The organism is Luteimonas sp. 9C, from assembly GCF_902506295.1.
Classification (GTDB): domain Bacteria; phylum Pseudomonadota; class Gammaproteobacteria; order Xanthomonadales; family Xanthomonadaceae; genus Luteimonas.
This window is the reverse complement of the sequence record NZ_LR733312.1, coordinates 1-111,918: the sequence shown is the minus strand read 5'-3', so window position 1 is coordinate 111,918 and position 111,918 is coordinate 1. Positions and strand designations below refer to the sequence as shown.

At 67.9% G+C, this 111,918-nt stretch carries 107 protein-coding genes, 4 tRNA genes and 1 pseudogene (1 of these 112 only partly in view); 39 read left to right on the top strand and 73 right to left on the bottom strand.

Features of this window, described 5'->3' with window-relative positions; translation table 11 throughout:
* From CURTO8I2_RS00550 to CURTO8I2_RS00495, 12 genes are all read right to left on the bottom strand, one after another.
* On the bottom strand, window positions 1-2,137 hold the 5' portion of the coding sequence (locus CURTO8I2_RS00550) for a glycosyltransferase family A protein (protein ID WP_159677777.1). It extends 239 nt beyond the left edge of the window; only the first 2,137 of its 2,376 coding nucleotides appear in the window; its start codon is at window positions 2,135-2,137; its stop codon lies beyond the left edge, outside the window.
* Between the two features lie 44 nt (window positions 2,138-2,181).
* A complete protein-coding gene (locus CURTO8I2_RS00545; protein WP_159677775.1) occupies window positions 2,182-3,678 on the bottom strand; it encodes a class I SAM-dependent methyltransferase in 1,497 nt (498 codons plus the stop codon).
* 30 nt (window positions 3,679-3,708) lie between these two features.
* A complete protein-coding gene (locus CURTO8I2_RS00540) occupies window positions 3,709-6,459 on the bottom strand; it encodes a glycosyltransferase family A protein (RefSeq protein ID WP_159677773.1) in 2,751 nt (916 codons plus the stop codon).
* A 55-nt stretch (window positions 6,460-6,514) separates the two neighbouring features.
* Window positions 6,515-7,300, bottom strand: coding sequence for a DUF6270 domain-containing protein (locus CURTO8I2_RS00535; RefSeq protein ID WP_255475716.1), 786 nt, complete (start codon window positions 7,298-7,300; stop codon window positions 6,515-6,517).
* Window positions 7,300-9,345, bottom strand: coding sequence for a glycosyltransferase (locus CURTO8I2_RS00530; RefSeq protein ID WP_159677770.1), 2,046 nt, complete (start codon window positions 9,343-9,345; stop codon window positions 7,300-7,302). Before CURTO8I2_RS00530 ends, CURTO8I2_RS00535 begins: the two co-directional genes overlap by 1 nt.
* Window positions 9,346-9,435: 90 nt before the next feature.
* Window positions 9,436-10,239: an ABC transporter ATP-binding protein gene (locus CURTO8I2_RS00525; RefSeq protein WP_159677768.1), complete on the bottom strand. Its 804-nt coding sequence runs from the start codon at window positions 10,237-10,239 to the stop codon at window positions 9,436-9,438.
* A gap of 2 nt (window positions 10,240-10,241) precedes the next feature.
* A complete protein-coding gene (locus CURTO8I2_RS00520) occupies window positions 10,242-11,108 on the bottom strand; it encodes an ABC transporter permease (RefSeq protein ID WP_159677767.1) in 867 nt (288 codons plus the stop codon).
* Complete coding sequence (locus CURTO8I2_RS00515; protein ID WP_159677765.1) at window positions 11,092-12,267, bottom strand: cystathionine gamma-synthase; 1,176 nt, start codon at window positions 12,265-12,267, stop codon at window positions 11,092-11,094. Before CURTO8I2_RS00515 ends, CURTO8I2_RS00520 begins: the two co-directional genes overlap by 17 nt.
* Before the next feature lie 82 nt (window positions 12,268-12,349).
* On the bottom strand, window positions 12,350-13,726 hold the full coding sequence (locus tag CURTO8I2_RS00510; protein ID WP_159677763.1) for a pyridoxal-phosphate dependent enzyme: 1,377 nt from the start codon (window positions 13,724-13,726) through the stop codon (window positions 12,350-12,352).
* A gap of 110 nt (window positions 13,727-13,836) precedes the next feature.
* Complete coding sequence (locus CURTO8I2_RS00505; RefSeq protein ID WP_159677762.1) at window positions 13,837-14,058, bottom strand: YdcH family protein; 222 nt, start codon at window positions 14,056-14,058, stop codon at window positions 13,837-13,839.
* Window positions 14,059-14,527: 469 nt separating this feature from the next.
* Window positions 14,528-15,112 (bottom strand): hypothetical protein, encoded by a 585-nt coding sequence (locus CURTO8I2_RS00500; RefSeq protein WP_159677760.1) that lies wholly within the window; start codon window positions 15,110-15,112, stop codon window positions 14,528-14,530.
* 5 nt (window positions 15,113-15,117) lie between these two features.
* Window positions 15,118-15,468 (bottom strand): DUF4398 domain-containing protein, encoded by a 351-nt coding sequence (locus CURTO8I2_RS00495; RefSeq protein WP_236550954.1) that lies wholly within the window; start codon window positions 15,466-15,468, stop codon window positions 15,118-15,120.
* Window positions 15,469-15,588: 120 nt separating this feature from the next.
* Between CURTO8I2_RS00495 and CURTO8I2_RS00490 the strand changes: the two genes are divergently transcribed.
* Complete coding sequence (locus tag CURTO8I2_RS00490) at window positions 15,589-16,698, top strand: PilT/PilU family type 4a pilus ATPase (protein ID WP_159677757.1); 1,110 nt, start codon at window positions 15,589-15,591, stop codon at window positions 16,696-16,698.
* A gap of 6 nt (window positions 16,699-16,704) precedes the next feature.
* Here CURTO8I2_RS00490 and maiA read toward each other — a convergent pair whose 3' ends face one another.
* The 6 genes from maiA to rplM form a co-directional block, all read right to left on the bottom strand.
* Window positions 16,705-17,364: a maleylacetoacetate isomerase gene (maiA, locus tag CURTO8I2_RS00485; RefSeq protein WP_159677755.1), complete on the bottom strand. Its 660-nt coding sequence runs from the start codon at window positions 17,362-17,364 to the stop codon at window positions 16,705-16,707.
* Window positions 17,365-17,368: 4 nt separating this feature from the next.
* Complete coding sequence (locus CURTO8I2_RS00480; RefSeq protein WP_159677754.1) at window positions 17,369-18,361, bottom strand: fumarylacetoacetate hydrolase family protein; 993 nt, start codon at window positions 18,359-18,361, stop codon at window positions 17,369-17,371.
* Window positions 18,362-18,423: 62 nt separating this feature from the next.
* Window positions 18,424-19,158, bottom strand: a complete 735-nt coding sequence (locus CURTO8I2_RS00475; protein ID WP_159677752.1) for a 2OG-Fe dioxygenase family protein — start codon at window positions 19,156-19,158, stop codon at window positions 18,424-18,426.
* Window positions 19,159-19,389: 231 nt separating this feature from the next.
* Window positions 19,390-19,464: transfer RNA gene (locus CURTO8I2_RS00470), tRNA-Gln, on the bottom strand.
* 90 nt (window positions 19,465-19,554) lie between these two features.
* Complete coding sequence (rpsI, locus tag CURTO8I2_RS00465) at window positions 19,555-19,947, bottom strand: 30S ribosomal protein S9 (RefSeq protein WP_159677751.1); 393 nt, start codon at window positions 19,945-19,947, stop codon at window positions 19,555-19,557.
* A 3-nt stretch (window positions 19,948-19,950) separates the two neighbouring features.
* A complete protein-coding gene (gene rplM / locus CURTO8I2_RS00460; protein ID WP_159677749.1) occupies window positions 19,951-20,379 on the bottom strand; it encodes a 50S ribosomal protein L13 in 429 nt (142 codons plus the stop codon).
* A gap of 221 nt (window positions 20,380-20,600) precedes the next feature.
* Between rplM and coq7 the strand changes: the two genes are divergently transcribed.
* Window positions 20,601-21,248: a 2-polyprenyl-3-methyl-6-methoxy-1,4-benzoquinone monooxygenase gene (coq7, locus tag CURTO8I2_RS00455; RefSeq protein ID WP_159677748.1), complete on the top strand. Its 648-nt coding sequence runs from the start codon at window positions 20,601-20,603 to the stop codon at window positions 21,246-21,248.
* A 161-nt stretch (window positions 21,249-21,409) separates the two neighbouring features.
* Here the strand turns inward: coq7 and speD are convergent, their stop codons facing one another.
* Window positions 21,410-22,201 (bottom strand): adenosylmethionine decarboxylase, encoded by a 792-nt coding sequence (speD, locus tag CURTO8I2_RS00450; protein ID WP_159677746.1) that lies wholly within the window; start codon window positions 22,199-22,201, stop codon window positions 21,410-21,412.
* A 191-nt stretch (window positions 22,202-22,392) separates the two neighbouring features.
* Here speD and crp point away from each other — a divergent pair, with 191 nt between their 5' ends.
* The 3 genes from crp (at window position 22,393) to CURTO8I2_RS00435 (ending at window position 24,338) form a co-directional block, all read left to right on the top strand.
* The gene (crp, locus tag CURTO8I2_RS00445) at window positions 22,393-23,028 is read left to right on the top strand and encodes a cAMP-activated global transcriptional regulator CRP (protein WP_236551106.1); all 636 of its coding nucleotides are present in this window, start codon (window positions 22,393-22,395) and stop codon (window positions 23,026-23,028) included.
* Window positions 23,029-23,039: 11 nt separating this feature from the next.
* Entirely contained in the window at window positions 23,040-23,513 is a 474-nt protein-coding gene (locus tag CURTO8I2_RS00440; protein WP_159677743.1) for a GNAT family N-acetyltransferase, read from the top strand.
* A 75-nt stretch (window positions 23,514-23,588) separates the two neighbouring features.
* Window positions 23,589-24,338, top strand: coding sequence for a sulfite exporter TauE/SafE family protein (locus CURTO8I2_RS00435; RefSeq protein WP_159677742.1), 750 nt, complete (start codon window positions 23,589-23,591; stop codon window positions 24,336-24,338).
* A gap of 3 nt (window positions 24,339-24,341) precedes the next feature.
* Here the strand turns inward: CURTO8I2_RS00435 and CURTO8I2_RS00430 are convergent, their stop codons facing one another.
* The 9 genes and pseudogenes from CURTO8I2_RS00430 to rpe all read right to left on the bottom strand — a co-directional run bounded on the left by CURTO8I2_RS00430 (window position 24,342) and on the right by rpe (window position 32,370).
* Window positions 24,342-25,070 carry a haloacid dehalogenase-like hydrolase gene (locus CURTO8I2_RS00430; protein WP_236551105.1) on the bottom strand — a complete coding sequence of 243 codons (729 nt, stop codon included), beginning with the start codon at window positions 25,068-25,070 and terminating at the stop codon, window positions 24,342-24,344.
* Between the two features lie 138 nt (window positions 25,071-25,208).
* Window positions 25,209-25,991: pseudogene (gene trpC, locus CURTO8I2_RS00425) on the bottom strand (indole-3-glycerol phosphate synthase TrpC); the annotation flags it as partial.
* A gap of 79 nt (window positions 25,992-26,070) precedes the next feature.
* Window positions 26,071-26,436 (bottom strand): antibiotic biosynthesis monooxygenase, encoded by a 366-nt coding sequence (locus tag CURTO8I2_RS00420; RefSeq protein WP_159677741.1) that lies wholly within the window; start codon window positions 26,434-26,436, stop codon window positions 26,071-26,073.
* Window positions 26,437-26,529: 93 nt separating this feature from the next.
* Window positions 26,530-27,567 (bottom strand): anthranilate phosphoribosyltransferase, encoded by a 1,038-nt coding sequence (gene trpD, locus CURTO8I2_RS00415; protein ID WP_159677739.1) that lies wholly within the window; start codon window positions 27,565-27,567, stop codon window positions 26,530-26,532.
* A gap of 132 nt (window positions 27,568-27,699) precedes the next feature.
* Window positions 27,700-28,278, bottom strand: coding sequence for an aminodeoxychorismate/anthranilate synthase component II (locus CURTO8I2_RS00410; RefSeq protein ID WP_159677738.1), 579 nt, complete (start codon window positions 28,276-28,278; stop codon window positions 27,700-27,702).
* A gap of 49 nt (window positions 28,279-28,327) precedes the next feature.
* A complete protein-coding gene (gene trpE, locus CURTO8I2_RS00405) occupies window positions 28,328-29,812 on the bottom strand; it encodes an anthranilate synthase component I (RefSeq protein ID WP_159677736.1) in 1,485 nt (494 codons plus the stop codon).
* A gap of 145 nt (window positions 29,813-29,957) precedes the next feature.
* The gene (gene yegS, locus CURTO8I2_RS00400) at window positions 29,958-30,905 is read right to left on the bottom strand and encodes a lipid kinase YegS (RefSeq protein WP_159677734.1); all 948 of its coding nucleotides are present in this window, start codon (window positions 30,903-30,905) and stop codon (window positions 29,958-29,960) included.
* A gap of 299 nt (window positions 30,906-31,204) precedes the next feature.
* Window positions 31,205-31,690 carry a ribonuclease E activity regulator RraA gene (gene rraA, locus CURTO8I2_RS00395; RefSeq protein WP_159677732.1) on the bottom strand — a complete coding sequence of 162 codons (486 nt, stop codon included), beginning with the start codon at window positions 31,688-31,690 and terminating at the stop codon, window positions 31,205-31,207.
* A complete protein-coding gene (rpe, locus tag CURTO8I2_RS00390; protein WP_159677730.1) occupies window positions 31,687-32,370 on the bottom strand; it encodes a ribulose-phosphate 3-epimerase in 684 nt (227 codons plus the stop codon). The genes rraA and rpe overlap by 4 nt, the downstream gene beginning before the upstream one ends.
* 271 nt (window positions 32,371-32,641) lie before the next feature.
* Here rpe and CURTO8I2_RS00385 point away from each other — a divergent pair, with 271 nt between their 5' ends.
* Window positions 32,642-33,487, top strand: coding sequence for an outer membrane beta-barrel protein (locus tag CURTO8I2_RS00385; RefSeq protein ID WP_159677728.1), 846 nt, complete (start codon window positions 32,642-32,644; stop codon window positions 33,485-33,487).
* 285 nt (window positions 33,488-33,772) lie between these two features.
* On the opposite strand, the gene CURTO8I2_RS00380 is transcribed toward CURTO8I2_RS00385, so the two are convergent.
* Window positions 33,773-34,114: a J domain-containing protein gene (locus tag CURTO8I2_RS00380; RefSeq protein WP_159677726.1), complete on the bottom strand. Its 342-nt coding sequence runs from the start codon at window positions 34,112-34,114 to the stop codon at window positions 33,773-33,775.
* Window positions 34,115-34,223: 109 nt separating this feature from the next.
* Between CURTO8I2_RS00380 and CURTO8I2_RS00375 the strand changes: the two genes are divergently transcribed.
* The 3 genes from CURTO8I2_RS00375 to CURTO8I2_RS00365 all read left to right on the top strand — a co-directional run bounded on the left by CURTO8I2_RS00375 (window position 34,224) and on the right by CURTO8I2_RS00365 (window position 36,646).
* Window positions 34,224-35,120: a phosphoribosylaminoimidazolesuccinocarboxamide synthase gene (locus CURTO8I2_RS00375; RefSeq protein WP_159677724.1), complete on the top strand. Its 897-nt coding sequence runs from the start codon at window positions 34,224-34,226 to the stop codon at window positions 35,118-35,120.
* Window positions 35,121-35,185: 65 nt separating this feature from the next.
* Window positions 35,186-35,674, top strand: coding sequence for an Mpo1-like protein (locus tag CURTO8I2_RS00370; protein WP_159677722.1), 489 nt, complete (start codon window positions 35,186-35,188; stop codon window positions 35,672-35,674).
* Between the two features lie 78 nt (window positions 35,675-35,752).
* The gene (locus tag CURTO8I2_RS00365) at window positions 35,753-36,646 is read left to right on the top strand and encodes a DMT family transporter (protein WP_159677720.1); all 894 of its coding nucleotides are present in this window, start codon (window positions 35,753-35,755) and stop codon (window positions 36,644-36,646) included.
* 25 nt (window positions 36,647-36,671) lie between these two features.
* Here the strand turns inward: CURTO8I2_RS00365 and CURTO8I2_RS00360 are convergent, their stop codons facing one another.
* Window positions 36,672-37,568, bottom strand: a complete 897-nt coding sequence (locus tag CURTO8I2_RS00360; protein ID WP_159677718.1) for an NAD-dependent epimerase/dehydratase family protein — start codon at window positions 37,566-37,568, stop codon at window positions 36,672-36,674.
* 113 nt (window positions 37,569-37,681) lie between these two features.
* Between CURTO8I2_RS00360 and CURTO8I2_RS00355 the strand changes: the two genes are divergently transcribed.
* Genes CURTO8I2_RS00355 through mnhG form a run of 6 tightly spaced genes read left to right on the top strand, consistent with a single transcriptional unit; the run spans window position 37,682 to window position 43,490 of the window.
* Window positions 37,682-40,459, top strand: a complete 2,778-nt coding sequence (locus tag CURTO8I2_RS00355) for a monovalent cation/H+ antiporter subunit A (protein WP_159677716.1) — start codon at window positions 37,682-37,684, stop codon at window positions 40,457-40,459.
* On the top strand, window positions 40,459-40,827 hold the full coding sequence (locus CURTO8I2_RS00350; RefSeq protein WP_159677714.1) for a Na+/H+ antiporter subunit C: 369 nt from the start codon (window positions 40,459-40,461) through the stop codon (window positions 40,825-40,827). The genes CURTO8I2_RS00355 and CURTO8I2_RS00350 overlap by 1 nt, the downstream gene beginning before the upstream one ends.
* Window positions 40,824-42,359, top strand: coding sequence for a monovalent cation/H+ antiporter subunit D (locus tag CURTO8I2_RS00345; protein ID WP_159677712.1), 1,536 nt, complete (start codon window positions 40,824-40,826; stop codon window positions 42,357-42,359). Before CURTO8I2_RS00350 ends, CURTO8I2_RS00345 begins: the two co-directional genes overlap by 4 nt.
* Window positions 42,356-42,844 (top strand): Na+/H+ antiporter subunit E, encoded by a 489-nt coding sequence (locus CURTO8I2_RS00340; protein ID WP_159677710.1) that lies wholly within the window; start codon window positions 42,356-42,358, stop codon window positions 42,842-42,844. The genes CURTO8I2_RS00345 and CURTO8I2_RS00340 overlap by 4 nt, the downstream gene beginning before the upstream one ends.
* Complete coding sequence (locus CURTO8I2_RS00335; RefSeq protein ID WP_159677708.1) at window positions 42,841-43,116, top strand: K+/H+ antiporter subunit F; 276 nt, start codon at window positions 42,841-42,843, stop codon at window positions 43,114-43,116. Before CURTO8I2_RS00340 ends, CURTO8I2_RS00335 begins: the two co-directional genes overlap by 4 nt.
* A complete protein-coding gene (gene mnhG, locus CURTO8I2_RS00330) occupies window positions 43,113-43,490 on the top strand; it encodes a monovalent cation/H(+) antiporter subunit G (RefSeq protein WP_159677706.1) in 378 nt (125 codons plus the stop codon). Before CURTO8I2_RS00335 ends, mnhG begins: the two co-directional genes overlap by 4 nt.
* 38 nt (window positions 43,491-43,528) lie before the next feature.
* On the opposite strand, the gene CURTO8I2_RS00325 is transcribed toward mnhG, so the two are convergent.
* From CURTO8I2_RS00325 to hppD, 3 genes are all read right to left on the bottom strand, one after another.
* Window positions 43,529-44,185 (bottom strand): lectin, encoded by a 657-nt coding sequence (locus CURTO8I2_RS00325; RefSeq protein ID WP_159677704.1) that lies wholly within the window; start codon window positions 44,183-44,185, stop codon window positions 43,529-43,531.
* Between the two features lie 100 nt (window positions 44,186-44,285).
* Window positions 44,286-45,566, bottom strand: coding sequence for a homogentisate 1,2-dioxygenase (hmgA, locus tag CURTO8I2_RS00320; RefSeq protein ID WP_159681478.1), 1,281 nt, complete (start codon window positions 45,564-45,566; stop codon window positions 44,286-44,288).
* 195 nt (window positions 45,567-45,761) lie between these two features.
* A complete protein-coding gene (gene hppD, locus CURTO8I2_RS00315) occupies window positions 45,762-46,868 on the bottom strand; it encodes a 4-hydroxyphenylpyruvate dioxygenase (protein ID WP_201295450.1) in 1,107 nt (368 codons plus the stop codon).
* Window positions 46,869-46,965: 97 nt separating this feature from the next.
* On the opposite strand from hppD, the gene CURTO8I2_RS00310 reads away from it, so the two are divergent.
* Window positions 46,966-47,466: a MarR family winged helix-turn-helix transcriptional regulator gene (locus CURTO8I2_RS00310; protein WP_159677702.1), complete on the top strand. Its 501-nt coding sequence runs from the start codon at window positions 46,966-46,968 to the stop codon at window positions 47,464-47,466.
* 88 nt (window positions 47,467-47,554) lie between these two features.
* On the opposite strand, the gene CURTO8I2_RS00305 is transcribed toward CURTO8I2_RS00310, so the two are convergent.
* The 3 genes from CURTO8I2_RS00305 to CURTO8I2_RS00295 all read right to left on the bottom strand — a co-directional run bounded on the left by CURTO8I2_RS00305 (window position 47,555) and on the right by CURTO8I2_RS00295 (window position 54,563).
* Window positions 47,555-49,132 (bottom strand): peptide MFS transporter, encoded by a 1,578-nt coding sequence (locus CURTO8I2_RS00305; protein ID WP_159681476.1) that lies wholly within the window; start codon window positions 49,130-49,132, stop codon window positions 47,555-47,557.
* A gap of 161 nt (window positions 49,133-49,293) precedes the next feature.
* A complete protein-coding gene (locus CURTO8I2_RS00300) occupies window positions 49,294-50,868 on the bottom strand; it encodes an AbgT family transporter (RefSeq protein WP_159677700.1) in 1,575 nt (524 codons plus the stop codon).
* A 134-nt stretch (window positions 50,869-51,002) separates the two neighbouring features.
* Window positions 51,003-54,563, bottom strand: a complete 3,561-nt coding sequence (locus CURTO8I2_RS00295) for a pre-peptidase C-terminal domain-containing protein (protein WP_159677698.1) — start codon at window positions 54,561-54,563, stop codon at window positions 51,003-51,005.
* A gap of 144 nt (window positions 54,564-54,707) precedes the next feature.
* Between CURTO8I2_RS00295 and CURTO8I2_RS00290 the strand changes: the two genes are divergently transcribed.
* Window positions 54,708-55,580: a tryptophan 2,3-dioxygenase family protein gene (locus CURTO8I2_RS00290; protein WP_159677696.1), complete on the top strand. Its 873-nt coding sequence runs from the start codon at window positions 54,708-54,710 to the stop codon at window positions 55,578-55,580.
* A 30-nt stretch (window positions 55,581-55,610) separates the two neighbouring features.
* Here CURTO8I2_RS00290 and CURTO8I2_RS00285 read toward each other — a convergent pair whose 3' ends face one another.
* The 3 genes from CURTO8I2_RS00285 to CURTO8I2_RS00275 form a co-directional block, all read right to left on the bottom strand.
* On the bottom strand, window positions 55,611-56,546 hold the full coding sequence (locus tag CURTO8I2_RS00285; protein WP_159677694.1) for an MBL fold metallo-hydrolase: 936 nt from the start codon (window positions 56,544-56,546) through the stop codon (window positions 55,611-55,613).
* A gap of 78 nt (window positions 56,547-56,624) precedes the next feature.
* Window positions 56,625-56,936 carry a hypothetical protein gene (locus CURTO8I2_RS00280; RefSeq protein WP_159677692.1) on the bottom strand — a complete coding sequence of 104 codons (312 nt, stop codon included), beginning with the start codon at window positions 56,934-56,936 and terminating at the stop codon, window positions 56,625-56,627.
* On the bottom strand, window positions 56,933-58,252 hold the full coding sequence (locus CURTO8I2_RS00275; RefSeq protein WP_159677690.1) for a tryptophan--tRNA ligase: 1,320 nt from the start codon (window positions 58,250-58,252) through the stop codon (window positions 56,933-56,935). The genes CURTO8I2_RS00280 and CURTO8I2_RS00275 overlap by 4 nt, the downstream gene beginning before the upstream one ends.
* A gap of 119 nt (window positions 58,253-58,371) precedes the next feature.
* On the opposite strand from CURTO8I2_RS00275, the gene CURTO8I2_RS00270 reads away from it, so the two are divergent.
* Window positions 58,372-59,199, top strand: coding sequence for a hypothetical protein (locus CURTO8I2_RS00270; RefSeq protein WP_159677688.1), 828 nt, complete (start codon window positions 58,372-58,374; stop codon window positions 59,197-59,199).
* A gap of 113 nt (window positions 59,200-59,312) precedes the next feature.
* Here the strand turns inward: CURTO8I2_RS00270 and CURTO8I2_RS00265 are convergent, their stop codons facing one another.
* The 7 genes from CURTO8I2_RS00265 to birA form a co-directional block, all read right to left on the bottom strand.
* Complete coding sequence (locus CURTO8I2_RS00265) at window positions 59,313-59,516, bottom strand: CsbD family protein (protein WP_159677686.1); 204 nt, start codon at window positions 59,514-59,516, stop codon at window positions 59,313-59,315.
* 220 nt (window positions 59,517-59,736) lie between these two features.
* Window positions 59,737-59,892 (bottom strand): entericidin A/B family lipoprotein, encoded by a 156-nt coding sequence (locus CURTO8I2_RS00260; RefSeq protein ID WP_159677684.1) that lies wholly within the window; start codon window positions 59,890-59,892, stop codon window positions 59,737-59,739.
* Window positions 59,893-60,048: 156 nt separating this feature from the next.
* Entirely contained in the window at window positions 60,049-60,972 is a 924-nt protein-coding gene (gene rocF, locus CURTO8I2_RS00255; RefSeq protein ID WP_159677682.1) for an arginase, read from the bottom strand.
* A 121-nt stretch (window positions 60,973-61,093) separates the two neighbouring features.
* Window positions 61,094-61,169 (bottom strand) — tRNA-Thr (locus CURTO8I2_RS00250).
* Window positions 61,170-61,198: 29 nt separating this feature from the next.
* Entirely contained in the window at window positions 61,199-61,927 is a 729-nt protein-coding gene (locus CURTO8I2_RS00245; RefSeq protein ID WP_159677680.1) for an SPOR domain-containing protein, read from the bottom strand.
* A gap of 9 nt (window positions 61,928-61,936) precedes the next feature.
* A complete protein-coding gene (locus tag CURTO8I2_RS00240; RefSeq protein ID WP_159677678.1) occupies window positions 61,937-62,689 on the bottom strand; it encodes a type III pantothenate kinase in 753 nt (250 codons plus the stop codon).
* Entirely contained in the window at window positions 62,686-63,714 is a 1,029-nt protein-coding gene (birA, locus tag CURTO8I2_RS00235; RefSeq protein ID WP_159677677.1) for a bifunctional biotin--[acetyl-CoA-carboxylase] ligase/biotin operon repressor BirA, read from the bottom strand. Before birA ends, CURTO8I2_RS00240 begins: the two co-directional genes overlap by 4 nt.
* A gap of 121 nt (window positions 63,715-63,835) precedes the next feature.
* On the opposite strand from birA, the gene CURTO8I2_RS15375 reads away from it, so the two are divergent.
* Window positions 63,836-64,111, top strand: coding sequence for a hypothetical protein (locus CURTO8I2_RS15375; RefSeq protein ID WP_236550953.1), 276 nt, complete (start codon window positions 63,836-63,838; stop codon window positions 64,109-64,111).
* A 97-nt stretch (window positions 64,112-64,208) separates the two neighbouring features.
* Window positions 64,209-64,889: a M90 family metallopeptidase gene (locus tag CURTO8I2_RS00230; RefSeq protein WP_236551104.1), complete on the top strand. Its 681-nt coding sequence runs from the start codon at window positions 64,209-64,211 to the stop codon at window positions 64,887-64,889.
* Here CURTO8I2_RS00230 and CURTO8I2_RS00225 read toward each other — a convergent pair.
* The 4 genes from CURTO8I2_RS00225 to dusA form a co-directional block, all read right to left on the bottom strand.
* Window positions 64,886-66,304, bottom strand: a complete 1,419-nt coding sequence (locus CURTO8I2_RS00225) for an ATP-binding protein (protein WP_159677673.1) — start codon at window positions 66,302-66,304, stop codon at window positions 64,886-64,888. The genes CURTO8I2_RS00230 and CURTO8I2_RS00225 overlap by 4 nt on opposite strands.
* An 89-nt stretch (window positions 66,305-66,393) precedes the next feature.
* Window positions 66,394-67,080, bottom strand: coding sequence for a response regulator transcription factor (locus tag CURTO8I2_RS00220; RefSeq protein WP_055246303.1), 687 nt, complete (start codon window positions 67,078-67,080; stop codon window positions 66,394-66,396).
* A gap of 56 nt (window positions 67,081-67,136) precedes the next feature.
* A complete protein-coding gene (locus CURTO8I2_RS15370) occupies window positions 67,137-67,682 on the bottom strand; it encodes a hypothetical protein (RefSeq protein ID WP_236550952.1) in 546 nt (181 codons plus the stop codon).
* Window positions 67,657-68,685, bottom strand: a complete 1,029-nt coding sequence (dusA, locus tag CURTO8I2_RS00210; protein ID WP_159677672.1) for a tRNA dihydrouridine(20/20a) synthase DusA — start codon at window positions 68,683-68,685, stop codon at window positions 67,657-67,659. Before dusA ends, CURTO8I2_RS15370 begins: the two co-directional genes overlap by 26 nt.
* A 169-nt stretch (window positions 68,686-68,854) precedes the next feature.
* On the opposite strand from dusA, the gene CURTO8I2_RS00205 reads away from it, so the two are divergent.
* Entirely contained in the window at window positions 68,855-69,265 is a 411-nt protein-coding gene (locus CURTO8I2_RS00205) for a hypothetical protein (RefSeq protein ID WP_159677670.1), read from the top strand.
* A 5-nt stretch (window positions 69,266-69,270) separates the two neighbouring features.
* On the opposite strand, the gene CURTO8I2_RS00200 is transcribed toward CURTO8I2_RS00205, so the two are convergent.
* Window positions 69,271-69,702, bottom strand: a complete 432-nt coding sequence (locus CURTO8I2_RS00200; RefSeq protein WP_236550951.1) for a hypothetical protein — start codon at window positions 69,700-69,702, stop codon at window positions 69,271-69,273.
* Window positions 69,699-70,673 carry a hypothetical protein gene (locus CURTO8I2_RS00195; RefSeq protein WP_201295449.1) on the bottom strand — a complete coding sequence of 325 codons (975 nt, stop codon included), beginning with the start codon at window positions 70,671-70,673 and terminating at the stop codon, window positions 69,699-69,701. The genes CURTO8I2_RS00200 and CURTO8I2_RS00195 overlap by 4 nt, the downstream gene beginning before the upstream one ends.
* Window positions 70,674-70,948: 275 nt before the next feature.
* Between CURTO8I2_RS00195 and prmA the strand changes: the two genes are divergently transcribed.
* From prmA to CURTO8I2_RS00170, 5 genes are all read left to right on the top strand, one after another.
* Complete coding sequence (prmA, locus tag CURTO8I2_RS00190; protein WP_159677669.1) at window positions 70,949-71,869, top strand: 50S ribosomal protein L11 methyltransferase; 921 nt, start codon at window positions 70,949-70,951, stop codon at window positions 71,867-71,869.
* Window positions 71,870-71,911: 42 nt separating this feature from the next.
* Window positions 71,912-72,874 (top strand): DUF3426 domain-containing protein, encoded by a 963-nt coding sequence (locus CURTO8I2_RS00185; RefSeq protein ID WP_159677667.1) that lies wholly within the window; start codon window positions 71,912-71,914, stop codon window positions 72,872-72,874.
* Between the two features lie 118 nt (window positions 72,875-72,992).
* Window positions 72,993-73,262: a DNA-binding transcriptional regulator Fis gene (gene fis, locus CURTO8I2_RS00180; RefSeq protein WP_159677666.1), complete on the top strand. Its 270-nt coding sequence runs from the start codon at window positions 72,993-72,995 to the stop codon at window positions 73,260-73,262.
* 216 nt (window positions 73,263-73,478) lie between these two features.
* On the top strand, window positions 73,479-75,080 hold the full coding sequence (purH, locus tag CURTO8I2_RS00175) for a bifunctional phosphoribosylaminoimidazolecarboxamide formyltransferase/IMP cyclohydrolase (RefSeq protein WP_159677664.1): 1,602 nt from the start codon (window positions 73,479-73,481) through the stop codon (window positions 75,078-75,080).
* A gap of 90 nt (window positions 75,081-75,170) precedes the next feature.
* Window positions 75,171-76,070 carry a hypothetical protein gene (locus CURTO8I2_RS00170; protein WP_159677662.1) on the top strand — a complete coding sequence of 300 codons (900 nt, stop codon included), beginning with the start codon at window positions 75,171-75,173 and terminating at the stop codon, window positions 76,068-76,070.
* Between the two features lie 85 nt (window positions 76,071-76,155).
* Here CURTO8I2_RS00170 and CURTO8I2_RS00165 read toward each other — a convergent pair whose 3' ends face one another.
* Window positions 76,156-77,631 (bottom strand): alanine/glycine:cation symporter family protein, encoded by a 1,476-nt coding sequence (locus CURTO8I2_RS00165; RefSeq protein ID WP_159677661.1) that lies wholly within the window; start codon window positions 77,629-77,631, stop codon window positions 76,156-76,158.
* A gap of 155 nt (window positions 77,632-77,786) precedes the next feature.
* Between CURTO8I2_RS00165 and purD the strand changes: the two genes are divergently transcribed.
* The 5 genes from purD to CURTO8I2_RS00140 all read left to right on the top strand — a co-directional run bounded on the left by purD (window position 77,787) and on the right by CURTO8I2_RS00140 (window position 82,545).
* A complete protein-coding gene (gene purD / locus CURTO8I2_RS00160) occupies window positions 77,787-79,085 on the top strand; it encodes a phosphoribosylamine--glycine ligase (RefSeq protein ID WP_159677659.1) in 1,299 nt (432 codons plus the stop codon).
* A 28-nt stretch (window positions 79,086-79,113) separates the two neighbouring features.
* Complete coding sequence (locus CURTO8I2_RS00155) at window positions 79,114-79,611, top strand: acyl-CoA thioesterase (RefSeq protein ID WP_159677658.1); 498 nt, start codon at window positions 79,114-79,116, stop codon at window positions 79,609-79,611.
* 54 nt (window positions 79,612-79,665) lie between these two features.
* Window positions 79,666-81,615 carry an MFS transporter gene (locus CURTO8I2_RS00150; RefSeq protein ID WP_159677656.1) on the top strand — a complete coding sequence of 650 codons (1,950 nt, stop codon included), beginning with the start codon at window positions 79,666-79,668 and terminating at the stop codon, window positions 81,613-81,615.
* Window positions 81,616-81,781: 166 nt separating this feature from the next.
* Entirely contained in the window at window positions 81,782-82,108 is a 327-nt protein-coding gene (locus CURTO8I2_RS00145) for a CD225/dispanin family protein (protein WP_236551103.1), read from the top strand.
* Window positions 82,108-82,545 (top strand): DUF2752 domain-containing protein, encoded by a 438-nt coding sequence (locus tag CURTO8I2_RS00140; protein WP_159677653.1) that lies wholly within the window; start codon window positions 82,108-82,110, stop codon window positions 82,543-82,545. The genes CURTO8I2_RS00145 and CURTO8I2_RS00140 overlap by 1 nt, the downstream gene beginning before the upstream one ends.
* A gap of 9 nt (window positions 82,546-82,554) precedes the next feature.
* Here the strand turns inward: CURTO8I2_RS00140 and nudC are convergent, their stop codons facing one another.
* From nudC to CURTO8I2_RS00125, 3 genes are read right to left on the bottom strand one after another with little or no spacing between them, the layout of a single operon-like run.
* A complete protein-coding gene (gene nudC / locus CURTO8I2_RS00135) occupies window positions 82,555-83,442 on the bottom strand; it encodes an NAD(+) diphosphatase (RefSeq protein ID WP_159677651.1) in 888 nt (295 codons plus the stop codon).
* 52 nt (window positions 83,443-83,494) lie between these two features.
* Window positions 83,495-83,869, bottom strand: coding sequence for an iron-sulfur cluster insertion protein ErpA (gene erpA, locus CURTO8I2_RS00130; RefSeq protein ID WP_159677650.1), 375 nt, complete (start codon window positions 83,867-83,869; stop codon window positions 83,495-83,497).
* A 32-nt stretch (window positions 83,870-83,901) separates the two neighbouring features.
* A complete protein-coding gene (locus CURTO8I2_RS00125; RefSeq protein WP_159677648.1) occupies window positions 83,902-84,624 on the bottom strand; it encodes a DUF6776 family protein in 723 nt (240 codons plus the stop codon).
* Window positions 84,625-84,724: 100 nt separating this feature from the next.
* Between CURTO8I2_RS00125 and CURTO8I2_RS00120 the strand changes: the two genes are divergently transcribed.
* The 3 genes from CURTO8I2_RS00120 to CURTO8I2_RS00110 all read left to right on the top strand — a co-directional run bounded on the left by CURTO8I2_RS00120 (window position 84,725) and on the right by CURTO8I2_RS00110 (window position 89,749).
* Window positions 84,725-85,306, top strand: coding sequence for a DUF4126 domain-containing protein (locus tag CURTO8I2_RS00120; RefSeq protein WP_159677647.1), 582 nt, complete (start codon window positions 84,725-84,727; stop codon window positions 85,304-85,306).
* 105 nt (window positions 85,307-85,411) lie between these two features.
* Window positions 85,412-87,229, top strand: a complete 1,818-nt coding sequence (locus CURTO8I2_RS00115; RefSeq protein ID WP_159677645.1) for an EAL domain-containing response regulator — start codon at window positions 85,412-85,414, stop codon at window positions 87,227-87,229.
* Between the two features lie 12 nt (window positions 87,230-87,241).
* Window positions 87,242-89,749 carry a hybrid sensor histidine kinase/response regulator gene (locus tag CURTO8I2_RS00110; protein WP_159677644.1) on the top strand — a complete coding sequence of 836 codons (2,508 nt, stop codon included), beginning with the start codon at window positions 87,242-87,244 and terminating at the stop codon, window positions 89,747-89,749.
* A gap of 38 nt (window positions 89,750-89,787) precedes the next feature.
* Here the strand turns inward: CURTO8I2_RS00110 and bfr are convergent, their stop codons facing one another.
* From bfr to CURTO8I2_RS00065, 9 genes are all read right to left on the bottom strand, one after another.
* Window positions 89,788-90,261, bottom strand: coding sequence for a bacterioferritin (bfr, locus tag CURTO8I2_RS00105; protein WP_159677642.1), 474 nt, complete (start codon window positions 90,259-90,261; stop codon window positions 89,788-89,790).
* 112 nt (window positions 90,262-90,373) lie between these two features.
* Window positions 90,374-90,586 carry a (2Fe-2S)-binding protein gene (locus CURTO8I2_RS00100; protein WP_159677640.1) on the bottom strand — a complete coding sequence of 71 codons (213 nt, stop codon included), beginning with the start codon at window positions 90,584-90,586 and terminating at the stop codon, window positions 90,374-90,376.
* Window positions 90,587-90,658: 72 nt separating this feature from the next.
* Complete coding sequence (locus CURTO8I2_RS00095; protein WP_159677638.1) at window positions 90,659-91,261, bottom strand: RNA pyrophosphohydrolase; 603 nt, start codon at window positions 91,259-91,261, stop codon at window positions 90,659-90,661.
* A 143-nt stretch (window positions 91,262-91,404) separates the two neighbouring features.
* Window positions 91,405-91,481, bottom strand: a tRNA-Met gene (locus CURTO8I2_RS00090).
* Window positions 91,482-91,582: 101 nt separating this feature from the next.
* Window positions 91,583-93,721 carry a S9 family peptidase gene (locus CURTO8I2_RS00085; RefSeq protein WP_236550950.1) on the bottom strand — a complete coding sequence of 713 codons (2,139 nt, stop codon included), beginning with the start codon at window positions 93,719-93,721 and terminating at the stop codon, window positions 91,583-91,585.
* 139 nt (window positions 93,722-93,860) lie between these two features.
* Window positions 93,861-95,969 carry a prolyl oligopeptidase family serine peptidase gene (locus CURTO8I2_RS00080; RefSeq protein WP_159677636.1) on the bottom strand — a complete coding sequence of 703 codons (2,109 nt, stop codon included), beginning with the start codon at window positions 95,967-95,969 and terminating at the stop codon, window positions 93,861-93,863.
* Between the two features lie 110 nt (window positions 95,970-96,079).
* Window positions 96,080-96,442, bottom strand: coding sequence for a hypothetical protein (locus CURTO8I2_RS00075; RefSeq protein WP_159677634.1), 363 nt, complete (start codon window positions 96,440-96,442; stop codon window positions 96,080-96,082).
* Between the two features lie 256 nt (window positions 96,443-96,698).
* Complete coding sequence (locus CURTO8I2_RS00070) at window positions 96,699-97,523, bottom strand: patatin-like phospholipase family protein (RefSeq protein ID WP_201295447.1); 825 nt, start codon at window positions 97,521-97,523, stop codon at window positions 96,699-96,701.
* Window positions 97,524-97,562: 39 nt separating this feature from the next.
* A complete protein-coding gene (locus CURTO8I2_RS00065; protein ID WP_159677632.1) occupies window positions 97,563-98,531 on the bottom strand; it encodes a YafY family protein in 969 nt (322 codons plus the stop codon).
* 119 nt (window positions 98,532-98,650) lie between these two features.
* Between CURTO8I2_RS00065 and CURTO8I2_RS00060 the strand changes: the two genes are divergently transcribed.
* Window positions 98,651-99,250, top strand: coding sequence for a hypothetical protein (locus tag CURTO8I2_RS00060; RefSeq protein ID WP_159677630.1), 600 nt, complete (start codon window positions 98,651-98,653; stop codon window positions 99,248-99,250).
* Between the two features lie 3 nt (window positions 99,251-99,253).
* Here CURTO8I2_RS00060 and CURTO8I2_RS00055 read toward each other — a convergent pair whose 3' ends face one another.
* Complete coding sequence (locus CURTO8I2_RS00055; protein ID WP_159677628.1) at window positions 99,254-100,639, bottom strand: FAD-dependent oxidoreductase; 1,386 nt, start codon at window positions 100,637-100,639, stop codon at window positions 99,254-99,256.
* Between the two features lie 162 nt (window positions 100,640-100,801).
* On the opposite strand from CURTO8I2_RS00055, the gene CURTO8I2_RS00050 reads away from it, so the two are divergent.
* The 3 genes from CURTO8I2_RS00050 (at window position 100,802) to CURTO8I2_RS00040 (ending at window position 104,223) form a co-directional block, all read left to right on the top strand.
* Window positions 100,802-102,556 (top strand): SLC13 family permease, encoded by a 1,755-nt coding sequence (locus tag CURTO8I2_RS00050; RefSeq protein WP_159677626.1) that lies wholly within the window; start codon window positions 100,802-100,804, stop codon window positions 102,554-102,556.
* A 68-nt stretch (window positions 102,557-102,624) separates the two neighbouring features.
* Window positions 102,625-103,449, top strand: coding sequence for a hypothetical protein (locus CURTO8I2_RS00045; protein ID WP_159677624.1), 825 nt, complete (start codon window positions 102,625-102,627; stop codon window positions 103,447-103,449).
* Window positions 103,450-103,539: 90 nt separating this feature from the next.
* Window positions 103,540-104,223, top strand: coding sequence for a DUF481 domain-containing protein (locus tag CURTO8I2_RS00040; RefSeq protein ID WP_159677622.1), 684 nt, complete (start codon window positions 103,540-103,542; stop codon window positions 104,221-104,223).
* Window positions 104,224-104,299: 76 nt separating this feature from the next.
* On the opposite strand, the gene hemC is transcribed toward CURTO8I2_RS00040, so the two are convergent.
* The 7 genes from hemC to CURTO8I2_RS00005 all read right to left on the bottom strand — a co-directional run bounded on the left by hemC (window position 104,300) and on the right by CURTO8I2_RS00005 (window position 111,509).
* Window positions 104,300-105,211: a hydroxymethylbilane synthase gene (gene hemC, locus CURTO8I2_RS00035; RefSeq protein WP_159677620.1), complete on the bottom strand. Its 912-nt coding sequence runs from the start codon at window positions 105,209-105,211 to the stop codon at window positions 104,300-104,302.
* Between the two features lie 44 nt (window positions 105,212-105,255).
* Window positions 105,256-105,990: a LytTR family DNA-binding domain-containing protein gene (locus tag CURTO8I2_RS00030; protein WP_159677618.1), complete on the bottom strand. Its 735-nt coding sequence runs from the start codon at window positions 105,988-105,990 to the stop codon at window positions 105,256-105,258.
* The gene (locus CURTO8I2_RS00025; RefSeq protein WP_159677616.1) at window positions 105,987-107,057 is read right to left on the bottom strand and encodes a histidine kinase; all 1,071 of its coding nucleotides are present in this window, start codon (window positions 107,055-107,057) and stop codon (window positions 105,987-105,989) included. The genes CURTO8I2_RS00030 and CURTO8I2_RS00025 overlap by 4 nt, the downstream gene beginning before the upstream one ends.
* A 2-nt stretch (window positions 107,058-107,059) precedes the next feature.
* Window positions 107,060-107,746, bottom strand: coding sequence for an alpha/beta hydrolase (locus tag CURTO8I2_RS00020; RefSeq protein ID WP_159677614.1), 687 nt, complete (start codon window positions 107,744-107,746; stop codon window positions 107,060-107,062).
* 62 nt (window positions 107,747-107,808) lie between these two features.
* Window positions 107,809-109,683 (bottom strand): glucans biosynthesis glucosyltransferase MdoH, encoded by a 1,875-nt coding sequence (gene mdoH / locus CURTO8I2_RS00015; RefSeq protein WP_159677612.1) that lies wholly within the window; start codon window positions 109,681-109,683, stop codon window positions 107,809-107,811.
* Window positions 109,680-111,164, bottom strand: coding sequence for a glucan biosynthesis protein (locus CURTO8I2_RS00010; RefSeq protein ID WP_201295446.1), 1,485 nt, complete (start codon window positions 111,162-111,164; stop codon window positions 109,680-109,682). Before CURTO8I2_RS00010 ends, mdoH begins: the two co-directional genes overlap by 4 nt.
* A 269-nt stretch (window positions 111,165-111,433) precedes the next feature.
* Window positions 111,434-111,509, bottom strand: a tRNA-Ile gene (locus tag CURTO8I2_RS00005).
* Between the two features lie 155 nt (window positions 111,510-111,664).
* Between CURTO8I2_RS00005 and CURTO8I2_RS15365 the strand changes: the two genes are divergently transcribed.
* The coding region (locus CURTO8I2_RS15365) for a hypothetical protein (RefSeq protein ID WP_236550949.1) at window positions 111,665-111,918 on the top strand (254 nt) is incomplete at its 3' end.

The following is a 111,918-nucleotide window of genomic DNA, read 5'->3' as shown; positions in this document are numbered from 1 at the left end:
CAGGCGGCGAGCCCTGTCGGGGTAGGTTCATGTCGATCCAGAAGTCGACGAGAGCGAGAAAGGTGGGCCATGCAGTCGAACCGGCGCGGTAGACGGTCCATGCCGCAGGCAGGCACTCGGTCTTCGTACCATCTGTCATATCCCAGACGAGTACCGGAAACGCGTGCAGTTCGGCCAGGCGGTCAAGCCAGAGCCGCATGTCACCCGCCACCGGCAACGCGAGGCCAAGGACGGGGTCACGCGAATCCAATGTCTCACGCAGGGGCGATCGCCAGTGCCGGTACGCCACCGCGCGAGGCCATGACACGGCAGCCGCCGGTTCGCTGTCGCGTTCGCGCTGTATCCAGCAGGGATCACAGCCGAAGATGATCCTGCAGGCCCGTTCACAGAGGCTTCTGTCGTAACCGACATGGGCGTTGATAGCCTCATCGGGGTCGTCGATCAGGATGACCTTGCCTATGGTCATGGGCGTGCGCAGCTGCGTCATGTAGGTCAGCAACGCAGGGGAGGTGACCACGAGTGTCTCCACGTGAGCACTGCCCCCTAGGTCGATCTCCTCGACCTCTTGGCGTTGGAGCATGTCCTGCAGGTATACCGCGTACGGCTCAACTGCAATTGGAGAAAGGTGCGTGAACAGATCCTGCTGAACGATGGCGACCCGGATCTGACCTTCGGCCAATACCGCGAGCTCTTCCGCCACCCGGCCTACTCCCGGTGCCGACAGCCGATGATCGGACAGATACGCGAAGTCGAAAGCGGTGCTTGGTCGGGGTTCAGGATCAAAACGCGCTGGCCGGGCGAACTTTTGGCCGGCGGGATCCAGGCTGCGAATGGCGAGGTTGGAATTGCGATCATGCCAAGCCTCGAAACTGCGGCGATACGTGGCACGCGCGGGATGCCGCCAGCCGGGCCTGAATTCCGCCCTAGACAGCGACCCTTTGCTGAGACGGATGAATGTCAGGATATCTGGAAGCGTCGCGACGCGCTGCTCGCCGAAATGCAGTCGAAGGCGCGTTGAGAATTCAGTATCGGCGCCCTTGCGGGAGGGGTCGTAATAGCCAATGGCTTCCATGACCGGCTCACGCCGGTACAACAGCGAGGATTCATTCGTTCGGAACGCCGGCACGCCAGGCAGGCTGACCAACAGGTCATCGTCGGTACGCAGACCAGTGCAGTACGTCGCAACAAGGGACGCGTCCGAAAGCAACGCGGACACCTGTCGTTCGATGCGACCGGGATGTGCCCAGTCGTCGGAATCGTGCACGGTGAAGTAAATTCCCGATGCCTCCGCCAGCGCACGGTTGCGCGCTGCATATGTACCGCCGTTGACCTCCTGCTTGATGAGCCGGATGCGAGCGGGATCCAGCGCGACCGCAGCAGCAAGAGTGGCGTCATACTCTGCAGGCGAACCATCGTCCACCAGCAGGATTTCAAGGTTCCGCCAGGTCTGCCTGACGATCGAACCGACGGCGGACAACAGGCTCGCGTCGGGATGCCAGCTGCTGACCGCAACGGTCACCCGAGGACCGTCTCTGGCCCCCGCTGCGAGATCGCAGGCAAGTCCATCGAACGGGGAAGGCGCGCCAGGCACGACATGGACGGGCGCGACCCGTTTTTCCCACAGAATCGCGTTCAGCCGTGCCGACCAACGCTCCATCGACGCATGCGGACTGCCGGAAAAGGGGTTGGCGAGGTCGCACAGGGCGAAGCGGTGGTCGTAACTCTCCTGCGGCAGGAGAGCCAGCAAAGCGACCGCGGCCTTGTAATCCGCTACAGACAGCGCGACCTGCAAAGCTGTATTGACGTGGCGCCGCGGCAAGGCGCGCGGGCCGTGCACATTGACGATGGCCTGGTAGATGGCATGGGCATCGCGACGGTCGCCGGCAAAGATGTCCTGCACGGCGAACAGCCTGGCCAGCCTGGATGCGGCGGTCGGATCGAAGGTGCGCCACCTGCCGGCTTCAGGCGACGCTAGATCGTGCACGGCGAGATGCGCGATCGAAAGGACAGCGTCCAGCCCTGCGGCACCACCCGATGCGAGCCACGCAAGCACGTCACGCGCCGGTGCAGAACGCATGCGTAGCGCCGTTGCGTCGAAAGCGGCGTGCTCTTTGGGACCGGTGAGGGTACCGAGCATGTGCCGAATCAATCTGGGGGCGAGACTGCCGGCAATATCTTGTTTCACGAGTCGGCCAGTACGGCTGCCGCTGGCTTCGACTCAAGGGCCAACACCACCGTTCTGGTACCGAGATTGTCTACAGGCCTGAGACGCGGAAACTCATTGCCCCAGCGTTCAAGCATTTGTTTCTCGTCGGACCTGGTCGCGTCGTCGACGATCACAAGGGATTGGTCGCCCAATGCTTCGAAAAATCGGGGGACGGCTGGATATCGCGCCAGCGCACCCGTCGATGCAGGTGGGCCATCCACCATCAGAACTTCGATAGGTGCGTCCCCGGCCACGTCCTCTATCGAATACCAGATATAGGTTTCGGTGCCGACAGCCACCTCCGCCAGCGGCGCGTGCCTTACTTCTGCCCAATCTTCCAGCCCCGCCCTGCGCAAAGCCTGGCGGGTCTGCTCAGCGTACTCGGGCAAGTGGTCGTAGGAAATGATTTTGCCGGTGCCGCAACGGCGCAGCGCCATCGCGACCCAGACGGTGGACGCGCCACTCCCCAGCTCGACAACACGTTGCGGCCGTCGTTCTGTGAGCAACTGCACTAGACCGTAGACAGATTCGGGATCCATTGCCCACCCACCCAGGAGCGGCGTCTGAGATTCAACCTGAAGCATCTGGCGAAGCTGCAATACCGCTTCGACCTCGCGGACGGTTTCGTATTTGAGCCACTGCATCCCCCGCCTAGAAATGCTGCGCAACATTTTTTCATCGCGAGTTAGCGCCAAGAGCTTTTTCTTGTCCGCTTCGTATGCCGCCTGCAATTCGGCCAGACTCTTGTTGGCCGTATCAACGCCGTAGTGCGTCGCTTCGATATGCCGCAGGCTGTTGCCGGCATCGCTCAACTTACGGTCGATGGATTCGATGACTGACTTCAATTCGCCGATCTCGCTGGACTGGCGTCCGAGATGTTTCACAGCATCGTCCATGGACCCTTGGCGAGTCTCGAGCTCACTGTGTATATCCCTGAAGACGCGCATCGCCAGCCCGGAGTGCTCCATCAGGCCGCGGCGCGTCTCGTCCTCCATCCTGCGCTGGTTGCTTGTCGCATCTACGAGCATCGAGATGATCGAGAGCTGATTGGCGGTCTGGATGGTCGCAGCTCCGGCTTGGTCGTCCGCGAGCGTTGCAAAGTAACCCTCAATTCCAGCGAGACTCCGCTTCATGTCCTTCCGGAGGCGAACTGTCTCGTCTTGGGCGAGGCCGATGGCTCGACGATGCGCCTGCTCCACCACCGTCATCCTTTCACGCAGTTCGCCGGACAGGCGCTGCTGTCCAAGAGCGAGGCCCTCGAGGTCAGCGCGCGTAGCAGCGATCATCCTGATCAGCAAGCCTGCGCGTTGGAGCAGGGAGGCGATTCCACCGAACACAAGGAGCCACAGTGCCAAGGCGCCCAGAACAAGGTAGGAGGTGGTGCTGGATAGAATGCCCACTGCAATTCCGGCCACCCCGGCAATTGCGAGAATGCCCCCTCCCAGTCTGCGTACCGTCATGAATCCAGACATATTTCGCTCCAATGCGCTGCCCATATGAATTTATGCCCTTCGGGCCGCATCGCCGACACCGAGATTAGGCAGTAGCCGAGCATAACTCTCGCCCAGAACCTGCTTCTTTTCCGCGACCGAGACCGCGAGCTCTCGGCTGAGCTCTTCCCTCCAAGGCGCCAGCTGACGCACGACTTCGGTCTGCATATCGTCGTTTTTCCGAAACTCTCTGAAGAGCGTGGTTTCCTCCGATCCGATCGGCAGCAACCAATGCGCCTCTCGTGCGATCGCTACCAGTGGAATGCGACGTCGCCGGGCTTCCAGCGCCAGCCATACGTCGGCCATCCCGGTGGTTTCGAACCATTTGAGCTCGGGGCGCAAAAGATCCGTATGAAAGGCGACGGTGCCAGTGCCCAACTGATTCACAACCGTATCCGTGGCGAGGCTTTCCTCGAAATGAAGCAATGTCCGTCCACGAAAGAAGCTCCTGATCGGCTTTGCATAGACCGTTCCGTGCAAACCGACGATCGCCTTGCGTTCGTAGAACTCGACTTTCCGTATCAGGCTCTGCACATAGTCGGGGGGATAGGCGATGTCGTCGTCAACGGTAAAGCAGAAGCCATCCGGCACATCCTTGGTAAAATGAAACTTTCCATTGTCCCTCAGATCAGGGCCATTGATCACGGCATTAATGCGGGAATGCTTGAGAAAAGCTGGTACTTCGTCGTATCCGTTGAGATAGATATTGATGGAATCCACCTGCGGCAGCAGCGCAGCCACGACGACGCGCAACTTTTCTTCCCGCGGAGGATATGTGGCCATGCACGCGGTGATCGCGTTGCCGTCGTAACGACCTTCTCCCACAAGCAGCCGCCCGAAAACGGGATACGGGCGCCGCACCACAGGGAACGGCATGTAGGGACGCAAACCCATGCCATCAAGATGCTTGTGCCATTTGTCGCACATTGCCGCATAGTGCCGTCGCTGTGGTGACAGAAAACTCTGCGCGGCGTTTCGGTCCTGAACGAAATTGATCGCATTCGCCGGGTCTCGCGTCAACGACCCATCTCGCAGTAACGCTATATACAACACGTCTTTTACATTAACTTGGGCGTCAAGCCCATACGTCATGCGAACGCGACGCAGGAATTCATCGTCGGCGGAAGTCCTGACGGTGTCAAAGTATCCGATCTCTTCGATAACACTTTTTTTCACCATTTGACTGATGTAAGCGACACGCTCGGCAACGCCGTTGATCAGAATCGTGCTTCCGTCCTCTTCATTCTGCCGGACATGGTTGCAGGTGCTGACGGCGACGCCGCTACGATTGAGCGCGTGAAACTGCTTCTCGATACGAGCTGGTAGCGACACATCATCACTATCCATGAAGGTTACGATCGAGCCGGTCGACCTGGTGATACCAAAATTCTTGCAGAAATACGTGCCGTTATTCTCGCCGAAACAGTAAAGCTTGATCCTGCTGTCTACCCTCTGCATCGCCTCTACACGTGTCCGCGTCATGTCGGAACTGCAATCGTCCACGACGACAAGCTCCAAGTTGCGCCAGCTCTGCTCGAGTATCGAGCGAATCGCGGCTTCGACATAACGCTCGGTGTTATACGTCGTCATGATGACGGAGATAAGCGGCTCCCCCGGATAGGTTGCCTCCGCGCCCACTACGCCGCCTTTTTTTCGGGACATATAAGACACGCCGGCAATCCGTACACTCTGCGGACGGGGAATTTCCTGGGGCGACAGTAGCTGCGCAGAATCCGCTGCAGCACGAGCGGGTTGAAGGGAAATCGTCGCGTGCGGGAGATGGTCGTCGCCGGTATCGCGCTCCAGCCGCGGACGGCCCCGAGGAATTTCGGAGCCCGCATCAAGGCTTGCATTGACCTTCTGCAACGACGGGACGCCTCCCCTCGCGAGGCCCTGCCACTGAAGCATGCGCGACAAGCGGCGAAGCAGGCTGAAGATCCGTCCGTTTAGCAACGCCTCGTGACGTGAAAGCAGCATGTCCGTTCGAGCGCGCATTTCCGCCTTCAGGCGGGACAGTTCAAGCGACTGGAGCTCGATCTGTCCGGCAGCGCGGTGCTCGACTCTTGCGAGATGCTGACGCAGTTCAGCCAGTTCCGAATGCAGCGATGCGACGTCATCCGCGCTGTCGCGCACACGAGCCGCTACATCTGGCTTCGCAGTCATCATGTCTCCGGCGCCGGAGGCTGCGGATGGTCCGCGCATGTCCTCGACCGGCGTAATCACAGGGGGCGTCACCAGCAATGCCCTGTCGCCCAGAGTCTTGGGCTGACCGCCGGCGCCAGCAAACAGATGGAGCCGCACCATCTCGACGCGCGTACGCGCGGGAACCAGCAGGACGACCGAGCCGCCCCGGTAGCCCGCCATGCTGGTGTAACCGTGCTTGCCGAAGATTTCACCAATTTGCTTCAGTGCTTCGGAAGGACAGGAACCGACTTCGACAACTGCACGCTGATCCAAGGCGATCTGGATGAGCATATCCGCCCACTCCGGCACAGGCGCGCCGGACAGCACCACCAATCCAACGCGTCCGGTCTGGCTCCCGATCTGTCCCGAGCGGCAATTCTGGAGCACCGCGAGTCCAACGGTCTCGACCACAGGCGCGTCCAGAGCTTCGCCATCCTTTGGCATACGCCGAAGCAACACCGAACTCTCCCGCACGGAAGCAGCTTCGGCAGCGGGTGCAGACTCGACCTGCAGCACGATGTCCCCGGCGGGCACGAGCGCAGCGATGGCGCCTGCCTGAGATTTCTGAAGTGTGCTCAACAGTCGACTCCAACTTGCAACGGACGTGGTCCGCGAAAAAAATTGACGCGCAGAATCACTCTCCACCTCCCGAAAACGTCTCGCCAGGGCCCGCTGCGGCTTTGTCGCGCTGCGTCAAGTCTGCTCTGTCGCAGATGACCTGGAGCTTGTGGACCATGATTTCGTACATGCCGGCCGCATAGTGGAACGGGGCAATGCCCCACTTGTGGTTCGGGTCTGCGACCACCCCGTCTGGATAATCGATCACCGCACCGACGCCGTTCCTCTCCAGGTATCCGTACATGACTTCGAGCACGCGATTGCTTTCGGCAATCATTGCCTGATTTTCCAACGGTGTTCCGTCTTCGAGCGTCGCAGCCCAGAAAGCGCGGTTCACGACGATTCGCCCCGGATCAACCAGCTTCAGGAGACGACCTACGCCCCGCTTCCACGCGCCAAGGTGCTGATTGGTGCCTGGCGTTACGATCGGCCCTGCCCAGCCGCATACGCCTGCAAGCTCCCGCGAAAGCGTGAAAAGCTCGGGGAGCGTATTTGAGCCGCCAAACCTCGCCAAGTTGAATCGCTCGTCGATAAGGTCGACTAGGAGCACGTCAAAGTGCGCTGCTGCGATCATCGTTGGCGCGCGCCTGCGCAAATCGATCTCGACCATGCGCCGCTGGAACCGACTCGCAATCTCTGGCGTCTTCATGCAAATCTCCTTCGGAGCGGGCCGTGTCAGGAATGCACTGGCTAGCGAAGTGCGCGCAATGTAGCCAGCCAGTTGCATGCCGTGCTCCGTGAGCTCGAACGCATCGCGGGATACGCAGCTTCCCAATATGAAAATCCGGGGAGGCGAGGGCATCAAGGGCTTACTCCAGCCAGAGCGCGCTGGCTTGGGGGCAAAAGAAAACCTCGGGCGCGCACACCCTTCTCATCACCTTCCCAAGTGTGCTGCGAAATATCGGCACTTCGGTGGCATACGAATCCGAATCCATCGCCGACGGCAATTCTGACGCCTTCCGAGCTGCAGTCGTCCAGAAATCGTGAATCGACGCCTCGCCGGCGATCGCTCCGAAACGGAATACGGCGCAGGATCTCCGTTCTGCCTGCCAGGGTCGCGCCACAGATCCCCCCGGAGCGCCAGCCTTTCTCGAAGCGGAACGCGCCGTCAAGTTTGGGCACGTCGCAGTAGACGGTGTCGTCTGACTCGAAATGCGTGAAAAGCAGAGGCATACCGACAACTTCAGCCGGTGCCATCTCGATCAACGCGTGCATGCGCGTGAGATACTCTGGCGCGTAGTAGTCGTCATCGTCCAGCTTTGCCCAGAAGTCACCCGACGCTCGGGCTGCCGCGAGATTCAGGCAGTCACCCAATCCGACCGATGTCGGCGCTTCCAGCGCCATGACGCGCCGACCCTTGGCCGAAAGATCGATATCCGGCACATGATGACCATGCAGCACCATGATCAATTCGCAGTTCGGATACAACTGGCGCCGGAAATTCTCGAGCGCGCCCCGCAGCCGCTCGGGTCGACGGGTGATCAGCAGACAGGAAATTAGTGGCGCGGAGCGCTGATAATGAAGCCGGTCGATATCACTGCGCATAGTCATCAATGCATTGCGCATCGTGCGCACGCCAGACACCTCGTCGATAACCTTTCTGCGCCACGCTGCCGCTCCAAGCACATCCGCCGCAAGCGTGACGCACTCTTCCAAAGAAGTTGCGAAAGCTTGCGAATCGCGCAACGGCCACACTTCGGCGATATCAGGCTCAGCCACGACAAGCGAACCGCACGCGGCGGCTTTCAACATGTCCTGCTGGACCTTCCATCGTGGTCTGTTGGCAACGGCGTTGAAAAGCTCAGCGTCAGTGATTTTCGAGAGAACCAACTTGTCGCCAGAACTGACCCCACCCATCGCTACGTGTGCATTCGACGTACTGGTCTGCACACACGATTCAGGTAACTCCCAGTAGCTGTCGATCAGCCACGTCATCACGCACGCCCCATGGGTCGATTTTCCTGCCGATTCACAAACGTCGCCCAGTGCGTCGTGAAGCATGAGGAACTTGCCATGAGGTTTCAACGCGGCCAATGCGTCGGTCACCAGCGGGTTGTGGAGCCTGGGTTGAACGACAGGCTCCAACAGCCGCACCTTGGAGGCACCCACGTCCTTTTCCAGGAGCGCATGTATGGCATCGTCTATCGCGTAGACGCGATCCGCCTCGCAGGCCCAATGCCTCAGATTCGCGTATTGACCTGGATCACAGCGAAACCAAGTGAGGACCGGGACCTTGAGCAAGGCGCATTGGTCCAGCACTTTCTGGATCGGCCCATAGGGGTCAAACAATGCTTGACGCCATGCTGGTTCGAAGTCGTGGAAATCCATATCGAGAATCAGAAACTCTGGCGCACTTTCGCGTAGAACTTCCACCGCGTCCGTTGGGAAGAGCCTCAGCACTGGCACATCGAAAGCGAGTTCAGTTGCCAAGGCCGGCCCGGAGATCAAAGCAACAGGGCGCTCCTTTCGACCGCTGAAATTCCATTCGCAAGACCCAAAGTCTGCGTGGCGGCTTAGGATTTCGATCACTGCATCGGGCACAAGCCCAGACAGCTGGCAGGCCGCATCAATTATTCGAAAGCTGCCGCCACTGGATTCTGTAAGCGTGCCGATACGCAGCAGCTCAACTGGAATCCGAGGATCTGCGCCCACTTCAGCCCGCTTCGCCTGATCCATCTTCGGACGGTCGCGAAGTTTCTCCGCTATGAAACGCAACGGAGACGTCAACCTCCAAGATGTGCTGGCACGCAAACCGTCCACCTCGGCCCGGAGCCGCGCCACTTCACGACGCGCCTGCATCAGGTGCAGCGAAAGGCCAGCCAGCGGCAGTTCTTCATCCGGTTTCATATCGTGTTCTGGCTACCGAGACCATCCACGCAAGATCCATCCCGGCATCGCGCGGGTCCGGATACCCCTGAAACCGTGGACCGCCACCGGCTACTGGACCCGTTGACTCGAGCCATCCGCAGGCGTCTGCTTGAGCGATTCCTGATACGCATAACGTCGCAAAAGTTCTTTGTAGACACCCACGACCTTGCTCACCGACCCAACGCTTTTGATTCGTCCATTGTCGACAAGAATCGCCCGGTTGCAGACCTGCCTAATCAACGAAAGACTATGCGTGGCAAGCACAACGATCTTGCTGCCGCCGACTCGATCCAGCATCCGCGCCTTGGCGCGCTCGACAAAAGCCGCGTCGCCAGTGCCGATCCACTCGTCGAGGATCATGATGTCATTCTGCGTGGAGGTGGAGATCGCGAACCCGAGGCGCATTTTTTGACCCGTGGAAAGCGTCTTCAGGCGGTGCGTCGACTTAGTCTCGAGTTCTGCGAACGACAGGACCGACGGTATCATCGAGCGGGCTTCGCTGAGCGAGCTTCCCATCGCGGACGCCCGGAGCAGTATGTTCTCGACGACCGTCGCATCAGGATTGAAACCCAGAGAGAGATTCATCAACGCATGACTTGTGCCATCTACCGTGATCGTTCCGCGCGTCGGCTGATAGGCGCCGGTCAGCAGCTGCAGTAGTGTGGACTTGCCGGCGCCATTCCGCCCAATGACCGCGAGCCGATCACCGTCGGCGATCTCAAAAGAAACCGAATCGATCAAGGTCACAAACTCGCGCTTTGGCGCAGAGAAGGCAGCGCCGCCCAGTGTTCCGAGCCAGCCGTTCATACGGCGCTCGCCGTGGAGATACATAGGCACATCAAGGCCGACATTTTCGAGGGTAAGCCTGGCCATCATCAGATCCAGAGAGGGATAAAGCGCGCGTAGCGCCGGTAGAGAACGGTCGCCAGCACCAGCATCACGCTTGTCATAATGCCCACGTACATCCAGGTGATCGATTCGACATGCCCCCCGAGGAACGGGGATCGGATCATCTGCACAAGATGGTAAGCCGGATTCACGTACATGAGCTTTGCCCGGACACTATCGGTCGGCACATTTGCCGCATCCCATAGAATAGGCGTTAAAAGAAACCCGAACAGAAATATCGTAGTCGTTAGTTCATGGATGTCAGGATAGCGCGCGCCCAAAAGCGCGGCAATGACACCCAGCGCGAACACATTAACGAGGAAAACCGGCACGGTGACAACCAAGCTGGCGAAACCTTCGATATTCGCCATTGGAGAGAACAGGAACGCGATCGCCACGATCGTAAATGCCGCAAGCGCGCTGATTGACGCTTTGGACAGAGCACGGAAGACATAATCCGTGTAGCGGGTTCTTCCATCCATAATGAACGGGCGATGCGACAGCATCACCGCCGACGACTCACCAATAACCTGAGTAATGAAACGCCAGATCAGATATCCCATCCCCATGTATGGCATGAATGAGCGAGGGTCACGCCCGGAAAACCCTGCGTAGAAATTGCCAATTACCAATACCGTCGCCGCTGGAGGGACGAAAAGCCACAGCACACCGAGCCTGGACCTGCGATAACGGCTGATAATGTCCAGCCACGCCGAGAAGGTCCAGTATTCCGGACGCCGCAGACTCCCGATGACGTCTGACCACAACCGTAGTCCGCCAAGTGGCTTGCCGTTCGTTTGCTGACGGCCGGGTCTTGCTGTTGAATTCGTCACGGATTCAGGCCCGGAGCGCATCGGAAAGCTCCAAGCGCAGATCATCAAGCGCTTCCACGCCGACACTCAGCCGCACCAGATCGTCATGCATACCCAGTTCGGAGCGCCGCTCCACCGGAACCGACGCATGCGTCATCACCGCGGGATGATTGACCAGGCTTTCCACGCCGCCCAGCGACTCGGCGAGCGTGAACAGTTCAGTGCGTTCGCAGAAGCGCTTTGCTGCCTCGAAGCCCCCCTTGATGCGGACCGAGATGATGCCGCCGAAGCCGTCCATCTGGCGCTTGGCGAGCGCGTGCTGCGGGTGTGAGGCGAGACCGGGGTAGATCACCTGCTCGACGGCGGGATGTGCGTCGAGGAACTCCGCCAGTGCTTGCGCGTTCTCGCAGTGGGCCTTCATGCGCAGATGCAGGGTCTTGAGACCGCGCAACGCGAGGAAGCTGTCGAACGGACCCTGCACGGCGCCCGCGGAGTTCTGCAGGAACGCCAGCTGCTCGGCGAGTTCGGCGTTGTCGCCGACCACCAGCATGCCACCCACCATGTCGGAGTGGCCGTTGAGGTACTTGGTGGCCGAGTGCATGACGATGTCTGCGCCGTGTTCGATCGGGCGCTGCAGGATCGGCGAGGCGAAGGTGTTGTCGACGACGACGATCAGGCCGCGCTTGTGCGCGATGTCCGCGATCGCCCGGATGTCGACGATCTTCAGCATCGGGTTGGTCGGGGTTTCGATCCAGACGAGCTTCGTCTTCTCCGTGATCGCGGCCTCGAACATCGACGGGTCGGTCATGTCGACGTAGCTGAACGACAGGCCGGCGCTGCGCGTGCGCACGCGCTCGAACAGGCGGTAGCTGCCGCCGTAGAGGTCATCCATCGCGATGACGTGGTCGCCACTGTCGAGCAGTTCGAGCAGGGTCGCGGTCGCGGCCATGCCGGATGCGAACGCGAACCCGCGGGTGCCGCCTTCCAGGCCCGCCACGCAGCGCTCGTAGGCGAAGCGCGTCGGATTGTGGGTGCGCGAGTACTCGAAGCCCTGGTGCTCACCCGGGCTGGACTGCGCATAGGTCGACGTCGCGTAGATCGGCGGCATCACCGCGCCCGTGGAGGGATCGGGCGACTGGCCGGCGTGGATGGCCAACGTGGCCAGCGCGTAATCGCGTTGCCGGGAACTGGATTCGGACATGACAGCTTCCTGAAAGGACGGGAGATTCTAGCCAGCAGCCCTGAACGACAGGTTCAGAGCCGCGGCGCTCCACATGTATGGGTTACTGCACCCGCCGGCGCAGGTAATTCAGCAGGTCGATCCGGGTGATCAGGCCGAGGAACTGGTCGCCATCGGTCACGATCGCGACCTGGCCGCGGTCGAACACCGGCAGCAGGGCCTCGACCGGCGCCTTGACGTCGAGGAAATCGAGCTTGCTGACCATCGCCGACGACACCGGCTCGCGGAACCGGGCCTCGTCGCCGTAGACGTGCAGCAGCACGTCGCTCTCGTCGAGGATGCCGACGATGCGGTCGCCATCCATGACCGGCAGCTGGGAGATCTCGTAGAGCTTCATGCGCTGGTAGGCCGTCACCAGCAGGTCGGTCGGCTGCAGCACCACGGTGTCGCGACGCGAGTAGGGACGCAGGATCAGGTCGCGCAGATCGCCGTGCTGTTCGCGCTCCAGGAAGCCGTTGTCGAGCATCCAGTAGTCGTTGTAGAGCTTGCTGAGGTACTTGTTGCCGGTGTCGCAGACGAATACCAGCACCTTCTTCGGCGTGGTCTGTTCGCGGCAGTACTTGAGCGCGGCCGCGAGCAGCGTGCCGGTCGACGAACCGCCGAGAATGCCTTCGGTCCGCAGCAGCTCGCGCGCGGCGAGGAAACTCTCCTGGTCGCTGATCGCATAGGCCTGCTTCACCCGCGAGAAGTCGGAGATGCCCGGCAGGAAATCCTCGCCGATGCCCTCGACCATCCAGCTGCCCGACTTGTCGTTGAGCACGCCGTCGTTGATGTACTCGGCGAGGATCGAGCCGACCGGGTCGGCCAGCACGAGTTCGACATCCGGCGCGTCCTTGGCGAAGCAGCGCGAGAGGCCGGTCATCGTGCCCGAGCTGCCGCAACCGAACACGATCGCGTCCAGCCCGCCCACCTCACTCATCTGCCGCAGGATCTCCGGCCCGGTGCCGTGCTCGTGCGCGGCCGGGTTGTCGGGATTGCCGAACTGGTTGATGAAATACGCGCCCGGCGTCTCGCGCGCGATGCGCTCGGCGAGGTCTTGGTAGTACTCCGGGTGGCCCTTGGCGACATCGGAGCGGGTCAGCACCACCTCGGCGCCCATCGCCTTGAGGTTGAAGATCTTCTCCCGGCTCATCTTGTCCGGCACCACGAGCACCAGCTTGTAACCCTTCTGCTGCGCCACCAGCGCCAGGCCGATACCCGTATTGCCTGCAGTGCCTTCCACCAGCGTGGCACCGGGCGCGATATCGCCGCGCGCCTCAGCGGCCTCGATCATGCGCAGACCGATACGGTCCTTGATGGAGCCGCCCGGGTTCTGGCTCTCGAGCTTGAAATAGAGTTCGCAGGGACCCGCGTCGAGGCGGCGCGCACGCACGATGGGCGTGTCGGCAATCAGGTCGAGAACGGAATCGGCGATCGGCATTGCAGGTCCGGGTTGCAGCGAGACAGGCGACGATTATCGCATCCGCGGACAACATCCGCGGGCGATGGCGACCGACGAGGATGGCCGCCACCGCCCGCGACAGCCGGAACCTAGTGTTTCTGCATCTGGTCGTACATCTGGGTCAGGCGATCCTTTGCCGCGAGCTTTTCGCGCTTCATCTGCGACAGCGTGGCCTCATCGACGGCGAACACGCCGAGCTCTGCGTTCAGCACCTTCTTGTCCAGCTCCTTGTGCCGGAAGTAGAGCTGCCGGAACTCGATGTTTCCTTTCATGATCTCTTCGAGTTCGGTCTGCGATTGCGCTTCGAACATGGAATCCTCCTGACTGGAAATACGAACGCCCCGACCGGTGACGGGCGGGGCGCTAGGTGGGCTGCATCCAGGAACGTGGGGCGATTGATCCGATCAGGTCGCCGCGGCCGTCCTGCGGACGGAATGCGGGGACCTCGTGGGGGATCATCTCGGTCATCGGCCTGGCTCAGTGACCGGGCGGCGGACGAAATCTGTGCCTCCCGGACAACCGACCCTACTCCTCGGACCGGGGCCCTACAAGGGCGATATCCGCCATCTGAGTCGTCATGCGCTTCCGCATTCGGAAACGCTTACATCCGCGATGCGCGCAAACCGCATCACGACGCCAATCACTTCGAAAATGTGATGTAAGTCATTGATTCCAATTGGATTCAGTCTGACGAAAAACTAACATCCGGACGTGCGGGGCTGGCGCACAGCCTGCAATGCGTGGCGCACGGGCAGGACTGCATACGCCAGCGGTCCAGGGTCAGGGCTGCTCGAGGCTCTTGAGCAGCTCGGCCTCACGGCGACGCAATTCGGCGTCGCGCTGGCGGGCGGCGCGCAGCTTGGCCGCCTCGCCGCTGGCCACGCCCTGGAGCACCGTCTCGGCCTGCTGGCGTGCGGTGACTTCTTCCTCAGCGGCAAGCCGCAGGCGCGCGGCTTCCTCGGCCTGGATCTGGGCCTGGATGCGCAGACGCTCGGCCTCCTGGCGGGCGCGCACGGCGTCCGCACGGCTGGCTTCGACGATCAGGGCGCTGCGCTCGCGCTCGAGCTGGGTCAGCTCGCGGCGCGTAGCTTCGGTGCGGGCCGCGAGTTCGGCGGTTTCCACCCGCCACTGCGCGATCTGCAGTGCGGCTGCCCGCTGGTTGCTGCGGGCGGCGGTCAGCGCGGCCAGCGACTGGCGCGCCTGCAGCCGTTCATACGCAGCCGTGCCGGCGGTGTCCGGATTGGTGTCGATCGCCTGCAGTCGCGCCTGCAGCCGGTCCGCCTCGCCTTCCTGCGCGGACTGCGCCACCGCGGCAAATGGAACGAGCAGCGACAGCACCAGCGCGTAGCGGATCTTGGATTCCATCGTGCTCATTCCTCCACCTGCAGCCGCTGGCGCAGATTGGTGATCTCGGCCCGCCGCGCGGACAGTTCGGACTCGGCTTCCGCCTGGCGCGCGCGGGCATGGGCCAGATCGGCCAATGCACTGGCGGAGAGCGCAAGCGTCCTCGCCTCGTCGGCGCGGTCCATGCCCATCGCGGCCTGGGCCTGCGACAGCGCACGGCGCGCCTGCTGGATGTCGGCCGGTGCGTACTGGTCGGCGTCGGCGTCGCCGGCGCGAGTGACCGACAACTGCGCTGCGGCGAGCTCCTCGGTCGGCGGCGGCGTGCTCGCACAACCGGCGAGCCCCAGCACACCTGCGAGCGCGAGGCCCTGCAGCATTGGACGGATGTATGCGAAGCTTGTGTTCATCAAAATCGTGCCCGGACGCGTGATCGGGTCATTGTGGTCAGCCGCCACCGGATGCGCAACGCAGGCCGGTCGCACCTGGGGAGTTCGTACATGGATATCGGCTACTTCCTGAAGCTGATGACCGAGAAGAATGCGTCCGACATGTTCCTGAGTACGGGCGCGCCGGTGTACATCAAGGTCGAAGGCAAGCTCTACCCGCTGGGCAGTACGGGCCTGCCGCCCGGCATGGTCCGCAAGATCGCCTATTCGCTGATGGACGAGAGCCAGATCCAGCAGTTCGAGCGCGATTTCGAGCTCAACATGGCCTATTCGCTGCAGGACGCCGGGCGCTTCCGCGTCAACGTGTTCAAGCAGCGCGGCGAAGCGGGCATGGTCATCCGTGCGATCCGCAGCAACATCCCGAGCATCGAGGAGCTGCAGCTGCCGCAGGTGCTCAAGGACATCATCATGGCCCCGCGCGGGCTGGTGCTGATCGTCGGTTCCACCGGCTCGGGCAAGTCGACCACGCTGGCCTCGATGATCGACCACCGCAATGCGAGCAGCTCGGGGCACATCCTCACCATCGAGGATCCCATCGAGTACCTGCACCGGCACAAGAAGTCGCTGGTCAACCAGCGCGAGGTGGGGCTGGACACGCTGACCTTCCACAACGCGCTCAAGAACGCGATGCGCGAGGCGCCCGACGTCATCCTGATCGGCGAAATTCTCGACGCGACGACGATGGAAGCGGCGATCTCCTTCGCCGAGACCGGCCACATCTGCCTGGCGACGCTGCACTCCAACAACGCCGACCAGACGATCGAGCGCATCCTCAACTTCTTCCCCGAAGCCGCGCACAAGAACGTGCTGATGAACCTCGCGCTGAACCTGCGCGCGGTGGTGTCGCAGCGCCTGGTGGCCGGCAAGGACGGTCGCCGCCTGCCGGCGACCGAGGTCCTGCTCAACACGCCGATGATCCGCGACCTGCTGCGCCGCGGCCAGGTGCACGAGATCAAGCAGGCGATGGAGGATTCGCTGGAGGACGGCGTCGAAACCTTCGACCAGTGCCTGTTCCGCCTGTACAAGGAAGGCCGAATCGAACGTGAGACCGCGCTGCGTGCAGCGGACTCACGCGACGGCCTGGACCTGAAGTTCCGGCTCTCGGAAGGCGGGTCCGGCAGTCACGACCCCTATGCGGACGTGTTCGGGACCGACCCGTAGGTCCGCTCAGGCGGGCGGCGCGTCCGCCTGCCGTTCCGGCACCGCCGCCTCGAATGCAGGCAGGGCGGCACACGCCGCGTCGATCCGGCGGACCGTCGGATACGGCGCCAGATCGATACCGAATCGGCGCGCGTTGTAGAGCTGCGGCACCAGGGCACAGTCGGCGAGCGTCGGTGCATCGCCGACGCAGAACTCACCCGCGCCCTGCTGCAACAGCAGCGCTTCGAATGCGGCCAGACCGTCACGCACCCAGCGCGCGACCCACTGCGTGCGTGCTTCGGACGGCAGCTGCAGTTCGTGCTCCAGATACTGCAGCACGCGCAGGTTGCCGAGCGGGTGGATGTCGCAGGCGACCAGTTGGGCGAGCGCGCGCGCACGCTGCCGCGACCACGCATCGCCGGGCAGCAACGGCACGTCCGGAAACGTCTCGTCCAGGTATTCGATGATCGACAGCGACTGGGTCAGCACCGCGTCGCCATGCTGCAGCGTCGGTACCAGCCGTTGCGGATTGCGCGCCGCGAACGCCGGCAGTCGCTGTTCGCCGCCATCCTTGACCAGGTGCACGGGCACGCTGACGAAGGGCAGACCCTTGAGATGCAGCGCGATGCGCACGCGATACGCCGCGCTGGAGCGCCAGTAGGTATGCAGCGTCAGCGCAGCGGTCATCGGTTTACTCCGGCAGCGCCTGGCGTTCGATCACCTGCTCGATCGCACCGAAGATGCTCGCACCGCTCGCGTCGAGCATCTCGATGCGCACGGTGTCGCCGAACGCCATGAACGGCGTCTTGGCCGCGCCCTGCTCCAGGGTTTCGACGGTGCGCTTCTCGGCGAAGCATGACGCGCCTTTCGCGGTGTCCTCGTTGGCGATCGTGCCGGAGCCGACGATCGTGCCGGCCACCAGCGACCGCGTCTTCGCCGCATGCGCGACCAGCTGCGAGAAATCGAACTGCATATCGACACCCGCTTCCGGCGCGCCGAACCATTCGCCGTTGATGTGCGTGAGCAGCGGCAGATGGAGCTTGTTGCCCTGCCAGGCATCGCCCAGCTCGTCCGGCGTCACGAACACCGGACTCAGCGCCGAGCGCGGCTTGGCCTGCAGGAAGCCGAAGCCTTTCGCGAGTTCGCCTGGAATCAGATTGCGCAGGGAGACGTCGTTGACCAGACCGACCAGCTGGATGTGCCCGGCGGCCTGCTCGGGCGTCACCGCCATCGGCACGTCGTCGGTGATCACGACGATCTCCGCCTCGAGATCGATGCCGTGCTCTTCGCTGGTGACCTTGACGGTATCGCGCGGCCCGTAGAAACCGGCGCTGGTCGCCTGGTACATCAGCGGATCGGTGTAGAAGCTCTCCGGCACCTCGGCGCCCCGCGCGCGACGAACGCGCTCGACGTGCGGCAGGTACGCGCTGCCGTCGACGAATTCGTAGGCGCGCGGCAGCGGCGCAGCCAGGCGGGCGACATCGAGATCGAAGACGCCGTCGGCGTCGCCCGCATTGAGCGATTCGTACAGTGCGTTGAGGCGCGGCGCGGTGTTCGACCAGTCGTCGAGCGCCTGCTGCAGCGTCGCGGCGACGCCGGTCGCCCGCACGGCGCTGCCCAGGTCGCGCGAGACGACGATCAGGGTGCCGTCACGGCCGCCCTCCTTCAAAGAACCCAGCTTCATGGCAACTCCGGTTGACGTCGACTAATTGTTGCGATTGTAACGAACCCGGCCGGTCGAACGCGTCAGTCTTCGCCCTGGAAGGCGCGGCCGCGGTACGTCAACACGAGTGTGTCGCGATGGCCCGCATCACCGGCGGGCTGGATGGGCGTCGATTCGTGGATGACGCGATGGTCGTCGAGCAGCAGCACCGCCCAGGGCTCGGTCAGGGTGAAGCGCTGCCCGGCAGGCCCGTCCGCCTCGAACACCCGCGTTTCGCCCCCCTTGATGCCGGTCCGTCCCACCAGCAGGACCGCGACGAAATCCACGCCGTCGCGGTGCGCGCCTTCGGGCGTCGGACGGCCGATGCCATCGGTGGTGTCGATGCGGAACTGGTGGGCTTCGATGTGCCAGTCGCCGTCATCGCGCACCTGCGCGAACACCTGCCCCAATCCGGCGACGAGTCGCGTCCACGCTGGATCGGCGACGAGCGTCGGCGCGAGGGGTTCGAACCACCGATGCATGCCACCGTGCAGGGCGTTGTAGTCCTCGGATTGCCAGTGCGCGCGAGGTGCAACCTGCTCGAGCGCGTCGCCTTGCTGCACGAAGCAGGCGTGGCGACGCCGGCGGTAGCGGCCACCATCCTTGAGATACGCATCGGGTGGCAGCTCGTCCCAATAGGCACGCCATGCCTGCAACGCATCGGGCCGCACGCCACACAGCGTGGCGAGCGTCGACGGCGCGAGCACCGCGCAGCCGCGCGTGCGCAGGACGTCGACCACGGCATCGGGCGCGGTGTAGGGAGGCGGGAATGCGTTCATCGCGGGATTCTAGAGCGGCATCGACGCGCGCGCATCGTGTCGCCGCACAGCGGCGTGGAATGCTGTCGTCCGCGAGCGGCACGGCAGGACCCCACACCCGGCATCCCGCCGAACGGAACGCCCAGTGCGCTGTCTGCCGCCGCAGCCCGGATCACGGACCGCAGCATGGCTGGCAGCTAACCCGTGGCCACAAAAAAGCCCACCTTTCGGCGGGCTTTTTCGTTTTCGATGTGGCAGCCCCGGAAGGATTCGAACCTCCGAATGCCTGAGTCAGAGTCAGGTGCCTTACCGCTTGGCGACGGGGCTATGAACATATTGTAACGCCGAAACCGCAGTGCTCCGCAAGCTTCGGCGAACACCGGATCCACGCATCCGCGCGGATCCGGCAAAGCGCGATCAGCGCTTCGAGAACTGCGTGGCGCGACGTGCCTTGTGCAGGCCGACCTTCTTGCGCTCGACTTCGCGTGCGTCACGGGTCATGAAGCCCGCCTTGCGCAGCTCGATCTTCAGCGTCTCGTCGTATTCGACCAGCGCGCGCGAGATGCCGAGACGGATCGCACCGGCCTGGCCGGTCGTGCCACCACCGGTGGTCGTCACCAGGATGTCGAACGTCTCGGTGTTCTGGGTCAGTTCGAGCGGCTGGCGCACGATCATGCGCGCGGTCTCACGGCCGAAGAACTCGTCGAGCGGACGGTCGTTGACGGTGATCTTGCCGCTGCCCTTGCGCAGGAACACGCGGGCGACGGAGGACTTGCGACGGCCGGTGCCGTAATTCTGGGTAATTGCCATGACTTAGAGTTCCAGGGGCTGCGGCTGCTGGGCGGCGTGCGGGTGCTCGGCACCCTTGTAGACCTTGAGCTTGCGGTACATGGCGCGGCCGAGGGTGTTCTTCGGCAGCATGCCCTTGACGGCGATCTCGATCACGCGCTCCGGGTGGCGCTCAAGCGCCTGGCCCAGGGTCTCGGTCTTCAGGTTGCCGATGTAGCCCGTGAAACGGTGGTAGAGCTTGTCCGTCATCTTCTTGCCGGTGACGGCGATCTTCTCGGCGTTGACCACGATGATGTAGTCGCCGGTATCGACGTGCGGGGTGTAGACGGGCTTGTGCTTGCCGCGCAGACGGTGGGCGATTTCCGCGCTCAGGCGGCCCAGGGTCTTGCCGGAAGCGTCGACGAGATACCAGTCGCGCTGGACGGTCTCGTTCTTGGCAATAAAGGTCTTCATGGGAATACTCGATGGGTGACTGGTCGGGCTGGTTGCGCCGGTGGCCGGCGGAACGTCGCCTCGCGTTGTAGAGCGTGCAACACAGAAGCGGAATGATAGCCGCCGCCCCGTGTTCACGCAACCGGGCCGGTCCACGTGCCGCCGGACGCTGGCGCGGCCGGGAACGAGGGCCGAGAATGATACGCCACGCGGCCAGCCGCCGCGCCGCAGGATGTATCCCGATGGCTTTGCCCCGGCCCCGCTTCAATCCCGTCGACCAGTTGCTGGTGGAAACCCAGCGCGCGCTGGACACCGTATTCGGCAATCCGCCTGCGACGCGGCCCAATCCGGCCGTCGACACACCCGATGTGGTCCTCAATGATGCCGAGCGCCGTCATGCGGCGGGGCTGATGCGCATCAACCACGTCGGCGAGGTCTGCGCGCAAGGGCTGTACTTCGGCCAGGCCGCGGTCGCCCGCGAGGCCGATACCCGGGCGCACCTGCTCGATGCCGCGCAGGAGGAAACCGATCACCTGGCCTGGTGCGCCCAGCGATTGCGCGAACTCGACAGCCGGCCCAGCGTGTTCAACCCGCTGTGGTACGGCGGCAGCTACGCCCTGGGCGTCGTCGCCGGCCTGCGCGGTGACGGCTGGAACCTCGGCTTCGTGGTCGAGACCGAACGCCAGGTGGAAGCGCATCTCGACGAACATCTGCAGACGCTGCCGGAAGCCGACCAGCGCAGCCGCGGCATCCTCAAGCAAATGAAGGAGGATGAGGCGCGCCATGCCGAGCACGCCGAACAGGCGGGCGCGCGCGTGCTGCCGTGGCCGGTGCCCTCGCTGATGGCGACCGCGTCGAGCCTGATGAAGGCGGTTGCGTACCGGTTGTGAGTCGATGCCGGACGCGTGAGGGGTGATCCGACCGGGAGCATCCCGGTCGACGGACGCCTGACCGGTACCCGCTCGACAACGGAAAAGGCCCCGCATCACGCGGGGCCTTTTTTTTCGTGCGTGACCGGTTCGAGTCACCCGTCACGCATCACCGCAGGCCGTCAGTCGACCAGATTGCGGCCGTGGTAGAGCTCTTCGATCTCGCGGCGCAGGCGCGCCTCGATCTTCATCCGCTCCTTGAACGAGAGATTGCGCGCCTTCTCTTCGAACAGGTACTGGTCGAGATCGAACTCCTTCAGATGCATCTTCGTGTGGAAGATGTTTTCCTGGTAGACGTTCACGTCGAGCGCGTCGTAACGCGACTTGATGTTCTTCGCCAGGTAGTCCTGGATCGAATTGATCTTGTGGTCGATGTAGTGCTTCTTGCCCTTCACGTCGCGGGTGAAACCGCGCACGCGGTAATCCATCACCACGATGTCGGACTCGAGGCTCTCGATCAGGTAGTTCAACGCCTTCAGCGGCGAGATCACGCCGCAGGTGGCCACGTCGATGTCGGCGCGGAAGGTCGCGATGCCGTTGTCCGGATGGGTTTCCGGATACGTGTGCACCGTGATGTGCGACTTGTCGAGATGCGCGACGACGGCGTCGGAAATCACGCCCTTCGCCTGCGACTTGTCGATCACCGGCTCCTCGGAAATGAGGATGGTCACCGACGCGCCCTGCGGCTCGTAATCCTGGCGGGCGACGTTGAGGATGTTCGCGCCGATGATCTCCGCCACATCGGTCAGGATCTGGGTCAGCCTGTCGGCGTTGTAGACCTCGTCGATGTACGCGATGTAGCGCTGGCGCTCGTCCTCGGACGCGGCATAACACACGTCGTAGATGTTGAACGACAGCGCCTTGGTCAGGTTGTTGAAGCCCTGGAGCTTCAGACGCGGGAGCGGTTTGACCACGGCGGTCGACCCTCGGGGGTTGGGCGAAACGGAGATTATGCGGCAAAGCACCCTCGCCTCGCGACCTCGGGGTCACGCGCGGTTTGCCCCTGGCGGCGGGAGCGCCTACTCTGCGACATTCTCCCGATCCGAAGCCCATGACCCCGACCCCTGTGGCCCTGATCAATCCCCATGCCCGCCCACCGCACCCGATGGCACCCACGCCGGCGGCGATCGAGCGCTTTCTCGCCCATTGCCATCGACGCCGGTATCCGCCGCGCAGCGACGTGTTCCGTCCGGGGGATCCGGCCGGCACGCTGTACTTCGTCGTCAGCGGTTCGGTCAGCATCATCACCGAGGAAGACGACGGTCGCGAGCTGATCCTCGGCTATTTCGGCAACGGCGAACTGGTCGGCGAGATGGGCTTGTTCATCGAATCCGACGTGCGCGAGGTCATCCTGCGCACGCGCACGCAGTGCGAACTCGCGGAGATCAGCTACGAGCGCCTGTACCAGTTGTTCGACGGCGTGCTCGCCAACGACGCGACCTCGATCATGTACGCCATCGGCGCGCAGCTCTCGCGGCGCCTGCTCGACACCAGCCGCAAGGCGGGTCGCCTGGCGTTCCTCGACGTCACCGACCGCATCATCCGCACCCTGCATGACCTCACCCGCGAGCCGGAGGCCATGAGTCATCCGCAGGGCACGCAGTTGCGGATCTCACGGCAGGAACTGGCGCGCCTGGTCGGCTGCTCGCGGGAGATGGCGGGACGTGTGCTGAAGAAGCTGCAGCTCGACGGCAAGCTGACCGCACGCGGCAAGACCATCGTGCTGTTCGGCACGCGCTAGGCGCCGGCGTCATGAGCCTCGGTCACTTCGGCCCGCGTGGCGACCTGCCCGATGCCGACCTGCGCAGCGCGTCGGCCATCGACGCCGACGACGTCGCCGCGCTGCTCTCGGAGATGGGCTATCCCTGTACCGAAGCCGAGGCCCGCGAGCGCATCCGCCAGATCACCGCCAACGATCGCCAGGCGCTCGTCGTCGCCCGCAGTGGCGGTCGGGTCTGCGGCCTGATCGCGCTCGACTTCATGTATTACCTGCCGCTGGGCTCCACGACCTGCCGCATCACCGCGCTGATCGTCACCAGCGATGCGCAAGGCAAGGGACTGGGTCGCCAGTTGCTCAAGGAAGCCGACCGCCGGGCGCGTTTCGCCGGCGCGGCGCGGCTGGAGCTGGTCAGCGGTTCGCAGCGCGCCGACGCACACGCGTTCTACAAGGCCTGCGGTTTTTCGGACGGCACCCTGCGCTTCATCAAGCGGCTCGGCGACGCCTGACCCCCGCGCCGGAGGCGGCCACACGCCCTGGTCACGCACTCCCTGCACACTGCGCTGGCCTCCGGAGCCTGCAGCATGGAACTCGGCGATCAATTCCTTCTGTTCGTGCTGGTCGGGCTGGCCGCGCAGCTGGTCGACGGCGCGCTCGGCATGGCCTTCGGCCTGGTGTCGTCGTCGGTCCTGCTGAGCATGGGCGTGCCGCCGGCGGCGGTCAGCGCCAGCGTGCACACCGCCGAGGTCTTCACCACCGGCGCCTCGGGCGCCTCGCATCTGGCGATGCGCAACGTCGACAGGCGCCTGTTCCTGCGTCTGGCACTGCCCGGCATGGTCGGCGGCGCGATGGGTGCGTATGTCCTGACCCAGCTGCCGGGCGACGTGATCCGGCCTTTCATCTACGCCTACCTGCTGATCCTGTCGTTGGTGATCCTGCTGCGTGCAGCCGGCCGGCTGACGCCGAAGACGGAAGTGCGCCGGGTGTCACTGCTCGGCTTCTTCGCCGGCCTGCTCGATGCCAGCGGCGGCGGCGGATGGGGCCCGGTCGCCACGTCCACACTGCTGGCGCGCGGCGGCACGGCGCGCACCACGATCGGCACCGTCAACGCGGCCGAGTTCCTGGTGACCGTGTCGATCTCGGTGACGTTCTTCCTCACGATGGGCCTGCAGCACCTGGACGTGATCCTGGGCCTGCTGGTCGGCGGCATGATCGCCGCGCCGCTGGCGGCGCTGTTCGTCAGGCACGTGCGCGAACGATGGGTCCTGCTCGCGGTGGGCGTGCTGGTGATGGCGATCAGCCTCTACCAGATCGGCCGCACCCTGCTGGCCTGAGTCTCAGGCCGCGGGGGATGCGACCGGATCGCCGCCGCGGTCGGCGCAGCCCCAGTTGAGCACCGGTGTCCCCGTCGGCAGCGCGCGCCGGAACATGTCGACGTTGTCCGCCTTCGGATTCACCACGACCGGCGCCCTGGCCGCCTTGAGCAACGGCATGTCGGCCGAGGAGTCCGAGTACGCGATGTCGATCGCGCCGTAGCCGCGCTCGCGCAGCATCCGCATCTTCTCTTCGGCATGGCAGTGACGGGTGGCGACGACGGCGCCGAACTTCGGCCCGACCGCAGTGCCGATCACCGGCACGGCTTCGTGCGCGACGAAGGCGAGGATCGCGCGCGCCAGCTCGGGCGGCGCGCCGGTCGCGATAACCACGTTGTCGCCGGCGACGCGATGCGCATGCAGGACCTGCAGCGCGATCGGCAGCAGCTTGGGGCGGATGCTGGCGGCGTTGTCGGCGACGTAACGGTCGATCAACCGGTCCAGCACCCCGCGGCTGTGCAGCCCGACGGTGCCGATCCAGACGAAGCCGGAAATGCCGTAACGACGCGTCGGCAGGCACGCGATCATCGGCCCGAGCACCGGCGCGGCGAGGCAGGCGAGCGCAGTGCGCCAGACGCTGCGCGTGATCAGCCAGCGGAACAGATCGGTACCCGAGTCACCGTCGTAGAGGGTGTGGTCGAAATCGAAGACCACGGTCCGCGCGGTGCCGTGCGCAGTGGCGTCCTTGAGCAGGTGCGCGACCACCGGCGCATCCGGGTCGGCGCCCGCGCCGGTGGTGTCGACTGCCGCCGGCGTGGTCGCAGCCGCGATCGCGATCGCCGAGATGTCGGCGACGGGGCGGCTGTCGGTCGACTGCGGGGAAGGCATCGCGAACAGCGTGCGCAGCGCGGCGCCCGGATCGGGCTCGCGCATGAAGGCTTCGCCGACCAGGAAGGCGTCGACGCCCGCGTCGCGCATGCGCGCGACGTCGGCAGCCGTGTGGATGCCACTCTCGGTGACCAGGCGGCGGTCGCGCGGGACCGCGTCCTGCAGGGCGAGCGTGGTGTCGAGGGACACCTCGAACGAACGCAGGCTGCGGTTGTTGATGCCCAGCAGCGGTGCCGGCACCTGCAGCGCACGTTCGAGCTCGTCGATGTCGTGCACTTCCACCAGCACGTCGAGATCGATGGACATCGCCAGTTCGGCGATCTCGACCAGCTGGCGGTCGTCGAGGGCCGCGACGATCAGCAGCACGCAGTCCGCGCCGAGCGCGCGCGCCTCGTAGACCTGCCAGGGATCGACGATGAAATCCTTGCGCAGCACCGGCAGCGCGCAGGCTGCACGCGCCTGCACCAGGTAGTCGTCCGCGCCCTGGAAGAAATCGATGTCGGTCAGCACCGACAGACAGGCCGCTCCCCCGGCGGCGTAGCTGCGCGCGATGTCGGCAGGCCGGAAATCCGGGCGGATCACGCCCTTCGACGGACTCGCTTTCTTGACCTCGGCAATGACCGCGGTCTGACCGGCGGCGATCTTCGCTTCAATGGCGGCCGCGAAGCCGCGCACAGGCGGCGCGGCAGCGGCGCGTGCGGCGACCTCGGCCAGCGGCATGGCCGCGCGGCGCGCAGCGACTTCTTCGTGTTTGCGCGCCAGGATGCGCTGCAGGACGTCGTTCAAGATCTGCACCATGGGCCGACGCAACGCGCCGGTCTGGAAAGGCCGCCCACGATAACGCAGGCGGCGGTGCGCCGGACCCTCAGACCACGGGTGCGGGGGCGGAATCGTTCGCCTCGTTGTGCGACCAGTCGTAGGCGCGCTCCACCTGCGCGACCTGCAGGGCGTACTGCGCGTACCAGCCGCGCCGGTCCTTCTCGCGGCTCAGGCACCGGGCGTCCTGCGCTCGCCAGGCCCGTATCGACGCCTCGTCGCTCCAGTAGCTCAGGGTCACGCCGTCGCCCCCCGCCCCCTCGATCGTCTCCACGCCCAGGCAACCGGCCTGCCTTTGCGCGGTGTCGAGCATGTTGCGATGGGCGGCCTCGTAGCCGGCCGCGTCTTCGCCGTTGCGGCGGTAGCGGAAGATCACGACGTGGTACGGCGGACGGGGCAACACGGAACAAGGCATGCAACATCGCTTCTGGAATCGCGGAGGATCCGCATCCTTGCGGCGCATTCAGCATAACCGCCCCGCCTGCTCCACGGGCCCGGAATCGCCGTCTCAGAGGCCTGTGTTGCGCGTTTCCGCGACGAACGTCTCCAATCGGCGCAGCGCGTCGCCCGAGGCGATCACCGCGCCTGCGCGCGCGACACCGTCCGCGATCGAGCTCGCCACGCCCGCGACGTACAGCGCCGCACCCGCGTTGAGACGCACGATGTCTTGGGCCAGGCCCGGCGTGCCGTCGAGCGCCTGGCGCACCAGCGCCTTCGACTCGTCGGCGTTCTCGACACGCAGATTGCGGCTGGCGGCCATCGCGATGCCGAAATCCTCCGGGTGGATCTCGTATTCGCGCACCTCGCCGTCACGCAACTCGCCGACCAACGTGCCGGCACCCAGCGAGATCTCGTCCATACCGTCGCGGCCCCAGACCACCAGCGCGCGCTGCGCGCCGAGTTCGCGCAGCACGCGCACCTGGATGCCGACGAGATCGGGATGGAACACGCCCATCAGGATGTTCGGCGCACCGGCCGGATTGGTCAGCGGGCCGAGGATGTTGAAGATCGTGCGCACACCCATCTCGCGGCGCACCGGCGCGACCGCCTGCATCGCGGGGTGATGCACCGGCGCGAACATGAAGCCGATGCCGGTCGCCGCGATGCAACGCGCGACATCGGCCGGCTGCAGATCGATGCGCGCACCCAGCGCTTCGAGCACGTCGGCACTGCCCGACTTCGACGACACACTGCGGTTGCCGTGCTTGGCCACCTTCGCACCCGCCGCCGCGACGACGAACATGCTCGCCGTCGAGATGTTGAACGTATGCGCACCGTCGCCGCCGGTGCCGACGATATCGACCAGATGCGCGCGATCCGCATCGGCGACCGGCACAGGCAACGCGAACTCGCGCATCACCTGCGCCGCGCCGGCGATCTCGTCGACGGTTTCCTTCTTGACCCGCAGGCCGGACAGGATGGCCGCGGTCATCAGCGGCGACACCTCGCCGCGCATGATCTGGCGCATCAGCTCGACCATCTCATCGCGGAAGATCTCGCGGTGCTCAATGGTGCGTTGCAGGGCTTCGTGGGGGGTAATGGGCATGGGGGACTCGTGATTCGTGATGAACGGACGTTCGCCCGTTGAAAGCCGTGATTCGTGATTCGTGAAAAGCGTCGCTTTCGTCCTGTCATTCCCGCGAACGCAGCAATGCCGCGGACTCCTACGCGGGACGCCTCACCTCTCCAGAAAATTCTTCAGCAGCGCATGTCCGTGCTCGGTCAGGATCGACTCGGGATGGAACTGCACGCCTTCGACCGGATGGCTGCGATGCCGCAGCCCCATGATCTCCTCGCGGCTGCCGTCGTCGTGCTCGGTCCACGCGGTGACTTCGAGGCACGCCGGCAGCGATGACTGCTCGACCACCAGCGAGTGGTAGCGCGTGGCCTCGTACCCATCCGGCAGACCGGCGAACACGCCGCGGCCTTCGTGACGGATCGCCGAGGTCTTGCCGTGCATGATCCGCTGCGCGCGGATGACCTTGCCGCCATAGGCCTGACCGATGCCCTGATGGCCGAGGCACACGCCGAGGATCGGCGTCGTCGCGCCGAGGCGTTCGATCAGTTCCAGCGACACGCCCGCCTCGTTCGGCGTACACGGGCCGGGCGAGATCACGATGCGCTCGGGTGCGAGCTTCTGGATCGCGTCGACCGTCAGCGCATCGTTGCGCTCCACCCGCACCTCGGCGCCCAGCGCCTGCAGATACTGCACGAGGTTCCAGGTGAAGCTGTCGTAGTTGTCGATCATCAACAGCATGGGGCGGTTCCGGCGTGTCGAGCATGGAAGGAGGCATCGGCGCGTCGCATCACAGTCCCTTCGCCGCCTGGGCGACCGCGCGGAACAGCGCGCGGCCCTTGTTCATGGTCTCGGCCCATTCCATTTCCGGATCCGAGTCGTAGACGATGCCGGCGCCGGCCTGCACGTAGAGGCGGCCGTCCTGGATCACCGCGGTGCGGATGGCGATCGCGGTGTCGGCGTCACCGTGCCAGCCGATGTAGCCGACCGCGCCCGAATAGACGTTGCGCTTGACCGGTTCGAGGCTGCGGATGATCTCCAGCGCGCGCACCTTCGGCGCGCCGCTGACGGTGCCGGCCGGGAACGTCGCGCGCAGCACGTCGGCGTAACTCAATCCGTCCTTCAGACGGCCGGTGACCTCGCTGACGATGTGCATGACGTGGCTGTAGCGCTCGATGACGAAGCGCTCGCCCAGTTCGACCGTGCCCGGCGCCGACACGTGACCGACGTCGTTGCGGCCGAGATCGATCAGCATCAGATGCTCGGCACGCTCCTTGGGATCGGCGAGCAGTTCGGCTTCCAGCGCCTGGTCCTGCGCCGGCGTCGCGCCGCGCGGCCGCGTGCCGGCGATCGGGCGCACGGTGACTTCCCCGCCTTTGAGGCGCACCAGGATTTCCGGCGATGAGCCGACGACCTGGGTGCCGCCGACATCGAGGAAATACATGTACGGCGACGGGTTCAACGCGCGCAATGCGCGATAGACGTCGACCGGCCGCGCATTGAACGGCACCGACATGCGCTGCGACAGCACGACCTGGAAGGCATCGCCGGCGGCGATGAATGCCTTCGTCTTCGCGACCGCGTCGAGGAAGCCCTCGCGGGTGAAACCCGACACGAAATCCGATTCGTCGAGCGCGGCAGGCTGCAGCGTTTCCGGATAGCCGGCGCCGCCCTGGCGCAGTCGGTGCGTCAGTGCGTCGAGGCGACGGTTCGCGCGCAGCCAGGCCTGCGATTCGCGGGTGTCGGCGTGGACCACGAGATACAGCCGGCCTTTGAGGTTGTCGAAGACCGCGACCTCGGTGCTCAGCATCAGCAGGATGTCGGGCGTCCCGAGTTCGTCGCGCACGTCGACGCGCCGGCCCTCGCGCAGGCGAGGCTCGATGTACTCGATGCATTCGAAGCCGAACCAGCCGACCAGACCGCCGGTGAAGTCCGGCAGGCCGTCGATCTGCGGGACCGAATGCGCGGTGCGCAGACGCTCGACTTCGGCGAAGGGATCGTCGACCTCGCGCGTCTCGATGACTTCGCCGTGCTCGCGCACGCTGAGCGTATGGCCGTGGAAGGCGTAGACGCGTTCGGCCGGCAGACCGATGATCGAGTAGCGACCGAAGCGTTCGCCGCCTTCCACCGATTCGAACAGGTAGGTATGCGGGCCGTCGGCGAGTTTGAGATAGACCGAGAGCGGTGTGTCGAGATCGCTCAGGACCTCGCGGACCACGGGAACGTGGGTGTGGCCGTCAGCGGCGTAGTGCTGGAACTCGGTGTGCGTGATCACGCGGCATTTCCTGGTCGGTCGGACGAACGGGGGCAACGGAGGCGGTACGCCACCATCGCCAGCCGGCGTCGGGCAAACGGAAATGCGGGAGTGCGGACGCGTGCATGGCGGCTACTGTAGCGGCTCGACCGGAAACGCGCGACCGTCAGACCGGGGCGTGCGGGGACGCGACGAGCAGCGGGCAGTCCTGCGGCAGGTGCAGCCGCAGACGCCCGGGCTTGCAGGTGATCGCGAACCGCCTGGCGCGCGCCGGCTCGCCATCGAGATTGAGGACCAGTGGCGTTTCGGACTCGACGACGAGTTCGGTCAGCTGCGTGCGCACGGCGACCTGGTCGAGCGCGGCGACCTTGCCCTCGGTCAGCGCGGTCCGCAGCGTGTTGACCAGTTCGCCTTCGAGTTCCGGAACGATGGTGACGTCGATCAGGCCGTCATCGATGCACGCATCCGGACACAGCGCCTGCCCGCCGCCGGCCTGGCGGCCGTTGCCAATGCCCAGTGCGATGAATCCTCCAGCCCAGGCGAAATCCGGGCCGGTGATGCGCGCCTGCAGCGGCTCGATGCGCCCGAGACGCGACAGGCCGGTGATGAAATAGGCCAGCCCGCCCAGCACCTTCTTCAGGCCCGCATGCGTCTCGACCGTCACCTGGGTGCCGAAGCCACCGGAGCCGAGATTTGCGCACCAGTGCACGCCGTCTTCGGTCTCGATGCGCAACACGTCGACCGGCACGGCCGGCCTGTCGAGCGCCAGCGCCAACGCGTCTTCGGTCGGTTCGGGCAGTTGGGCAGCGGTTGCGAAATCGTTGGCCGTGCCGAGGGGCAGCAACGCCAGCGACGGCAGCGCGTCGGCATCGGCGGACTGCGCGGCCAGCACCGACACCACGGCATTGAGGGTGCCGTCGCCACCGGCGGCGACGATGGTGTCCACCGACTCCGCCAGCGCCTCGGCGGTGTAACGCTCGGCGTCGCCGCCCTCCCAGGTCACCCGGACGTCGATGCGCACCCCGCGCGCGCGGAGTGCGGCGACTGCCGTGCGCACGGCCTCGTCGTCCGCGGATTTGCCATTGAGGATCAGGCGCCAAAGCGGTGCGGGCATGCGGGCGGTCGTGCGGGTGGTGGAGGTGGCGCGGAGCGTAGCGGATGCCCGGGGCATCGCCGTTAACCGGCCCTCACGCCTGTCATCGGCTGGTCATCGACACGCCGGAGCATGGAAGGCCATCGCAGGGACGACGGGCGGAGGCAGGATCAGCCTCCAAAACAAAATGCATCTTCCGCGCAGCGGAGGATGCCGAGGCCCCTCTCCCGCATCCGCGGGAGAGGGGGGAACCGTCCGCAGGGCGGACGGTGGGGTGAGGGCAGACGCTTTCGGGATGCTCTTCTCGAGCGCCGCAACGCTCAGACCAGTGACCGATCCGCGACCAGCACGCCATCCGCATCCGCGGCCAGCCAGTCGCCGGGCCGGAACAGCACGCCGCCGAAGGTCACCGGCACATCGCGTACGCCCTGCCTCCGCTTCTCGGTCTTCAGCGGCACGGTGCCCAGCGCCTTGACGCCCAGTTCGAGCTGGCCGATCGCGACGCTGTCGCGGATGGCGCCATGCACCAGCACGCCGGCCCAGCCGTTGGCGGCCGCCTGTGCCGCCAGCAGGTCGCCGAGCATCGAGCGGCGCATCGAGCCGCCACCGTCGATCACCAGCACGCGGCCCGCGCCGGCTTCCGCCACTGCCTCACGGACGCGCGAATTGTCTTCCAGCGCGTGCACGGTGCTGATGACGCCGGAGAAGGCGCGGCGCCCGCCGAAATCGCGCAGCGGGAGATCGAGCACGCGCACCGCATCCGGGTGCGCATCGCACAGGTCGCAGGTGGCGACGTCCGCGCTCACGCGCGCAGCGAAGTCGCGCGTGCGATCTCGGCGCGCATCGCCTCGACCACCGCGCGGTAGTCCGGCTTGCCGAAGATCGCCGAGCCGGCGACGAAGGTGTCGGCGCCCGCCGCGGCGATCTCGCCGATGTTGTCGGGCTTGACCCCGCCATCGATCTCGAGCCGGATCGGCTTGCCGCACGCGTCGATGCGCGCGCGCACCTGGCGCAGCTTGTCGAGCGTCGAAGGAATGAAGGCCTGGCCGCCGAAGCCGGGATTGACCGACATCAGCAACACCATGTCGAGCTCCTCGAGCACGTAGTCCAGCACTTCGATCGGTGTCGCCGGATTGAGCACCAGGCCCGCCTGGCAGCCCTCGGCCTTGATCAGCTGGATCGTGCGGTGCACGTGGCGGCTGGCTTCGGGATGGAAACTGATCAGCGATGCGCCGGCTTTCGCGAAGTCGGGCACGATCCGGTCGACCGGCTCGACCATCAGGTGGACGTCGATCGGCGCGGTCACGCCGTGCTTGCGCAGCGCCTCGCAGATCATCGGGCCGATCGTGAGGTTGGGCACGTAGTGGTTGTCCATCACGTCGAAGTGCACCCAGTCCGTGCCCGCGGCGAGCACGTTGTCGACCTCTTCGCCGAGGCGGGCGAAGTTCGCGGACAGGATCGAGGGTGCGATGACGGCGGGCTGCATGGGCGATTCCAGGTCATGAAATGGGACGCGGCCGGCCGGCCACTGCGCGCCATTCTAATGGGCCGGGGCGGAGACGGTCCGTGGCGTCCGGCGGTGCGCAGGCCTGTTCCGCTGAACCATGTTCGCCCATTCATTCATTTCGCCGGTCCGCGCATGCATCCCGATTCACGCTTGCCTGCGTATCACTCTCGCGCGGCCGTCCCCCGGCGTCCGTGCCCCGCACCGTGCCGACAGAATCCGGCCGGCAAAAACAAAAATGGAGAGCCACCCCATGAAGATGATCCACGCCGCATCCGCCAGCATCGCGCTGCTCGCCGCCAGCACCGGCGCCGCACTCGCCCAGTCCACCGACGACACCTGGACCGGCGGCTACGTTGGCCTCTATGGCGGCGTGACCGACAGCCCCGAGGACAACAGCGACGACCGCTTCGTCTTCGACACCAATCTCGATCGCGTCTACGGCGACACGGTCCGCACCGGCGCCGGCGCCGATGCGTTCTCGCCCGGCTTCTGCAATGGCGCTGCGCGCGGCGCGACTCCGGCGTTGGGCTGCACCGAGAATGACGGCGGCGCCGACTACGGCGTGCGCGGTGGTTACGACTGGCAGATGGGCAGCTGGGTGTTCGGTGTGGTCGGCGAGTACGGCGCGAACGACGTGCGTGACGCCGTGACCGCCTTCAGCACCACGCCGGCCTACTACACGATGTTCCGCAAGGTCGATCGTGTGGCGGCCCTGCGTCTGCGTTCGGGTTATGCCTTCGGCGCCGATTCGGCGAACCTGGTCTACCTCACCGGCGGCATGGCGCACGCCAAGATCGACAACGAGTTCACGACCAGCAACGGCGCCAATTCGTTTACCACCAACGGCGACACCTCCGGCTTCGGCTGGCAGGCCGGCGTGGGCTACGAGCGCAAGCTGGGCGAGAACGTCTCGGTCGGCCTGGAATACCTGTTCACGAGCCTGGAAGCCGATGACCAGCGCGTGCGCACGGGTCCGGGCACCGCGCCGGCGACCAACCCCTTCCTGATCGTCAACCCGGCCGGTACCGACATGCGCCGCAGCGACAAGGACTTCGACTACGGCGCCGCGCGCGCCACGGTCAACTGGCGCTTCTGATCCATCGCGCCTGATCGATTGCGACATGAAGAAGCCGGCGCAAGCCGGCTTCTTTTTTTGTGCTCGCAGGATGGTCTGCGCGCAGCGACACCGCCGTCGTCGCATGCCGGGCATTTCGTGCGTGATTCGAGGAGAGACACCGGGCATGGCCATCCGATACGCATCGCGTCGCTACGCGAGCCGCAATTGCGCGCCGGAGGATCTTGATGACGGGGTTCGTTGCGCTCCGCCGGTTCCTCGATCGCGCGACGCGCGCACCCGCGCCCGGCCGCGACGCGCGGCGCGTCAGCGGCGGGTCTTGCGTCCGTCCCGGCCACGCCGCAGCCGGTCGTAGGCGGCATTGAGCTCGGCGGCGCGGGCCTCGGCCTGGGCACGCAGTTCCGGCGCGGCGCCGGCGACGCGGTCCGGGTGGTACTGCGAAATCAGCTTGCGATAGGCCTGGTCGATCTCTTCGCGGGACGCATCCGGGCCCAGGCCGAACACCTGGTGGTCCTTGTAGCGGCGCGGCGCGAGCCAGCCGGCATCGAAGGCATGGCCGATCACGGCGCCGATCACGCCGCCGGCCGGGTGGCGCAGCAGCAGCCATCCGGCGATGAAGCCCAGCAGTTTTCCGTACCAGCGTTGCATGGCCGACAGTGTAGCCCGCCGCCCCATGCCGGCGGTTGCGGCTCACTGCAACGCGCTGCCGTTCGCACTACACTTGCCGGCCGCTCGCGATCCACCCGGAATGTCAACCGTGTCGACGACCCTGCTCGAAGCGAACCTCCCCGGCCTCCATCTGCGTCACCGCGGCAAGGTCCGCGATGTGTTCGACCTCGGCGACGAGCGCCTGCTGATCGTCGCGACCGACCGCCTGAGCGCGTTCGACGTGGTGCTGCCCGATCCGATTCCCGGCAAGGGCGAGATGCTGTGCCAGATCAGCAACTTCTGGTTCGAGCAGACCGCCGCGCTGATGCCCAACCACCTGACCGGCATCGATGTCGCCAGCGTGCTGCCCGAGGGCGTCGACCCGGCGCTCTACGCCAGGCGCGCGGTGGTGACGAAGAAGCTCAAGCCGGTGCCGGTGGAAGCGATCGCGCGCGGTTACCTGATCGGCAGCGGCTGGAAGGACTACCAGCGCACCGGCCGCGTCAGCGGCATCGCCCTGCCCGACGGCCTGCGCCAGGCGCAGCGCCTGCCCCAGCCGATCTTCACCCCGTCGACCAAGGCCGCCGTCGGCGACCACGACGAGAACATCGATTTCGACACGATGGTCCGCCTCATCGGCGCCGACCTCGCCGAGCAGGTGCGCGAAGCCACGCTGCGCCTGTACACGTTCGCAGCCACCTACGCGGCCGAGCGCGGGATCATCCTGGCCGACACCAAGTTCGAGTTTGGCACCGATGCCGACGGACGCCTGTACGTCATGGACGAAGTGCTGACCCCGGACTCCTCGCGCTACTGGCCGGCCGATGCCTACGAGGTGGGCACCAGTCCGCCGAGCTACGACAAGCAGATCGTCCGCGACTATCTGGAAACCACGGACTGGGACAAGACCGCGCCCGGGCCGAAGTTGCCGGCCGAAGTCATCGAACGCACCCGCGCGCGCTATGCCGAGGCGCTGCAGAAGCTGGCCGACATCTCGATCGACTGAAGGCCGCGCGCGCCGGATTGCCGGTATTCTCGAACGTCGACACGACTCGACCCCGGGGAGGGCGGATGGACGCCATACACGACGACGCATCGTCGCGTTCGATCGACCGCTGGTTCGCGAGCTACTCGGCCGACCACCGCAACGACACCAACCAGTGGATCCACGTGGTCGCCGTGCCGGCGATCCTGTGGAGCGTGATCGCGTTGTTGTGGTGCATTCCCGGCGGCACGATCTTCAAGCCCGGCATCTGGGCCGCGCTGGCGATGTTCGCGGCCTGGCGGTTCTACCAGCGCGCGTCGCCACGCCTGGGCTTCGGCATGTTCGCGGTGTTCGCAGTGCTGGCGGGCCTGACCTGGGCGCTGCACCAGGCACTGGGCACGCGCGGCCTGCTGACCGCGGCCGTCGCGGTGTTCGTCGTGGCGTGGATCGCGCAGTTCGTCGGCCACAAGATCGAAGGCCAGAAACCGAGCTTCCTGACCGACCTGACCTATCTGCTGATCGGTCCGGCCTGGGTGCTGGCCAAGCTCTACCGCAGGCTCGGCTGGCGCTACTGACCGGGGCGCGCCGGCAGGCGCACCCGCAGCGCGTGCGGTCGACGTGCGATGCTTGCGCGCCCGCACCCGGTGTCCGCCGTGTCGCCCCGCGATCTCGTTCTCGTGCTCGTCGTCTGCATTGCGTGGGCGTTGAACTTTCTCGTCTCCGCCAACGCGCTGCGCGAGATTCCGCCATTCCTGTTCACCGCCGTGCGCTTCGCGATGCTGGCGCTGCCCTTGGTGTGGCTGTTGCGGCCGCCCGGCCCCGGCCAGTGGCCACGCCTGATCGCGGTGTGCCTGTGCATCGGCGTGCTGCACTTCGGCCTGAGTTTTCTCGCGCTGCGGCTCTCGACCGACCTGTCGTCACCGGCGATCGTCATGCAGAGCTACATCCCGATGACCGCCCTGCTGGCCTGGGCGGTGCTGGGCGAGCGTTTCGCCTGGCGCACGGGCCTGGCGATCGGCGTGAGCTTCTGCGGCGTGCTGGTGCTGGGCTTCGATCCGGTGGTGCTGGCCAACCCCGCCGCGCTGCTGACGATGCTCGCCTCGGCCGCGATGCTGGCGATCGGCACCGTGCTGATGAAGCCGCTGCGCAATGTCGACATGTGGAACATGCAGGGCTGGACCGCGGTCGTCAGCGTGCTGCCGCTGCTGGGCATCAGTCTGCTGGTCGAACCGGATGGGCTCGCGCAACTGGGCACTGCCGGCTGGGCGGGCTGGGGCGGCGCGGTCTACGCGGCGTTCGTGTCGTCGCTGCTGGGCCACGGCCTGTACTACGTGCTGATGCAACGGTATCCGGTCGCGATGGTCACGCCGTGGCTGCTGCTGGTGCCGGTTCTGGCGATCGGCCTGGGGGTCGCGTTCTGGGGCGACCGGCCGGGACCGCGGCTGTGGATCGGTGGCGCGATGGTGCTCGGCGGTGTGCTGGTGATCGCGCTGCGCGCGCTGCAGAAGGCACGCAGACTGGTCGAGAAGCCGATGGCCGGGCCGTGATCCGGTCCGCGCGCGAACGCACGGATCAGTCGACGGCGAACATCGCGGGCTCGGGGCGGAATGCCCGCGGCGCGTAGCCGAACGCCTCGCGCGCCGGCGCGGCGTCGAACACCAGATCCTCGCGCATGCGCGCCACCGCGCCCGGCGGCAGACCCTGCAGCCGGCCGGCACGGTGCGCCGTCCACAGCGCTGCGTCGAACAGCACGCCCGGCACCGCCAGCAGTCGCGGCGCGGGATGCAGGCAGGCCAGCGTACGCGCCACCATCGTCCGGTAGTCGATGGTGTCCCCACCCGGCAACGCGAAGGCCTGGCCCTGCGCGCCGGGCGCATCGAACGCCGCCTCGGCCGCGGCGGCGAGATCGTCGACATGCACCGGCTGGCGCAGACCGCGCGCATCCCTGGGCAGCACGAACACGCCGCTGCGACGGGCCAGCGCGACGATCAAGCTCAGATTGCGGTCGCGTCCGCTGCCGTAGACCAGCGTGGGCCGGAGCAGCGTCGCGGTCGCCCCGCGCGCGTTGGCGGCCGCGAATACGCGCTCGCCCGAAGCGCGCAGGCGCATCGCCAGCTCGCGTTCGCCCGGATCGCGGGCCGCCTGCTTGGTCGCATCGCTGGTGGAACCGAAGGCGACGATGCGCGGACAGTCGATCGCGGCCCCGGCGTACCACAGCGAGAACCGGTCCAGCGGCCCGCAGCTGAAGATCGCATCGGCCCGGTCCGGCAGCGAGGCGGGCATCGCGTCGAAGGCCCCTGCATGCCAGCGCAATCGCGCCGCATCGGCGCGCGGTGCGCGCGAGACCGCGTCGACCGACCAGCCCGCGTCGAGCAGCCGGGCCACCAGCGCCGCACCGATGGCGCCGCTGGCACCGAAGACCAGCGCGTGGCGCGCGGGGCCGGGCGGAGTGGCAGGATTCGACGTCATGGGACATAGCATATCGGGCCGCGACCACGCGCCGTCGACGGCCTTCGGTTAGACTGCCCGGCCCTTGCGTGACCCGCCGGCCGACTGGCCGACCTGCCTCCACAAGGAGCCCGATGCTCGAACTTCTCTTGGCCCTGCCCTTCGTGCTGGCGCTTGTCGTCGCGCTGTCGGCGAGTGCGTCACGCCGGACCATTGCATCGCTGGCCGGACTCGCGCCGCTGCTGGGACTGGGTGTACTCGCCCTGCTCGCCGGCGATGTCTTCGACGGCACCATCCTCAAGACCCAGTACGCATGGATTCCCGAGGCCGGGCTGGACTTCAGCCTGCGCCTGGACGGCTTGGCCTGGACGTTCGCGTTGCTGGTGCTGGGCATCGGTGGACTGGTGGTCCTGTATGGCCACTACTACCTGTCGGCCAAGGACAGCCCGCGTCGGTTCTTCACCTATCTGCTGCTCTTCATGGGCGCGATGCTCGGCATGGTCATCGCCGGCAATCTGCTGCTGCTCGCGGTGTTCTGGGAACTGACGTCGATCAGTTCGTTCCTGCTGATTGGCTTCTGGTCGCACCGCCAGGATGCCCGCCAGGGCGCGCGCATGGCGCTGACGATCACCGGGCTGGGCGGCCTGGCGCTGCTCGGCGGCGTGCTGCTGATCGGCCGCATCGTCGGCAGTTACGACCTCGACGTCGTGCTGGCCTCCGGTGACCTGATCCGCGGCAGCCATCTGTACCCGTGGGCGCTGGCGCTGGTGCTGCTGGGCATCTTCACCAAGAGCGCGCAGTTCCCGTTCCACTTCTGGCTGCCGCATGCGATGGCCGCGCCGACGCCGGTCTCGGCATATCTGCACTCGGCGACGATGGTCAAGGCCGGCGTGTTCCTGCTCGCCCGCCTGCACCCGGCGCTCGCGGGCACGGACCTGTTCTTCTACGTCGTGACGAGCGTCGGCGCGACGACGCTGCTGGTCGGCGCCTGGTTCGCGATCTTCCAGCACGACCTCAAGGGCCTGCTCGCCTATTCGACGATCTCCCATCTCGGCCTGATCACCCTGCTGTTCGGGATCTCCACCGAGATGGCGGTGGTCGCGGGCCTGTTCCACATCCTCAACCACGCGACGTTCAAGGCCTCGCTGTTCATGGCCGCGGGCATCATCGACCACGAATGCGGCACGCGCGACATGCGCCGGCTCGGCAATCTCAGACGCTGCATGCCGATGACCAGCGCGCTGGCGATCGTCGCGTCGCTGGCGATGGCCGGCATTCCGCTGCTCAACGGATTCCTGTCGAAGGAGATGTTCTTCGCAGAGGCACTGGAGATCGGCGGGCACGGCACGATGCGGCTGGTCCTGAGCATCGCGGCGCTGCTGGCCGGCATCTTCGGCATCGCCTACAGCCTGCGCTTCGTGCACGACACCTTCTTCGGCAAGGGCCCGCGCGCGCTGGACGTAGTGCCGCACGAGCCGCCGCGCTGGATGCGCATTCCGGTCGGCGTGCTGGCGATCCTGTGCGTGATCGTCGGCATGATCCCCGCGCTGACGGTCGGTCCGCTGCTGCACACCATGGTGCGCGGCACGCTCGGCGACGCCGCGCCGGCGTTCAGCCTGTCGGTCTGGCACGGCTTCAACCTGCCGCTGATGATGAGCATCGCCAGCCTGGTGCTGGGCGTGGCGCTGTACTTCGGCCTGCGCCGGCTGCTGGATTTCCATGCGGTGGTCACCCGCTCGATCGGCCGCAACGCGTTCCACGTCAACGTCGAGGCGCTGTTCGCGCTGGCGCGCCGGTTCACCGAGCGGGTCGCCAACGGCAGTCTGCAGCGCAGCCTGTTCCTGATGATCTGCGTGGGTCTGCTGCTGGTCGGCGTGCCGATGCTGGGGCGGACGCTGCCGCTGCTGGCCGGACTCGGCACGCCGCAGCCCCTGCCGGTGATCGGCTGGATCCTGTGGGGCCTGCTGGTCGCCGCCACGATCGGCACCGTGCTCGTGCACGGCAAGCGCCTGACGGCCCTGATCGTCATCGGCGCGGTCGGCCTGGCGGTGAGCCTGGTGTTCGTCTACCTGTCGGCGCCCGATCTCGCACTGACCCAGCTGCTGGTCGAGATGGTGACGATCGCGCTGATGATGATGGCGCTCAACTACCTGCCCAAGCAGTCCAAGGTCTCGCGACGTCCGCTGCGCAAGCTGCGGGATGTCGGGATCTCGGTCGTCGCCGGCGGCGGCCTGGCGGTGCTGGCCTACGCGATGATGATGTCGCCGGCCGACAGCATCTCCAGCGAACTGCTGCTGCGCTCGTTGCCCGAAGCCTACGGCCGCAACGTCGTCAACGTGATCCTGGTCGACTTCCGCGGGTTCGACACCTTCGGCGAGATCGCGGTGTTCGGCATCGCGGCGCTGGTGGTCCACGCCCTTCTCCGCTGGGCGCGCCTGAAACCCGACGAGATCATGCCCGGTCCGCCGGTGCAGCTGCCCATCGCCGCGGACCTGACCCAGCTGCTGTTCCCGCTGGCGCTGACGGTGTCGATCTATCTGTTCCTGCGCGGCCACAACGCGCCGGGTGGTGGCTTCATCGCCGGGCTGGTGTTCGCCGTGCCGGTGCTCATGAAGTACGTGCTGCAGGGCGCACGCGCGGTGGAAGCGACCTTCGGCTTCGACTACATCCGCGGCATCGCGATCGGTCTGCTGCTGGCCGTGCTCGGCGGTGTGGGCTCCTGGTGGTTCGGCGTGCCGTTCATGACCAGCGGCCACGTCGACCTGGAGCTGCCGGTGATCGGTCTGCTGCCGCTGGCCAGCGCGCTCGTATTTGATAGCGGTGTCTACGTGGTGGTCTTCGCCGGCACCCTGCTGATGCTCTCCACGATGGGCACCGTCAAGCACCGCCAGGCCCAGGAGGAGACGCCCTGATGGAATTCGCAATCGCCTCCGCCATCGGCGTGCTCGCCGCTTCCGGCATCTATCTGCTGCTGCGCGCGCGCACCTTCGATGTGATCCTCGGACTCACCCTGCTGTCGTATGCCACGAACCTGCTGATCTTCTCCGCCGGCCGCCCGGTCGTCGGCAAGCCGCCGGTGCTGCGCGACGGCGTGGCGGAGACCCTGGCCCAGTACTCCGACCCCCTGCCGCAGGCGCTGGTGCTGACCGCCATCGTCATCGCGTTCGCGATGACCGCGGTCACCGTGGTGATCGCGATGCGTGAGCACGCCGACCTGCACACCGACCACGTCGACGGCGAAGAGCCCGATGACGAGCGCCGCAGTGGAGGTGGCCGATGAACCACCTGCCCGTTCTGCCGGTCCTGGTGCCACTGGTGACCGGCGCCGTGCTGCTGTTGCTCGAGCGCCGCCATCGCATCTCGATCCAGCGCTTCTGGGCCTGGATCGGCATGGCCGCCCTGCTCGTCGTCAGCCTGATGCTCTTCATGCAGGTGCAGCGCGAGGACATGCTGGTCTATCTGCTCGGCGACTGGCCGGCGAAGCTCGGCATCACGCTGATGGTCGACCGGCTGTCGGCGCTGATGGTGCTGACCACGACGCTGCTCGCGATCCCCTGCCTGCTCTATGCCTGCGCAGGCTGGGACAAGCGTGCGCTGCATTTCCACGCCCTCTTCCAGATGCAGCTGGCCGGTCTCAACGGTGCGTTCCTGACCGGCGACCTGTTCAACCTCTTCGTGTTCTTCGAGGTGATGCTGATCGCGTCCTACGGTCTGCTGCTGAGCGGCGCGCGCGGCGCGCGCATCAAGGCCGGCATGCATTACGTGGTGTTCAACATCGCCGCGTCCGTCGCATTCCTGATGGCGCTCGGTCTGCTCTACGGCATGCTCGGCACGCTGAACATGACCGAGATGGCGGCGCGCATCGCGGTCGCGCCGCCCGAGCGGACGATGCTGATCCACGCCGGCGCCGGCCTGCTGTTGCTGGTGTTCTGCGCCAAGGCCGCGCTGCTGCCGCTGTACCTGTGGTTGCCCGAGGCCTATGCGCGTGCCCCGGCGGCGGTGGCCGCGCTGTTCGCGGTGATGACCAAGGTCGGGCTGTACGCGATCCTGCGCGTGTACACGCTGATGTTCGGCGACACCGCCGGCCCGATGGCGAACTTCGCCTGGGACTGGCTGCTGCCCACCGGCGCGGTGACGATCGTGCTCGCCGCGCTGGGCGTGATCGGCGCGCCGCGCCTGCGCATCGGCGTGGCCTACCTGGTGCTGCTGTCGGCGGGCACGCTGTTCGTGGCGTTCTCGCTGGCCAATGCCGGTGCGATCTCGGCGGGCCTCTACTACCTCGCCCACAGCGTGTTCGTCAGCGCGGCGCTGTTCCTGCTGGCCGACATCATCCAGCGTCATCGTGGCAACAACGGCGACTATCTGATGCCGATCGCCGCGATGCCCAACAAGACGCTGCCGGCGGCGCTGTTCCTGGTCGCCGCGGTGTCGATCGCCGGACTGCCGCCGCTGTCGGGCTTCATCGGCAAGCTGCAGCTGCTCAATTCGGTGCCAGAATCGCAGACCGCCTGGATCTGGGCGGTCATCCTGGGCAGCAGCCTGATGACGATCATCGGCCTGTCGCGCAGCGGCACGCGCCTGTTCTGGCGCATCGACCCCGCGCCGTCCGGTGCGGCTGCACAGGCGCCGGCGTTGCGGCGCTCGGAAATCGGCGCCACCGTGCTGCTGCTGGGTTATGGCGTGGCGATGACCGTGTTCGCGTCCCCGGTGCTGCGTTACACCGATGCCACCGCCGCGCAGTTGCTGGACGTGGACACCTACATCCAGACCCTGCGCGAGACCGCACCGCAGATCCGGGAGCCGTCGCCATGAAGCGCCGCATGCTGCCTTCGATCCCGCAGAGCCTGACGGTCTTCGCGTTCTGGCTGTTGATGGCCCAGGACGTGAGTCCGGGCAACATCGTCATGGCATTGCTGCTGGCATGGCTGATGCCGCTGCTGGCCAGCCGGCTGGAACGCGAGTTCGCGCAGCTGGGGCGCCTGCGTGGCGGCTTCCGCCTGATCGGCCGCCTGCTGGTCGACATCGTCATCGCCAACGTCACCGTCGCCCGGCAGGTCCTGGGGCCGGAGTCGAAGCTGCGTTCGCAGTTCATCTGGATTCCACTGGATCTGACCAACATCCACGGCATTTCCGCGCTGGCCAGCGTGATCACCCTGACCCCGGGCACCGTGTCGGCCGAACTGTCGGACGACCGCAAGCACCTGCTGGTGCATTGCCTGAGCACGGACGATCCGCAGGCCCTGATCGCAGAGGTCAAGTCGCGTTACGAGGCGCCGCTGAGGGAGATCTTTCCATGACGATCATCGACATCGCCATCATCGCCGGCATGCACGTCGTCGGCATCGCCATGCTGCTGTCGTTGTGGCGGCTGCTGCGCGGCCCGACCGCGCCTGACCGCATCCTGGCGCTCGACACGCTCTACATCACGGCGATCGCGCAGTTGATCATGTTCGGCATGCTGCTCGACACCGAAATCTATTTCGAGGCCGCGCTGATCATCGCGATGCTCGGGTTCGTGGGCACGGTTGTGCTGAGCAAGTACGTCATCCGCCGGGACATCGTCGAATGAGCGGCGTCTTCGAGATCGTCGTCATCGGTCTGCTGGCCATCGGCTGCTTCTTCACCCTGCTCGGTGGCGTGGCGATGGTGAAGCTGTCCGACTTCTTCCGTCGCCTGCACGGCCCGGCAAAGGCCAGCACGCTCGGCGTGGGCTGCATCCTGTTCGCGTCGATCGTCTACCACTGGGTCAACGGCAGCGGGGTGCATCCGCGCGAGATCCTGATCACGGTGTTCCTGTTCCTGACCGCCCCGATCAGTGCCCACGTGATGTCGCGCGCCGCGCTGTCGCTGATGGACGACCGGCCGCCGCACCCGGATCGCACGCCCGACGCCGACGAGCGCGTGGTCGATCGCGAAGATCCGGCGCCACGCGATCGCGACTGATCCGGGCCGCGGGCAACCGCGACCCGGACAGCCCGACGTCAACCGCAGCGTTCGACGTAGTCGACCTGCGGTGGCACGCCGATCCGCCAGCCGGTGACCTTGCCGGCTGCATCGGTCTCGAATACCAGCGCGGACGTGCCACCGGCGGTGTCGGTCACGCGCAGCGTCTGCGCGCCTTCGACGTACTTGTGCGGCGACGCTTCGACGCGACCTGCATACAGGCGCTCGATCTCCGCGCGTTCCATGCCGACCTTGCCGCCACCGGGCGCCGTGTAACCCTCGTTGCCGACGTCGATGCGCGAGAACTTGTCGCCTTCGATCATGAAGCCGATGGCGTAATCTGTCGTGCCCATCTGCGGCGGCGTCAGGTAGTAGCAGCCGCCCGGCTCGGACGGACTGGCATCGCCGAGATCGTTGCCCCAGGCCATGCGGACCTGCTCGGCATCGCTGCCAAACGCGGCCGGTCCGAAGCCCTGGAACGTCACGACGCCATCGACGACGGCGGGCACGTTCGTACCCATCGCGTTGGCCGGCGGCACGTGCGCGTCGGGCTGGTCACCGGCGGGCGCAGGCGCCCCGGAGACGGCCGGTGCGGAGACGACGGGCCCTGCTTCGGCGGGTGGCGCCTCGCGCTGGCAGGCGGCGAGGGCGAGGGACAGCACGGCGATAGCCGGCAGGACGCGGTAGACATGCATGCGACAGCTCCTGGAAGGTGACGGCCGCGAGACTAGCGCGCGCGCGTGAACAGGATGTGGCTTGCGGTGCGCGCGCGAACGGTGTGGCCGTCCCCGCCGGTCAGGTGCGCGGCGGCGTGAAGTTGCGCTGCAGACCCGCCCAGCACGCCTGGTAGTCGCCCTGGCGGTGCACGGCGTCGAGTGCCTGTCGCGTCGGCCGGATCACCGCACGCGTTTCGAACATGAACGCCATCGTGCCGCTGATGACGTCCGGCTTCGACAGATCGGCCGCGCTGGCCTTCTCGAACGTCGCCGCGTCCGGCCCGTGCCCGCTCATGCAGTTGTGCAGCGAGCACGCGCCGGGCGAGAACCCGTCGGCCTTGGCGTCGTACTGGCCGTGTACCAGCCCCATGAACTCGCTGGCCACGTTGCGGTGGAACCACGGTGGGCGGAACGTGTCCTGCGCCACCAGCCAGCGCGGCGGGAAGATCGCGAAATCCATGTTCGCCGTGCCGGGTGTGTCGCTCGGCGAAGTGAGCACGGTGAAGATGCTCGGGTCGGGATGGTCGAAGCTGATCGAGCCGATGGCGTTGAAGCGGCGCAGGTCGTACTTGTACGGCGCGTAGTTGCCGTGCCAGCCGACGACATCCAGCGGCGAATGGTCGATCGGCGCCTGCCACAGATGCCCCTGGAACTTGGCGATCAGGGTGAAGTCGCCTTCGACATCTTCATAGGCCGCGACCGGCGCGAGAAAGTCGCGCGGATTGGCCAGGCCGTTCGCGCCGATCGGGCCGAGATCCGGCAGGCGCAGCGCATGGCCCTGGTTCTCGCAGACATAGCCGCGGCTCGCGCCGTCCGGCAGTTCGACGCGGAAGCGCACGCCGCGCGGGATCACCGCTACTTCCTGTGGCTCGACCTCGAGCACACCGAACTCGGTCGCCAGAGTCAGCCGTCCCTGCTGCGGCACGAGCAGCAGCTCGCCGTCGGCGCTGTAGAAAAAACGGTCCGTCATCGACGTGTTCGCGGCATAGACGTGGATGCCCACGCCCTCGTGCGCGCCCGGACCGCCGGTACCGGCCATCGAGAACAGGCCGTCGACGAAATCGACCGGCGTGTCCGGAATCGACAACGGACTCCAGCGCATCTGGTCGGGCGGGACCGGGCCGCGATCGAAGCCGTCGTGGAAGCGTGGCTGCTGGTACGGCGCGAACGTGCCGTGCATCGCCGCCGGGCGGATGCGGTACAGCCAGCTGCGCCGGTTCTCGCCGCGCGGCGCGGTGAACGCCGTGCCCGAAAGCTGCTCGGCATACAGGCCGTGTGCCACGCGCTGCGGCGAGTTGCGGCCCACCGGCAGCGTGCCCGGCTCGGCTTCGGTCGCGAATTCGTTGCCGAAACCCGACATGTAGCCGCGCGGGCTCCGCTGATGCGTGTCGCCCAGCGGAAGTGCAGTCACCGTGTCGTCCGTCGATGCGTTCATCGCTTCACCCGAAAGAATGTGTCGCCGCGCAGCCTGCACGTGCAGGCGCGCGGCTGGAGCAGACCTGTCGCCCGCGCCGTCCCGCGCCGCACCGGCGCGGGACGCGTTTCAACGGCTGCGTCAGAGCACGCCGCGCTTCATCTGGTCGCGTTCGATGCTCTCGAACAGCGCCTGGAAGTTGCCTTCGCCGAAGCCTTCGTTGCCCTTGCGCTGGATGATCTCGAAGAAGATCGGGCCGAACGCGTTCTGGGTGAAGATCTGCAGCAGCTTGCGCTGCTTGGTCTCGGGATCGGCGTCGATCAGGATCTTGTTCCGGCGCAGACGCTCGACGTCCTCGCCGTGTGCGGGAATACGCTGGTCGATGACGTCGAAATAGGTCTCCGGCGTGTCGAGGAACGCAATGCCCTGCTCGCGCATGCGCTCGATCGACGCGTAGATGTCGTCGGTGAAGCACGCGATGTGCTGGATGCCCTCGCCCTTGTAGGCATCGAGGTATTCGTTGATCTGCGACTTCGGATCGTTCGACTCGTTGAGCGGAATGCGCACCACGCCATCCGGCGCGGTCATCGCCTTAGACTTCAGCCCGGTCTTCGCGCCCTTGATGTCGAAGTAGCGGATCTCGCGGAAGTTGAACAGCTTCTCGTAGTAGTCCGACCACTTCTGCATGTTGCCGAAGTAGAGGTTGTGCGTGAGATGGTCGATGAAGGTCAGGCCGAACCCGGTCGGGTTCTGGTCCGCGCCGTCGATCGCGACGTAGTCGTCGCCATAGATCGAACCCGCGCCACCGTAGCGGTCGACCAGGTACAGCATGCAGTCGCCGATGCCCTTGACCACCGGCGCGTCGACGGCCTTGGTCGATTCGCGCGGGCCGATCGCTTCACCGCCGTTCTCCAGCACCTTGCCGTAGACCGTGTCGGCCGGCTGCTGGAAGCGGATCGCGAAGCCGCAGGCAGACGGACCGTGCGCCTTGGCGAAGTCCGCGGCGAAGGAATCGGGGTCTTCGTTGAGCAGGAAGTTCACCCCACCCTGCCGGTACACGGTGATCGCCCGCGACTTGTGCTTGAGCACCGCGGTGAAACCCATGTTGCGGAAATAGGTGTGCATGAAATCCGCCTGGCCCGCAGGCGCGGCGAACTCGACGAACTCGAAGCCGTCGATGCCCATGGGGTTCTCGAACGTGGTCACTTCCATGCCGAGATTGGGTGCGGTGTGTGCGTGAGCGCTCATGGGATACTCCATCGCGATGGGGCCGGCCCGGACGGGTGCGGCGTCAGACCCTCCTTTATAGTTACGAATGCAACCTAATTGCAAGGCGCATCGCACCATGACCCACGCCGCGGCCTCTCCTGCTGCTCCGAACGCTTCCGACGACGCCCACGCAGGCCACGGTCATCTGAGCCTCGATCTCGAGCAGTTCCTGCCGTATCGGCTGAGCGTGCTGACCAACCGCATCAGCCGGGGCCTGGCCGACATCTACAGCGAGCGCTTCGGCATCAGCGTGACCGAGTGGCGGGTGATCGCGGTGCTGGGCCGCTATCCGGGCCTGTCGGCCAATGGCGTGGCCGAGCGCACGGCCATGGACAAGGTGGCGGTGAGCCGCGCGGTCGCGCGCCTGCTCGAACGTGCCCTGATCGAACGCGAGATGCACGACAGCGACCGTCGCCGCTCGGTGCTCGAACTCAGCGAGGCCGGCCACGCGGTCTACGACGTCATCGTGCCGCTGGCGCTGGAGTACCAGCGCAGCGTGCTGGCGCCACTGGACGAGGCCGAGCGTGCGGCGTTCGCGGCCATGATGACCAAGCTCGAGGCGCCGCTGAAGGACTGAGTCGACGCGCAACGCGTGTCCGCCCACGCATGCCGCAAACGAAAACAGCGCCCGGGGGCGCTGTTTTCGTGTAGCTGAACGCGTCCGGTTACGGACGGCGTTCCTCGTCGAGCTTCGGACCGGTCGCAATCGGCTCACCGATGCCGTCCTGGCCCGCGAGCGACGCGTCGTCGTCCTTGAGTGTGTCCAGGTGCATCAGGCGGCGGATCAGCGGCGCGATCAGCACCATCAGCACGCCGACGCCGACCGCGAGCCAGCCGACGTTGGAGTAGACCTCCATCACCCGCTCCACGCCGCCGCCTTCACCGCCGGTGGCGGCCGAGATCAGGCCGGCCGCGAAGTTGCCGGTCGCCGAGGCGAAGAACCAGGTGCCCATGATCAGGCTGGCCATGTGCGCCGGGGTCAGACGATTCATCGCCGAGAGACCCACGGGCGACAGGCACAGTTCGCCCGTTGTATGCAGCAGGTAGATCAGGAAGATGAAGAGCACCGGCGTCAGCGCGCCCGGGCCGGCGGCGGCGGTGCCGGCCACCAGCACCAGAAAGCCGAGGCCGACCTGCACCACGCCGAGGCCGAACTTGGTCGGCGTCGACGGCTCCCAGCCGCGCTTGGCGAGCCACATCCACAGGATCGCGAACAGCGGGCCCAGGGTCACGATGTAGATCGAGTTGATCGACTGGAACACCGAGGCCTGGACTTCGAAGCCGAAGATGTTGCGGTCGACCGAGCGGTCGGTGAACAGATTCAAAGACGAACCCGCCTGCTCGAACAGCGACCAGAACAGGATCGATCCGAAGATCAGGTACAGCGCGGCATAGATGCGGTGCCGCTCCTCGCGCTCGAGCTTGAACACCGACTGGTACAACACGTAGACCACAAGCGCCGCGCCGGTGCCCATCAGCAGGAAGCCGACCAGCGCCTGGTACTGGATCAGCAGCCAGACGACGCCGACGGCGACGAAGCTGACCAGATACAGCAGCCACTCGAATTTGATGCCGAAGACCGGGCGGGCGAGCCGCGCGGGATCCTTCGATTCGCCGCGACCCATCAGCAGCGGCTTGCCAAGCACGAACACCACCAGGCCCAGCAGCATGCCGATGCCCGCGGCGCCGAAGCCGTAAGCCCAGCCATAGGTCTGACCGAGCCAGCCGGCGATGATCGCGCCGAGCGCCGCACCCAGATTGATGCCGATGTAGAAGATCGTGTACGCCGGATCGCGGCGGATATCGGTGCGCGGATACAGCTGGCCGACCATCACCGAGATGTTGGCCTTGAGGAATCCCGAGCCGACGATGATGAAGGAGAGCGCCAACCAGAAGATGTTGATCTCGGCCGCGGTCTGGCCGCCGTCACCTTCGAACGCCATCAGGAAGTGCCCGAAGGTCAGCAGTACCGCGCCGAACACGACGGCCTTGCGTTGCCCCAGGTAATGGTCGGCCAGGTAGCCGCCGATCACCGGTGCGATGTACACCAGCGCGGTGTAGGCGCCGTAGATCACCGAGGCCTCGGAATCCGAGAACATCCAGTGCTGCACGAGATAGAAGATCAGCAGCGCGCGCATGCCGTAGTAGGAGAACCGCTCCCACATTTCGGCGAAGAACAGCACGAACAGGCCGCGCGGATGGCCGAGGATGGTTTTCTGTTCCTCGGCGGCGTACGGATTCATTGACACGTAGGGCGACTCCTGACGTTGATCGAGTGCCCCGGGACCGGGCCCGGGCGACGCGCTAACTTAGCGGCGCCCGGACCACATGGAAAGTGACCATTGCCACCCCCGCAGGCCGACGCGCGTCGCATCACGTCCGCCCGCCGATGTCATCTGCGCATTCAGCCGACCGGGTAGGTGTAGCTCGCACCCACGCCCAGCGGCAGGCCCAGCGCCCAGAAGCCGAGCAGGAAGGCCGACCACACAATCAGCAGCGTGATCGAGAACGGCAGCATCAGCGCCAGCAGCGTGCCGATGCCGCTCGACTTCACGTAGCGCTGGCAGAACACCACGATCAGCGGGAAGTACGGCAGCAGCGGCGTGATGATGTTGGTGCTGGAATCTCCGACGCGGTACGCCGCCTGGGTGAGATCGGGCGAGATGCCCAGCTGCATCAGCATCGGCACCATGATCGCGCCGATCAGCGCCCACTTCGCCGACGCCGAGCCGACCAGTAGATTCACGAAACCCGACAGGAACACGATGCCGACCAGGGTGACGCCGGTTGGCAGGCCCAGCGCCTGCAGGCCGTTCGCGCCCTTGATTGCGAGCAGCGCGCCGAGGTTGCTCTGGCCGAAGGCATAGATGAACTGCGCGGCGAAGAACGCCATGACGATGTAGTAGCCCATGCCGCTCATCGCCTTGCTCATGCCGGCGATGATGTCGCGGTGGCTCTTGACCACGCCGGACGCGTAGCCGTAGACGATGCCCGGCACGACGAACAGGATGAAGATCAACGGCACGATCGATTGCATCAGCGGTGCGTTCGCGACCAGCAGTTCGCCCGCGCCCGTCGCCGCATCCGCCGGCGCGCGCCAGGCCGAACCGGCGCCGAGCGCCGTCGCCGCAACCGCGACCGCGACCAGCACCATCGCCAGCACCGCCATCCACAGGCCGCGCCGTTCGCGCGCGGTGAGTGCCTCCATCGTCGGCATTTCGCTGGCATCGCCGTCGACCACGGTGGTGCGCAGGCGCGGCTCGATGATCCGGTCGGTCAGGAACCAGCCGACCAGAACGATCAGGCCGGTCGATGCGGTGGTGAAATAGTAGTTGTTGAGCGGATTGACGATGACCGACGGGTCGATGAGGTTCGCAGCCTCCTGGGTGAGACCCGACAGCAGCGGGTCGAGGCTCGACGGAATGAACGTCGCCGAGAAGCCGCCGGAGACGCCGGCGAACGCGGCCGCGATACCGGCCAGCGGATGCCGCCCGGCGGCATAGAAGATCACCGCGCCCAGCGGGATCACCAGCACATAGCCCGCATCGACCGCGACGTGGCTGAAGATGCCGACCGCGATCAGCATCGGGGTGAGCAGCATCTTCGGCGTCACCGACAGCACCGCGCGCAGCGCCGCATTGATGAAACCGGTGTGCTCGGCGACGCCCAGGCCCAGCATCGCCACCAGCACCACGCCCAGCGGCGCGAACGTCACGAAGGTGCGGACCATGTCCGCCATGAACGTGGTGAAGCTGGTGCCCTCGAGCAGATTGCGGATCTGCAGTGGATCGCCGCTGCGCGGATCGATCTCGCTGAAGCTGACGTTGGCCAGCAGCGCCGAGACCACCCACACGACCAGCATCAGGCCCAGAAACAGCACCGCGGGATCGGGCAGTTTGTTGCCCACCCGTTCGACGGCATCGAGAAAACGGGCGACGATGCCGCGCGGTGCGGCGATCTCGGGACTCGGCTGGCTCATGCGATGGTCTCCCCTGCTGGCTTGCGACCCGGCATCCTAGCAGCCCCGCTTCGCGTGTCGCCGCGCCGGCCGGACCCCTTCCAACGAAAAACCCCGGCACGTGGCCGGGGTGTTCCGTCGATCCGTGTCGACGATCAGGGCGTGTAGCTGGCCCGCACCGTCAGGCGACCGAAGGCGCGCGTGCCGACGACGCGCACGTACCACGTGCCCGCCTGCGGCGCCGCGAGCGTCACCGTTTCGTTGTTGCCCGGACGCTGCGAACGCAGCTGCCAGGCATCGACCGTCGGCAGCACGTCGCGGCTGGCGTAGAGCGACACGTCGCCCGTGCCGCCCGCGGTGAGGATGCGCAGGTTGCGCGCACCGGCAGGCACATCGATGCGGAACAGACGCGATTCGCCCGCCGCCCCCTCGACGCCGCCGACCTGCACGCCGTTGACCAGCGGCTGCGCGGCCATTGCCGGATCCTCCACGATGGACACCGAGGCGACGGCGCTGTCGTCGGTCGCGTCGGGATCCTGGGTCTGCGAGGTCGCGGCGACGGTCAGCGTCACGGTCTCGTCGATCAGTGCCGCAGGCGCGACCGCCGACAGCGCGAACACCGCCTGCGCTGCGTCCGCCAGCGTTTCGCTGCTGCACGACAGCGTGGTCCTGCCGTCGGCCACGGCCGGCGCATCGCAGCTCCAGTCGGCGGGCGGCGTGACCGTCAGATCGTCGAGCTCGGCGTCGAGCACCGCGCCGAAGCCCGGGAACTGCGCGGCATCCGGACCGGCGTTGACCAGCATCGCGGTGAACGCGAGCGCGTCGCCGGCGAACACGTCCGCGTTGGCCGCCGCCACGGTGATGCCGAGATCGGCAATCGTCGCCGGCTGCAGACGCACCAGCAGCACCGTCGGATCGTGATCGGAGAGCCGCGTCGGCGTGGCCGCATCGTTGCGCGCGACTTCGGGGAAGTCGGCATTGATGCGCGCATGGCTGATCTCGAGGCCGACGATCGCCGGCGAATCCACCAGCGCCTGGTTCACCAGCACGTGGTCGAGCGACTGCGCCTGGTAGTCGAAGACGAACGAGTAGCGCTCCTCGGCAGATGCCTCCAGGGTCATGTTGAGCAGCGAGGGCGCGATCAGCACCGCACCGTCGTTGTCGACCGCGGTTTCGCCATCGGCCGACGGCAGGCCGGTCACCGTGCCCATCGCATCGACGTAGCCGTCGTTGAACTCGAATGCGTTGAAGTCACCGAGCACCACGATCTCGCGCGCCGGATCGTCCTTCTGCATGCCGTCGATCAGCGTGGCCAGATACTCGGCCTGCTTCTGGCGCTTGTCGCGCACGCGCTGGCCGGCGGTCGCCCAGCCGTTGCTGCCCGCCGCATCGTCCTCGATGCCGCTGAGCGAGCGCTGGTGGACGACGATCGCGGTGAACGGATAGCGACGGCCGTCGGTGAAGTGCGCCACGGCGTCGAGCACCAGCGGCGGACGGTCGTTGAGCACGCTGGTCGAACCGTTCGGATTGGTCAGCACGGCATCGGCGCCTTCCTGCGTGACCTGCGCGACTTCGATGCGGGCGACGCTGCCGACCGACGCGGTCTTGACCAGGAAGCCGACGTCGATGCCGCCGACGTCGAAGCCTTCCTCCAGATACGCGACATACCCCGGATCCGGCTGTCCCGCGGCCACCGCATCGGCGTTGATGCGACTGGCGAGGGTGCTGAGCACCGACAGGTTTTCCACCTCGGTCACGCCGAGCACGTCGGGCGTGTGCAGGAATGCACGGATCCCGATCGACGCCTTCGACAGACGCCGCTCCAGCGCGGCCGGCGTCAGCGTCGGACCACTGTTGGCGTCGTTCACCGTGTCGAAGAACCGCTGCAGGTTGTAGGTCGCGAAGCTCACGTGGTCGGGACCGGGCAGCATCGACGGACGCGGTTCGCCTCTGACGCTGCAGTCGCTGGTGAGCGCGCCTTCCGGATAGATCGTGTAGCGGCGGAAGGTGTAGTCGAGCGGACCGGTCAGCGAGCCGCCGGTGATGCGGCAGCCGGCGGCCAGGTCCGCAGCCGGTGCGCCGATGGTGGTGCTGTTGACGGCGATCAGTTCGGGATTGAAGTCCCAGCGCGGAATGTTCGGCGCCGTGCTGCCCAGCGGGTCGGGATTGGGAATCTGGATGCCCGGCTCGCGGAACGGACGCGCCGTCCCGGTGACGACGACCGCGAAGCGGCCATTGCTGCTGCCGCTCGCCTGCGCTTCGTTGGTATTGCCCGTGGTCGGTGCGACCACGGTGAAGCTCGGCGCGGTCACGCGCATGCCTTCGAGATGCTCCAGCTGGCCGAGGCCGCCGGTGGCGTTGGGCATGTCGCTGGTCAGTGCGATCGCGGCCGGCAGCGGGCGGCCCTCGGCCAGCTTGACCACCGAGGCGTTGGCGATCTGGGTCAGCGGCAGCTGCAGCGGATCGGCCGCCGGCACGAACTCGAGCACCGTGCCCTGCACCAGCACCGCATTGCCGACCGCGGCATCGGCCGACGGCGGGCTGCTGGTGAACACGAACAGGCCTTCCGATGTGGCCGGATTGCCATCGTCCTCGCCGTCCGGCGTCTGGATGAAGAAGCCGTTGTTCTTGCGGGCGGTGACGATGCCCGTGGTGGCGACCGGCTGGCCTTCGACCGGCGAGCGGTCCCCGCTGCCCTGGATCGCGTGGATCGCAAGCGTGGCCACGTCGTCGGTGAGGATCGTGACCACCGCCTGGCCCTTGGCGATCTCCGCGCCGGCCACCTCGCTCAGATTGACGTAGAACACCTCGTCCGGCTCGACGGTCTCGTCGCCGACGACGTCGATGCTCAGGGTCAGTTCGCGCTCGCCCTCGGCGAAGGTGATCGTGCCGGTGCGGGCCACGTAATCGCTGTCGGCCACTGTCGCGGTGCCGTCGGCGGTCGTGTAGGTGAAGCGCACGCCCTCGGGGCCCGCCGGCTGGTTCAACGACACGGTCAAGAAGAACGGCGTGGTGCCGCTGTCGCCCTCGGCGCCGCTGGCGTCGGTGATGCTCAGAAAGCGCGTGCCGCCTCCGCTGCAGACATTCGGCACACTGGACGCATTGCGCGGCGCCGGTGCACCGGACGCGAAGTCGGCGGCATTGTCGTCGGTGTCCGTGCAGCCGTCGCCGGCGCGCAGGATCGACGTGCTGTTGCTCGGTGCCGGTGCGGCACCGCTGCCTTCGAAGAAATTGGCGCTGCCGAAGCCGACCAGATCGAGGATCAGGGCCAGCTGCGCGGATGTGCAGGCGGCGCTGCCGCCATTGCAACCCAAGGTGGTGGTGGTGTCAGCCAGGGCGATCTTGCCGGCCGTGCCGGACATGTTGATCGTGCCGGTGGCATCGGACGTCGGCAGCGGGGCGCCGGTCGCGCCGCCGGCCAGTCCGACGAGGAAATAGCCGCCGGCCGGAATTTCGACATCCGGCAGCACGACGATCTGGCTCGGACCCGAGCCGAAGTTGCCGGTGCCGGTGGCGCTGGCGTACTGGAGCGATTTGCCACCAAGCGAGACCGGCAGATCGCCGGTGTTGAACAGCTCGACGAAATCCGCATTGAAGGGCGCGCCGCCGTTGCCACCGCCGCCATAGACCTGGCTGACGACGACGTCCGCATGCGCGACGCCTGCGCCGCAACACAGCAACAAGGCCGACAGGAGCCGGCTAGTGGTTCGAGTCATGTGTGAATCCCCTGGAGTCCCCGGGCGAGAGCGCCCCGCGCCGGATTGTGCCGGGGTTGCATGGCGATTGCATGACGCAGGGCGGCACTTCCCGCCGCGACACGTCAGCGCGCCGGCCGGCAGGGGCTGCGGTACCCTGCGCCGATGACGATCGACCGCAACCAGCGCCCCCTCGAGGACGGCATCCACCGCGACCTGTCGGGCCGCATCACCTACGGCGGCTACCTGCGCCTGGACCTGCTGCTGGCCGCGCAGCAGCCGCTGTCGCAGCCGCCTCACCACGACGAGATGCTGTTCGTCGTCCAGCACCAGGTGTCGGAGCTGTGGCTCAAGCTGCTGATCCACGAGCTCTCGGCGGCGATCGGCCACCTGCAGCGCGACGAGGTGTGGCGCTGCCGCAAGGTTCTGGCGCGCTGCAAGCAGGTGCTGCGCCAGCTGACCGAGCAGTGGTCGGTGCTGGAAACGATGACGCCGGCCGAATACCTGGAGTTCCGCGATGTGCTGGGCCCGTCATCGGGCTTCCAGTCGCTGCAGTACCGCACGGTCGAATTCCTGCTCGGCAACAAGAACGCGGCGATGCTCGACGTGTTCGCGCACGACACCGACGGCCAGGCGGCGTTGCGGACCGTGCTCGACGCGCCCGGCCTCTACGACGAATTCCTGGGCTACCTCGCCCGCTGGGACCATCCCGTCGACCCCCGTCATCTGCAGCGCGACTGGCGCCAGCCGCACACTTTCGACGCGACGCTGGTGCCGGTGTTCGAATCGATCTACGAAGACACCGACCGCTACTGGCGCGAATACGCGCTGTGCGAAGACCTGGTGGATCTGGAAACCCAGTTCCAGCTGTGGCGCTTCCGCCACATGCGCACGGTGATGCGCATCATCGGTTTCAAGCGCGGCACCGGCGGCTCGAGCGGCGTCGGCTTCCTGAAACAGGCGCTGGAGCTGACCTTCTTCCCGGAGCTGTTCGAAGTGCGCACGCACGTCGGGCCCGGGCGCGGCAGCGACGCCTGAGCGCACGTGCACCGCCCGCCAGCGGGCGGCTCAGCCGGCGCGTGCCTGCCGGTCCAGCCACACCGCGAGGCCCTGCGCATTGATCTCGATGTCGCCGCCGAGGATCGCCTGCACGCGCGCCGCCGCGTCCTCGATGCCGTGCGTGACCGCGCGAGCCGTGTAGAGCCACGTTAAGCCGTCGACGATACGGTCATGCCGATCGGCATGCCCGTGTGCATCGCGGGCGATGGCGACCATCGCGTCGATCTGCGCGTGCAGATCGGCGGCGAGGCGCGTGCATTCGGTGACCTCGCCGTAATGCGCGATGCGGATCGACACCGGCGACTTCGCAATCAATTTGTCGACCGAGGCATGCATCTGCTCGGGATCGAACTGCACCGGGGAGGTCGTCGGCAGGATGAAGGCGCCGTTCGCGGTGTCGAGCTCGCGATACGACAGGCCGAACGTGTCGCCCGCGAACCAGCTGCGCGTCGCGGCGTCCCAGACGCTGTAGTGATGCAGGGCGTGGCCAGGCGTGTCGATGCACAGCAGCGGACGCCCGGCGAGTGCGACGACGTGCCCGTCCTCGGCGATGACCACGCGGTCTTCGGCGACCGGCAGCATGCCGGCGTGGTCGCGCGCGAACATCTCGTCGCCGTAGACGGCTTTCGCCCCGGCGATCAGTTTCGTGGGATCGATCATGTGCGGCGCGCCGCGCGGGTGCACGACGAGCGTCGCATTGGGCAGCGCGCGCATCAACGGACCTGCCGCGCCGGCATGGTCGAGATGCACATGCGTGACCATCAGCCAGTCCACCGCGTCGCGCGGCACACCCGACGCATCGATCGCATCGAGCACGGTCTGCGCGCAGGTCGCGGTGCCGCAGTCGATCAGCGCCGCGTGCCCCCCGGATTCGACGAGATAGGCCGCGCACAGGCCGGGGCGGACGTAACCGGTATCGATGATCGTGATCGCGTGATCGTGCATCGCGCGTCTCCCGTTGGACAGAACGGACAGTCTAGGACGCGCGGCGTCGAGAGCCGATGCGGCCCTGGTCGACGCCGCTCAGGGACGAGGCCGCAGCACCCGCCTGCGCAGCGCGAATGCGGTGCCCAGCACCGCGAGAAACACGCCGTATCCGACGGCGGTGGCGAGAATCTGCGCCCACATGGACCCGTGCCCGCGGTCGGCGACCGCGTGCGCCCAGTGGATCGACAGCACGAACGCGACGACCGACGCGGCGAGGCTGACGAGGTCGAACACGACCCGTCGTATGCCGCGCGGCTGCCGCGGCACCACCCAGAACAGCGCACCGAGAATCAGGAACCACGGCAGGAACAGCAGCAGCGCCAGATTCTGGGCGACGGTCGGGTTCACGAGGCGGCCTTCTCGGCCTCGGCGGCGGCCAGTGCATCGAGTGCCGCCTGGACGTCGGTGGTCTCGACCCTGTCGCCAAGACTGACGGGCGCATCGGCGAGCGCGAGTTCACCGCGGCGCAGGCGCGCGATCGTCTGGCCCGCATCGCGCGGCGCATCGAAGGCCGCGCTCTGCAGCAGCACCCGCTCGCCGTCGACGAGCTTGAAATAGAACTTGCCGTCGGCTTCGCGGTACTGCTTGAACGCCGGCGGCGCGGCCTTGGCGGATGCGGGCGCATCGGAGGGAATCGACGCGGCACTGCCGAGGTTGCGCAGGCCCACCGCATCGCGCAGCTCGCGCAGCAGGGGAATGGCGTAACGCTCGCGCAGACGCTGGCCGCCATCGCGCAGGATGTCCTCGATGTCGCCCGGCTTCGCAATCAGATCCTCGTAGCGCGCGCGCATCGGCGCGATCTCGCGCTCGACGACGTCGAACAGCTGCTGCTTCGCATCGCCCCAACCGATGCCGTCGGCGAACGCCGCGGCAAACCCCGCGGTCTCGTCCGGCGTCGCGAATGCCTGGTAGAGCTGGAACAGCGCCGAGCCGTCGGTCGACTTCGCTTCGCCGGGCATCTTCGAATCGGTGAGGATCGAGAACACCAGTTTCTTCAGCTGCGCCTGCGGCACGAACAGCGGAATCGTGTTGTCGTAACTCTTGCTCATCTTGCGACCGTCGAGACCCGGCAGCGTCGCCACGTTGTCGTCGATCGCCGCTTCGGGCAGGTTGAACCAGTCGCGGCCGTAGACGTGATTGAAGCGCTGGGCGAAATCGCGCGCCATCTCGATGTGCTGGATCTGGTCGCGACCCACCGGCACGCGGTCGGCGTTGAAGATCAGGATGTCGGCGGCCATCAGCACGGGATACATGAAGAGGCCCGCCGTCACTGCGGCATCGTCGTCCTCGCCGTCGGCGCGGTTCTTGTCGACCGCGGCCTTGTAGGCGTGCGCGCGGTTGAGGATGCCCTTGCCCGCCACGCAGGTCAGCAGCCACATCAGCTCGGTCGTCTCCGGCACGTCGCTCTGCCGGTAGAACCACACTTTCGACGGGTCGAGCCCGGCCGCGAGCCACGTCGCCGCGATCTCAAGCGTCGAGCGCTGGGTGCGCGCCGGGTCCTGCGCCTTGATCAGGCTGTGCAGGTCGGCGAGGAAATAGAAGCTCTCGGTGTTCGGCGCGCGGCTGGCGGTGATCGCAGGGCGCACCGCGCCGACGTAGTTGCCAAGGTGCGGCGTGCCGGAGGTGGTGATGCCGGTGAGGACGCGCTGGGGACGCTGGGACATGGGCTGCAGGCTGCGGAAATCAGGCCGCCAGTCTAACCGCTGGCCGGCCCGCGACCGGCCGTAACCCCATCCGGTACGCGGAGCCGTTTGTCCTCGCACCTTCCCGCGAGAGATCCGCCATGTGCACATCCCGTTCCGTCCGTTCCGCCGCCCTCTGGCTGCTGCTGGGCAGCCTGCTGGCGATGCCCGCCGCGCATGCGGCCCGTGCCTGGAAGGCGGGCGAGCGTGTCCGCATCGAAGTGGTCGACCGCGACACGGGCAGCACCGCGCAGCCCGTGACCTACCGTGGCGACACCTGGATTGCCGGCACGCCGGGCGCGCCGTACGCGATCCGCCTGACCAACACGACCGGCAGCCGCGTGCTGGTGGTGCTGTCGGTCGACGGCGTCAACGCGATCAGCGGCGAGACCGCCTCACCCTCGCAGACCGGTTACGTGCTCGCGCCCTGGCAGACGACCGAGATCACCGGCTGGCGCAAGTCGCACGACGATGTCGCACGCTTCGAATTCGCGGCACTCGCCGACAGCTACGCCGCGCAGACGGGGCGGCCGGACAACGTGGGCACGATCGGCATCGCCGTCTTCGGCGAACGTGCGCCGCCCAGCCCCATCGCATCGCGAGCGCCTGCCCCGGCACCGCAATCGCGCCCGGCGGACGCAGCGCGCGGGCGCACCGCACCGGCGGCAGAGGCGGTCGCTGCCGAATCCGCCGCGTCGGACATGCGCGCCGAGCGTCAGCGCCTCGGCACCGGACACGGCGCGCGGGAATGGGCGCCGGTGACATCGACCGCGTTCGAGCGCGCCACGCGCACACCCGTGCAGGTCACCACCCTGCGCTACGACAGCGTCGATACGCTGGTGGCGCGCGGCGTGCTGCCCCGACATCGCGCCTGGGCGCAGGCGCATCGGCCGGACGCGTTTCCGGGCGGCTTCGTCCCGGATCCCTGAGCCATCCGGACGTCGGCGTGCCGCACATGCAGAAGGACCGGCCTGGACCGGTCCTTCTGCGGGAGAACACATTGACAATGCGCATCCGCGTCACGCGGAACGCACCGGGCGCCTCAGCTGTCGAGCGTCTTCTCGAACTCCTTGACCTCGCGTTCGGCGCGGTCGCGCTCCCAGCCGTACTTTTCCTGCAGCTTGCCCGCGAGATACTTGCTGTCACCGGCCGCGACGTCGAACACGTCGTCGGTCAGGTCGCCCCATTTGGCCTGCGCCTTGCCCTTCACCTGGGTCCACTTGCCGGCAATGATGTCTTTGTTCATGGCGATCGATCCTGTCTTCGGGGGAATGCGGCGCGGCTGCAATGGCGCATGCGTGCTCCGTGACCGCGAGGTCACCTTCGCATCGTGGCCATCAAACCCGGGTCGAGGATTCGTAAGTCGGGTCGTCATCTCGCTGAGTGAGCTCCGCTGGCGCGGAGTCCGCGCGCAAAAAAAAGGCCGGCATGCATGCCGGCCTTCTTCGTGCGATGGACTGCGTGGATCAGGGACGCGTGGTGGCGCCGGTGCTGTTGGCGCTGTCTTCCACCTTCTCGCCCACCTTCTGCACGTCCTGGCCGGCACCCTTCATGGTGTTGCAGGCGGTCAGGGTGCCAACGGTGAACATGGCGAGCAGCATCAGTGCGGTCAAACGCTTCATGGGATTCTCCAGGGATTCCGGTTTCGTGGCGAACAGCTGCGGACTTCCGCAACCATGGCGCGACTATAGGAACCCGCCTTGTGAAAGCCGCGTGCACCCGTCGCGCGCATCCCGACCCGAGTTCAATGATGCATCGGTGGCGTGAACCCGGCAGGTTCAGTCGCGCATCAAAGTCGACTTGCCGAACAGGCTTTCCACCAGATCGACCGCCAGCTCCGCGGTCGCATTGCCCTGGTCCAGTGCGGTGTTCACCTCGACGATGTCCAACGACCCCAGACGCCCGCTGTCGGCGATCATCTCCATGACCAGCTGTGCCTCGCGGTAGTTGATGCCGCCCGGCACCGGCGTCCCCGTACCGGGCGCGATGGTCGGGTCGAGCACGTCGACATCGAAGCTCACATGCAGGTGCGTGTCGTCGTCGAGGCCCTCCAGCGCCTCCTCGACCACGCGACGCATGCCGACCTCGTCGATGTAGCGCATGTCGTAGATGTCCAGACCGTGCTCCTTGACCAGGCGCTTCTCGTCGGGATCGACCGAGCGGATGCCGATCTGGCGGAACTGCGCGACCTGCATCGAGGGCGACACGCCGCCGAGGCCGGTCAACGCATCCGGCCCGATGCCGCACAGGCACGCCACCGGCATGCCGTGCACGTTGCCCGAGGGCGTGATCTGCGAGGTGTTGAAATCGGTATGCGCGTCCAGCCACAGCACGCGCAGCTTGCGGCCCGTCGTGCGACAGTGGTTGGCGACCGCGGCGATCGAACCGATCGCCAGGCAATGATCGCCGCCGAGCATGATTGGCATGCGTCCGCGTGCGAGCTCTGCGCTGGACGCTTCGAGCACCGCGCGATTCCAGGCGACGACTTCGTCGAGATGGCGATAGCCCTCGCGCGGTCCGGTCCACGGATTCTTCGGCCCCTTGAGATCACCGAGGTCGTCGACATCGACGCCGCGCGCGATCAGTGCCTCGACCAGGCCCGCGACGCGCAGGCCTTCGGGGCCCATGGATGCACCGCGGCGACCGGCACCCACGTCGGTGGGCACGCCGAAGATCGACACCTGGGAATTCGTCTGCTGCATGACCTCTCCTGAGCGAGTGCGCCGCCGTCGCACGCATGGGGATGGCGGGGTGGCATCGACGCCGGTGTGGCCGTGGGGAGGCGCCGGGCAGGCGCGGGCGCACGCAGAACGACATCGGAACTGGTGCCGGCACCCGGATTCGAACTGGGGACCTACCGCTTACAAGGCGGTTGCTCTACCAACTGAGCTATGCCGGCATGGCACGCGGCGGGGCCGCGGCGGAATTCTAACCCGCAACCTGCCGTGGGTTGCAGTCGCGCGTTTCGACACGCGCAGCGCCGACCCGGGATCGCAGCGTCTCGCCGGTTCCACCTTCGGCCAGCGTCGCATCGATCCAGTAGCGCGTGAGCGTGCTGCCGAGCGGCGCGGCCTCGGCCTCGAAGCCGGCATCGCGCAGCGCCTGCGCACGGGACTGGGCAGCGGGTTCGCTGCCGAACCGGCCCAGTGCGATGCCATTGGCATCGGCGCCATCGGCGATCACGTAGTAGTCGTTGAACCCGGCCGCGAGCAGGCGCACGACCATCGCATCGGCCGCGGCACGATCGGCGCGCGGGGCCATCCAGACGCGCCAGCCGCGTGGGGTGTCGCCCACGTCGCGCGGGACGACCTGCGCGGCCACCGGCGACAGCTGTGCCAGGGCTGCGTCGCGGGTCGACGCGTCGGCGAACGGTCCGAGCGCCACGCATTGCGCCGGGTCCGCGGCGCGGGGCGTGGTCTGCGTGGCCACGGTGTCGACCGCTTCGGCAGGCGTTGGCGTCGATGGTCCGGTCGCGGGCAAGCCGGACGCCGGTGCGGGGGGGGCGGCGCGTTCCGAGGGCTCTCCGACCAGTCGCAATGTCGATGGCGCCGCAGCCGTCACCGCGGGCGCCGCATGCGGTGGACCGCGCAGGGCCCACCACACGCCCACACCGAAGTTGAGGATCACCAGCAGGACGATGGTCGCGCGCAGCAGCATGGCCTGATCCTACCCTTGCCGCGACGCAACGCCGGCACTCGCGTGATGCCAGCGCGCAAGCCCGTGCAGCACCAGATCGGCGCGCCACTGTGCGTCGGGCAGGCGGCCCAGAAGCGCCTCGCCACCGCCGCCGTGCAGCAGCAGGCGGGGGCGCGCGCCGAGCCGCGCGGTCGCTTCCGCCAGACTGCGCTCGACCAGGCCCACCGCCGCGCCCTCGCATCCCGACACCAGCGCGTCTTCGGTGTCGGTCGCGAACTCGGCGTAGGCCCCGCCACTCGGCGCGAGCTGGGCCACGCGCCGGTGGAGCGCCTCGCGCATCAGCGTCGGCGAGGGCGCGATGCGGCCCCCTAGATGCCGTCCGGCGCCGTCGACCAGATCGACGGTCAGTGCGGTGCCGACGCCGACCACCAGCGCCGGCGCGTGTTCGGCATGCGCGGAGAGCAGCGCGAGGAACCGGTCGACGCCCAGTCGCGACGGATCGGCGTAGGCGATCGTCAGCCCGTCGAGCGCAGGCAGCGTATGCGCCAGCTGCACCTGCGCACCACGGGCGGCGAGCGCGTCGAGCAGGATCATGCGCAATGCGGGCGCGGCGACGCTGGCGACGATCGCGCTGTCGATGCGTGCCGGCAGCGCGTCGAGCCAGTCGGGATCGAACCCGCTCTCCACGTGCGCGGCGCCCTGCACGATGCCCACCCGGCCGTCGCCGTCGAGCGGCGCGCACTTCAGCCGCGTGTTGCCCAGATCGAACAGCCAGGTATTCACGCGCGCGCCTCCCGTCGCACGCTGACCTCGCCTGCATGAAAGGCGCGCAGGGCGTCGTCCACGCGGACGCGCAGCGCGCCGTCGTCCTCGATGCCATCGGCGATGCCGTGCAGGGTCTCGTTGCCGGTGTGGATCGCCAACGGCGCGCCTTCGAGCGCATCGACCGCGGCGTAGCGCGCACGGAACGGCGCGAGGCCGTCGCGATCGAACAGGTCCAGCGCCCGCACCCAGGCGTCGACCACGGCCGCGGCCAGCGCATTGCGTGCAGGCGGCGCGTCCGCGCAGCAGCTGGCGAGGTCTGTCCAGGGCTGGTCGATCGCCGCCGCCTGCCCCTCCGGCATGCGTACATTGACGCCGATGCCCAGCACCGCCCGCACCGGGCCGGCATGTTCGCCGCCGCCTTCGACCAGGATGCCGCCCAGCTTGCGCAGGCCGTCTGCGTCGACGACAACCAGATCATTCGGCCACTTCAGGCGGACGGTCTCCACGCCCAACGTCCGCAGCGCCTCCACCGCGGCGACGCCGGCGACCAGGCTCAATCCGCCGAGCCGCGCGAGCCCGCCCTCGAAGCCGCGTTGCAGCGAGAGATACAGATGCGCGGCCAGCGGCGACTCCCAGCTGCGCCCACGGCGCCCGCGGCCACCGGTCTGTCGTTCCGCCAGCAATACCTCGGCGTGCGCGCCGGGCATGGGGCGGCGCAGCAGTTCGGCATTGGTCGAATCGATGCTCCAGGCGACCGTCAATGTCGACATGCGCGCACGTTCGGCCGGGGCGAGTGCATCGAGGATCGTGTCGGCATCGAGCAGCGACATCGGCTGCGCCAGCGCATAGCCGGTGCCGGGCCGGGCGATGATCGGCACGCCGGCTTCGCGCAGCAGCGAAATCCGCTTCCACACCGCGGCGCGGGTCTGGCCCGACGCCCGGGCCAGCGCATCCCCCGATACCGGCCCCTCGATCAGGCGTTGCAGCAATGCGCGTTCGGGCGGCTGCTCGGTCGCAGGCGGTGGCGTGTGCGGGGAAGGCATCGCCCGATTATCGACGAGCCCGGCGCCGGGTGTCGCCCCGTACCGCGATGCCGCGTCGCCCCGGCAGAACCTTTGCTATGCTCAGCGGGCTGTGCGTCCTGCCTCCTTCCAGGGTGATCCGATGTCCGCACGTCTGATGGTCTGCATGCTGTTGCTGGGCGCGAGCCTGCCGGTCGTCGCGCGCGATGCCGTCACGGATCCCGCGGCCGACACGCCCTGCCCGCCGACGGCGACTGCGCCGCAGGCCGAACAGGCGCTGGACACCGGCCATGCCCGGCGTGCGCCGGCTGCAGGCAGCGCGTCGAAGGTGCGCCCGGCCGCCAGCGGTGGCGGCGATTCGGAAGGCCCGGCCCGCGGTCCGCGCTGGCACAGTTTCCTGCCGGGCATGTTCCGCTGACGGATTGTCCGGGCACGTGCGTTCGCTGATCCGCCGCCTGTTCGCAGGCACGCCGCCACCCGTTTCCGATACCGACTGGTCGGCCACCGTCGACCGGCTGCCGTGGGTGCGCGCGCTTGATGCCGCCGCACAGGTGAAGCTGCGTGGCCTGGGCGCGCGGTTCCTGCACCGCAAGACGATCACACCGGTGGGCGGGCTGACGCTCGATGACCGCGCCCGTCTCGCCCTGGCCACGCTGTGCTGCCTGCCACTGCTCGAGTTCGGCGAGGAAGGCCTGCATGGCTGGTCGCAGCTGATCGTCTATCCGGACGCGTTCCGGGTGAACCGCAGTCATCTCGATGCCGCGGGCGTCCTGCACGAATGGGACGACGAACTCATCGGCGAATCCTGGGACAGCGGCCCGATGGTGCTGTCGTGGGCCGACGTGCAATCCGACATCGACGAGCCCGACGCCGGCTTCTGCGTCGCGGTGCACGAGATGGCGCACAAGATCGACGCACTCGACGGCGTGTTGGACGGCACCCCGCCGCTGCCGCGCGACTGGCAGCGCGCGTGGGCCGCGGATTTCCAACGCAGCTTCGATGCCTTCGTCGCCCGCGTGGACGCCGGCGAAACGATGCCGATCGATCCGTATGCCGCGGAAGCGCCGGAGGAATTCTTCGCCGTCTGCAGCGAATACCACTTCAGCGCGCCCGCGCTGCTGCGTGAGTTCCTGCCGGATGTCGCCGCGCATCTGGCGCGGTTCTACGGGCCCTCGCCCTTCGCGACCCGCGCCTAGAACCCCGGCGGCAGGCGTACCGAGAAGCAGGCGCCGCCGAGTTCTTCGGAGCGGCCGACGTGCAGTTCGCCGCGATAGCTGTGGACGATGTCCTGCACGATCGACAGGCCGATACCGTGCCCCTGCACGCGCTCGTCGCCGCGCACGCCCCGCTGCAGGATCGATGCGACGCGGTCGGCCGGAATGCCCGGACCGTCGTCCTCGACGACCAGCACCAGACCCGGACGCCGGTTGGGCGCGGTCTCGCCGGGACGGACCGTCAGCAGCACGCGCCCCTTCGCCCACTTGAACGCGTTCTCGAGCAGATTGCCGAGCAGTTCCTGCAGATCGCCCTGCTCGCCGTGGAAGCGCGCGCTCGGGTCGATCTCGAATTCGCAGACCGCGCCCTTGGCCGCGTAGATCTTCTCCAGCCCGCGCACGATCTGCTCGGCGCTGGGTTCGATCTCGATCGGCGCCGAGAACAGCTGGTGCCCGCTCGAAGCAGCGCGCGCGAGCTGGTAGGTCACCAGATCGTTCATGCGCTGCAGCTGGGTTTCCACTTCCTCGCGCAGTTCGGCATCGCCGCTGCCCGCATCCAGGCGCGAGCGCAGCACCGCGAGCGGCGTCTTCAGGCTGTGGGCAAGATCGGACATCGTGTTGCGCTGGCGCGTGAGGTGTTCGCGCTCGCTGTCGATCAACGCGTTGATGCTTTCGGTCAGCGGCTGCAGCTCATGCGGATGCTGCATGCCCATGCGGTCGGACAGGCCACGCTGGACGCGCACGAGCTCGTGCTCGACGCGGCGCAGCGGCCACAGGCTCCAGCGCACGATCAGCCCCTGCAGCAGCAGCAGGATCACACCCGCCACGCCGAGGTTGACCCACAGCGCGGCCCGGAAGATGCGGACCTGGCGCGGCACGATGCCGGCGTCCTCCATCACGTAGATGGTGTAGGCGAACTCCGTGTCGCTGCGGCCATCCGGCGACCAGACCAGTCCCAGACCATAGCGGTAGGCCTCGCCGGGCGTGCCGTCGCTGCGCACCATCGGCAGCGGGCCGTCGAACTTCTCCTCGCGCGCCGACAGCATCGTCGCTTCCGGCAACTGGGGGCCCGAGGCCGACGGCGACCTCCAGGAATCGCCGGACGGCAGGACGACCTCGGCATAGAGGCCACTGCCGGGCCGCAGGAAGCGGTCGTCGGGCTGCGATTCGGAAGGGTAGATGTCGCCGCTGCGCAGGAACTCGATGTCGCCCGCGTAGGCATAGACATAGTTGCGCAGGCGCTCGCGCTGGCCTTCGCTGGCGACGTCGATGAAGGCCCGGTCGAGTGCGTAGCCGGCCAGCGCCAGAAAGGCGAGCAGGCCGATACTCGCGGCCAGCAGCTGGCGCGCCCGCAGGGAGCGCGGGCGCAGGCGGGCAGTGAGTCGTCTATCGGCCATCGGTCAGATCGAACGCGGAATCCGCCGGCACTGCCGCACGGCGGGCGCCCCCGCCTCCAGCGCGGACACCCGCAGCCGGCGTCGTCCGCTCATCCCTCGCCGTTGCGGGGAATCGCGAACCGGTAGCCACGGCCGCGAACGGTCTCGATGGGCTTGAGCGTGCCTTCGGGATCGAGCTTCTTGCGCAGGCGGCCGATGAAGACCTCCAGCACGTTGGAATCGCGATCGAAGTCCTGCTGGTAGATGTGCTCGGTCAGGTCGGCCTTCGAGACCAGCTCGCCGGCATGCATCATCAGATATTCGAGGACCTTGTACTCGTAGCTGGTGAGGTCGACATTCTTGCCGTCGACGCTGACCGTCTGCGCCGCGAGGTCCAGCGTGACCGTGCCGCACTCGAGCGTCGGCTTGCTCCAGCCCGCGGCGCGGCGGACCAGCGCATTGATGCGGGCCAGCAGCTCCTCCACGTGGAACGGCTTGACCAAGTAGTCATCGGCGCCCTGCTTCAGCCCGTCGACCTTGTCCTGCCAGCTCGAGCGCGCGGTCAGGATCAACACCGGGAACTGCTTGCCTTCCTCGCGCAGGGCCTTGATCAGCTCCATGCCCGACATCTTCGGCAGGCCCAGATCGATGATGCCCACATCGAACGGCACTTCGCGTCCCATGTAGAGGCCTTCCTCGCCATCCTGGGCGGCGTCGACGGCGAAACCTTCACGCTTCAGGCGCGCGGCGAGGGTCTCACGCAGAGGGGCTTCGTCTTCGACGAGCAGAATACGCATGGGTCAACTCCGGTCTGACGGCCGGCCCGGCCGTGAATGGGGGCGAGGATGCCGGATCAATCGTCGTCGCCGCGTGCACGGGACGAGGGGCCACGCTGGGCCGGATCGTCGACGAAGATGCGCACGCGGCCGCTGTCGTCCATCACCTTGACGCGGTTGAGATCACGGCCGTCGGAGTGCATCTGCTCGATGCTCAGTACACGGCCGCGGGTACTGCGTTCGATACGCCGCACCGATTCCGTCATCGAGTCCTGCGAGCGGCGCCGCCCGCTCTCCGGCCGCTGCACGGCCGCGCGCATGTCGGCGCCCTGCGCCGCGGGTCCGCGCGATGGGGGATCCTGCGCCACCACGGCCGTCGTGGCGCTGCAGAGCAGCACGGCGATGCAGGCACACAGCGGATGACGGGACGACGGGACGGACACGGCCACTCCTGGCGGGACGGGCGATCGGGTAGACGGTCGATGGTCGGCCCGAAGCAGTGAATCCGTCCTTAACTTTTCGTTGACAAGGCTGTATCCGTTCATCTCGAACGCGATCAGGCCGGCCTTTCGGATCAATCGGGACTCGGGATTGCCGTCAGGCCGCGCGACGCGACGCTGCATCTTCCGTCGCTGCGAGCGCCTGCTCGACCAGCGTCCAGTCCGCGCCGGGCAGATGCGCGCCTTCGCTGAGCACCTGGCGGTACAGCCGGCCGCCGGGCTGTCCGTGGAACAGGCCGAGTACGTGGCGGACGATGTGCTTGAGCGCGATGCCTTCCGCCATGCGCGCCTCGACGTACGGCCGCAATGCGCGCAGCAGCTCGGCGCGCGGGCGCACTGGCGCACCCGACAGCGCGGCGTCCAGCGCATGCAGCAGGTAAGGATCGTGATAGGCGGCGCGGCCCAGCATCACGCCGTCCACGTGCGCCAGCTGCTCGAGCGCGAGCGCCTGCGTGGCGATGCCACCGTTGAGCACCACCGGCAACGTCGGCCGCTCGCGCTTGAGCCGATGCGCCCAGTCGTAGCGCAGCGGCGGGATGTCGCGGTTCTCCTTCGGCGACAGGCCGTTGAGCCAGGCATTGCGCGCATGCACGACGATCATCGCGGCGCCCGCCGCAACTGCGCCGTCGATGAAACGCGCGAAGGTCTCGTAATCGTCGTCGTCGTCCACGCCCAGCCGGCACTTCACCGTCACCGGCACGGTGCTGGCGGCCGCCATCGCCGCGACGCAGTCGGCAACCAGCGCCGGCTCGCGCATCAGGCAGGCGCCGAAACGCCCGGCCTGCACGCGGTCGGACGGGCAACCGCAGTTGAGATTGATCTCGTCGAAACCGTGATCGGCGGCGATCCGCGCGGCCTGCGCCAGGGTGTCCGGATCGCTGCCGCCGAGCTGCAGTGCAAGCGGCGCCTGTCGCGCCGTCTTCGCCAAAAGCCGCGTGCGATCGCCGTGGATCACGGCCTTGGCGTGCACCATTTCCGTGTACAGCCGCGCGCCCGGCGCCAGCAGCCGGTGGAACTCGCGGCAATGCGCGTCCGTCCAGTCCATCATCGGTGCCACCGACAGGCGCAGCGATGCCGCATACGCATCGGCGTGCGCGTCGTAGGTCGGCAACGGGAATCCGGTCATGGGTCTGCGTGGCTGGAAAACGTGGGGCGTGGGTCGCAATGGGCCTGTGGCGCCTGGACCGCCCGCCGCGACGGGGCGTCAGGATACACGCCGCCCCCTGGCGTCACTCCGTCAAGGCCGGGCCCCGGTCATCCTGTGGCGCCCAGGCGCTGCGCGCAGGAAACGGTCGATGGTGTTTCTCCAGGTGTTCGGACTGCTGCTGCTGGCATGGTCGCTGGGGGCACTCCAGCTGCTGCCTCGGACGCGCGCCGTGCACAACATCCCGCTGGCGCTGGCGGTCCTCTGGGCGCTCGGGGTGGTGGCCTGCCTCGGTCTGGGCGCATCCGGGCTGGCGCGCTTCGGCGACTGGCAGTCACTGTCGACCGGCCAAACCCTGCACCGGTTGTTCGGCGAAGGCAGTCTGGCCATGCGGCGCTCCGAATGGACGGCCCTGAACCGCGCGGCGGGCGTCTATCTCAATCTCGACGTGGTCTGGACCCTGCTCGCACTGTGCGTCGCGCAGTTCCACTCGGCGATGGTCTGGGCCGGCGTCGCCGAGCGACGGCGCCATGCGCGCGCCCTGCAGCGCCGCGGGGGCTGAGCGGCCTACTCCGCGACCGCTGCCTGGCGGGGCGCCACCGAGACCGGCACCACCTGCAGTTCCGCCTGCGCGACATCCAGCACGGGCGCGGCTTCGATCTGGCTCCCGCCGACCGGTACGGCGCCATGCGGCGTGGACTGGCTGACGATCCGCACCATCTCGGTGGAACCGTCGGGCCACACCACGCGGAACGTATTGCCCGGCGGCAGCGCCTGGAACGGCGTGGGACTCTGCGCGCGGTAGAGCGCGGCGATCTGCGCGGCCCCGAGCTGGCGCTGTTCGAGGGGCGCGGCCGTCGTGGTCCGCGCGACCTGCGTCAGGCGCCGGTAGTTGTCGCCGACCGCGTCGACGACGACGCCGGCAACCGCCACCGAATACCCGACGAACAGGGCGGCCCAGAGCCAGAAGCGGAGCTTGCGGGGGAACATGCGTTTCATGGTGTCACCATTCCGAGCAGATGTCGGGACGCGGGGGCGCCCTCGACCAGGGTCTTCTTCATTCGATCGATCTCGTCCGCACCCTGACGCGGCACCGCCGCATCGCGCACGAACGCGGAAAAGTCCTGGCGCGCCTCGCGCGCACAGATGCCACCGTTGGCGCAGTACTCGGTCATCAGCGCGCCATCGGCGCTGCAGTCCAGACCGAGATCGCAGGCGGCGAGCTGCCAGGCCAGTTCGCTGGCCTGGGTGCCCGCGACCGTGTCGGCCAGCGCCACGTCGCCGCTGGCCGCGACGCCCATCGCGGGCGACAGCGCCACGAAGGCGTCGGGATCGCGCGAGGCCTGCACGCGCTCGACGAGCCCGCGGCGGTAGTCCATGTCGTCCTGCAGCGGCGCGCCCATCGCCAGCAGCGCGGCCTCGGCGGCCAGACTGCCGGCCTCGGCCGCGTCCTGGCGCTGTTCGACCAGTTGCACGAACGTCGGGGCATCCTGTGGAACGAAGCGTCCGCAGCGCGCGCCGATGCGGTCCCGGGCCGCGCCCAGCGCGCGCGCCGCATCGAGCTGCAGCTCCGATATCAGCGCACTGTCACGCGCGAAGCCGGCCGGATCACGCGCGAAGCCGGCGCAGTACTCGTCGACCCGGCTGAGCACCCAGCGCGCGTCGGCATCGCCCGATGCGGCCAGCGGCTGCAACTGCTGGCGGAACGTGAACAGGTCGCCGGCCTGTTCGAACGCGCGCTGCAGCGGGCGCACCGCCGTCGGCGACGCGGCGGCCAGCAGCACCGGATCCGACGCTGGCGGCGCGATCGGCCCGGCCAGAGCATCGCTGGAGAGCGGCAGGTCCGTGTCGGTGATCCAGTCCGCGTCGGGATCGACCGCGACCGTGCCGGGCACGACAGGGCGCCACGTCGCCAGGGCGGCGACGAGAAGGCCCAGCAGCGCGATGGTGGCGAACACTCGGACGGACACGTCGGATCCTGCAGCACCCGGCCACCCTGATCGGCGGCCGGCCAGTGGCGTCGCGGCAGCGGCGGCACGGTTCGGAACGCGATTCTAGCGGACGAACGCCCGGCCATCGCGGGGCTGCCGGGCGCGCGGACCGGTGACCCGCCTGACTGCGACGACGCGCACATCCCACCCGGCTCCGGTGCAGGCCGCCTCCGGCACGCCGCACCGTTTGCCCCTTTACGCGCCCCCACCGGGGCACCAAGATGCCCGGCCCCTCGCGCCACCCGGACCCCCCGATGCCCTTTCTGGAACTGAGCCTGCGCTGCACCGAAGCCGAGCAGCCGCGCTACGCCCACGCCCTCGAGGACATCGGCGCGCTGGCAGTGACGATGATCGACGCCGATGCCGACACCACGGACGAGCAGGCCATCCTCGAGCCCGGCGTCGGCGAGACCCCGCTGTGGCACGCGATCGTGCTGACGGCGCTGTTCGAAGACGACACCGACGCGCTGCTCGTGCTGTCCGCGCTCGAGGCGTTCGACGCCGGGCTCGACTGGAGCCGCGCGAGCTTCCGCAAGGTCGAGGACCAGGACTGGGAACGCGCGTGGATGGACCAGTACGCGCCCCTGCAGTTCGGCGCCCGCACCTGGATCGTGCCGTGGAACGCCGAGCTGCCCGAGGCCGCCGGCGACGATGCCGTCGTGATCCGGCTCGATCCGGGCCTGGCCTTCGGTTCCGGCACGCATCCCACCACGTCACTGTGCCTGCAGTGGCTGGATGCGCTGTCGGCCGAGGGCGTGCTCGCCGATGCGCAGGTCCTGGATTACGGCTGCGGCAGCGGCATCCTGGCGCTGGCCGCGCTCAAGCTCGGTGCCGCGCGCGCAGTGGGTATCGACAACGATCCGCAGGCACTGATCGCCTCGCGCGACAACGCCGACCGCAACGACGTCGGCGCCGCGCTCGACGTGTTCCTGCCGGCCGAGGCGCCGCAGGGCGCCTATCCCGTGGTCGTCGCCAACATCCTCGCCACCGCGCTCGACGCGCTGGCCGAAACGCTGGCCGAGCGGGTCGCACTCGGTGGACGCATCGCGCTGTCGGGCATCCTCGACGGGCAGGAGGAAGACCTGCTGCGGCGTTACCGGCCGTGGTTCGAACAGCTGGCGGTCACCCGCGAAGGCGACTGGGTGCGCATCGACGGCGTCCGCAAGCCGGCCTGACCCGCCGCTTCCAGGCGCGCAGCGGCATGATTCAATAGCCGCATGTTCATCAACTGCAAGCACTGCGGCTCGCTGGTCGCCACCGACCCCGCGACCGACCAGCCGCCGGAACGCTGCCCGCGCTGCCGGGGCGTGCTGCGCAGTGCCGCGCCGCAGGTGTCAGTGGCCTCGCTGCTGAAGGCCCCGACGCAGGTTGCGGATCGCGAGGCGCCGGAGCGCGCGCCGCCGCCCGCCGCTGCAGCCCTCGCGCCCGTTCCACCCGCGCTCGACGCCGTGGACGAATCCGCCGCATCCCGGCCCGAACCGCCCCCACAGGTCGTCGCAACGGACCCGGGTGTTGCGACGCCCGTCCCCGCCGATGCCATCGCGCCGGTCGAGACCGATGCAGGTGCCGGCGACGCGACGCACTCGACATCCATCGAGGCGCCGACCGCCGCAGTCACGCCTGTCGCCGCGCCTGCACCGCCGTCCGCTCCGGCACGCACCTCGCCGAGCTTCGTACGCCGCGGCGCGACCGCCCCGACGGATCCGCATGCGCGCCGTCAGCATCGCCTGCTGGTCGGCGCCGCCGTCGCGCTGACGCTGCTGCTGGGCCTGCAGGTGCTGCTCGCCGACCGTGCACGGCTCGCGCGCGATCCCGGCTGGCGGCCGGCGCTCGCGGGCCTGTGCAGCGTGCTGCGCTGCAGCCTGCCGCCGTGGCACGAACCGACGGCGCTCACGGTGCTGGCACGCGATGTGCGCCCTGACGATGCGCGTCCGGGCGAGCTCGTCGCCACGGCGACGTTCCGCAACGAGGCACGCTGGGCGCAGGCCTGGCCCGCGCTGCGGCTGACACTGTCCGACATCGACGGACGCGCGGTCGGCACGCGCGTGTTCACGCCGCAGGAGTATCTGGACGTCGCGACGTATCCGCCGACGCTGGCCGCCGGCGACAGTGCGCAGGCCCGCCTGCAACTCGTGGAACCGGACACGCGCGCGGTGTCGTTCGCCTTCGATTTTCTCTGAGCACGCGCTGGCAGGTGCCCGGGGGCCGCGCTAGACTGCGCAGCCGTTCCGCCGTCCGCACGTGCCGTCGCCTTCGACCCGACGTTGCCACAGCGACGCCGCATTGCCGAGAGTCGACTTGAACGCAGACCGCACCGACAGCAGCACGCGCGAAGCACCGCGCACGCCCCTGCGCGAACACGTCGCGACGTCGATCCAGCGCTACCTCGGCGATCTCAACGGCAACGACACCGACAACCTCTACGAGGTCGCCTTGCGCGAACTCGAGATTCCGCTGTTCGTCGAGGTACTGAACTTCTGCGACGGCAACCAGAGCCGCGCCGCGGCGATGCTGGGCATCCATCGCGCCACGCTGCGCAAGAAACTGCGCGAGTACGCGCTGGTCTGAGAACCGGCGCAAGGCCCGGCGCGAGCAGTCGTATCGTCGGCGGCCGCGAGCGGCCATCCTGCGGGCCAGCGACACGCGCTCTCAGGCGCTGTCCTGTGGCAATGCCTTCGAGCACCGCGCGCGCCAGTCGGCACGCGCAGCAGGGCATCGACCGGTGCGGAGCCGCCGGCGCACCGCCGTTATAATTCGCGGCTCCCTCGCCCGCAGTCGATTCCCATGACCGTTTCCGTTCCGTCCGGCGCGCCCACCGCGATCCGCCGCGCCCTGCTGTCCGTCTCCGACAAGACCGGCCTGCTCGATCTGGCCCGCGCCCTGTCGGCGCGCGGCGTCGAACTGCTGTCGACTGGCGGCACCGCGAAGGCGATCCGCGAAGCGGGGCTGCCGGTGCGCGACGTCAGTGACGTGACCGGCTTCCCCGAGATCATGGACGGCCGGGTCAAGACCCTGCATCCGAAGGTGCACGGCGGCCTGCTCGGTCGCCGCGGCACCGACGATGCGGTGATGGCCGAACACGGCATCGATGCGATCGATCTGCTGGTGCTCAATCTCTATCCGTTCGAGCGCGTGGCCTACGCAGCGGACGCGAAGTTCGACGACATCATCGAGAACATCGACATCGGCGGCCCGGCGATGCTGCGCGCGGCGGCGAAGAACTTCGCCCATGTCGCGGTCGCCACCGATCCGGCGCAGTACGACGCGCTGCTGGCCGAACTCGAGGCCAACGACGGCGCCGTGTCGGCGCAGACGCGCTTCGCGCTGTCGGTCGCGGCGTTCAACCGCGTCGCGCAGTACGACGCGCGCATCAGCGACGTGCTGTCGTCGATCACCGAGCCGTCGGACGACGGCGCCGCGCAGCGCGCGCCGTTCGGCGGCCAGAGCAACGGCTCCTTCGTCAAGGTCATGGACCTGCGTTACGGCGAGAACCCGCACCAGCAGGCGGCGTTCTATCGCGATCTGTATCCGGTGCCCGGCACGCTGGCGACGTTCGAGCAGCTGCAGGGCAAGGCGCTCTCGTACAACAACATCGCCGACGCCGATGCCGCGTGGGAATGCGTGCGCCAGTTCGATGCGCCAGCCTGCGTGATCGTCAAGCATGCCAACCCCTGCGGCGTGGCCGTCGGCGCGGCCTGCGGCGATGCCTACGAGCTCGCCTACGCGACCGATCCGACGTCCGCGTTCGGCGGCATCATCGCCTTCAACCGCACACTGGACGCGGCGACGGCGAAGGTGATCCTCGATCGCCAGTTCGTGGAGGTGCTGATCGCGCCCGACTACGACGACGACGCGCTCGACTACGCCACCAAGAAGGCCAACGTGCGCGTGCTGCGCATTCCGCACGGCGAGGGACGCAACAACGTCGACGTCAAGCGCGTGGGATCGGGACTGCTGATGCAGACCGCCGACATCCGCGAAGTCACTGCCGACGAACTGAAGGTCGTGACGACGCTGGCGCCGACCGATGCGCAGCTGCGCGACCTGTTGTTCGCCTGGCAGGTGGCGAAGTTCGTGAAGTCCAACGCGATCGTCTACGCGAAGGACCACCGGACGATCGGCGTCGGTGCCGGCCAGATGAGCCGTGTGTATTCGGCGCGTATCGCCGGCATCAAGGCAGTGGATGCGGGCCTGGTCGTGCCGGGCTCGGTGATGGCGTCCGATGCGTTCTTCCCGTTCCGCGACGGCATCGACGCCGCGGCGGAAGCCGGCATCCGGGCGGTGATCCAGCCGGGCGGCTCGATGCGCGACGCCGAGGTGATCGCGGCGGCCGACGCACACGGCATCGCGATGGTGTTCACCGGCGTGCGCCACTTCCGCCACTGATCGACGCGCATCGCGCATGCACGTCGGCGTGAATGGTGCGCGCCAACGCCGCTGCTAGAGTCCGGCGCATCTTCTTCGCAGGATGCGCCGATGCCGTGGTCCCGTTCGACGCTGTCGCGCGCGCCCCTCACCGCCTGTCTGCTGCTGGCACTCGGCGCCTGCGGCGAGCCACCGGCGCCCGCGGGTGCCACGGAGATGCCGGCGCCGGCACTCGATGCGTCGACGCCGCGCGCCGCCGAGGTCCCGGGCGGCGCCGCGCCACCGCCCACCGGACTCGACGGCGCTGCGGTCCGTGCGTTTCTCGTGCGCCAGTACGGCGATCTCGCACAGCTGTCGGGCGACTGGCCCGGCGCGCCGCTGGTCGAGTGGCTCGGCCATGAGACCGCGTTGCGCGAGGTCTGTGCACGCGAGGCCGTCGGCACGCCGGACGCCCCGGCCGAACTGCTCGCCGTCTGCGGCGTTCCCGACGATGCCGGGCATGCGACCACCGCGCGCCTCGATTTCTTCCGGTTGCAGGCGGACGCCGGGGCGGATGTCGTCAATGCGACCGCACGTGCGCACATGGAAGGCTTCGGCAGCACCGGCGACATCGCCGATCTCGACGTGCGTCGCCTGGGCCCGCGCCTGTACGGATTCGTCGTCGAGGACGGTTTCACCGCGCAGGGCATCACGATCACCAACACCAGTCTCGTGCTGCCCGACGGCGACGGCTTCAAGGTGGCCGGCTCGCTGCGCAGCAGTCTCGACAATCTCGGCGCGATGGCGGGCTGCGCCGAGCGCGACGACTGCGCGCAGGACGCCGCCTACGATCTGACCTTCGATCTGGCGCTCGACGCGCGCGACGCCGATGCAGTGGCATGGCCGCTGCGCGTCCGCGAACGGGGCGATGCCTGCGGGCGCCGCGTCGAGCGTACGCATCTGGTGCCGTTCGATGTGGCGCGCCATGCGTGGACCGTGCCCGAGGCCCTGCAACGCGACGGGTGCGACTGACTACGGAACCGCCGCCGCGGGCTGCGGTGCCTCGCGCAGCGGTGCTGCGCGCACTTGCGTCACTGGGGATCTCCCCACGTCGTGGCTACTTCGGCGCGGCCACCGGTGCCACCGTCTTGCGCGCCGTCCAGATGGTGCGGTCGATCGTGTCGCCCAGCTCGGGGAAATCGTCCGCGTCGAGTCGCGGCGACTTCTCGCCGGCGCGGATCTTGCGGTCGTAATCGCGGGTCAGCTTGATCGCGACGCCCGACAGCAGGACGATGGCGATCAGATTGACCATGGCCATCAGCCCCATGGCCGCATCGGCGGTATTCCAGACCAGATCGAGCTTGGCGAACGCGCCCCAGGCCACCATCGCCAGGCAGCCCAGCCGCAGCATCAGGATGCCGATCCGGCCACCGCGCAGGAACACGACCGCACTTTCGGCGTAGGCGTAGTTGCCCAGGATCGAGGTCAACGCGAAGAACGACAGCGCCACCGCGATGAACACCGGCCCCCAGCCGCCGAAATGCACCGCCATGGCCTGCTGGGTGAGCACCACCCCGTCCCCGCCTGCGGTCTCGAGCGCGCCCGACAGCAGGATCATCAACGCCGTCGCCGTGCAGATCACCAGTGTGTCGACGAACACGCCGAACGCCTGCACCAGGCCCTGGCTGGCCGGGTGATGCGGCGCCGGCGTGGCCGAGGCGGCGATGTTCGGCGCGCTGCCCATGCCGGCCTCGTTGGAGAACAGACCGCGCTTGACGCCATTGAGCAGCGCGACCGCGAGTCCACCGAGCACGCCGCCCGCAGCCTGGTCGAGGCCGAACGCACTGCGCACGATCAGCGCCAGCATCGCCGGCACCTCGGTGAGGTTGCTGACGATCACCCAGGCCGCCAGCGCCAGATACGCCAGCGCCATTGCCGGGACGATCACCTCCGACAGTTTCGCCACCCGGCGCAGTCCACCGAAGATCACCGGCGCCGCGAGCGCGACCAGCACGGCGGCGGTCCAGGCCGCCGGGATGCCCCAGGCGCCGCGCACCGCTTCGGAGATTGAATTCGCCTGCACCGCGCTGAACACCAGGCCGAAGGCGAGGATCAGGCACACCGAGAAGATCGCGCCCAGCCAGGGCTTGCGCAGACCGTGGGCCATGTAGAGCGCAGGCCCGCCGCGGTACTGGCCTTCGTTATCGCGGCGCTTGTAGAGCTGCGCCAGCGTGCTTTCGACATACGCCGTCGCCATGCCGAGGCACGCGACCAGCCACATCCAGAAGATCGCGCCGGCGCCCCCGACGGTCAGCGCGATCGCCACGCCCACCAGGTTGCCGGTGCCCACGCGCGAGGCCAGGCTGGTGCACAGCGACTGCAGCGGCGAGATGCCCGCGTTGTCGTCGCCGGTGCCGCGCACGAGGCCGGAGATCATCTTGGGAAACCGCCGGAACTGGATGAAGCCCAGGCGCGCACTGAACCAGAGACCGACCAGGGGCAGCACGCCGACCAGCAGATAGTTCCACAGCACGCCATTGATGCCGCCGACGATAGGCGAGAGGGTGTGCTCGATCAGCTGGACCAGATCCATCGGCGGGCGGGTTCCGTAGCGGGCGAAGCGATCGAGCCTAGCACCCGTGCCCGCGACGTCGGGTCGACGCCGGGCGGATACCGCCGGGGGCCTGCGCGGCCAACCACGGCGCGACGCCGTAAACTGGCGCCCCCTTTGCATCCGGTCAGCTGCGCATGAAGAAGGTCCTCGTCATCGGTTCCGGCGGTCGCGAGCACGCGCTGGCGTGGAAGCTCGCGCAGTCGCCGCAGGTCGGCGAAGTGCTGGTCGCGCCGGGCAATGCCGGTACGGCGCACGAGGCCGGTTGCCGCAACGTCGACGTGTCGGCGACGGATCTCGATGCCCTGCTCGCGCTGGCGCAATCGGAAGGCGTCGATGTGACCGTCGTCGGCCCCGAGGCGCCGCTGGTCGCCGGTATCGTCGACCGGTTCCGCGACGCGGGTCTGCGCATCTTCGGGCCCACCGCGGCCGCCGCGCAGCTCGAAGGCAGCAAGGCCTTCGCCAAGGACTTCCTCGCACGCCACGGTATTCCGACCGCAGGCTATTCGGTCTTCACCGATGCCGACACCGCCATCGAGTACGTACGCCAGCACGGCGCGCCCACCGTCATCAAGGCCGATGGCCTCGCCGCGGGCAAGGGCGTGATCGTGGCGATGTCGCTGGACGACGCCGAAGCCGCGATCACCGACATGCTCTCGGACAACGCCTTCGGCGCGGCGGGTGCGCGCGTGGTGATCGAGGAATTCCTCGAAGGCGAGGAAGCGAGCTTCATCTCGATCGTCGATGGCGCGACCGCGTTGCCGATGGCGACCAGCCAGGACCACAAGCGCGTCGGCGATGGCGACACCGGCCCCAATACCGGCGGCATGGGTGCGTACTCGCCCGCACCGGTGGTGACGCCGGACGTGCATGCGCGCGTGATGCGCGAGGTCGTCGAGCCGACGGTGCGCGGCATGATCGAAGACGGCGTGCCGTTCACCGGCTTTCTCTATGCGGGCCTGATGATCGACGCGCAGGGCGCGCCGAAGGTCATCGAGTTCAACGTGCGTTTCGGCGATCCGGAAACCCAGCCGGTGATGCTGCGCCTGCAGTCGGACCTGCTGGATCTGGTCGAGGCCGCGATCGACGGCCGGCTCGATGGCGTCGAGGCGCAGTGGGATCCGCGGCCGTCGCTGGGCGTGGTGATGGCCGCCGAGCACTACCCGGACACGCCGCGCACCGGCGACGTCATCAACACCTGGGACACGCCGCCGCTGGCCGATACCAAGGTGTTCCATGCCGGCACGAAGCTCGACGCACACGGCCAGGCCATGACCGCCGGCGGGCGCGTGCTGTGCGTGGCGGCGCTGGGCGACACCGTCGCCGATGCGCAGTCGCGCGCCTATGGCGAAGTCGCCGGCATCTCGTGGCCGGGGGAATTCCACCGCCACGACATCGGCTGGCGCGCGATCGCGCGCGAACGCGGCGACGCCTGATTCCCTCTCTTCCGCCAAGGCCTCGACCATGATCCCAGGCAACGCCCAGCTCAGCATGACCGTGCTGATGACGCCGGACATGGCGAACTTCTCCGGCAACGTGCATGGCGGCACGCTGCTGAAATATCTCGACGAAGTGGCCTACGCCTGCGCCAGCCGCTACGCCGGCCGCTACGTGGTCACGCTGTCGGTCGACCAGGTGACGTTCCGCGAGCCGATCCACGTCGGCGAGCTGGTGACTTTCCTCGCATCGGTGAACTACACCGGCCGCACGTCCATGGAAGTGGGCATCAAGGTCATCACCGAGGACATCCGCAACCGCGCGGTGCGCCACACCAACAGCTGCTTCTTCACGATGGTGGCGATGGACGAAGCCGGCCGCTCGACACCGGTGCCGCCGCGCGAACCGCAGACGGCCGAAGAGCACCGCCGGTACGAGCAGGGCCGCCAGCGCCGCGAGATCCGCCAGGAACTCGAGCAGCGCTACCGCGCGGTGCGCGAGACGTATCCCGGCACCACCGACTGATCGCGTAGTGCCATGCGGCTTTGCTAGGCTCCGCGCATCCGTCGAGGAGCCTGCATGGCCGGCCAGTCCCAGTTCGCACTGCTGAAGCAGCGCCGCTTCCTGCCCTACTTCACCGTCCAGGCCCTGGGCGCGTTCAACGACAACGTCTACCGGCAGTCGATCATCGCGCTGCTGTTCTTCCTCGGCGTGAGCGGCACCGAACGCACGCTCTACACCAACCTCGCGCCGGCGCTCTTCATCCTGCCCTACTTTCTGTTCTCGGCCATCGCCGGACAGATCGCGGAGAAGATGGAGAAGCAGAAGCTCATCGTCGTCACGACGACGATGGAGATCGTGATCATGTCAGTCGCGGCCGCGGGCTTCCTGCTCGAGAGCATGCCGGTGCTGCTGGTCGCGCTGTTCCTGACCGGCCTGCAGTCCACGCTGTTCGGCCCGGTGAAGTATTCGATCCTGCCGTCGGTGCTGCGCCCGGAGGAACTCACCGGCGGCAACGGCCTGGTCGAGATGGGCACGTCGATCGCGATCCTCGCCGGCATGATCTACGGCGGGCTGGTGTTCAAGATCGCCGGCAGCTTTGGTCCCGAGGCGGCGGCGCTGTCGGTGGTCACGCTGGCGGTGGCGGGCAACGTGGTCGCGCGGCTGATCCCGAAGGTCGACGCGGGCGCGCCCGAGCTGAAGGTCAACTGGAATCCGGTTCCCGAATCGCGCGCGATCATGCGCCTGGCCAAGCGCCAGCTGGCGGTGCGCAATGCCATCCTCGGCGTCTCATGGTTCTGGTTCGTCGGCACGGTGCTGACCGCGCAATTGCCCACCTACGCCGAACTGCACCTGGGCGGCGTGGCCAACGACACCGCGCTCTACATCTTCGCGCTGGCGCTGTTCTCTGTCGGCGTCGGCGTGGGCTCGCTGCTGTGCGAGAAGCTGTCGGGCCGCTCGGTGGAGATCGGCCTGGTGCCGGTCGGCGCGATCGGCATCACCGCGTTCCTGCTGGATCTGTATTTCGCACGGCCCGGCGCACCACCGGCGACCGGCCTGACGATCGCGCAGTTCCTCGGCGACGGAGCCGGCTGGCGCATCGTCATCGACCTGACCGGCATCGGCATGTTCACCGGGTTCTTCGTCGTGCCGCTGTTCGCGCTGATCCAGAGCCGCACGCCGAAGTCGGAGCTCTCGCGCGTGATCGCCGGGCTCAACATCCAGAACTCGCTCTTCATCGTCACCGCCGCGATCCTCGGCGTGCTGTTGCAGATGGACGGCTTCACGTTCGGCGGCGTGCGCGTGCCGCTGCCGGGGCTGAGCATTCCGCAGGTGTTCCTGACACTGGCGATCGCCAACGGCCTCGTCGCCCTGTGGATCTTCACCATCGTGCCCGAGTTCCTGATGCGCTTCGTCAGCATGCTGCTGGTGCGGGTGCTCTACCGGCTGCGAACGCGCGACGTCGAAGCCTCGGTGCCGGCCGATGGCGCGGCCCTGATCGTCTGCAACCACGTCAGCTACATGGACGCGCTGCTGCTGTCGGCGGCGATTCCGCGGCCGGTGCGCTTCGTCATGTACTACCGCATCTTCCAGGTGCCGGGCATGCACTGGATCTTCCGCAATGCGAAGGCGATTCCGATCGCCGGCGCCCGCGAGGATCCGGCGCTGATGCAGCGCGCGTTCGACGCCGTGGATGCGGCCCTGGCCGACGGCGAGCTGGTCGGCATCTTCCCCGAGGGCAAGCTGACCCGCGATGGCGAGATCGCCGCGTTCAAGTCGGGCGTCGAGCGCATCCTCGAACGCGCCGCCGCGCGCGGCCAGCGCGTGCCGGTGGTGCCGATGGCGCTGCGCGGCATGTGGTCGAGCATGTGGAGCCATCGCGACTCGCGCCTGGGCCGGATGCGTGTGCCACGCCGCGCGCGGGCGCACGTCGATGTCGTCGCCGGACCGCGGATCGAAGACAGTGCGGCGATCGATGCCGGCACCCTCGAAGCGCAGGTCCGGGCATTGCGCGGCGACGCCGCCTGAGGTGCGCGACTTCGCCGAATGCCGCGGGTGTGGCGCTACAGTAAGGCGGCCCCGTCCGCGGACGGCGGTCGCCGACAGTTCCCATCCGCCGCATCACTAAGGAGTTTTTTCGATGAGTTCGATTCCGCCGCCGCCTCCGGGCAGCTACGGCACGCCGGAGGCGCCGATGCCCGGCACCCCGATCGCGCCGGGCACCGTCCCCAACCATCTCGCCTGGTCCATCGTGGTGACCGTGCTGTCGCTGTGCCTGTGCTGCATCGTCGGCACGATTCCGGGCATCGTCGCCATCGTGTTCTCGGCCAAGGTCAACACGCTGCTCGGCCAGGGCGATCTGCCCGGCGCCCAGCGCGCATCGAATACCGCCAAGGTGTGGTGCTGGGTCACGACCGGCCTGTGCGTGATCGGTCTGCTGTGGACGATCTACTCGTTCACCCTCGGCGGCGGCATGGCGCAGTGGCAGATGATCATGGATCAGATCGAGGCCGGCGGCTGATGTCACTGGCCGGCAGCCACGCGCCACGTCGCATCCGTGCCTCGACCGTCGCCCTCGCGGGCGGCGGCGTGGCACTGGCGGCGACCGGCGCGTGGCTGCTGCGCACCTTCGATCCGAACGTGCCCGGCAATCCGTTTCCGCCGTGCATGTTCTACAGCGCCACCGGCTGGCATTGCCCGGCCTGTGGCCTGACCCGTTGCCTGCACGCGTTGGCGCACGGCGACCTGCCGCGTGCGTTCTCGATGAACCCCTTGCTGTTCGCGCTGCTCGCGCTCGCGCCGCTCTTCGCCAGCTGGCACCTCGGCTGGCGGCCGCCGTGGCTGCAGCGGCTGGCCGGTGTTGCCGCAGACTGGAAACCCTGGGTCGCGCTGGTGCTGGTCTACTGGATCGCGCGCAACCTGCCGTGGTTTCCGTTCACCCTGCTCGCGCCGGGCTGATCAGAACACTCAGCCGGTCGTGCCGCCGGTCTGCCGCGCGTACCAGTGCGCGATCAGCCAGCGCGAGATCGACGACTTCGGCGACAGCTTCAGTTCCGGATGCGCATCGCGCAGCGCGGCGCCGATCGTGTCGACGTCGAACCAGCGCGCGTCTTCCAGCTCGTCGGTGACCTGCGGCGCATCGGGCGCGGCGTCGGCGATGAAGCCGAGCATCAGCGAGGCCGGGAACGGCCACGGCTGCGAGGCGAGATAGCGGCAGCCGGTCACGCGCACGGCGCTCTCCTCGAACACTTCGCGCACCACGGTCTGCTCGAGCGTCTCGCCCGGCTCGACGAAGCCGGCCAGCGTCGAGTACCGCCCCGCCGGCCACGCCGCCTGGCGTCCCAGCAGCAGACGCGACCCATCGGTCACCGCGACGATCACCGCCGGATCGGTGCGCGGGTAGTGCTCGATGCCGCACCCGGTGCAGCGCCCGAGCCAACCGGCACGCGCGTATTCGAGCGGTGCGCCGCAGCCGCCACAGAAGCGGTGGCGGTCACGCCAATGCAGGACCGCGCGCGCCTGCGCAAATGCGGTGGCCTCACGGACCGGCCACTGTGCGGCGGCGGTGCGCAGGTCGATCGTCGCGGGCACGGCCAGCGTGGCGGGCGCGTCGATGGCGGGCAAGGCGAACCAGGCCTGCGCATCCTGCAGCCCGAGAAAGACCGCCGACGAGGGGCGCGCGCCGACCACGGTGCCGTCGAGCGCGGGCGGCATGCCGTGCGCGTCGACGTGGGCCTCGCCCCTGGCGTCGAGCACCAGCACGCGGGCCGCCGGCCACAGGCGCGCGAGCGCGTGGGAATCGGTTCGGAGATGTTCTGCGCGGTCGAGCGGCGCGTCGACGAAACTGAAGTCCATCGCCGGATTATCGCCCCGCGCGGTGCGCTGCGTCGTCAGGCGGTCGGCGCAGTCAGACGTTGAAGCTGCTGCCGCAGCCGCAGGTCGACTTGGCATTGGGATTGCGGATGGTGAACTGCGCACCGTGCAGGCTTTCGACGTAATCGACCGAAGCGCCCATCAGGTACTGCAAGCTCAGCGGATCAACCACCAGGGTCACGTCGTCGGTCACCACGGCCAGATCGTCGTCGGCGCGCTGCTCGTCGAACTCAAAGCCGTACTGGAAGCCCGAACAGCCACCGCCCTGGATGTACACGCGCAGATTGAGCGCGGCATTGCCTTCGCCTTCGATCAGCTCGCGCACCTTGGCGGCCGCAGCCGGCGTGAAATCCAGTGGGCGATCGAGCGACTGGTAGCCGGGACCTTCGATGGTGAGCACGTCATTCATGGCAGACAGGATGGGGCTGCGTGCCCCCCGCTTCAAGCGCCGGGCGCGGAACGTGGCGTCACGTCGGCCCAGCTGAACGAGCGCTCGACCGCGCTGCCGCGCTCGGGTTCCAGGCGGACCAGCACCCGCAGCGGCTGGAAGCCGTCCGGCAGCACGATGTCGCCTTCGACCTGCTGGAAGTACTTGAACGAATACGCCACGCGGGCGGCATCGTCGCGCTGGCGCAACTGGTCCCAGTCCAGGGTCTCCAGCCGTCCGTCGCGCGTGCCCTCGATCGACAGACGCATGGTCCCCACGCTGGCCGCCTCGCGGCTCAGGCTCTGGGTCAGGGTGGCGGTGTAGTGCCACCCCTGGTCGGTGCGCGACTGCATCCGCAGCTCGTGCACGGTCAGGCCCTTGCGCTGCTCGGTCGCGCCGACGAAACGCTCGTAGAACGCGACATCGGCGCGGAGCGCGGCGATCTCTTCGTCGCGCTCCGCCAGCGTGCCCTGCAGCTCGCGGTTCGCATCGCGACTGATTTGGTCGGAGCGGGTCAGCGTGGACACCTGTTGCTGCAGGCGTTCCAGTTCGTCCTGCTGGGTGGCGAGCTGGCGCTGCGGATTGTCGGAGCCCGGCGCGAAAGCCTGCCACGCGCCCCAGAGACCGAACAGCAACGAGAGTGCGACGACGACCGCGAGGGCGATGACGATGCGCGGGCCGCGCGCACGGCGACTGGCCGTGGCGGGCTTGGCGGCTGGAGGCGGGGTGTCGTTCATCGCCACGGTATAGCCAGCGTCATCGCGCCGCGTCAAGGCGAAGCCGGTCCTATACTCGCCGGCGTTGTGCACCCGTTGTCGTTCGCCCCGGAGCGTCGCGATGTCAGAGGCCCACCTGTTCGCCGCCGGCGTGCTGCTCGCCTGGCTGGCGGGTGTCCGCGCCTACCTCACCGTATTCGGCGTCGGCCTGGCCGGCCTGTTCGGCTGGCTGGAGCTGCCACCGGCGCTCGACGCCGCCGCGTCGCCCTGGGTGCTGGGCGTGTCGGGCGTGCTGGCGCTGGTGGAATTCTTCGCCGACAAGATTCCGGGCGTCGATTCGGGCTGGGATCTGCTGCAGACCCTGGCCCGTGTGCCGGCAGGGGCGTTTCTCGCAGCCGCGACGCTGTCGCCCGACGGTGAGCTGGGCGCCGGCATGCTCGCCACCGGCGCCGGCGTGGCCTTCGCCAGCCACGCGCTCAAGGCCGGTGGCCGCCTGCTGCTCAACGCGTCGCCCGAACCGGTCAGCAACGTCGCGGCGTCCACGACCGAGGACGTCGTCACCCTCGGTGCGCTGTCGCTGGCCCTGGTGTCGCCGTGGCTGGCGCTGGCCCTGGTGGCCGCGTTCGCGCTGCAGTGCGCCGTGGCGATCTGGTGGCTGTGGCGACGCCTGTCACGCCGCGCGCCACGGCCCGCGCGCGGGTGACCCGACACGGTTCGCATACCGCGCGGGCCCGCGTCTGCGGACGCGATTCAAGGGGGGCCGGTTAAAGTTGCCTGATCCCCCACATCGCGTCACAGTGCCGCTCCTATGTCCGATGCCGACAGCAAGCAACGCGCCGAGTTTCCCCCGTCCGCCTACTGGCGGCGCTGGGTCGCCGACGCCGGTCAACCCACCCTGCCCGGGGATCCCGCTGCGGATGCCGCGGGTGAGACTCCCGCGCCATCAGTCGCGCAGACGGGCGACGCGGCCGAAACACCGCAGCGCGTACTGATCGTCGAGGACGATCCCAGCCAGGCGCTGTTCGCCGAGAGCGTGCTCAACGGTGCGGGGCTGCAGGCGCGGGTCGTATCGGTCGCTTCGGAATTCATGGCGTCGCTGGGCGAGTTCCAGCCCGATCTGGTGCTGATGGATCTGCACATGCCCGGCATGGACGGCTCCGAACTGACGGCGCAGCTGCGTGGCCAGGCGGCGTTCTCGCATATCCCGGTCGTCTTCCTGACCGGCGACGCCGATCCGGAACGGCAGTTCGAAGCGCTCGAAGTCGGCGCGGACGATTTCCTGACCAAGCCGGTCCGCCCGCGGCACCTCATCGCCGCGGTGCAGAACCGCATCCGCCGCGCCCGCGCGCTCCAGCAGATGCCCGACCCCGGACGCAATGCGCTGACCGGCCTCAACAGCCGCCTGCAGTTGCTGCAGCATCTGGCCGAGGCCATCCCGGCCGCGCCGCGCGGCGCGCTCGGCTTCGTCGAGATCGAGGGCATCACGGCGTTGCGCGACCGCTACGGCTACGCCGGCCTGGAAACCATCCTGACCGACGCCGGCCGTCATCTGCGTGCACTGGTGGGTGACGCATCCGCGACGCGGCTCAACGACAACACGTTCCTGGTGTTCGCGCCGGACGTGGCGCGCATCGATCTCGATGCGTGGGCGCGCAGCCTGCGGGACGGCATCGGCAGCCACCCGTTTCCGCTCGCCGACCAGACGATCCGTCTGCGTGCCCTCGTCGGCTACGCCGACCTCGTCCATGGCTATGACGAGCCCGGCAACGCACTCGCCGCCGCCGAGCAGGCCTTGCGCGAATCCCGCGGCACGCCGATCGGCATCGCCGTCCACATCCCCGCGCCCCGCATCGCGCCGGGCGAACCCCAGGGCGGCCTGGCCGACGATCTGCGCGATGCCCTCGCCGAGCAGCGCATCGAACTCGCCTTCCAGCCGATCGTGGCGGTCGCCGGCGGCGACGAGGCCCAGTACCAGACGCTGCTCCGCCTGCGGGGCCGCGACGGCGAGCTGCATTCGGCGGCGCGCGTGCTGCCGGCCGCCGAGGTCGCCGGCCTGCTGCTCGAGATCGACCGTCGCGTCGTCGAACTGGCGATCGCGACCCTCATCGAGCGCCAGCGCGTCGGCAGCACGATGCGGCTGTTCGTGTCGCAGTCCTCGCGCAGCCTGATCCAGGGCGGGTACGCCGACTGGCTGCTGGCGCAGATCGAACTGTCCGGTGTGCCGGGCGCGTCACTGGTCATAGACGTGCGCCAGGACGATGCGCTGATCCACGCATTGTCGCTGCAGGACTTCTGCGCGCGCATGGTGCCGGCCGGGGTGCAGCTGTGCCTGGGCCAGTACAGCGCGAGCGAAGAGGCCGATGCCCTGCTCGCGCAGCTGCCGCTTGGCTTCGTGCGACTGGCTGCGCGTTATTCGCGGCAGCTCGACGAGCCGCGCGTCCGTGACGAAATGCGGATCGCGGTGGAACACGCGCACCGGCTCGGCTTGCAGGTGATCGGCCAGCAGGTCGAAGACCCGCAGGCCGCGGCGACGCTCTGGATGAGCGGCATCGACTTCATCCAGGGCAATCTCGTCCAGCGCGTGGCCAACGTCCTCGACTTCGACTTCCACCACTCCGTCCTCTAGGACTCTACGCCGATGATCGCGCGCCGTCGCCCTTCCGCCCTGGTGCTGCGCTGGCTCGCGCTGGGGGCGGCCGGTGGCGCCGCGCTGACCATGGGCCTGGCCGCGCTGGCGGTGCCCGGCCCCTGGCAGCTGCTGGCGCTGGTGCTGTCGCTGGTCGCCGTGGCCGCGTCGATCGGCGTCAGCGTGCACATGCACCAGAGCGTGCGCGAGCTCGAAGCCGCCGACGAGCGGCTGCGCCAGGACGAGCTGGCTCTGGGTGAACTGCAGCGCGAACTCGAAGAACGCACCGAGCTCGAGAAGGAACTCCGCCAGGCCAAGAACGCGGCGGAATCGGCGGTGATGGCCAAGGGCGAGTTCCTCGCCACCATGAGCCATGAGATCCGCACGCCGCTCAACGGCATCACGCCGATGCTCGACCTGCTGATGCATGCCGGGCTCGCACCCGACCATGCCGAGCTGGTGCGCACCGCGTTCCTGTCCTCGCAACAGATGCAGCGCATCGTCGACGACATCCTCGACTATTCCAAACTCGAATCGAACAAGCTCGATCTCGAGGTCACCGGCTTCAACCTGCGCGAGCTGATGGACGGCGTGATCCAGGTCATGGAGCGCGCGGCGCAGACCAAGGGACTGCGCCTGGGCCTGCAGATCGATCCGGTCGTGCGCCTGCCGGTCCGCGGCGACCCCGTCCGACTGCGCCAGGTCCTCGGCAATCTGATCAGCAACGCGGTGAAGTTCACCGAGCGTGGCAGCGTCTCGGTGCACGTGCGCCGGCTGGGCGAGACCGCGGCGCAGCACCAGTTGCGCTTCGAAGTGCGCGACACCGGCATCGGCATCAGCGCCGAGGGCCGCAAGCGCCTGTTCCAGGCCTTCAGCCAGGCCGATGCGTCGACCACCCGCCTCTACGGCGGCACGGGCCTGGGCTTGGCGATCTCGCGCAGGATCGTCGAGCTGATGGATGGCCGGATCGGCGTGGACTCCGAGCCCGGTGCCGGTTCGACGTTCTGGTTCGAGATTCCGTTGCGCAAGACCCAGGGCGACATGCCGGTCGAGGACGCCACGCCCCGCGACGGCCGCGCCTTGCTGCTCAGTGCCGATCCGCGCCTGCGCCTGCGGCTGAGCATGCTGCTGCCCAACTGGGGTCTGCGGGTGAGCTCGGTGGAGACCACACAGGAGGCGCTCGACCGGCTGCGGACCGCCGCCAACCAGGGGCCGCCGTGGGCCTATTCGGTGGTCGTCGCGGATCTGGCCGGCATGCGCAATACCGCGGTGGCGCTGTATCGCAACGTGACCCGGCAGGCGGCCTACGGCAGCGTGCGCCTGGTGTGCCTGTACGGCGACGAGCCGGTCTCGGAAGAATTACGCCAGGGCGCGACGCTGTTGAGCCGGCAGTCGCCGGACGCGGATCTGCGCGAGGCCGTCCTCGACATCGACACGCCGCCGGCACCGGCGGCGCCTGCGTCCACGCCGACCCATGATCCGGGCTCGGCGGCGGCACCGGCGGGCAGCGCGGATGACACGGCGGCAGCGGTGCTCGCGTCGCAGATCCCTGCCCCGCCCGCGACGGTGGTTCCGCAGGGCGCCATCGCGCCCGACACCGCGCGCAGCGATGGCCCGCGCAAACCGCGCGTCCTGCTGGTCGAGGACAACCCGGTCAACCTGATGGTCGGCCAGCGCTTGCTGTCGGTGCTCGGCATCACCTGCGACACCGCCAGCAATGGCGAGGCGGCCTTGCTGCGCATCGCGGCGTCGCGCTACGACATCGTGCTGATGGATTGCCAGATGCCGGTCATGGACGGCTATACCGCCACACGGCGCTGGCGCGAGCACGAAGCCGCCGAGCGCAGTACACGTCGCCTCCCGATCATCGCGATGACCGCCAACGCAATGGCCGGCGATCGCCAGAAATGCCTCGACGCGGGCATGGACGACTATCTCGCCAAGCCGGTCACGCGCAGCGAGCTCGAACGCTGCATCCATCGCTGGTGGGACCCGGACGCGGCGCCCGCACCCGTCGAACACGCGATGCCTGCGCCCGCGCCGATCAGCGACCCGATGTCGCCGGACGAATGGACCGCGCCGGCGCAGTCGTCGCTGGCGCCGGTGGCACCGGATGCATCCGCGCCGGTCGCGCGCACCCCATCAGCCGCGGTCGTCGACCGTAGCGCGCTGCCGCCGGTGATCGATCACGAGGTCCTGGACGATCTGCGCACCGTACTGGGCGACGAAGTCGACAGGCTGATCGACGTCTTCCTCGACGACACACCCCGCCTGCTGGCCGCGCTCGAAAACGCGGTGGACGGCCCGGATTACGACGGACTGCGCGAGGCCGCGCATTCGCTCAAGTCGTCGAGTGCGAATCTCGGTGCGATGTCGCTGTCGGCGGCCGCGCGGCGGATCGAAGCCGGCGCGCGCGAGCGCAGTCTCGAACGCCCGGCCGTGGCCGTGGCGCTGGTGTCCAACGAGTTCGCGCGGGCGCGGCGGATGCTGCGCGAAGGCCGGGTGTCAGGCCTGGCCTGAAAGCGCGCGCCTGCACTGACAGGCGCGACGGGTCCCGCTCAGTCGTGCTCGAGCTGGCTCTGCAGGTAGTTCTCGACGCCGATGCGCGCGACGAGATCGAGCTGGGTTTCCAGCCAGTCCACGTGCTCTTCCTCCGATTCGAGGATGTCGACCAGCAGCTTGCGGCTGACGAAATCGCCGGCGATCTCGCAGTGCGCGATGCCCTCGCGCAGCGTCGGCAGTCCGTCCATCTCCAGCGCGAGATCGCATTCCAGCGTCTCGACCGGCGCCTCGCCGATGCGCAGCTTGCCCAGCGCCTGGAAGTTCGGCAGGCCTTCGAGGAACAGGATGCGCTCCGAGAGCTTGTCGGCGTGCTTCATCTCGTCGATCGACGCCTTGTAGGCGCGCTTGCCGAGTTCGTCCAGGCCCCAGTTCTTCAGCATCTTGGCGTGCAGGAAGTGCTGGTTGATCGCCGTGAGCTCGTTGTAGAGCGCCTGGTTGAGAAAGCGGATGACCTGCGCGTCGCCCTTCATCGAAGGATGCTCCTGATATCGCGGAATGCGCACACTCTAGCGATCGCGTCCGCCGCATGACGGAACGCGAATCGTGATCATTAGTCGAGCAGACGGCGCGATGCGCCGGCGATCAGGCCGCGGTGGCGATCAGCGGCAGATCGATGACGGGCGCATGGCGCGCCGCGTGGAACTCGTCGAGCAGACCCGAGGCCATGTCGAGACAGCTGCCGCAGGTGGCGCCGCAGCCCGTCCGCATCGTCAGCTCGCTCACTTCCCGGCATCCGTTGGCAGCCGCCTGGCGGATCTGGGAGTCGGTGACGCCGTTGCAGATGCACACGTACAAGGCTGTGGTCCTGGCGGAAGGCTGGAGTCGCCATTCCGCCATAAACGAGAATCAGTGTCAAATAAGAACTGTTCAGCCCGCGCTGGTGTCGTCGCGCCCGCACACGGCCGCCTCGGGGGCGCGACGCGGCCCCCGCCGCTGCGGCCGGCGTCCGCGGGGACGCAGCTCGATCGCCGGCTGCGGGATGGCTTGCGCGCCCGCGACCTGGCGGGCGTATTTGGCCAGGTGGCTCAAGGCGCTGGTGTAGACGCCGCGCTTGAAGATCACCACGTGCTCGAGCGGGTACCAGAAATCCACCCAACGCCAGTGATCGAATTCGGGCGTCTCGGTGAGATCGAGCCGCAAATGCGCCTCGTCGCCGACGAACTTGAGCAGAAACCAGACCTGTTTCTGTCCGACGCAGACGATGCGGTCGTTGCGACGGATCGCGCGCTGCGGCAAACGGTATCGCAGCCAGCCGGGCGTGGCGCCGAGCACGGCCACGTGTTCGGGCAGCAGGCCGGTCTCCTCGTGCAGCTCGCGGTACATGGCCTCGAGCGGCGTCTCGTCGGTATTCATCCCGCCCTGCGGGAACTGCCAGCCATCACGCCGGACCCGACGCGCCCAGAAGACACGACCATCCGGGTGCATCAGCACGATGCCGACATTGGGCCTGAACCCGTCCGGATCGATCACGATGCGGACTCCTAATACGATTGACTTGCGTCACTGGCATCGACTCTGCCATGTGCCGCCCCGGGGGACAAGCCGGAACTGAACGCCGACGCGCGCCCACAAAAAACCCGCCTTCCGGCGGGTTTTCGTCGACGCTTGCGCGTTGGTGGCTATGGGTGGACTCGAACCACCGACCCCGTCATTATGAGTGACGTGCTCTAACCGGCTGAGCTACATAGCCATCGGTCGTGCGGAACTTCCCGCGACGAGCCGCGCATTCTGCCCAAGCCCTGCGCCTGCGTCAATCGGCGCGACCGGAGGTGCCGGCCGCGCCCGCTCCGGTCATTTCGCCGACGACGCGGCCGCCAGCCCCAGTTGGTCGAACATGAAGGCGTACATCTCCGCCGATTCGCGGTAGCGGCGGAAGCGCCCCGACTTGCCGCCGTGACCGGCTTCCATGTTGGTCCGGAACACGACCGGGAACGCACCGCTGTTGAGGTCGCGCAGTTTCGCGACGTACTTCGCCGGCTCCCAGTACTGGACCTGCGAGTCCCACAGGCCGGTGCCGACGAACATCGCCGGATAGGCCTTGGCTTCGAGGTTGTCGTACGGCGAGTAGCCGAGCATGTAGTCGTAGTAGCGCTTGTCTTCCGGATTGCCCCACTCGTCGTACTCGTTGGTGGTCAGCGGAATACTCGGGTCGAGCATCGTCGTGACCACGTCGACGAACGGCACCTGCGACAGGATCACGCGGTACTTCTCCGGGGCCATGTTCGAGATCGCCCCCATCAGCAGACCGCCTGCGCTGCCGCCGTAGGCCGCGACGCGGTCGGGCGCCGCAAAGCCCTGCTTCACCAGATCGTCGGTGACGTCGATGAAGTCGGTGAAGGTGTTGACCTTGTTGAGCAGCTTGCCGTCGTCGTACCAGGCGCGGCCCATTTCCTCGCCGCCGCGGATGTGCGCGATGGCATAGACCATGCCGCGGTCGAGCAGGCTGACGTTGGTGACCGAAAAGCCCGGATCCATCGACGCGCCGTAGCTGCCGTAGCCGTACTGCAGCAGCGCCGCGGTGCCGTTCTTCTCGAAGCCCTTGCGGTAGACCAGCGACACCGGAATGCGCTTGCCGTCGCGCGCCGTCGTCCACACGCGCTCGGTGACGTAGTTCGACGGCTCGTAGCCGAGTACCGCCTGCTGCTTGAGCTGGCGACGCTCGCCGGTCTGCGTGTTGACCTCGAAGGTCGTCGCCGGCGTGGTCAGCGAGGTGTAGCCGTAGCGCAGCCAGTCGGTATCGGGCTCGGAGTTCACCGCCAGACCCATCGCATACGCCGGCTCGTCGGCCTGCACGAATTCGTCGCTGCCGTCGGTCTTGAGCACGCGCACGCGGGTCAGCGCCTCGGCGCGTTCCTCGATCGCGGTGAAGCCGTCGAACAATTCGTAGCCTTCGATGTAGACGTCGTCGCGATGCGGCACGAAATCGGTCCACTGCCGGCGCGAGGTCGCATCGCTGGGCGCGGTGACGAGCTTGAAGTTCGTCGCCTTGTCGGCGTTGGTGCGGATCACCCAGCGGCCGCCGTAGTGGTCGGCGTCGTATTCGACATCACGTGCGCGCGGCGCGAGCACGGCGAAGGTCTCGGGATTGTCGGCCGGCGCGTAGCGCGTTTCACTCGACACGGTGCTGCCGACGCCGATGACGATGTACTTGTCGTCCCGCGTGCGGTCGATGCCCATGTAGAAGCTGTCGTCCTGCTCCTCGTACACCAGCACGTCATCGGCGACCGGCGTGCCGAGCACGTGCTTCTTCACGCGCACGGTCAGCAGCGTTTCCGGATCGTTCTCGACGTAGAACAGCGTCTTGTTGTCGTCGGCCCACACCAGGTTCGCCGACACGCCGCTGATGACGTCCGGATAGATCTCACCGGTTTCGAGATTTTTGAAGCGCACCGTGTACTGGCGACGGCCGTTGGTGTCGTCGGCGTAGGCGAGGATGCGGTTGTCACGGGTCACGTCCCAGTCGCCGACCGCGTAATAGTCCTTGCCGTCGGCCAGCTGGTTGACGTCGAGCATGACCTGCTCGCCATCGAAGTCGCCTTTCGCGTTCGCGGCCTGGATCGACAGCGCATCGACACCGGCGCCATCGGCGCGGCGCGCGTGCACCGGATAGTCCTTGCCGGTCTCGAAGCGCGAGTAGTACCAGAAGCCGCGGTCCCGGTACGGCACCGAGCTGTCGTCCTGCTGGATGCGGCCGACGATCTCGTCGTAGAGCGTGTTCTCGACCGGCTTCAGCGACGCGAGCATCGCATCGGCGTAGGCGTTCTCGGCATTGAGATAGGCCAGCATCGCCGGGTCTTCGCGCGTGTCGTCGCGCAGCCAGTAGTAGAGGTCCTCGCGCGACGCGCCGTGCGGCGCGGTGACGGTATGCGGGCGCTGTTCCGCGTCGGGCGGGACCGGCGCGGCGGCGTGTGCAGCAGGAGAAACACTCATCAGGCTCAGGCTCGTCAGGATCGGCGCGGCCAGAACCAAGGCCGCGCGGGGGAAAGATGTCTTCATAGGTGGGTCCACTCGCTGCCGATGCAACGCTGAAAAGAACACCGGCCGCAGAAGCGGCCGGTGCGGGATCGAATCACTTGCCCAGTTGCTGCCACAGGAACGTCAGGTAGAGCGCGTCCATGTGCGCCTGCTGCCGGTTGTTCGCAGCGCCGCCGTGGCCACCCTCGATGTTTTCGTAATACCGCACGTCCTTACCGGCGTCGGACATCTTCGCCATCATCTTGCGGGCGTGGCCGGGATGGACGCGATCGTCGCGGGTGGAGGTGAGGATCAGCGTCGGCGGATAGTCCTTCGCGGCATCGAACAGGTGGTAGGGCGAGAAGGTGCGGATGAACTCCCATTCTTCCGGCTTGTCGGGATTGCCGTACTCGGCCATCCACGACGCGCCTGCCAGCAGCTTGTGATACCGCTGCATGTCGAGCAGCGGCACCTGGATCACGACCGCGCCTAACAGCTCGGGATACTGCGTGAGCATGTTGCCGGTCAGCAGGCCGCCATTGCTGCCACCGCGGATACCCAGATGCGCCGGGGTGGTGATCTTGCGCTGGATCATGTCCTGCGCGACCGCGGCGAAATCCTCGTAGGCCTTGTGGCGGTTGGCCTTCAGCGCGGCCTGGTGCCAGCGCGGGCCGTACTCGCCGCCGCCGCGGATGTTGGCGACCGCGTACACGCCGCCCTTCTCCAGCCAGCCCTTGCCGACGCCGCCGGAGTAGCCGGGGGTCAGCGAGATCTCGAAGCCGCCGTAGCCGTAGAGCAGCGTCGGATTGCTGCCGTCGAGCTGCATGTCCTTCGGACGCACGAGGAAGTACGGCACGCGCGTGCCGTCCTTGGAGGTCGCGAAATGCTGCTCGACTTCATGCGTGCTGGCATCGAAGAACGCCGGCATGGTCTTCAGCGTTTCCGGCGCGGCGTTGCCGCCCACCTCGGCCAGCATCAGCGTGCTCGGCGTCAGGTAGTCGGTGACCGTCATCCACACCGCGTCGGACTCGTCGCTGTCGACGGCGCTGACCGCGACCGTGCCGAGTTCCGGCACGCCGGCCAGGGCGCTGCGCGCCCAGCCGCCCGCGCCCGGCGTCAGCACGGTGAGCTTGTTCTTGACGTCCTCGAGCACGTTGAGCACGAGGTGGTTCTTCGTCCACGTCGAACCGGCAAGCGAAGTCGTCTCCGTGGGCTCGAACAGCACGTCGAACTCGCGCTTGCCCTCCATGAACGCGTCGAAATTCGTCGCCAGCAGCGAGCCGGCCGGATACGTGCGGCCGTCGACGTCCCAGGCCTCGCGCAGTTCCAGCATCAGCCAGTCGTGATGCACGGACTTGTTGGCCGAGTTCGGCGCGTCGATCTTGGTCAGCTGGCCGTCGGCGCCGCGCAGGTAGAGCTCGTCGTTGTAGAAGGCCAGCGTGCGGCTGACGTAGTCACGCTCGAAGCCCGGCGTGTCGTCGTGCATCGCGGCGATGTACATGTCGTCCGGCTTGCCTTCGTACACCAGCGTGGCCTGGTCCATCGACTGGCCGCGCGCGAGCTGCTTGACGATGCGCGGATAGCCGGACGAGGTGAGCGAGCCGTCGCCGAAATCGGTGTAGACGTAGACGTTGTCCTGGTCGATCCAGCCCAGCGCGCCCTTGGCTTCCTCGCGGTAGAAGCCGCCGTCGACCCACGACTTCGATGCGACGTCGAATTCGCGGGTGACGTCGGCATCGGCGCCGCCGCGCGACAGCGCGATCAGGCAGCGCGTGTACGCCGGGCGCAGGCAGGTGGCGCCGTGCCAGACCCAGTTCTCGCCTTCGGCGGTGTTGAGCGCGTCGAGGTCGAGCACGGTCTCCCACTTCGGCTGCGGCTTGCGGTATTCCTCGAGCGTGGTGCGGCGCCAGATGCCGCGCTCGTGGTTCCGGTCGCGCCAGAAGTTGTAGTACCACTCGCCCTGCTTGTAGACGGCGGGAATCTTGTCGTCGGAGTCGTAGATGCCCAGCAGGTCGGATTCGAGCTGCTTGAATTCGGGCGTCGCGGCCAGTTCGGCCTCGGACTTGGCGTTCTGCGCCCGGACCCAGTCCAGCGCCTTCTCGTCGGTGACGGCTTCGAGCCACTGGTGGGGATCGGACACGGCGGCCTCCTGGGCTGATGCGGCGCCCATCGACAGGCCGGCGGCGATCCCGGCGGCGAGGCAGAGCTTGGACAGGTGGGACATGGACACTCCGGTGGCGCAAGGGCGGACAGCCGCCAACGCTAGCACGCACCCCCGGCACGGGCCGCATGACCAAAGTCACGCTCCCGCGGCTTGCGGACCGCGGCGCCGGATCAGCGCAGCAGCGGCAGCAGCCCGGCCGCGACCAGCGCCGCGCGGACCGAAATCCGCCCACGGCGACGCGGCAGCGGTCGACGCCGGGCCTGGGCAAGGCCTGGCCGACGCCGCCGCAAGACCGCTGACGAGGCCAGCTTGCGGCGGCGCGGCAGGCGACGCAGGAACAGGGTGAGCCAGGCCACCGCGGGCATGCCGATCAGCCACAGCGGTGGCCAGCCGATCGCGGTGACGCCGGTCCGCAGACCGGGAAACGACAGCAGCGCGACCGCAGCGAGACACAGCGCGCCGACCAGCAGCGTGTGCAGGGTCGCATCGGCGGGGACATCGACATCGGACGGGACATGGGCGATACGGGACATCTGCGCAGCTCCTGTGGACGCGGTGATCGATGGCCCGGCTGGGCATGGCCGCAGTCTGGGCGGCGCGCATCTCACAGGCTGCGACCCCCGGAACCGACAGAAGCGACACGTGCCAGCCCGCATCTGTCACGGAGCTGCAGCGCCACTGGAAGCCCGGCCCTCGCCGGACCCGCGCTGCGGGCGACCCTAGATCGAGTCCGGGCGAACCCGTCCCGGGGAAGGCGCGCGCACCCTCTGCACCCGCTCGGCTGGACGCTCAGTAGCCCGCTTCGTCCAGCGCGCGCGTCGCCTGGGCGCGGCCGATGTCGATCAATTCCGCGGCACGCCAGAACTCGTAGAACTGGCAGACGTCGCGCGGGATGCGGATCACGAGTTCCGGCGGATCGAGCGCCAGCTGCACGCGCGAGATCTGCGCCTGCATGGTGTCGAGCGAACGCGACATCACCTCGACCAGACTTCGCGGCGCGGCGTCGGAATCTTCCTGCGTCTCACCGCGCCGTGCCGGCGTGCCCGGCGGCTGCGTGGGCCAGCCGTGCATGTCGACCGCGATCAGGCGGACCGCATCCGACAATCGCGTCGCGGCGATCGGCAACGGAGCGAGCAGGCCACCGTCGACCAGCGGCCGCCCGTTGACCACGTGTGGGGTGAAGACGCCGGGGATCGCGAACGAGGCCCGCAGCGCGTCCCACAACGGACCGTCCTGGATCCAGACCTCGCGCTGGCGCTGCAGGTCGACCGCGACGGCGGTGAACTCGATGGGCAATGTCTCGATCAAGGGATCGCCGACCACCTCGCGCATGGTGTCGACGAGGCGCCTGCCGGCGAGGACGCCCGCGCGGCGGAAGCCGGGATCGAGCAGGCGGACGAAGTCGCGCCGCGACATCGCGCGGAGCCGCGCATCGAACGCGCGCAGGCGCCCCGCGGCGTGGATGCCGCCCACCAGCGCACCACTGGAGGCGCCGCAGATCGTGACGATCGGGAAGCCGCGCTCCTCGAGGACTTCGATGACGCCGATCTGCGCCAGACCGCGCGCGCCGCCCGCGCCCAGCGCCAGGGCGACCGGCTCACGCAGCATCGGCATGACCCTGCGGGCCGTTCGGGTCGGACATCCGGCGCGGTCTCAGCCTTCGTACTTCTGCAGCGCCATCATCAGCAGCGAACGCGCCTGCTCGCGCAACGCCACCGGCTCGACGACTTCGGCATCGGCGCCGTAGTGCAGCACGTCCATCAACAGTTCGCGCGCGCCGCTGTAGGGCACCTTCAGCTCATAACGGCCATCGGGCAGGAACCGGCCCTGCTGCTGCGAGTGCCAGTGCTCGTCGGCCACCCAGCGCGCGGCCTTGGCGCTGAAGAGGATCGTGGCGATGCCCTTCGGCGGACCGGAAAAGATGCCGTAGCTGCCGGCCAGATGGGTGTCGAGTTCCGCGTCCTCGATATCGCGCGCATCGGCAGCGAGGACGCGGGCGTTCGCGATGCGGTCGACCGAGAAGCTGCGCAGCGCGTCGCGCTCGTGGTCCCAGGCGTCGAGATACCAGTTGTCGCGGTAGTGGGTGATGCGCTGCGGCGACACGGTGCGACGGGTCTTCTCGTCGGTGGAACGCGCGCGGTATTCGAATGCGAGCTGCTTGCGCTGCAGTACCGCGGAGCAGACGTTGCGGAACGCGTGTTCGTCCATGCGCCGCCCGCGGTGCGGGATCACGCGCACGCGCTGCACCGGCCACTGCTTGCCGGCCGAGTGCTCGTCGAGCAGTTTCTCGATGCGCGACTGCAACGGCGCCAGTGCACTCGACAGCACCCCGCCGCTGCTGCGCGACATCAGCTGCTGCGCCGCGAGCAGGGCGTGCAGTTCTTCGGAGTTGAGCCACAGCCCCGGCAGTTCGAAGCGACCGCCCTCGTCGGTGTCGTAGCGGAAGCCGGCGTCGCCGTCGCCGACGATCGGCGCCATCAGCGCGTCGCGCAGGAAGGCCAGATCGCGGTAGACCGTTGCACGCGAGCATTCCAGCTCGTCCTGCAGCTTGGCCACCGTCACCGGATAGCGCGAGGTCTTGAGGATGCGATGCAGCGAGAGAATGCGTTCGTATCGGTCCATGCGGCCGATTATGGCGCCAGTCGGCGGCGACGGCGTGACCGCGTGCGGATCACCGGTGGTTAACGCAGGCCGTCAGCCGTCGCCCCTAGACTCCGCCTTCGGAGTTCGACCGGATCGACATGGCGCAGGGAACGCGGAATGGGACTCTCGGCCTCGCGCTGGCCGCGACCGTGCTGGTGCACGTCGGCATCGCGTGGTGGCTGCTGTCACTGCGGCAGACGGCGCCCGCGCACGGACCGGCGGCGCTGGCGGTGATCTGGATCGCGCGGCAGGCGCCGCCCCTTCCGTCGCCTGCCCTGCCGCCCGCGCCGGTCCCGGCCACGTCCGACACCGCGACGCCGCCACTGGCGCGCGGTCCACGCAGCCATGCATTGCAGGCGGTCGAAGTGCAGCGCCCGTCGATCGATGACCAGGTGCCACTGCCGGGCGCCGCGGCGCTGCTGGAACAGGCCGGCACCTGGGCGCGTCAGCAGGCGCCGGCCGCCGATTTCGTGCGCGATCCGCTGCGGCATCGCGCCTCACCGGCGGCAGATGGCCGCTTCGCGATGCGCGAGCCGGTGTCGGTCGAGGATGTCGTGATCGCGGTCGGCAGCTTGTTCGGTGGCGGCCCCAGCGATCCCTGCCCCCGCATCCGCCGCAACCTCGCGGCCCTCGGCACCGGCGGCGACGCGGCACTGACAGCTGAAGAACTTCGGCGCCTGCAGCAGTACTGCCTGTAGCGCTCAGCGGCCGGCGAGTGTCTGCTGGACGCCGATCGCCACGCGCTCGGCCTGGCCGCGCAATTCCGGCATCGCGATGGTTTCCCACAGGTCGCCAATGCGCGTCGCGCCGAGCGTCCAGAGGCCGGGCACGACCTCACCGTTCGCATCGAGCACTTCGCCGTCGCCACGGGTCGCGAGCCCCAGATCGAGCGGTCCGGGCGCGACCAGACCGCGCGCGTGCAGGGCTGGCAGCAGCCGACCCGGCGCGCGCGACAGACGCTTCTCCATGCCGGTCGCGTTGACCACGACATCGACCCCCGTGGTGGCCGGTGCGGCGCCGCGAGGCGTCCAGTCGATGGCGACCCGACCGTCGCGCGCTTCGATCCGCAACAGCCGCCCGGCCTGCAGCGAGAACCGGCCCGTCGCCGCCATGTCGTCGACGATCGCCGCGACGCCGGGCGCGATGCGATGGCGATGGATGTCCCACTGCCGCACCGCATGCCGCAGGAAGCGGCGGCGCTCGGTCGCGGGCCAGGCCTGCCACAGCGCGCGCGCGTGCGGACGCAGGCGCTCGACCGCGTCCTGCCACGGCCGTCCCTGCGCCACCGCATCGGCCGCCCACTGCCGCACCATCCGCATGCGGGCGCGCACGCCGAGCAGCATCAGCGCCTCCACGCCGCCGGGCTGCGGCACGGTGCCCGGTGCATGCGCCAGCGGCATCAGCCCGTTGCGGGAGATCGCGTGCACGCGCCCGCGATGCCCGTTCGCCTGCAGGGTCAGCAGCACATCGACCATGCTCAGGCCCGCGCCGACGATGCCGACGTCGGCCTCCGATGCGATCTCTGCGACCGCGTCGTAATCCCAGGCGTCCACCGCGCCGGCGACCGGCACACCGCCGGGCAGCGTGGCCGACGGGCTGCCGGTCGCCAGGACCACGGCACGCGCGTGCAGCTGCGCACCGGACGCACAGGTCGCGATGAAGCCTGCGCCGTCGCGTTCGATATCCACGACCGCCTCCGCATGCACGGCCAGCGACGCGCGCGCGGGATGCGCATCGAGCCGCGCCTGCAGATAGCGTCCGTAGACACGCCGCGGCGCGAACTGCGCCGCCACCGCCGCGTCCTCGCGTCCGATGCATTCGGGCTGCGTGCGCAACCAGGCGACGAAATCGTCCGGCACCGCATCGAAGGCGCTCATGCGCGCGGCGTTGACGTTGAGCACATGTTCGGCCCGCGGGGTCGAATACGCGGTCCCGCGCGCCGGCGCGGGCCGTGGCTCGGCCAGTGCGACACGCAGGCCTTCGCGATCGAGCAGATGCAGCGCCACCAGTGCGCCGCTCGCGCCACCGCCGACCACGAGCACGTCGAAAGCGGCGCGCGCACCGGCTGCGGTCAGATCGGCGGTCATCGGTGTCTCCGGAACGGTGAAGCGCGCAGTATCCCATCCGCTTCCGTACCATGACGCGCCACGACGACGGCGCGCCGTGGCGCCGGGTGCACGCGTGCGCTGGCATCCTCGCCGGACTGCCGCACCAGGCAGCGGGGGAAACGCCATGAGGAAGGAGGCAGCGTGGATCTGTGGTTGACGCTGGCGGTCATGGCCGGCGCGGTGTTCCTGTTCGTGACTGAGAAGCTGCGGGTCGACGTGGTCGCGCTGCTGGTCGCGGTGTCGCTGCTGGTGTTGGGCGTGGTCACGCTGCCCGAGGCGCTGTCGGGCTTCAGCAACCAGGCGACGGTGATGGTCGCGGCGATGTTCGTGCTCAGCGGCGCGCTGCAGCGCAATGGCGCGCTGATCGCGGTGGGCGACCTGCTGGCGCGCATCCGCTGGAAATGGCTGTTCCTGCTGGTGATGATGAGCCTGGTCGCGGGCGTGGCCGCCTTCGTCAACAACACCGCCACGGTGGCGGTGTTCCTGCCGCTGGTGCTGGCGGCCACGACGGCCAATCGCTGGGCACCCTCTAAATTCCTGATCCCGCTGTCCTACATCTCGCAGGCCGCCGGCGTGTGCACGCTGATCGGCACGTCGACCAACCTGCTGGTCGATTCGATGGCGCGCGAGGCCGGCACCGTCGGCTTCACCCTGTTCGAGTTCGCACCGCTCGGGATCGTCTTCGTCGGCATCTGCATGGTCTACCTGATGACGGTCGGCCGGCTGCTGCTGCCCGACCGCGGCGTGCCGGGCAGCGCCACCGCCGATCACATCGGCCGCTACGTGGCCGAGCTGCTGGTCGGCGACGGCGCTGCGGTGATCGGGCGCCGGCGTGGCGAGGTGCTGCCCGACGGCAGCGACGACGTGACCCTGCTGGAGATCCTGCGCAACGGTGTGGCGGTGCGCGGCGAGGAGGTGCGCGTCGAGGCCGGCGACCGTCTGCTGCTGCGCGGGCTGTGGCAGCACATCGAGGCGGCGCGCAAATCGCTGAAGCTCAAGTTCGATCACGTGGCGCGGGATCTCGACGGTGACGTCACCGCCGAACGACTGCATGTCGAGGCGATGGTGGCCCCGGGTTCGCACCTGATCGGGCACACGCTCGCGGGCATGCGTTTCGGGCACACCTACCGCGCCCGCGTGCACGGCCTGCACCGGCGCCAGCTCGGCGTCCGTCAGCCGCTCGACCACGTACCGCTGCATGTGGGCGACGTGCTGCTGCTCGACGCACCGGTGAAGGCCATCGACGACCTGCGCGTCGACCGGGGCCTGATCGTGCTGGGTGCGCGCGCGCAGCGGAAAGTCGACACGACGAAGGCGACGCTGTCGGCGATCGTCATGGCCGCGTCGATCGCCGCCGCGGCGCTGGGCTGGATGTCCATCGTGGCCTCCGCCCTGCTCGGCTGCATCGCGCTGGTGGTGCTGCGCCTGATCGACCCGGACGAGGCTTACGAGGCGATCGACTGGCGCGTGATCCTGCTGCTGGCCGGCATCATTCCGCTCGGCATCGCGCTGCAGAAGACCGGCGGCGCGGTGCTGGCGGCCGACCAGCTGATCAATCTCGTGGGGCATTACGGGCCGACCGCCACGCTGGCCGCGGTCTATCTGATGACGTCCACCCTGACCGAGTTCATGAGCAACAACGCATCGGCGGTGCTGCTGGTGCCGATCGCGATCGCCACCGCCGATTCGCTGGGCGTGGACCCCAAGCCGTTCCTGATCGCGGTCGCGTTCGCGGCGTCGACCAGCTTCGCCACGCCGATCAGCTACCAGACCAACACGATGGTCTACACGGCCGGCAACTACCGCTTCAGCGATTTCGTGAAGATCGGCATGCCGCTCAACCTCATCTTCCTGGTCACCGCGACGCTGCTGATTCCGCGGTTCTTCCCGTTCTGACTGTGCAGCGCGCCGGCCGCGTGGCACGCTGCGCGGCGACTACCCGAGCGGACTGCAGGATGCGCCAGATGCTGAGGATCGCCGCGATGCCGCTGACCGGGGCCGGCCTGGGTCTGTTGATGTGGAGCGGCATGACCACCGCGCTGCTGCAGCTGCGGCCCGGCACGCCGTCGACCCTGCACCAGCTGCAGCTGCTCGGCCTGCTGTCGGGCTGGATTCTCGTGGCGGCCGGCACCCTTGCGGGACGCGCCGACCGCGTCCCGCCCGGCGTGCCGCGCGCGGCGCGCCGCCTGCGGCTGGCCACGCTTGCGGGTGCGGCACTGCTGTGCGTGCTGCTCGCCCTCGCCGGATCGACGACGCCGGCGCCTGCCCCGCTGCTGGTGGGCCTGGGGCTGCTGTCGGTGCTGGCCGCCTTCGGCACGGTCGCCGCGATGGCCCATGGATTCGCCGGCCCGGCGGCGCCCGCGCCCTGGCGGCAGCCGCTGGTGCTGCCCGTGCAGCTGCTGCTCGCGATGAGCACCGGACTCGCCCTGCTGTACGTCTTGATGGACCGGCTGTTCGTGTCGGGACCCGACAGCCGCACGATGCTGGCGACGCTGACCGGGCTCGGTGTGTGCCTGGCGCTGTGCAAGGGTCTGTACTGGCGCGCGGTGGACCGGATGCCGCATCCCGGCGCCGCGGTGCCAGCGCAGCGGACCGCCCGCATCGCGATGCTCGCGCTGGCCGCCGGCGCGCCGGCGCTGACCTGGTTGCTCGCGCTCTCGCGCCAGCTTCCGTCGTGGCTGCCACTGCTGCTGGCCGCCTGCGCCCTCGGCGCGGCTGCCGCGCTGGAGCACCGGCTGTTTCTCGGCGAGGGCGCCGGCTGGCAGCGCGAAGCCGGTCACGAATCCTGAAGCCCACTTCGCCCGTGCGCCGCCGGGGATGGCCACGACCCTGCAGGCTTCGGCATAATCGTGCTGGAACCGCTTACATGAATGGCTGACATGCTTGCTGGCTGGTGGCTGGCCATTGCGGGCCTGCCGATCTACACACACCCGCTCCCCGCCGCGCCGGATCTGCCGGCAGTGGCCGCCGTCGCGTCGCGACAGGTGCCGCTGCGCCGGCCCTGTTATCGACTGGCGTGCCGCGATGCGGAGTGGACGGCCGGGGTTTCACGCCAGCGGATCTGGTCGCCGAAGGCGCCCGGGGTCCGCCCGCGGACGGTGTCCCACCCCATCGTCAAACTGCCGAACCGGCGGCTCGCGCCCTTGTATTCGCCGTTTTCGAGCCCCGCGTTCATCCGCTCGGGCGGCAACCACGTGAAGTGGGACACCCGCTACGGTCTGGAAGCGATCCGCAGTCCGGAGACCTCGCTGCGCATCGAGTTCGGCACCGGCGTGCGCATCGAGCCCTATACCGACTTCGGGACCGCGGCCATGGGTCCCATCGCGACCGGCCAGCTGCAGCTGTCGCAGGAGCTCGGCCGACGCGCGTCCTTCACCCAGGAAGTGCAGGTCGAGACCGGGCGCGAAAACACCTTCCTGCGCCAGACCCTGGCATTCGACTACGAGCTGTTTCCGCAGTGGACGCTGCGCTCGGACTTCGAGCTGCGCCACGACACACTGGGCAACGGCGGCCGCGGCAGCACCGACACCGAAGGCTCGGTCAAGCTCCGCCGCACGTTCTGAGGTCTGGTCGCTGGGCGGCATGTGCAGCGCGTCGACGCACGCTGGCGCCGGATGACGGAACGCGGGTGCGTGGCGCTCACCCCGGCAGGAACGCGCCCGCACCCGCTTCAAGCAACAGCGCCGCGACGCGTCCGCCGAGCGCATCGCCCTCGCCGTGCGAAGACACGCCGCCTGCACGCACCGCGCGACCGTCCTGGGCGCATCCGACCAGACCTTCGAGCCGCAGCTGCGCGCCGTCGAGCCAGGCGTAGGCCGCGACCGGCACGTGGCAACTGCCGTGCAGCGCACGGTTCATCGCGCGCTCGGCCTCGACACAGCGCCGCGTCGGCGCATCGTCGAGCGTCGCCAGCAGCGCGTGCAGCCGCGGCGCATCGTCGCGGCATTCGATCGCGATCGCGCCCTGCGCCGGTGCCGGCAGCCAGTCCGGTGCGTCGAGCCGCGCGCGGATGCGCGACTCCAGGCCCAGCCGCTGCAGTCCGGCGCATGCGAGCACGATCGCGTCATACTCGCCCGCGTCGAGCTTGGCCAGACGCGTATTGACGTTGCCACGCAGATCCACGAGCTGCAGGTCCGGGCGCCGCGCGCGCAACTGCGCCTGTCGCCGCAGGGACGACGTGCCGACGCGTGCGCCGACCGGCAGCGCGTCGATGCCGTCGAAGGTGTGGCTGATGAAGCCGTCGGCGTGATCGGCGCGCTCGAGGATCGCCGGCATCGCGAAGCCCGGCTCCAGCGTCATCGGCACGTCCTTGAGCGAATGCACCGCGCAGTCGGCCTCGCCGGCCTGCATCGCGATTTCGAGCTCCTTGAGGAACAGGCCCTTGCCGCCGATCGCGGCCAGCGAACGGTCCAGCACCTCGTCGCCGCGCGTACTCAGCGGGATCAGTTCGACCTCGAGGCCGGGGTGGCGCGCGCGCAGGGCGGCGGCCACGTGTTCGCTCTGCCACAGGGCGAGCGGACTCTTGCGGGTGGCGATGCGCAGTCGATCCATCCGCGCATTATCGGCGATCGCCGCCGGCGACGCTTGCCGACGGCTCAGAGCTGGCGCACGGTGTCGCGCAGCTGCGACACGCAGCGGCGGCTGACTTCCAGCGGCCGGTCGCCGTGCCGCAGCACCGCGTGCACGTGCCCGTCGAGATCGCGTCGCAGTTCGACCAGTTCGTGGCGCGCGACCAGGCAGTTGCGGTGGATGCGCACGAACCGGTCGCCGAACTCGTCCTCGAGCGACTTGAGCGACTCCTCGACCAGATCCTCGCCCCGAGCGTGGTGCACGACGACGTATTTCTCTTCGGCCTGCAGATAGCGGATGTCCTCGACCGGGATCAACCGCAGGCTGCCGCGCAGACGCGCGCACAGATGCGTGCGCCGCTTGTCACCATGCGGCTCGTCCGCGCCGGCCACTTCGCGTCCAGCGGTGAACGTCCGCGCACGCTCGACCGCGACCTGCAGACGTTCGGGCCGCACCGGCTTGACCAGGTAGTCGACGGCTGCCGCCTCGAAGGCCTTGAGCGCATGCGCGTCGTAGGCGGTGCAGAACACGATCGCCGGACGCGGCTCGAACGCGCTCAGGTGGCGCGCCACTTCCAGTCCGTCGATGCCGGGCATCGCGATGTCGAGCAGCACCAGCGCCGGATCGTGCGCGGCGCAGGCTTCCAGCGCGCCGCGCCCGTCGCCGACCTCGGCCACGACCTCGATTCCCGGCAACTGCGCCAGCAGCACCCGCAGACGCTCGCGCGCCAGCGGTTCGTCGTCGGCGATCACCACCTTCATGGCGTGCGTCCTCCCGGGACCGACGCGGTGCCGTCCATCGGCACCGGCACCTGGATGGTGCACGCATAGCGTCCTTCGTTCCACCCGTAGCGCATGCGCGCCCGCGGGCCGAACGCGAAGCCCAGGCGCTGCGCGATGCTGCGCTGGGCGTGGCCCGCGCCCTGTGCCGGGGCATCGTCCGGCGGCAGCGAGGGATTGGCGACTTCGATCTCGAGCACGCCGGCCTCCATCGTCAGATGCACGTCGATGGTGCCGCCCTCGGGCAACCGCGAGATACCGTGCAGCACCGCGTTCTCGAGCACCGGTTGCAGCACCAGTCGCGGCATCGGCAGATGCCATGGCAGATCACCGCGCTTGTGCCAGTCCACGCGCAATCGATCGCCCAGCCGCAACTGCTCGATCGAGAGATACCGCTCGGCCAGCGACACTTCTTCGGACAGTGTCGACGTGCCTTCGCCCGCGCCGAGCGCGGCGCGGAACAGGTCCGACAGGTCGAGTACCGCGCGCTCGGCCACCACCGGATCCCGGCGCAGCAGCGTGGCGATCATGTTCATGCTGTTGAACAGGAAGTGTGGGCGGATCCGCGCCTGCAATGCATCGGCTTCGGCTCGCGCATGCGCGGCGACCTGCCCCTGCCAGCGATCGATGACGTAGAAATAGCGCAGCGCGATGCCGGTGAGCAGGCCGACGACTGCAGCGCTGCCGCCGACGAAGCGCGCGAATCCCGGCAATGCCGCGGCGCCGACACTGGCGAACAGACCGTGCACGATCGCCGAGGCGACCACGGCGACCGCCATCGCCAGCGCAACCGCGAGCACGGCCCCCACGCGCACCGGAAACCGGGACAGCGGCCGCCTGCATGCGCACAGCAGCACCGACACCGACAACGCGAGCCACAGCGCGTAACCGCTCGCGGAGACGAATGCCGACAGGTCCCAGAGCGCCGCTGGATTGGGGACCAGCAGCACGATCACCACCGTGAGCTGGGCCAGGCCCAGCATCGTCAGCAGGCGTCGCAGCCGGCACAGGTCCGGCAGCCAGAGGCCGTCGACTGCCGGCGCCGTCATGCTCAGCCTGCCGCGAACCGGGCGTCGAACCAGTCACCGAGCGCGGCGACCTCCTCGGCACACACCGAATGCGGCATCGGGTATTGCTGCCAGGCGACGTCGAAACCAGCCTCCCGCAGCCAGCGGGCACTCTGTTCGCCGGCGCCCAGCGGAACGACGGGATCCTGCGTGCCGTGGGCCATGAACACCGGTTGGCGCGTCGCGCCATCGACGAGTGCGGCAGCCGCATTGCGCGCCGCCGGCAGATAGGTGGACAACGCGACCAGCCCGGCCAGCGGGACCGCGCGCCGCAGGCCCGTGGCCAGCGTCACCGCGCCTCCTTGCGAAAAACCCGCCAGGATCACCCGCGAGGCCGGGATGCCGCGTTCGGCTTCGCGCGCGATCAACGCATCGATCTGCGCCACCGATTCGAGCACCCCAGTCTCGTCCGCGCGGTTGACGAGGTCGAAGTCGACGATGTCGTACCAAGCGCGCATGCGCACGCCGTTGTTGATCGTCACCGCGCGCACCGGTGCGTTCGGGAACACGAAGCGGATCGCCGGCCAGTGCTTGCGCAGAAGCTCCGGCACCAGCGGCACGAAATCGTTGGCGTCCGCGCCGAGGCCGTGCAGCCAGATCACGCTCCACGTCGGCGACGGGCCGGTTTCGCGTTCGATGCAGTCGAGCAGTGCGGGGGTCTTGGAGTCCATGCGCAGTCGGAAAGGAGTGGGAAACGCCAGTGTAAGCGCTCCGCCTCCGCTGTCCCGGCCGCTCAGCGCGTCATGGCGGCGCCCGCGGCGTGCGCGTGCGCGCGGAGCGCGGCTGCACGCACCAGCACCTCGGGCGGTGCCTGCTCCTCGGGCGTGGTGAACAGACCGGCGCGGCGCAATGCCAGGCCGGCGCGACGCGAGGACGTGAGTCGCACGATCGGAATCGATCCCACCAGTCCCACGATCATGGGCGACATCCACAACGCAAGGCCGGGCGACATCATCCACGCACCCACGCCCATCACCACGCCGAGCAGGGTGGTGCCGCGATAGTTGCGCCACAGGTCGCCCCAGGTCTGCCGCCCGTCGTCGCGCTGCTGCGCATCCCAGCCCGAATCACGGCCCGCCAGCACCTCGGCCACGCCGCGCGACTGCACGTACATCGTGATCGGCGCCATCAGCGCGGCCAGCACATTCTCGATCAGCAGGCTGATGAGGCCACGCAACGCACCGCCGCTGCCGCGTCGCATGCGCGCATCGGAGACGGTCGCGATGTAACCGAGGATCTTGGGCGCGAACAGCATCGCCATCGTCAGGACGAACACGCCGAGGAAGCGGCCATCGTCGATCGCCATCCAGTACGCGGCCGGCGACAGCCCGTCGTTGAACGCACCGTGCTGCAGCGGGACCGCCAGGCCGATCAGCACCAGCATCGCCCACAGCGGCGCGGTGAGGTAGTGGCCGATGCCGATCAGCAGATGCCAGCGGCTCACCCAGTGCAGACCGCGCGCAGGAAGTACGCCGCCATGCTGCAGGTTGCCCTGGCACCAGCGCCGGTCGCGCACGAGCATGTCGGTCAGTGTCGGCGGGCCTTCCTCGTAACTGCCCTCGAGCGTCGGAATCATGTGCAGCGCCCAGCCACCGCGGCGCAGCAGGGCGGCCTCGACGAAGTCGTGGCTCAGCACCGCGCCGCGGAACGGCGTGGTGCCCTGCAGTTCGGGCAGGCCGCCATGCGCGGCGAACGCCGCGGTGCGGATCAGCGCGTTGTGGCCCCAGTAGTTGCTCTCCGCGCCATGCCACCACGCCACGCCGTGCGCGATCACCGGGCCGTACATCCGACCGGAGAATTCCTGCATGCGCGCGAACACGGTCGCCCCGTTGACGATGACCGGCAGCGTCTGCACCAGCGCGACATCGTCGTTCGCGTCCATCGCCGCGGCCAGGCGCACCAGCGTGTCGCCGGTCATCAGACTGTCGGCATCCAGGATCAGGAACTGCGGGTAGGCCCCGCCCCAGCGCCGCACCCAGTCGGCGATGTTGCCCGCCTTGCGCTCGTGGTTGTCGTCGCGCAGCCGGTAGTAGAGCCGCGCTTGGGGCATCGCCGCGCGCAGCCGCTCGAATGCGACGACCTCGCGCCGCTGGATATCCGCGTCGCGCGTGTCGCTGAGCACGAACAGGTCGAAATGATCGCCGCGCCCGGTCGCCTGCAGCGATTCGACGATCGCCTGCAGTCCGGCGAGCAGCCGCTCGGGATCCTCGTTGTAGGTCGGCATCAGCAACGCGGTACGCACGTCGAGGGTCGGCAGCGGCGCTGCCGGATCGATGCCCAGGCGTGCCGGCCGCTTCATCAGCACCAGCACGAAGCCTGCGAGCGAACTCGCGAAGGACTGCACGATCCACGCGAACAGGGGCACGAAGACCAGCAGCAGCAGGCCTTCCAGCAGATCGATGCCGCCGATGCGCAGCAGCCACCAGATCTGGTACGTCGCGAAGATCGTCAGCACCGCGGCCGTGGTCACGATGAAGGCGCGGCGTCCGAACATGCCGGCCGGTGCGCTGGGCAGCGGACGCGTGGTCAGCCGTCCTTCGCGCAACGACTGCACCGGCATCGGCAGCGGCGATGTCTCGGGCATCCGCATGGTGTCGACCGTACTCATGCGCTCCACCGGTAGAGCCACGTTTCGGAGACTGCAGCCCCTCCGCGATGCAGTCGCGTGCGCAGTTCGCTGCTCGCACCCGCCGGCGCGAACTCGAAGCCTACCCGCCAGCCGCCGCCGGGCCGCGCATGCACGACCGGATTGGCAATGCGCCCGGTACTCGCCGTGACCTCGAGCTGCGGGACCTCGCTGCCCGCGTCGCCCTGGTCGAAGTCGACGACGACCAGCCGGATCGCGCGGTCCTCACCGGGTCGCGCGCCGATCCGGGTGGCCACGACGTGCGCGAGCGCCGGTTTCCATCGCTTGGCCGCCGTCCAGTGCAACCGATAGCGCCAGCGGCTTTCGCTGCCTGCCTGCAAGGGCGCTGCGGGACGCCAGAACGCGACGATGTTGTCCTGGTATTCGTCGGCCGTCGGAATCTCCACCAGATGCACCTCGCCGCGTCCCCAGTCGTCCAGCGGCTCCACCCACGCCGACGGCCGCTTTTCATAGCCGGCCTCGGCGTCTTCGAAACTGTCGAACGCACGCTTGCGCTGCATCAGGCCGAAGCCGCGCGGCGACGCATCCTGGAAACCGCTGTGCTGGATCGAGGCCGGGTTGTGCAGCGGGCGCCATACCTGCTCGTCGGTACCGGTCCACAGGCCGAGCCCATCGGAGTCGTGCACCGCCGGGCGGTAGTCGTCGATGCCCGTACGGTCGGCAGCATCGAACTGGTACATGCTGGTCAGCGGCGCAATGCCGGCGTGCGGGAGATCCACACGCGGAAACAGGCGTGCATCGACCTCGAACACGGTGTCCTCACCCGGCTCGATCCGGAACCGGTAGGCGCCGGTCACGCTGGGGCCGTCCAGCAACGCATCGATCGTGATGGCCGCACTGCCCACTTCCGGCCGGTGCAACCAGAAAGCGCGGAACACGGGGAATTCCTCCGGCCCCGGATCTCCACTGCCCAGTGCGAGTCCACGCGCGGACAGGCCGTAGGCGAGTCCCTTGCCGACCGCACGGAAGTAGCTCGCCCCGAGGAACACGCACAGTTCGTCGAAGTACTCGCGACTGTTCAAGGGCGCATGCAGGCGGAAACCAGCGAAGCCCAACGTGTCGTCGAGCGCGGGCGTCGGATTGGGGCTGTAATCGAACAGCGCCGTCGAGAACGGCAGCGGGCGGGCCTGGTCGCCTTCGACCACGTGGATCTCGATGCGCGGCTTGAATAGAAAGCCCCGATGGAAGAACTGGGCCTGGAAATCGACACCCGGCACGTCCCGCCACAGCGCCCTGTCCTGCCGGTAGCGGAAATCGCGGTACTGGTCGTAGGTCGCGCCCGCCAGTGCGGGTGGCAACGTGGTGTCCGGCGCCACATACGCGTCCGCCGCCAGTGCACGCGCCATGCGGACCACGGTGTCGGCATCGAAAGGCGACGGCGCGACATCCGCGGCCACAGCCGCGAACGCAGGCCACCAGGCCCCCATCAGCGGCGCGGCCAAAGCGGTTCCCAGAACATCACGTCGTCGCACGGAACACCCACGGAGTCGTATTCAGGTCCAGCCAATGTACCGGGCCGGGTGTAAGGAAGTTGCGAAACACAAGACTTGTGTAAGCGGTATCAATGCGTGCCTGCCGTCTGTACGACGGACGGCGCCAGTAAGCGGCAGGAATGCTCAGGTGTGCGTCGACCGTGAAGGCGGCGCCCCGGCTCTACACGCATGGTGTTGAGTGGATCCTGCGACGACGGCGAGACGGAATGTGGCTGACGTGGTGGGCCCACCAGGACTCGAACCTGGAACCAAAGGATTATGAGTCCTCTGCTCTAACCATTGAGCTATAGGCCCGCGGCCGGCAATCGTAACAATTCGTCACCATGAAGCGGAGTCCAGGGCCAGGCCGCGCGGGGCCGCTTACCCTGCGTTTTTCAAGACGCACGTCGTTTGGAAATCGACGGGTGCAGGAACACGGGCAATGACCGCTCGTGACTACCAGGATGCGGATGTATCAAGAACATCATGTCCACAGCACGGTGGAAGTCCAGGAGTTTCCTTCAGCAAACCCGGGCCATGCACAGTCAAGAGGTCCTGAAACACGCTCCCCATTCCTGACCACCTTTTTTCAGCCGGGACTTTCTCTCAGCCATTCCCTCGAGTTTCCCCGGTCGATTGCTTTGGCAAATCCGGCGCAAAGAAAAACCCCCGCCGGAATACCGGCGGGGGTTTTGGGTAAAAACCCTGGCGATGACCTACTCTC

Coding starts and splice junctions, on each gene's coding strand:
- CURTO8I2_RS00545 (WP_159677775.1), bottom strand. CDS start 3,678: ATGTCTGGATTCATGACGGTACGCAGACTGGGAGGGGGCATTCTCGCA.
- CURTO8I2_RS00535 (WP_255475716.1), bottom strand. CDS start 7,300: ATGCCCTCGCCTCCCCGGATTTTCATATTGGGAAGCTGCGTATCCCGC.
- CURTO8I2_RS00530 (WP_159677770.1), bottom strand. CDS start 9,345: ATGAAACCGGATGAAGAACTGCCGCTGGCTGGCCTTTCGCTGCACCTG.
- CURTO8I2_RS00525 (WP_159677768.1), bottom strand. CDS start 10,239: ATGGCCAGGCTTACCCTCGAAAATGTCGGCCTTGATGTGCCTATGTAT.
- CURTO8I2_RS00520 (WP_159677767.1), bottom strand. CDS start 11,108: ATGCGCTCCGGGCCTGAATCCGTGACGAATTCAACAGCAAGACCCGGC.
- CURTO8I2_RS00515 (WP_159677765.1), bottom strand. CDS start 12,267: ATGTCCGAATCCAGTTCCCGGCAACGCGATTACGCGCTGGCCACGTTG.
- CURTO8I2_RS00510 (WP_159677763.1), bottom strand. CDS start 13,726: ATGCCGATCGCCGATTCCGTTCTCGACCTGATTGCCGACACGCCCATC.
- CURTO8I2_RS00505 (WP_159677762.1), bottom strand. CDS start 14,058: ATGTTCGAAGCGCAATCGCAGACCGAACTCGAAGAGATCATGAAAGGA.
- CURTO8I2_RS00500 (WP_159677760.1), bottom strand. CDS start 15,112: ATGGAATCCAAGATCCGCTACGCGCTGGTGCTGTCGCTGCTCGTTCCA.
- CURTO8I2_RS00495 (WP_236550954.1), bottom strand. CDS start 15,468: ATGCTGCAGGGCCTCGCGCTCGCAGGTGTGCTGGGGCTCGCCGGTTGT.
- CURTO8I2_RS00490 (WP_159677757.1), top strand. CDS start 15,589: ATGGATATCGGCTACTTCCTGAAGCTGATGACCGAGAAGAATGCGTCC.
- maiA (WP_159677755.1), bottom strand. CDS start 17,364: ATGACCGCTGCGCTGACGCTGCATACCTACTGGCGCTCCAGCGCGGCG.
- CURTO8I2_RS00480 (WP_159677754.1), bottom strand. CDS start 18,361: ATGAAGCTGGGTTCTTTGAAGGAGGGCGGCCGTGACGGCACCCTGATC.
- CURTO8I2_RS00475 (WP_159677752.1), bottom strand. CDS start 19,158: ATGAACGCATTCCCGCCTCCCTACACCGCGCCCGATGCCGTGGTCGAC.
- rpsI (WP_159677751.1), bottom strand. CDS start 19,947: ATGGCAATTACCCAGAATTACGGCACCGGCCGTCGCAAGTCCTCCGTC.
- rplM (WP_159677749.1), bottom strand. CDS start 20,379: ATGAAGACCTTTATTGCCAAGAACGAGACCGTCCAGCGCGACTGGTAT.
- coq7 (WP_159677748.1), top strand. CDS start 20,601: ATGGCTTTGCCCCGGCCCCGCTTCAATCCCGTCGACCAGTTGCTGGTG.
- crp (WP_236551106.1), top strand. CDS start 22,393: ATGGCACCCACGCCGGCGGCGATCGAGCGCTTTCTCGCCCATTGCCAT.
- CURTO8I2_RS00440 (WP_159677743.1), top strand. CDS start 23,040: ATGAGCCTCGGTCACTTCGGCCCGCGTGGCGACCTGCCCGATGCCGAC.
- CURTO8I2_RS00435 (WP_159677742.1), top strand. CDS start 23,589: ATGGAACTCGGCGATCAATTCCTTCTGTTCGTGCTGGTCGGGCTGGCC.
- CURTO8I2_RS00420 (WP_159677741.1), bottom strand. CDS start 26,436: ATGCCTTGTTCCGTGTTGCCCCGTCCGCCGTACCACGTCGTGATCTTC.
- trpD (WP_159677739.1), bottom strand. CDS start 27,567: ATGCCCATTACCCCCCACGAAGCCCTGCAACGCACCATTGAGCACCGC.
- CURTO8I2_RS00410 (WP_159677738.1), bottom strand. CDS start 28,278: ATGCTGTTGATGATCGACAACTACGACAGCTTCACCTGGAACCTCGTG.
- yegS (WP_159677734.1), bottom strand. CDS start 30,905: ATGCCCGCACCGCTTTGGCGCCTGATCCTCAATGGCAAATCCGCGGAC.
- rpe (WP_159677730.1), bottom strand. CDS start 32,370: ATGCAGCCCGCCGTCATCGCACCCTCGATCCTGTCCGCGAACTTCGCC.
- CURTO8I2_RS00385 (WP_159677728.1), top strand. CDS start 32,642: ATGAAGATGATCCACGCCGCATCCGCCAGCATCGCGCTGCTCGCCGCC.
- CURTO8I2_RS00380 (WP_159677726.1), bottom strand. CDS start 34,114: ATGCAACGCTGGTACGGAAAACTGCTGGGCTTCATCGCCGGATGGCTG.
- CURTO8I2_RS00370 (WP_159677722.1), top strand. CDS start 35,186: ATGGACGCCATACACGACGACGCATCGTCGCGTTCGATCGACCGCTGG.
- CURTO8I2_RS00360 (WP_159677718.1), bottom strand. CDS start 37,568: ATGACGTCGAATCCTGCCACTCCGCCCGGCCCCGCGCGCCACGCGCTG.
- CURTO8I2_RS00355 (WP_159677716.1), top strand. CDS start 37,682: ATGCTCGAACTTCTCTTGGCCCTGCCCTTCGTGCTGGCGCTTGTCGTC.
- CURTO8I2_RS00350 (WP_159677714.1), top strand. CDS start 40,459: ATGGAATTCGCAATCGCCTCCGCCATCGGCGTGCTCGCCGCTTCCGGC.
- CURTO8I2_RS00345 (WP_159677712.1), top strand. CDS start 40,824: ATGAACCACCTGCCCGTTCTGCCGGTCCTGGTGCCACTGGTGACCGGC.
- CURTO8I2_RS00340 (WP_159677710.1), top strand. CDS start 42,356: ATGAAGCGCCGCATGCTGCCTTCGATCCCGCAGAGCCTGACGGTCTTC.
- CURTO8I2_RS00335 (WP_159677708.1), top strand. CDS start 42,841: ATGACGATCATCGACATCGCCATCATCGCCGGCATGCACGTCGTCGGC.
- mnhG (WP_159677706.1), top strand. CDS start 43,113: ATGAGCGGCGTCTTCGAGATCGTCGTCATCGGTCTGCTGGCCATCGGC.
- CURTO8I2_RS00325 (WP_159677704.1), bottom strand. CDS start 44,185: ATGCATGTCTACCGCGTCCTGCCGGCTATCGCCGTGCTGTCCCTCGCC.
- hmgA (WP_159681478.1), bottom strand. CDS start 45,566: ATGTCGGGTTTCGGCAACGAATTCGCGACCGAAGCCGAGCCGGGCACG.
- hppD (WP_201295450.1), bottom strand. CDS start 46,868: ATGAGCGCTCACGCACACACCGCACCCAATCTCGGCATGGAAGTGACC.
- CURTO8I2_RS00310 (WP_159677702.1), top strand. CDS start 46,966: ATGACCCACGCCGCGGCCTCTCCTGCTGCTCCGAACGCTTCCGACGAC.
- CURTO8I2_RS00305 (WP_159681476.1), bottom strand. CDS start 49,132: ATGAATCCGTACGCCGCCGAGGAACAGAAAACCATCCTCGGCCATCCG.
- CURTO8I2_RS00300 (WP_159677700.1), bottom strand. CDS start 50,868: ATGAGCCAGCCGAGTCCCGAGATCGCCGCACCGCGCGGCATCGTCGCC.
- CURTO8I2_RS00295 (WP_159677698.1), bottom strand. CDS start 54,563: ATGACTCGAACCACTAGCCGGCTCCTGTCGGCCTTGTTGCTGTGTTGC.
- CURTO8I2_RS00290 (WP_159677696.1), top strand. CDS start 54,708: ATGACGATCGACCGCAACCAGCGCCCCCTCGAGGACGGCATCCACCGC.
- CURTO8I2_RS00285 (WP_159677694.1), bottom strand. CDS start 56,546: ATGCACGATCACGCGATCACGATCATCGATACCGGTTACGTCCGCCCC.
- CURTO8I2_RS00275 (WP_159677690.1), bottom strand. CDS start 58,252: ATGTCCCAGCGTCCCCAGCGCGTCCTCACCGGCATCACCACCTCCGGC.
- CURTO8I2_RS00270 (WP_159677688.1), top strand. CDS start 58,372: ATGTGCACATCCCGTTCCGTCCGTTCCGCCGCCCTCTGGCTGCTGCTG.
- CURTO8I2_RS00265 (WP_159677686.1), bottom strand. CDS start 59,516: ATGAACAAAGACATCATTGCCGGCAAGTGGACCCAGGTGAAGGGCAAG.
- CURTO8I2_RS00260 (WP_159677684.1), bottom strand. CDS start 59,892: ATGAAGCGTTTGACCGCACTGATGCTGCTCGCCATGTTCACCGTTGGC.
- rocF (WP_159677682.1), bottom strand. CDS start 60,972: ATGCAGCAGACGAATTCCCAGGTGTCGATCTTCGGCGTGCCCACCGAC.
- CURTO8I2_RS00245 (WP_159677680.1), bottom strand. CDS start 61,927: ATGCTGCTGCGCGCGACCATCGTCCTGCTGGTGATCCTCAACTTCGGT.
- birA (WP_159677677.1), bottom strand. CDS start 63,714: ATGCCTTCCCCGCACACGCCACCGCCTGCGACCGAGCAGCCGCCCGAA.
- CURTO8I2_RS15375 (WP_236550953.1), top strand. CDS start 63,836: ATGTCCGCACGTCTGATGGTCTGCATGCTGTTGCTGGGCGCGAGCCTG.
- CURTO8I2_RS00225 (WP_159677673.1), bottom strand. CDS start 66,304: ATGGCCGATAGACGACTCACTGCCCGCCTGCGCCCGCGCTCCCTGCGG.
- CURTO8I2_RS00220 (WP_055246303.1), bottom strand. CDS start 67,080: ATGCGTATTCTGCTCGTCGAAGACGAAGCCCCTCTGCGTGAGACCCTC.
- CURTO8I2_RS15370 (WP_236550952.1), bottom strand. CDS start 67,682: ATGCAGCGTCGCGTCGCGCGGCCTGACGGCAATCCCGAGTCCCGATTG.
- dusA (WP_159677672.1), bottom strand. CDS start 68,685: ATGACCGGATTCCCGTTGCCGACCTACGACGCGCACGCCGATGCGTAT.
- CURTO8I2_RS00205 (WP_159677670.1), top strand. CDS start 68,855: ATGGTGTTTCTCCAGGTGTTCGGACTGCTGCTGCTGGCATGGTCGCTG.
- CURTO8I2_RS00200 (WP_236550951.1), bottom strand. CDS start 69,702: ATGAAACGCATGTTCCCCCGCAAGCTCCGCTTCTGGCTCTGGGCCGCC.
- prmA (WP_159677669.1), top strand. CDS start 70,949: ATGCCCTTTCTGGAACTGAGCCTGCGCTGCACCGAAGCCGAGCAGCCG.
- CURTO8I2_RS00185 (WP_159677667.1), top strand. CDS start 71,912: ATGTTCATCAACTGCAAGCACTGCGGCTCGCTGGTCGCCACCGACCCC.
- purH (WP_159677664.1), top strand. CDS start 73,479: ATGACCGTTTCCGTTCCGTCCGGCGCGCCCACCGCGATCCGCCGCGCC.
- CURTO8I2_RS00170 (WP_159677662.1), top strand. CDS start 75,171: ATGCCGTGGTCCCGTTCGACGCTGTCGCGCGCGCCCCTCACCGCCTGT.
- CURTO8I2_RS00165 (WP_159677661.1), bottom strand. CDS start 77,631: ATGGATCTGGTCCAGCTGATCGAGCACACCCTCTCGCCTATCGTCGGC.
- purD (WP_159677659.1), top strand. CDS start 77,787: ATGAAGAAGGTCCTCGTCATCGGTTCCGGCGGTCGCGAGCACGCGCTG.
- CURTO8I2_RS00155 (WP_159677658.1), top strand. CDS start 79,114: ATGATCCCAGGCAACGCCCAGCTCAGCATGACCGTGCTGATGACGCCG.
- CURTO8I2_RS00150 (WP_159677656.1), top strand. CDS start 79,666: ATGGCCGGCCAGTCCCAGTTCGCACTGCTGAAGCAGCGCCGCTTCCTG.
- CURTO8I2_RS00145 (WP_236551103.1), top strand. CDS start 81,782: ATGCCCGGCACCCCGATCGCGCCGGGCACCGTCCCCAACCATCTCGCC.
- CURTO8I2_RS00140 (WP_159677653.1), top strand. CDS start 82,108: ATGTCACTGGCCGGCAGCCACGCGCCACGTCGCATCCGTGCCTCGACC.
- nudC (WP_159677651.1), bottom strand. CDS start 83,442: ATGGACTTCAGTTTCGTCGACGCGCCGCTCGACCGCGCAGAACATCTC.
- erpA (WP_159677650.1), bottom strand. CDS start 83,869: ATGAATGACGTGCTCACCATCGAAGGTCCCGGCTACCAGTCGCTCGAT.
- CURTO8I2_RS00125 (WP_159677648.1), bottom strand. CDS start 84,624: ATGAACGACACCCCGCCTCCAGCCGCCAAGCCCGCCACGGCCAGTCGC.
- CURTO8I2_RS00120 (WP_159677647.1), top strand. CDS start 84,725: ATGTCAGAGGCCCACCTGTTCGCCGCCGGCGTGCTGCTCGCCTGGCTG.
- CURTO8I2_RS00115 (WP_159677645.1), top strand. CDS start 85,412: ATGTCCGATGCCGACAGCAAGCAACGCGCCGAGTTTCCCCCGTCCGCC.
- CURTO8I2_RS00110 (WP_159677644.1), top strand. CDS start 87,242: ATGATCGCGCGCCGTCGCCCTTCCGCCCTGGTGCTGCGCTGGCTCGCG.
- bfr (WP_159677642.1), bottom strand. CDS start 90,261: ATGAAGGGCGACGCGCAGGTCATCCGCTTTCTCAACCAGGCGCTCTAC.
- CURTO8I2_RS00085 (WP_236550950.1), bottom strand. CDS start 93,721: ATGAGTGTTTCTCCTGCTGCACACGCCGCCGCGCCGGTCCCGCCCGAC.
- CURTO8I2_RS00080 (WP_159677636.1), bottom strand. CDS start 95,969: ATGTCCCACCTGTCCAAGCTCTGCCTCGCCGCCGGGATCGCCGCCGGC.
- CURTO8I2_RS00075 (WP_159677634.1), bottom strand. CDS start 96,442: ATGTCCCGTATCGCCCATGTCCCGTCCGATGTCGATGTCCCCGCCGAT.
- CURTO8I2_RS00070 (WP_201295447.1), bottom strand. CDS start 97,523: ATGCCGATGCTGCGTGAGCCGGTCGCCCTGGCGCTGGGCGCGGGCGGC.
- CURTO8I2_RS00065 (WP_159677632.1), bottom strand. CDS start 98,531: ATGGACCGATACGAACGCATTCTCTCGCTGCATCGCATCCTCAAGACC.
- CURTO8I2_RS00060 (WP_159677630.1), top strand. CDS start 98,651: ATGGCGCAGGGAACGCGGAATGGGACTCTCGGCCTCGCGCTGGCCGCG.
- CURTO8I2_RS00055 (WP_159677628.1), bottom strand. CDS start 100,639: ATGACCGCCGATCTGACCGCAGCCGGTGCGCGCGCCGCTTTCGACGTG.
- CURTO8I2_RS00045 (WP_159677624.1), top strand. CDS start 102,625: ATGCTGAGGATCGCCGCGATGCCGCTGACCGGGGCCGGCCTGGGTCTG.
- CURTO8I2_RS00040 (WP_159677622.1), top strand. CDS start 103,540: ATGCTTGCTGGCTGGTGGCTGGCCATTGCGGGCCTGCCGATCTACACA.
- hemC (WP_159677620.1), bottom strand. CDS start 105,211: ATGGATCGACTGCGCATCGCCACCCGCAAGAGTCCGCTCGCCCTGTGG.
- CURTO8I2_RS00030 (WP_159677618.1), bottom strand. CDS start 105,990: ATGAAGGTGGTGATCGCCGACGACGAACCGCTGGCGCGCGAGCGTCTG.
- CURTO8I2_RS00025 (WP_159677616.1), bottom strand. CDS start 107,057: ATGACGGCGCCGGCAGTCGACGGCCTCTGGCTGCCGGACCTGTGCCGG.
- CURTO8I2_RS00020 (WP_159677614.1), bottom strand. CDS start 107,746: ATGGACTCCAAGACCCCCGCACTGCTCGACTGCATCGAACGCGAAACC.
- mdoH (WP_159677612.1), bottom strand. CDS start 109,683: ATGAGTACGGTCGACACCATGCGGATGCCCGAGACATCGCCGCTGCCG.